This window comes from Agaribacillus sp. DX54 (assembly GCF_056858335.1).
The window spans coordinates 115,344-221,900 of the sequence record NZ_JBXEQE010000007.1; the positions used below are offsets into that span (position 1 = coordinate 115,344).

The following is a 106,557-nucleotide window of genomic DNA, read 5'->3' on the forward strand; positions in this document are numbered from 1 at the left end:
CGGGTTGTTGCTGTGCTGATTTAGGAAGGTAGTGTAACACAACCCTGTTTTCTTTGGTTAAATATTTATTGGCTACCCGTTTGATATCTTCCCTGGTAACCTTTCTGAATTTATCTATTTCAGTGTTAATGAGATTGGCGTCACCAAAATAGACATGGTAATTGGCCAGACTTTCGGCAATGCCGGCCACGCGCGCATTGCCGGCTATAAAATCACTTTCAATTTGGTTCTGGATTTTCTGAAATTCCCGCTCTGTAATCAAATCTGTTTTTACTTTTTCCAACTCTTTGTCCATAGACTCCTCAAGATCATTTACCTCCACGCCTGCTGCGGCAATTCCAAGCGTGATAAATAAACCAGGGTCTTCGGCAGATAATGGAATAGCACCGACAAACAATGCTTTTTGCTGATTATCTACCAGGGCCTTGTTAAGCCGGGAGCTTTGTCCATTGGATAACAGATTGGTTAACACATTTAACGCGTAATAGTCCGGTGTTCCCTGTGCAGGCATGTGATAGGCCTGGATGACGGCCGGAAGCTGAATGTTGTCAAATATTACATCTCTTACTTCCTGCGTCTTTTGTGGTTCTACTACGGTAGGCCGTGGTATTGGCTTCGTGCCTTTGGGTATTCCTCCAAAATATTTGTCTACGAGTTTTTTGGTTTGTTTAATGTCAATATCCCCCGCAATAGAAAGTGTGGCATTATCCGGCACATAGAAGGTATTATAAAAATCCATAAACTCATCCAACGTAGCCTCGTTTAAGTGCTCCAGGGAACCTATCGGGGCCCACTGATAGGGGTGTACCTCATAAGCCCTGTCTAATACCTCGATGAGAATTGATCCGTAGGGCTGATTGTCATAGCGTTGCCTTTTTTCTTCCTTTACCACTTCCCTTTGTGTTTCTACGCCTACAGAATCAATTTTCGCGTGAAGCATTCTTTCTGATTCCAGGTAGAGGCCTAATTCCAGTTGATTTGAAGGAAGTATCTCATAATAAAATGTTCTGTCAAAAGAGGTATTGGCGTTTAACTCGCCCCCTGCACCGGTTACCAGTTTATCAAATTGTCCTCTTTCGATGTTCTCGGAGCCTTCAAATAGCAAATGTTCAAAGAAATGGGCGAAGCCGGTCCTGTCCGGATTCTCGTTTTTGGAACCCACATGATATAGAACACTGACAGCCACTATGGGCGTACTGTTGTCCTGATGCAGTATAACATGTAGTCCATTGTCTAATGTATATTCGGTAAATTCGATGTTTGTCGCCTGCCCATATGCCAACCGAATGACCAAAAGCAACAACATCGATAAGATCGCTGTTTTTTTCATTTTAGTTAAATTATCAGGTTGCAATTACAGTTCAAATATATTATTAATTGGCATTTATCGATACCTGGTTTGTATAAATCAGGTAATAATTATATGAGCGGTTTGCCCGACAGATGATTATAAAAAAAAGCCGGGGAAAGCCCGGAGAAATCAATGTGAAATTAAGCTGGAACTAAAAATGGCTATAAAACCAAAACATCGTTTTATAACTAAACTAAAACCCCGCCATTGGCGGGGTTTTAATTACAATTATCTTATGATTTGAATGTTAACCTAATTTAAATGTTATTGGAATGACCATTCGTACTCTTACAGGACGACCTCTTTGCATTCCTGGCTTCCATTTAGGGTGATTTTTCAATACCCTGATCGCTTCCTCGTCACATCCCGCGCCGATGCCTTTAATGGCCTGTACATCGGTAATGGTACCGTCTTTATCCACTACAAACTGTACGAATACTTTTCCTTCGATGCCCATTCTTCTTGCCTGGGAAGGGTATTTCAGATTCTTTTTTACAAATTCATAGAATGCCCTCATACCACCATTTGGTGTAGGTTGCTCTTCAACTATTGTAAAAATTTCGTCTGCTACTTCATCTTCAGGCTCATCACTGACAATGATTTCTTCAATGGCAGTTTCTTCTGTGATCTCTACATCGAGATCCACTTCAATTTCCTGTTCAATTTCCTCTTCATCGGGCACCTCGATGATTTCCGGCTGTTGAATGACAGGTGGTGGGGGAGGTGGCTGTTCCGTGGGTGGAACTTCCATTATTTCCTCAAAATTATCATCTACCTGACCCAAATTCATCAAATCACCGTCATCATATGATCTCCAACTGAAAGCCGTAATCACAATGCCAAGACTGAGAACCAGCCCCAGGTTTAAGAGCATACCTGATTTTTTGGTCAAATCAGCTTCCGGTTTCTTTTTTACTTCCATGGTAAATCTTGTTAGTTATTCACAAAATTGGCCTTTTTTTATTTTGACCCTATGTCCAAATATACAAAACAAAATGTTTATAGAAAAGGTTTATGACCGATTAGATGTTAATTTTAACAAAAAATAACAGGCAGCTATCCCAAGCAAAGCCCCTGTTGTATTGGCTATTAAATCATTTAACTCGAATGACCTTCCGGGCACAAGTTTTTGCAGGTATTCAATGGCTGCTCCATAAGAGATAGTGATTGTGAAACCGGCAAAGCATGCATATTTGGTTTTATGCCCCGAATATTGCTTTATGATACCCCTTGCCATCAAAAATGAAAGAAATGCAAAAATACCCGCATGAACAATTTTGTCTAAATAAGGAATATTCCGGAAGGGTGAGTCTGGCATTGACCGGCCGGGTGACAATATTAATATGGCTATTATAACGGCCCATATCAGAGTAAATACGTGATATCGCCAATTATGCATCTGACATGGGACAATAAAATGAATCAGCTTACCAATTTCTGATACTCGGCGGCACTCATTAACCCATCCAGTTCACTTTTATCTGTGATATTTACTGTAATCATCCAGCCTTTACCATAGGGGTCTTCGTTAACAATCTCGGGATTAGACTCAAGGGCTTCATTAAAAGAAGCTACTGTTCCCGATATGGGCATAAAAAGATCTGAAACGGTTTTTACAGCTTCAACGGTACCGAAGACCTCACCCTGGCCGATTTCTTCATCTACGGTTTCCACCTCCACATAGACTATATCTCCCAGTTCCTGTTGTGCAAAATCTGTTATTCCGATTGTTGCAATGTCATCTTCCACACGAATCCATTCATGATCTTTGGTATACTTTAATTCTTCAGGAAAGTTCATGTCGCTAAATTTTTGCCCCAAAAATACATTCTTTTTTTAAATGCAAAAATTTTTGACGGCAAATTAAAAATATCTGCCGGTAAGGGCCTGCTAGAGCCTGGTTATTGCGAGAGGCTGAACCTGATACGGGTGCCAAATGCGGTCGTGGCCCTTTTAAAACTGGCCGATACCCGGGGGTCATTGACATTGCGTTCGAAATACACCTGGACACTCAGTTTTTCATCCACTACATAGTCAATCGTTGGCCTCAGTTGAAAACTCCTTGTCCCATTGGTTATTGTATTGGAGTCTTCGATTTTTCTTTGTACGGTTTTATTATCCCCTATCGACATCTGCATCTTGAATGACAGGTCGTTTTGCAGGGTAATCGTTTTGCCTTGCGAGCGGAAGGGGAGTTTAAACTTGGCTTTTGTATAGCCAAAGGTTAATGAAAAATCATTCCGGGTCAGCTCTGTTATCTGCGCGTTGGACATATTTAGCGCCAGGCTTCTTTCTGTCCTGTATTCTACGTTGATGTTCATCCTTTTTTTAGTGCTCAGATTGATGCCTATCAAAGGTGAAAAGCTTTCGGTAATGGATACCTGGTTGAGCACTAATTCCGGTATAAAATTACCTTCTTCATTGGTTAATGAAGGTGGCCTGTAATCTTCCACTCGTTTATCCAGGGTTATTCCTTCCTCATAAAACAGGGAACTGGTAAAGTTTCTGACATCATAAGAGGAGTTATAGGTATGGTTGACAGTGATGGATCTGAAAATGTCTTTGAAGGCATTCAACTTGGATAACCCCGAATAGCTCAATGTCCAGTTGGGCACAGGCACTTTTGGAAAGGGGGTAAGGTTGACTTCGTTGACATCTTGTCCGGTGTAGGCCGCGATAAATGCCGGGATTAATACATCCTGTGAATTAAGGGGAAGACCAGCCAGGTCTTCGTTGGTTTGGGCCAGCCTGTTCAGGATTGTCTGTCGATTGTTTTCGAAATCCTGAAAGACAGGTGAGACATCATTGTTGTTATCTCTTTTGAAGGCGGTTTTTAAGGTAAAGAAGGAAATGCTGTAGCTGCCCGTACGGGAAGGATTCAAAGATTGCCCGTTTCTGAAGATTTCCTGATATGCATTTGTTTTTTGCTTTCTTGCCTTCAGGGTTATCCGAAAGTCTTTAAAAGGCTCTACCACCGCATTAATATTGAGATCAATATTATTGGACTGGCTAAATGGGGTAGTTAACTCTTCACTGTTTACCAACCATCCGTTTCTTAGAGCTCTGTCCCTGATAGATATATCCTGGCTGCCCAGAATAAACGGAATGCCCGGGGCGCTAAAGGCTGAATCCAGCCCAAAAAGAAAAGGGGTCTGATTAAACCCAGGCAAATAGGTGCCTTCTCCAACATTGTAGGTGAAATCCACTGATCTTACCGACATTAACAAGCGAAAAAAACCCTTCACGCCTTTGTTGTCACGTTTTAACACATTTTCTTCCTGTTCGCCTTCTTCCTGATTCCGATTGGGCGGAGCCCGGCGACGTGGTGGTGGGGCAGGGGAGTTGATTTCCTTGAAAAACTTAATCTTGTTGTACAAGCCCACAAGGTCAAACTTGCCGGTCAGGTTTCTTTGACGGTTGTTTTGAATGATATTGCCAAATTCTTCCTGTTGATTCAAAGCGCCTGCTGTCCAGGTATACCCTACACTATACCGGGCATCTGCCCTGATCCAGTCGGTGAAGGGAATTTTATCCAGCGGTAACCTGTAATTAAAGGAAATGTCCTGATCAAAGTTTTTCATCCGGCCAAAATCCCTCAGGTTATCCCATATTTCTTGTCTTTCCTCATCGGTATCGATCTCCCCGAGCGGTTCGTCAATAACTGCGTTGGCCCTCGCCGCATAATCCATCGAAAGGCTTTTGGTAAGGCCCCATCTGACATTGTAAACCCTGTTAAATGTGAAGTATTTTTCAAAATTCGGCGCTATGCCTTCGGTAGTCAGGTTTTCATTCCGGAACTGTGTTTTAACAAACCGCCGGTCAAGGTCAAACCTGACGGAAATGTTATTGGGAATAGGCGAAAAGTTAAAATCCTTTAATAGTTGCAGGTAAGGGGATTCCAGGAATTTTGCCTTTTGAAAGGGTTCCACACTTACCTCCTGCGGCGCAAAATTATAGGCTACAGCCCCTCTGTAAGTTCTGTAAAGGTAGGACTCGGTATTGAAATTACTCCGGGTTTCTTCACTGAAGGCGTAGGTAAAAGAAAAATTGGAAATATCGTAAATGTGATTTTTCGCCTCCGGATTGGTTTTGTTGACCCTGACATTGGTAAAATTTATACTTTTTCTTTCCGTGTTGTCAGTGACAATGTCCTTGTAATTGTTGCGTTCCTCTTCCGCCATGGAATTCAGGGTTGACTGTAAAGGCACATCGGGGTCTTTCGGGTCAAAAAATGGTTTAATTCTCACTTTTTCATAGCCCACATACATGGGTATACTCAATCCCAGTTTTTCAGGAAAGAACTTATCGAGATTTACATTGGCAGCCACGTCAAATTGCAGGGTTTCGTCCCTTTCCCTGTCGGATATTTTTTCCTGTATTGAGCCCCAGCCTACCGACGAATATCTGGTAGAAGCCGTTACATTGGCAAAATCAGCCAACTGGGCATTTAGCCTGGCGTTGGCTGCCCATCCGGCCCGGGTGTCAAAATCCCCTACCCGTAATTCATTGGCCCATATGGACAAAGATTTTGGTGCCCTGTCGGGACTTTCAGGGTTTCTGATACCGATCATCATCACCTGCACGGAACTTAAATCAGGATTACCCTTTATGGTTAATCTGGTTTGGCCGGTTTCCAGGGGCCCTTCAATATTCGAAAAGCGGAAATTTCTCTCGTCCCTGGTTCTGTTCCGGAGTGATTTTAACTGGAATAGTTCATCCAGCGTTACATCTATTTCGTTATCTTTAGGCCATATTCCTTCCGGTGATGTGGTACCGAAAGGCGTAATAATTAAAGGCACCTCGATTTCATAGTAATTCTGCGTCTTGTCCGTACCCAATCTCAGGAAGGCCGTTGCCTCGCCATCCTGTATATCTTCTCCTTGGGCATGAAGAAACATTTTTATATTGCCGTAGTTAATGAGATCAAAGTTAACGTTTTTAAAAACTCCCCTGGCATCCCTGTCCTCCAATTCCCTGACGGTGAGTACTAAAGATTGCTCATTTAACTGCACCTGGTTGATCGTTGTATTATCCCTGTCCCGTTCAAATCCAGGAGGCAAAACATAGCGAATTTTGTCAGGGGCTGGCTGGCTGTTTTGTTCAATATTCACTACTGAAATATTAAATTCAGTGTTGGCAGCTTCTATGGGTGTACCTATTCCCGGTGATTCGAGGCTTTCAACTTCTTTGATCCACTGGCTGCCTACCATCTGGAAATTAGCCATTCTCAATACCACAGGCTGTGAAAACCCGGTTAAGTAAGTTCTCAAATACCGGATGGATTTGAAATCACTAATATTCCCCTCGATCCTGTCAGGATTCCTGATTGGTATGCGAAACAGGTACCAGTCGACATTTTGTCCGTTAACATTGGCAGTTACTCTGTCCACGATATTTTCTCTGCCCACTTCCAGTTGGCCAGGCCTCAGATTGATGGTATATTCGTAATACTCCTCCAGGCCAGACAAGGTGTTGTCTTTATTGAGATCTTCATTTTCAGGTAGATTTGAGCCGGAAGGGGTGATGCTTGAGTTACCTGAAATAATGGGACTGTTGCCCTCCATACCATTAAAGTTTTTATACCTTTCCAAAATCTTGGCATCCCTCTCATCCAGTTCATCTCCAAGATAGAATTGGAAGTTGTCTGCCGACGGATCAGCTTCTACAATCGTTCTGGCGGATGCAGGTATATTGTTTAAAAAGTCAGAAAAAGTCGTAGCCTCGTCTTCACTTCTCAATCCATCGAGCCCTACATCCTGATTAGGTCTGGAATCGGCAGAATTGTCAAATTGTGGTGTTAAAAACTGTTGTGTGGTGACCCTTCCCCAGGGTGTCACCTCCACATTGTCGTTGCTTCCGTCACCCGGAAGGCCATTTTCAAAGCCGTGTCTGTTGTCTTTAATAACATCTTCCGATATACTTCCCAGGTTTAGCACAAACCGGCCCCCGGTGGTATTATTCGTGTTTTGTATTCCGTCCAGTACCCGGCCATTTTCTCCGGGCAGGAACGGATCCATCAGCCAAAATTCAATAAACTCGATGTTGGCCTTATCAAAATCCACCTCAGAAGTGATGGCCCGGGTTATCCCGCCCCAGTTACTGGCAGGGTTGGGTAGGGTACCGTCAGGATTTAACTGGGGGTTATAATTATATTGTCCTCTTTCTGAAGGGAAATAAGCCAGATTGAACAACGGTAGTGCAAGGTTGAGCACCTGCTGGTCCTGGTTGATGAATATTTCCTGTGGGGTCACCTCTCTGATGTAGTGATTAAAATTGTCCTCGTCGCTGATATTGGAAGGGACATTGATTCCACTACTTCTGTAGAATATGTTATCGATAATGTACCAGGCCAGTTTTGCCCTTTTATAACCAAACGATAGATCTCCCGTAGGGGCATTGCCGTTAAAGGCGTCGTCCTCCGTAATAGGCGTACTGGCTAAACTCCAGGTTAGTACATTACCTCCCAGATTAAAAGGGGTAACAGCGGCCTCAAAATCGTCGAGGTAGGAAGTGCCGTCCCCATCTACGATATTGGAAGTGCCAGGGATTAACTGGGCAAATTCTCCGTTGAAGGTGACGGCAGATCGTTCCTTGGTTTGGATCAAGGGTAACGCATCTGTTAGTTTGGTTAAAAACCTGGATTCTTTGTTGTAGTTTATATCAAAACCATACTTGGTGTTCCTCAAAGGTTCGTCACCTACGCTTATTCTGGATATAAGGGGTCTTTCATTGAGATGTAACAAGGTCGCGCCTATGTTGAAATTTTCATTGACCAGATAGTCAAACCTTGCCCCGAACAGGCTGCGTGCCTGGAAGTTGAAAAGGTCGGACTTTTCATAGGTAATTCTAATAGGCCGTCCGGAATTCAGAATACCTTCGTTAATGATTGTCACCTTTCCAAAGGTATAGTCTACCTGGTAATCCACCCCCTCAGTAAGTGGGGTATTACCGGCAAGCACCTGGACGGAGCCTTCGGCAATATTGATTCCCGGCAGTGCAATTTCATTGGACGAACCGGCCTGCAGGGATCCGTTGATGAAAAATTTGTCCAGCAACGTATTCCGTTGTGCGTCGAACTTGGTACTGGCGTATAAGGTGTCAAACACAAATTTATTGATCAGGTTATCCTGATTGGGATCCCCGATGAAAAAGCTTCTTAAATGATCGCCAAAGGGTTCAAGCACCGGAAAAATGATGTTGCCCTTTTCCGTATCAATGCTAACGCCCTCTATAAAATCGAAATTTCCATCCGGTTGCTCATCTCCCTGTTGATTCAGCCGGTCGAGATTAAAGAGTTCGACGAGGGGTACATTTTGGGTGTTGATCCCTTCGTGCAGACTTGGGTTGTCAATACCGGTCCTGTCATCCCGGTAGATCACTCTTAACTGAAAGTTTTCACGTATGACCTGGCTGGCATTCAGATTGTAAATATTTTTCATCATCAGGTCCCAAGTGGGAATGGGCCTGTTATCCGGATCCCTGATGTTGATTTTGCTGGGTCTTAGCATTTTCAGGATAATCACCTCATCATCTTGCCGGTTTTGATAATCTTCTGTCAGCTCACCTACCTGGTAACGCTGCCCATTAAAGGTGTATTCATAGGAAACTGCCAGTACCTCATCGTTCTGCAATTGCCGGAACAAGGATACATAGCCGAGCTGGGGATGAAAGGCGTATTCCCTTTCATCTAACTTCCGGGCACTCGTAACCACATTAAATTCCGTGGCATTGACCATTCTATACTGCTGTTCCAGTATTTCTGTTACCTCGTCGGGATCCCTGATGGCATCGTTGCCTCTTAATTCGTTGAAAAGTGTATTGGCGCCGTTGCTATTTGGGGCATTCGGATCATTAGAGGTAACAAAGTCGGTATTATATATTCTTGTGGGCTCAGCCAGATCCATAAAAGCGGCAAAGTTCCTGAGCGTCTCAGTAGTATTGTTTCTGTTGATTACATAAACCTCCACCCGCGTGATATTGATGCCCGAGATGATCTGGGGGATACGCTGCAACCAGTTTTCATAATTTTCACGGAAAAAGTGTCCCAGAAAAAAGTGCCGGTTTTCATCATAGTCTGACCCCCTGATTTCAAACTCGCGGGCCTGCCCTCCTGTACTTCCTCCGTTTATTTCAACTACATCCGTTTTACCCCTTTGTGTGGAGGCAACGGCCGTGACAAATAATTTGCCGAACTGCAATTGGGTTTTAAAGCCAAAAAGGTTTTGAGAACCGGTTATCAGGCTATTATTAAGGGGTAAACTTACATTCCCGATTTCAATTTTTTTGATTATGTCTTCCTCAAATCCGGTATATTCTACTTTGAAGTTATTTTCAAAATCAAATGAGTTATTGTTATCAAAATTGGTAGTCACTTTTAATTTTTCGCCAATGCTACCCACCACATTCATAGTTATTTGCTGATCGAACTCCAGTGGTGTAATATTTCTTTGTTGCCTGATAGGAATGGAAGGGTTAAATACCCTTTCAAATCTTGAACCGAAATCAAGGGTAACAAATCCACTGGGCACAATGTCTATTCTGCTGCCACCGAAGATCCTATCGAATACCGGGCTGATATACAATGGCGGAATGAGGCTTCTTGAACTGACCGGGCTTTCTCCATCCAGCCCACGGGACCGGGATTTCCAGTAATCTTTTAATATTTTTTTTTCCTGATAATCAGAGAATTCCTCAAAAGACATGGAAGTGGTTGGACGAAAATTCACATCACCCATTTTTTCGTAGATCGTATAATTGAGTCCGGTATCGATTTCCACATCCAGCATCAGGCCGGAAGGGTCTTTTAGCAGTAAAGGTGATGGACTTAAATCAAAGGAAAACGGATCACCGAAACGGTCTTTGGGCCGAAAAGTAGGTTGCCTGGTTGGTTGATAGGGCAGTTGACGATTGGTGGTATCTGCTTTTGTAGTATCTTGCGTCTGAACATTGTTTTGCGTAGAATCATTACCGGTGGTATCGATCTTATAATATTCCAGCCCCGGTTCGGTGGGGATTAGTGAGCCCTGATTGCCGCGCGACAGATTTCCATTAGACCAAAACCAATTCGCCATCACTAAGGATCCGGTCAGGATAAATAACAAATATCCGTTTAGTCTAGATAAAATCAAGTTTTTACTATTCGATTAAGCAGTTTTAAGAGCAAGTCTTATTAACTCTTCCAAGCTAATTTCTTCCTTGGAGTTCTTCAAAATTCCATCAATAGTTTTTGTCGCCATTCCTTTATTATACCCCAATGTCATTAGTGCTGATAACGCTTCATTTTTCACCGTATTGTACGATTTTTGTTGAATTATCGCATAATTATCACCTAGGTTTTCTTTGGCCATTTTATCTTTTAACTCCAGTACAATTCTTTGTGCGGTTTTGGCTCCGATGCCTTTCACGGACTGAATGGTTGATACATCTCCATGAATGATTGCCTCCTGTAATTCATTGGCTGAAAGTGACGAAAGCACCATTAACCCGGTGCTTGGGCCCACACCTGTTATGGAAATAAGGGATAAAAATATTTTTTTTTCAATTGGCTCGAAAAAACCAAACAAGGTATGGCTATCCTCCTTAACATGTAAATAGGTATGTAATTTGCACCTCTCCAGATCTTTAATGGCGGTAAATGTTCCCAACGAAATCTTGATTTCGTATCCTATACCCCCAATATCTATAATAACAAATGTAGGATCTTTCCAGGTTAACTTACCTTCTATATAAGCGATCATTTTTTCCCAGGTTTCCTGGCTTCTTTTTTCTTTGCCCATTGCGCGTCTACTACGGCGATGGCGACCATATTTACAATTTCTCTTACTGAACTGCCTAGTTGTAAGATATGTACAGGTTTATTCATGCCCATCAAAATGGGGCCAATTCCTTCGGCACCGCCTAACTCCATAACCATTTTATAGGCGATGTTACCGCTGGCCAGATCAGGGAATACAAAAGTATTGGCACCTTCTTTCGCCAGCTCACTAAATGGGTAGTTGGATTGTTGTATGTCCGTGTTAATGGCTACATTGGCCTGAATGTCTCCATCGATGGTCAGACCGGGATATTTTTTGCGGGCCAGTTCAGCGGCCTTACTGGTCTTGCCAGGCACAGGGCCCTTACTAGAACCAAAGTTGGAATAAGAAAGCACAGCAATACGGGGTTCATAATCGAAGAAACGTACGCCCCTGGCAGTAAGACCGATTATATCCACCAATTCTTCTGCTGTCGGATCCACATTTACGGTGGTGTCGGCAAAGAAAAATGTACCGATTTTGGTAGAAATGATATACATACCCGCGACCCGGTCGATTCCCTCTTCGGTACCAATGATTTGCAGGGCAGGGAGTATGGTTTTAGGATAATCTTTGGTTAAGCCGGAGATCAAAGCATCAGCCTCCCCACATTGCACCATCATGGCGCCGAAATAGTTTCTGTCGCGCATCAGCTTTTTGCCTTCATAATAGGTAAGACCTTTGCGTTTTCTTTTTTCATACAAAACTTTACCAAACTCTTCTGTTTTGGCTTCCTCCCGGGAGGTGTCAATGATCTCGGAATTATGTAGTTCGAGGTGGTACTGCTCGCACAACTTGTCTATATGCTTTTGATTGCCCAGCAGGATTGGTATACCTATGCCTTCTTCTGCTACAGTTTGCGCGGCTTTCAGTATCTTATAGTTGTCAGCTTCAGCGAATACCACCCTTTTAGGATTATTCTTAGCCCGGTTTATGATCCTTGAAATGATTTTTTGATCTATTCCGATCCTTTTTTGCAAATCTATTTCGTACTGATCCCAGTTTTTAATATGATATTTGGCTACACGGGTGTCTATCGCGGCCCTAGCTACTGCTGGTGAAATAGTGGTGATTAACCGGGGGTCCAGTGGTTTGGGAATGAGGTAATCTTTACCAAATTTCAGCTTGTCCAGCCCATAGGCTTTGCTGACTAAATCCGGTACGGGTTCCCTTGACAAATCTGCCAGCGCTTTCACTGCCGCCAGTTTCATTTCTTCGTTGATGGCAGTGGCCCTCACATCCAGTGCCCCCCTGAAGATGTAGGGAAAACCCAACACATTATTGATCTGGTTGGGATGGTCGGATCTCCCGGTAGCCATGATGATATCGCTCCGGGTAGCCATGGCGGATTGATAGGATATCTCAGGATCCGGGTTAGCCAGTGCAAAAACGATTGGATCTTTTGCCATGGATAATACATTTTCCGGTGTGAGGACATTACCTTTGGATAGCCCTAAAAACATATCAGCGCCTTTTATGGCTTCATCCAGTGTATTTAAGTCCTTTCCGGTAGCAAATTCGGCCTTGACCGGATCCAGATTCTCCCTGTCTTTTCTGACCACACCGGCACTGTCCAGCATGACTATGTTTTCTTTTTTTGCCCCCAATGCCGCATAGAGTTTGGTACATGCAATAGCTGATGCACCCGCCCCGTTGACCACTATATATAGGTCATCAATCTTTTTCTCAACCAGGATCAAGGCGTTTAAAAGACCAGCACTTGAAATAATAGCGGTGCCATGCTGATCGTCATGCATGACGGGGATATTCATCTGATCCCTTAGTGATGCCTCAATTTTAAAACTTTCCGGTGCTTTTATATCTTCCAGGTTGATTCCCCCGAAGGTTGGCTCAAGTGATTTAACAATTTTAATAAAAGCATCCGGATCCTCTTCATTGATCTCGATGTCGAACACATCGATCCCTGCAAACTTTTTGAACAGGACCCCCTTTCCTTCCATGACAGGTTTTGAGGCTTCCGGACCGATATTACCCAGCCCGAGTACAGCGGTGCCATTAGAAATAACGCCTACGAGATTTCCTTTTGAAGTATATTTGTAGACATTTTCCTCATTATCCGCTATTTCCAGACAGGGTTCTGCTACACCGGGTGAGTATGCCAATGCAAGATCAAGTTGTGTACTTAAGATTTTAGTAGGAATCACCTCTATTTTTCCGGGCTGGCCCTGGGTGTGATAGTTCAAGGCGTCCTCTTTCCTGATTTTTATTGACATAAGTTAATAGATTGGGCTTATTTTGAAATTTAGCTGAAACACAATATTAAGAATTAATCTCATTTTCTAACTGCGTCTGGCTCTTAAATGTTGACATGATTACTTCTAACTCCATGAGCGCTTCCCGCTTATCCATTCCCGGGGCTGTTACGTACGCTTCCATATAATATAACCGGTTAAGCTTTTGATCCACAAATGTATAACTCCTGTAGGGGCCACCCAATGAATTGTCACTGGCTTTCCATAACCCGAAAGCTTTCATGGCAAATTCGTCATGAAAAGTTGTGGCCTGTGCTTTCATTGGCAAAATATCCTGATAAGTTATATATATTTCCGGTTTTTCCACGTCTCTGAGGTAAGTGGAGGTAATTTTTTCCCTTAAGGCCAGTAGGTTTTCTTCTTTAAAAACATCCTGGGTGGTGTAATCGGTAAAATAAACAAAAATACTTTTATCTACGTCTTTATCAAGGTACCTAAGCCATAAAAAGTCATCTTGTTCATCGGCAATGCGGTAGCCATCCGGTACTCTTAAAGAAAACTTGTATTTATCCGCGATTCCTTCGCTTAGCTTTTTCTTTTCACCGGTTCTGTACAAATCTGTCTTGGTCCGGTCTTTGGCGATCTGCACAAAATAGTTCATTAACCGGTCCTTATTTTTATTAAGATTCTTTAACAGGGATTCATCATCGGTGCCAAAAAGGTGAGTAATCTCCTGGCCTCTGGCGTATTCATCCTGTTTGGTATACATAAACAGTTCCGGCTCATTTTTAATTCGCGCTATGGATTCGGGAGTTACATTATTCCTCATAAAAATTCCTGCCCTGCTAAGGTCATTCAGAATGGTAACATAAATGATACTTCTGGCAACTTTCAAGACGTCATTCATTTTGAGGGGATCAATCCTTCTGAGGGTAAATTGAGGCTCATCCTGCGGCAGGCCCTGGATAGGGGCACCCAGGGATTCTCTGAAAAACCTGCCCACCGGCCCTGCCCATTTCGCTGAATCGATCACGACCAACACCTCGGTAATTTCACCGGCCGCATCGGGAAGAAGGTCTTTATTCCCTTTTTCAATTTGTTCACCGCAGCTCAGAATCAGAAAAGAAAGTGCGACCATCACACAATTTCTTAAAAGCTTGCTTGCTTTGTTTAATCTTCTCATTTGAAGGTCTATTTTCAATAGCGTCTTAAATTAAATAAATCCGTAAAGGTTTTAAAAATATCTAATTAAATATTCGTTGACAGATATTAATTAAATAATAACAGGATAGCGAAAAAGTCACAATAACTTAACCTGTGCCACTGGATAAATGGTAGGTTCCGGGGACCTGGGCAGGGTGGAAAATGTGCTTAAAGTTTTACCCCAGTACCAATGTCTGGCCTGGTTTGATTTTATTGGTTTTCAAATTATTTAGTTTCTTAATTTTATCAATGCTCAGATTTTTATATTTTCTGGAGATATCCCACAATGTATCTCCTGGTTGTACCTTGTATAAAACCCTGGCATTTTTAAGATCGATTTGCTGCTGCGGGCTGGCGTTCTTAGCCATCACCGGCCTGTTCACTTTATTTACCTGATCCGGTCTTACCCAGACAGCCAGCCGCTGATCAATTCTTATTGTATTGCCTCTTAAGTTATTCCAGGCCCTGATATCAGACACCCTGACCTTGTACCTTTCCGCAATCTTTCCGATCACGTCACCTCTTCTCACCCTATGGACCACCTTTTTCTTTCCATAAGTACTGCCAACACTGTTTTTGGCAATAAACTCTAGTTCTTTCCTGCCCTTTCTGTTGGCTGAGTCAAGAATGTAAGACCTTTTGTAATCAATGAAATTGTATTTATCAGCCGGTATTTTTAACGGATAGTTTTTTACGTAATCCGGTACCGCGCTACGTTTTAGCTCCGGGTTAAGCCGGGCCAGGTCTTCCAGACAAATGTTGGTTAAACTCGCAAACGTTTCAAGATTCAGGTATTTATTGACTGTGATGGTGTCGGTTTCCCAGGCATACAACAGGCTATCCTGATGGAAATTATGCTCATCTGCATAGTTCAACACGTACATCACTGCCACAAACTGGGGCACATACGATCTGGTTTCCCTTTTAAGGTAGCGGTATACTTCCCAGAATTTTTTCTTGTAACCCGACCGGCGGATGGCCTTTCTTACGTTGCCAGGCCCTGAGTTGTAAGCGGCCAGGGCCAGTTCCCAATCATCAAAATAATCGTAAAGAAATTTTAGATATTTACAGGCCGCTTCGGTAGCTTTTTCCGGATCTCTTCTTTCATCAATATACCAATCCTGATTAAGTCCGTACAACCTTCCGGTTGCCGGCATAAATTGCCATAAACCTCCTGCGCCGACTCTGGAGGTAGCACCGGGTTCCAACCCGGATTCGACAATGGCCAGGTATTTCAATTCGTCAGGTAGCCCATATTTTTTAAGATACTTTTCAAAAATGGGGAAATACAGGTTTTTCCGGTTAATCATTCTCTGCGTATACGCCCGGTTCCTTACGGCAAAGTATTCTATGAAACCTCGTACCCGGCTATTATAATTCAGAGGGATATCTTTTTCAAGACAGGAAAGCCTGTCTCCTACAAGATCGTAAGGTACATCGGGAATATAATCGGGAGAGATAAAAACCTGCGGTGTATCTTCTATCATCAGGGAATCGGGCTGATGTATATCAATGGTATCATGGTCAAGTTTGATTTCTTGTCCAAAACTACCATCCCTTACTGTAAAACCCAGCAGAACCACTAATACCCATTTTTCACTAACCTTTACCATATCTTAAAAAAAGCTACTGTTTATCTAATATATACTTACTAAACGAAAAAAGTTCCTTTTCCTTGAAATCATTCGTCATTATTTGCAGCCCTATGGGTAATCCGTCTTTATCAGTCCCATTAGGAATGGATACAGCGGGAATACCAGCCACAGAGGCCTGTACAGTAAACAAGTCAGCCAGATACATTTCAAGCGGGTCGTTTTTTTTCTCCCCGATTTTGAAAGGAGGCGTGGGGGTTGTTGGCAAAATGATAAAATCGTAATCTGAAAGGATCGACTGTGTCTGATCCTTAATCAACCTTCTTACCTTTTGCGCTTTGGTGTAATAAGCGTCGTAGTAGCTGGCACTTAAAACAAAAGTCCCCAGCATAATTCTTCTTATTACTTCCGGTCCAAACCCTTCCGATCTGCTTTTTTTATACATGGAAAGCAAATCTTTTCCCTTTGGACTCCGATACCCGTACTTCACACCATCGTATCTGGATAAATTAGAGCTAGCTTCGGCAGTAGTCAAAATATAATAAGTCGGAAGGGTATATTTCATCAAAGGAAATACTATTTCATCCACGCTATGTCCTTCTCTTCTTAAAAAATCCAACGTGCCAAGGGTTTTTTCTTTTATATCATTATTTAAACCCTCACTTTCAAAAGTCTCTTTAAGGTAGGCGACCCTGGCTTTTTTATCATAGCTAATGGCCCCTGTATAGTTTTCTACTTTTTTCTGCGAAACAGTACTGTCGTAATCATCTTTTCCGGCAATTACTTCCAGTACCAGCGCATTATCTTCAATGCTTTTCGAAAAAATGCCAATCGTGTCGAATGATGAGGCATACGCAATCAAACCATGCCTCGATATTCTGGAATAAGTTGGTTTCAAACCAATAATTCCACAAAATGCTGCCGGTTGTCTGACCGACCCACCGGTATCTGAGCCCAACGCTACCTGACACATATCTGCCTGAACCGACACGGCACTCGCCCCCGAAGATCCTCCCGGAACCCTGGTGTTGTCCATCTCGTTCAGCGTAGGGCCGAAGGGTGAATTCTCATTGGAAGAACCCATCCCGAATTCGTCGCAGTTTTGCCTTCCTATGATGATAGCATCTTCTGCTATCAGTCTTTTTACTGCAGTTGCTGAAAACTGCGACTCAAATCCCTCCAGAATCTTACTTCCTCCTTGTATTCGGTGATCTTTATAACAAAGCAGATCCTTTAAACCCACAACTAACCCTGCCAGCCTGCCCTGGGTTCCCTGCCTGAATTTAAGGTCAATTTCTTCTGCCCTTGCCAGCGCTTCATCTTTGTATACTTCTAAAAATACATTAAGATGACGCTTTTCCTCAATGTTTTGAAGGTAATGTCTGACCATTGAGACACAGTTCAGATCCCCTTTTCTGATCTCATCCTGTATAGCCTCAAGGGAAGAATAATTTACCGATACCACTATTCTTTAACCGTCTTTTCCCCTTCTTCTATCTCTTTTTTTACTTCTTTTGTGGCGTCCTTGAACTCTCTGATACCTTTGCCCAGACCTCTGGCCAATTCAGGAATTTTCTTTGCCCCAAAGAAAATCAATATTACCAATACAATCAGTATCCATTCCATTCCTCCTGGCAAACCTCCTATTGCTAATAATGCATGCATGTCTAGTATATTTTAAAGTTTAAACTTATGTAAAGATACAGAATATAATCGTGGACTCAAATTACACTTCAAAACTAAGTATTACAATGTAAAGTAAGGATGATATTTACAAAAAAAACCTGAAAATCGATAATGAAATGGTTATTAAATATTTAATACTAAGCGATATGAAGTACTTATTTAACTGACAGCCGCTAAAAATTGTTGCCATATAAATTAAAAATCATGTAATTTCCATAGAGATTTTTGAAGGTGTAGTGCGGGGAAGGCAACACGGGATCCGCAGCCCTTCCCCTCAAATGTAACAACTAATCTGTTTCTGCTTTTTTACCACCAAAACTTGTTTATTTTTGCATTTCTAAACAAACTAATCATGCATCTAAGCGAACAAGAGATACAAAGACGTAAGGAAAGAGAGCATTTGCTGGAGTTAGGTATAGCACCCTATCCAAGTGAATCATTTGAGGTGAATGTGACCACAGAGCAGATAAAAGCCAATTTTGAAAGCGATCCGGATAGTTTTAAGGAAATATCCATTGCCGGAAGGCTAATGAGCCGAAGGGTCATGGGATCGGCCTCCTTCGCGGAAATACAGGATGAAAAGGGAAGAATCCAATTCTATGTCAGAAGGGATGATATTTGTCCTGGGGAAGATAAAACTTTGTATAATACCGTTTTTAAGAAATTATTGGATATTGGAGATATTATTGGGTTGAATGGATTTGTGTTTAAAACCCAGGTAGGGGAGATCTCCATTCATGTTACTGAGCTGAAATTGCTTTCCAAATCGCTGAAGCCTTTGCCCATTGTGAAACACGCTGAGGATGGGCAGGGAAATGTGCAAACCTATGATGCTTTTACCGACCCGGAGCTCAGGTACAGGCAGCGCTATGTGGATTTGGTAGTCAATCCGGAAGTGAAGAAAACGTTTTTACAGAGAACATGGCTGATAAATTCTATTAGGAATTTTTTGACCGAAAAGGGTTATCTTGAAGTGGAAACCCCTGTTCTTCAGCCTTTATACGGGGGAGCGGCAGCGAGGCCCTTCAAAACGCATCATAATACCTTGGATATGACCCTATACCTTAGAATTGCCAATGAGCTTTATTTAAAAAGGCTTATTGTCGGAGGGTTTGATGGTGTTTTTGAATTTGCCAAAGATTTTAGAAATGAAGGTATGTCGCGCTTTCACAATCCGGAGTTTACGCAGGTCGAATTGTATGTTGCTTACAAAGATTACAATTGGATGATGGATTTGGTGGAGGAAATGATTGAAAAAGCGGCGCTTGATCTGCATGGCACTACAAAAGTGCAGGTGGGAGCGCATATGATCGATTTTAAAAGGCCCTGGAAAAGGTATACCATGTTTGAAGCTATTGAACATTTTACGGGGATTGACATTTCAGATATGAATGAGTGGGAACTGCGGGAAGTGTGTAAAAAGCTTAATGTGCCTGTGGATGATACTATGGGCAAGGGTAAACTGATAGATGAGATCTTTGGGACGTGTTGTGAACCGTTATTAATTCAGCCTACCTACATCACAGACTATCCGGTTGAAATGTCCCCGCTGGCAAAAAAACATAGGGAAAAAGAAGGACTTGTAGAGAGGTTCGAGACCATTTGTAATGGTAAGGAGATTTGTAATGCTTTTTCAGAGTTGAATGATCCTGTCGATCAAAGGAAGAGATTTGAAGAACAACTGGAATTAGGCAAAAGAGGAGATGATGAGGCGATGGTGTTGGATGAGGATTTTCTCAGGGCGCTGGAATACGGAATGCCGCCAACGGCTGGTCTGGGAGTAGGAATTGACCGGTTGGCGATGATCATGACAAATTCGCCGTCTATTCAGGATGTTATATTCTTTCCTCAAATGAAACCTGAAAAAAGGCCTCAACATGCTACCGAAAAGGATTTTGTGGATGTAGGTGTCAGGGAAGAGCTGGTGCCTGTTTTACAGAAGTTGGGTTTGGTAACTATCGAACAGTTAAAACAGTCTAATCCCAATAAGCTTTTTAATGATGTTTGCGGAATGCGGAAGAAAATGAAACTGAAGGAAGTGAAAAATCCCGATTTGGAGGAGGTGAAAAGTTGGTTGGTATAGGGTGGCAGGCACCGGCGGGTGTGGCTGTTGCACAACGTTTTCGGCAAAGTTCTTTGTGCCTTGGTGCTTACTATACTAATTCATAAATTATTGAATATCAAATGTTTATGAATTAGTTATTTTTATTAGATGTTTGGTCAATTGTCTGACCTTGGGGAACTTTGTGGTTAACCATTTTTTACCACGGAGGCACAAAGACACAGAGGGAATAATTAATGGGGGGAAAATGGCAAGAGTTTCAGGAGGGCAGGCAGGTTTAACCTTGGATACGCCGTGATTTAAGAAAAATAAAACAGGAAAGGGGCAAGATTAGCTTTCATGGTCTTGCCCCTTTCTTTTACCATGCAAATTAATATTTGGCCAATGATTGGTCTATCTCATCGGCGTAGGCAAGTATTCCACCTTTTAAATTATATAAATTTTTGAATCCGTATTTCTGTTCTAATAACTGGATGGCATCTGCACTGCGTTTTCCACTTCTGCAATGAATCACCACCTCTTTGTCAGAGGCAATTTTATTCACGGCTTTTTCAACCTTCGCCAGTGGAATCAGCTCTCCACCCAGATTAGCGATATCATATTCATATCCTTCCCTGACATCGATCAACTGAAAATCTTTTTTCTCCGCCTGCCATGATTCCAGTTCTTTTACGGTAATTTCTTTTACGTTAGCGGTCTGTCCGTTCTCCTGTCCGATTCCGCAAAACATTTCGTAGTCAATCAGTTCAGTCTGAGTAGGGTTTTTGCCGTTTAACGGGTTTTTCTCGTCTTTTCTCAAATTCAAAGTCCTGGTTTCGAAGCTCAGTGCGTCAAAGATAAACATTCGTCCCGACAGGGGCTCCCCAATGCCAGTGATCACCTTTATCACTTCATTGGCCTGGAGACTTCCGATAATTCCCGGCAATACACCCAGTACACCCCCCTCCGCACAGCTAGGTACCAAACCAGGTGGCGGCGGACTAGGGAATAAATCCCTGTAGTTGGGCCCCCTTGTCCCATCCTCATGGAGATGATTGAAAACACTCACCTGTCCGTCAAAACGGAAAATAGATGCATAGACATTGACTTTGTCTGAAAGGACACAAGCATCGTTGACCAGATACCTGGTCGGGAAATTGTCCGTGCCATCTGCTACAACATCGTAGTCCCTGATAATTTCCAGGGCATTTTCAGAAGTCAACTGGGTATTGTAAGTGATGATTTGGATAAACGGGTTTTGCGCCTCAATTCTTTCTTTAGCAACTTCTACCTTGGGTCTGCCGACGTCCGCGCTGGTGAATAGCACCTGCCTTTGCAAATTACTGTCGTCAACCACATCAAAATCCACAATGCCTATGGTACCAACTCCGGCGGCCGAGAGATATTGAATCAACGGGGCACCCAGCCCGCCTGTTCCCACTACCAGAACTTTTGCCTCTTTTAATTTTCTTTGCCCCTCGATGTTAAACTCAGGTATGATCAGATGCCTGCTATACCTTTCTAATTCGGCCTTGCTAAAAGTTACTTCTGCCATGACTATAATAATGCTTTATTTTAGTTTACGATATGCCACCTGCAATAGCCGGAATAATACTGATTACGGCATCTTCCCTGATTGCCGTGTCTTCATTTTTCAGGGCCTGTATGTCTTCATCACCAAGAAATACCCTCACAAAATTTCTGATGCTACCATCATCATTGAGAATATTATTGCCGATTTCCGGGTATTCATCGATCAGGTCATTGATAGCCTCAATGACTGTTTGTCCTTTTACCTGTACATCCTTTTGGTTGTTGGTAAACTTTCTCAAAGGAGTTGGAATAATAATTTTTGCCATTTTATCAATCTTTATTTTAAATTCAATAATACTTACCTGTCATATTTTATTTAGTGACGATTTCATTTTCAATCTTTTCTTCAACAAATTTCAGTTCATCATTTAATTGCCAGGAGGTTGTATCTGCCACTTTCCCATTCATTACCGATACAATGATATAAGAGAAAAACGGAACTGCTTGTTTCAAATCATGCTCCGAAGGCCTCGCAGGGTGATTCGGATGCGAATGGTAAATGCCTAAAAGGGTCAGGTCATTTTCGGTGGCGAATTTTTCGGCCTGCATGTAATCGAAAGCTGAAATTTCGAACCTTCTGCGCTGATCGCCCTCTTTGCTGTTTTCTACGGGAACTGCCAGGGTTACGTTTCTTACGGTTTGGTCACTACCGTAAAAGAAACCGCAGCACTCATTCGGAAAAGTGGATTCCGCATGGCTGTGCATAGTATCGAGGGCCTTTTTATGTATTGTAAGCTTCAATTTTATTTGAATAATTTTTCAATCACTTCACTGTATTTGGAAGCATCATCAGGAAAAACCGTGACGATGGTTCCTTCGTCGATGGATTCAGCTACTCTAATAGCACCTACAAGGTTAGCGGCTGAGGAAGGGCTTACCAACAACCCTTCAGATCGGGCTATTTCCTTAATGAGGTTGGTAGCCTCCATTGAGTCAATCAAAAGATTTTCATCGGCCAGCTTGCTATCATAGATTTTTGGCACAATGGCTGTTTCCATGTGTTTCCACCCCTCAAGACCATGCATGGCACTGTCAGGATGTAAAGCGATAGCCTTAATTTCAGGATTTAGTTCCTTTAACCTTGTGATAGTCCCTCTAAACGTACCGGTGGTGCCCAAACCTGCAACAAAATGCGTGATTTCCCCACCTGTTTGTTCAAATACCTCTTTGCCTGTGGTATGGTAGTGAGCAAGCCAATTGTTGTTATTGGCATATTGATCAGCATAAAAATACTTCAAAGGGTTTTCTTCCATCAATGATTTTGCCTGTAACTGGGCGCCGTCGGTCCCTTCGAAAGGGGAGGTATAAATTATAGCTACCCCATAGGATTTCAGCATGGTTTTTCTCTCCCGGGAAGCATTTTCCGGCAAGCACAGTGAAACGTTCATCCCCGAGGCCGCTGCGATTGCTGCGTAGGCTATACCGGTATTTCCGCTGGTGGCATCCAAAAGGTGCTTTTCGCCGGTCAGCTTACCGTTATCCACAGCACTTTTTATAATGTTGAAAGCCGGTCTCGCTTTTACACTATTACCCAACTGCTGCCATTCCAGCTTGACCAGGATTTTAACCTTAGGTTTTCGGTATAATCGTTGAATGGGAAAAAGAGGGGTATGTCCTATAAACCGCCCTACCTGTTCAATTCTTTGTTTTAGTTGCGTATCTACTATATCTGAAATCATAATTATATGGACATTAACAACAAAAAAGCCTTTCCGTGTGGAAAGGCTTTCTAATTCTTTAGTTATTTTATTACAAATCAGCGTATATGATTCTCCTTTCCACCATGATACTGGAAACAACAACAGCTACAGCAACAAGTTTGGAAAGATTTATACATCTGTTTATGATTTACTGCAATTTAATGATTTTGTTGTCTTTTTTAACGGAAAAATGAAATTCTTGTTCAAAAATAGTTTTAAATTTTGAACCGAACTAATAAAACTGCCAAAAAGTCAATTATTTTTTCCCAACTTGCAGTTTAAATAAAATAACATGGAAGACATCAACATTTATTGGGTAACCATTGGGGTATCACTTATTATCATCCTGTCCTTTATTTATAATGCCATCGCCCAAAAAACCAATATTCCTTCTGTCATATTGCTGATTATCACAGGATTTGTGCTGGGAAGCTTTGTGGCTATAGATCAACCGACCATAAGGCCGGTTCTGGAAATACTGGGTACGATCGGATTGATAATGATTGTACTGGAAGCTGCCCTGGACCTGAAATTGGAAAAGGAAAATATGGGGCTCATCGGCAAAGCTTTTTTGATAGCGTTGATTTTGTTGATTTTGACTTCTATATGCATAGCAATGGTCATAAGGTTTTTTAATGACGTAAGCATATTCAATGCCCTGGTTTATGCCATTCCCCTGTCCATCATGAGTAGTGCTATTATTATCCCCAGTGTCTCGAATTTGTCCCATATCAAAAAAGAATTCCTGATCTGTGAGGCCGCTTTTTCAGATATTCTGGGCATCATGTTCTTTTATTTTGTGCTGGACTCCGCCGCCATGGATACCGCAGGTGAGATTACCACCAGTATTTTTACCAATATTGCCATTACACTGGTCATTTCCGTCATTCTGGGATTTGTCATCATCCTGTTTATGCAGAGAATCGAGGCCCAGGTGAAGTTGTTTTTGCCTATGGCCACATTACTATTACTTTACTCAGTGGGAAAACTGTTTCATTTGTCCTCGTTGATCTTTGTGCTGGCCTTTGGATTGATGATCAATAATGTGGATCTCTTTTTCAGGGGCTCTTTGAAAAAGTTTATAGATGTGACAGGGTTTGACAAGTTACTGGCAGACATAAAGTTACTTACTCTTGAAAGCTCATTTATTGTAAGGACTTTCTTTTTTATTGCTTTCGGAATGTCTATCACTATCAGTGGCTTAAACGATATCACGGTTTATCTGATGGGATTGCTGATACTTATCTTTATTTATGCATTAAGGTTTGGGGTAATGGCGGGTTTAAGCAAAGAACAATTAAAGCCCGGTGTTCTGGTGGCCCCCAGGGGTTTGATTACTATTTTGCTGTTTTTTGCCATACCGGAGGAATTGGCTATTGATTCGTTTAATTCTGCTACCTTGCTGCTGGTGATTATTGTCAGTAGTATATTAATGACTGTGGGACTTATCAAATACAAAGGAGAGGATGAAAAATCAGCTCCGGGAGGCGGGGAGCAACCAGCAGACGCCTCTTTTTCAGGATTAAAACAGGAGGAAAGCCAGGCGGTTTCTGACAGCTTTTCTTCCGGATCACCCGGTTCATTCCCACCCCGCAGCGATTTGCCGGGTGAGGAGTGATTGAGCATCTAACGTTTCCATTGTAAAAAGGTGATCCGGAAGATATAAACCTGCATGTTTTTAAACTGTGTTTTTTTATCGATTTGCATGCCATTGTTATAAGCGACCTTTTGAGATCCGATATTGTTAATATCGATGATGGAGATAATTGAATCAGCCATTTGCTTTTGAAAGGCAAAGTCCCTGAAAAATCTGGCTGCCTCAGTGGCAAATCCCTGCGACCAAAAATCCGGCAGTAAACTGTAGCCAATCTCCAGCTCTGGTGTCTCGTCTACAATTTGCTTTAACAATCCACATTGCCCTGCAAATTGACCGGTGGATTTTTCAATCATGGCACATAAGCCATATCCGTCCTCTTTGTAGCGTTGCAATTGCCTTTCTATCCATGCTTTACAGGCGGTTTCCGGCGGTTGATCCAGGTAGTAAAACTTTGTGGCCTCTTTGCTTTTGAAAAAAGGCAGCAAGCTCTCGTAGTCATCCGTGGTTAAGTTACAGTAGTTTAATCTACTGGATTCAAGGCCTTCAGGTATCATTAGCCGGCGTTTGGTAATTCGCATAATTCAATAAAATAACCATCCGGATCCTGCAGGAAAATCTGCCAGGCCCCATCGGGTCTCTGTTTTTTGGGGTTATGGGTAACATTGGCCCTTTTAAGCTGATCTTCAACTTTTTTGATAGCGCTTACCTGCAAGGCAAAATGGGTTCCTCTTTGCAATGAGTTAACCGGCGCTTTTCTGCCTGCTATTAAATGCAACTCCTGCCTGGTTCCTAACCGAAACCAGGCGCCCCCGAAATCGAAGTCAGGCCTGGCTATTTGCTCCAGGCCCAGTTTATCTTTGTAAAATGAAATACTGGCCGAAAGGTCACTAACATGAATGGCCACATGGTTTAAATCAAGTATTTCCATAAAAAAAAATTAAATTAAATCGCAAGTTAAAAATATTTAAGTCATCTAAATAATTAAAATTCAAGCTTGGACGAAAAGGTTTTAATAAAACCCTTGCAAAAGGGGGATGAAGATGCATTTAAAAAATTGGTTGAGTTGTACCAGGATAAGGTCTATAATACTGTCCTTGGATTTTTGCATTCTCCCGAAGATGCAGAAGACATCTCACAGGAGGTTTTTATTGAAGTCTTTAACGCCATTGGAAAATTCAGAGGTGGGGCAAAGTTATCTACCTGGATTTACAGGATTGCAATTAATAAGTCTTTGGAATTGATACGAAAACAAAAACGGCAAAAAAGATTTGCTTTTTTTACAAATATTTTTGTTATGCCGGAAAACAAAAAGTTGTATGTTGCTGATTTTGAGCATCCTGGTGTACAATTAGAGCATAAAGAGAACGCCAGGGTTTTATTCGCGGCTATAGCCAAATTGCCTGAAAACCAAAAAGTCGTCTTTACCCTTCACAAGGTAGAAGGCCTGAGTTACCAGGAAATAAGTAAGATCTTACAATTGAGCCTGTCATCAGTTGAGTCATTGATGTTCAGGGCAAAAAAGAAATTACAAAAGCTGTTAGCTGATTTTTACAAAGGTACCGATGATTACTGATTACTACAATATGAAAACAACAACGATTCCAAATGTCCTTTGGCGGTTGTACAAGTCGGGAATACCTCCAAATTTTCCTTTGCGGATCAGTTACCTCTGTGCCCCTTTGTGTCTTTGTGGTGAAAAAAGAAACACCACAAAAACGCAAAGGGAAACAAGGCTTGGTTGTATGTACTTGGAAATTTATTAATACAGTTTATATGCTATGAAATCGAATAAAGAAGCTATTGATAAAAAAATTGCCGACACGCTCTCCTCTCTGAATCATGTGAAGCGAGCAAGGGTAAAACCTTTTTTTTATACCAGATTAAAGGCCCGGATGCAGCAGGGCGAGAAGGGATTTTGGTCTTTGTTTCTAAACCCACAGTTGATCATGGCGGTTGCCAGTGTATTTTTGTTACTGTGTCTGAACTTTTATGTGGTGATAAATTATGAGTCGGGATACAGTACTCAAAGCGACGGGTTTAGTGCATTTATGAATGATTACCGGATTGACAGCGGTAGTATTTACCAGTTAATTGAATAAATGATGCGTTATTTTACTAAATCGGGCATATATATTTTTTTAATAATCCTGTTGGCGTTGTTAAATGTCTCTCTTATTTTATTTTTCTGGAAGGGGCCACCTTCAAAGTACAGTCATCGGGACCGTGGCCGGGGTCAGGCCAGAATGGAGTTATTTGTGGCAAGGAAGCTGGACTTTTCCAGGGAACAGGTTAAGGAATATAAGCGGCTTAGAAAGGAGCATTTTCAGGAAGTGGAACCAGCATTTAAAGAGATGAGAAGGCTTAAGCGGGCGTTGTTCGACCTGTTGGGGCGAAAAAATATCTTTGTAGAAAAACAGCAGTTGTTGGAGCAGATTGGCAAGACGCAATCGGCCATTGATTCCCTCACCTTTACTCATTTTGAGAAACTGCGAAATATTTGTAATGAAAGCCAAAAATCGAGGTTTGACGAAATTATCAACGAGGTAACGTACCGTCTTACCCCGTCAGGTAGCCATCACCGTGGCAGAAGAGGCAGATTGAATGTGCACTAGTTTTTCGGTTTTGAACAGGGTTCCGAGTTCCGGGTTTGACTGTTGATGTATACTATTACTAAGCCGCAAGCGTCTCGTGGCTGTTGCACGACTCAAACATATGCCTGTATTTTCATTTTATTGAGCAAAGAATTTTGTCCAAAACGTTGTGCAAAAGCCCCGCTAGACCTGCACTATCCTATGGCCTTAATGATAAGAGGATGCGATGATTTCATAATCGCCGGTCCAAGGGTGTATACCGTAAAATAATTGTCCATTTTCCATTGTCAACTGTCCATTACATCATACTTATACTTAAAGATTTGTCCTATTAATCTCCTTAACCGCATGATCACATGCCCTGGCTGTAAGTGCCATATAGGTTAAGGAAGGATTTTGACAAGCCGCTGAGGTCATGCAGGCGCCATCAGTGACAAACACGTTGGGTACCGCATGTACCTGATTGAAAGCGTTGAGGACCGAGGTCTTCGGATCACGCCCCATTCTGGCTGTGCCCATTTCATGGATACCCAATCCAGGACCACCGATACTATCATAAGTAGCTATGTTTTTCATGCCGACCGCCTCGAGCATTTCCGCTGCGGCCGTTGCCATATCTTTTCTCATGGTTAACTCATTTTCCTTGAATTCACAGTCAATGGTTAAGGTTGACTGTCCCCATTTATCTTTGACCTCCTCATTCAAAGTTACCTTATTTTCATGGTACGGCAGGCATTCACCGAAGGCAGTCATTCCCATAGTCCATTTACCTGGCAACACTATTTCATTCTTAAAATCAGCCCCAAAACTCATTTCCTTTACGCCACGTTGCCAGTTTTCCCTTCCGGCACCTCCCTGGTAACCATACCCTCTCAGATAATCACTGCGTTGTTCCTTTACATTTCTGAACCGTGGAATATAGAAGCCGGTTGGCCTTCTTCCGGAATAATACTTATCTGCGAAGCCATCATAATCACCTCGCGCACCCACCCTGAAATGATGGTCCATCAGGTTATGTCCAAGCTCACCACTGTCATTGCCTAAACCATCAGGAAATCTGTCAGATTTTGAATTTAACAAAATGAAAGTACTACCTAAAGCCGAAGCATTCAAGAAGATAATCCTGGCATAATACTCTATCATTTCATTGGACTCAGCATCAATGACCTTTACCCCGGTTGCTTTGCCAGATTCAGCGTCATAGATGATGGAGTTAACAATGGAATGTGGTCTTAAAGTCATATTACCGGTTTTTTCAGCCGCGGGTAATGTAGATGCGTTGCTGCTGAAGTAGCCTCCGTAAGGGCACCCTCTGATACACCGGTTTCTATTCATACATTTTCCTCGCCCCTTATGAGGTACGCTTAGATTGGCAGTACGGCCAATTGTGAGCAGGCGGTCCGGAAAGCTCTCCAGGATCTTGTCCCTGGCATGTGTTTCGAGGCAATTTAGTTGCATGGCCGGCAAAAACTTTCCATCCGGCAACTGGGGCAGCCCTTCTGCCTGTCCCTGTATGCCTGCAAATTCTTCCACATAGTCATACCAGGGTGCGATGTCCTTGTATCTTATGGGCCAATCTACACCAAAACCATCTTTTGCGTTGGCTTCGAAGTCCAAATCACTCCAGCGATAAGAATGTCTCCCCCACATAATAGACCTGCCTCCCACGTGATAACCTCGCATCCAGTCAAATCTTTTGACTTCGGTGTATGGGTTTTCCAGGTCATTGACAAACCAATGTTTCGTAGACTCCCTGATGGTGTATCCGGTGCGGCTTTGTTTTTGGTATTTTTTCTTTTCTTCTTCTGAAACCTGGTCACTATTTGGTAATTCCCATGGTTTCAGGTGCATAGTAGGGTAATCTTTGATATGTTTTACATCCCTTCCCCGCTCAAGTACCAGCGTTTTCAGTCCTTTCTCGCATAATTCCTTGGCAGCCCAGCCCCCGCTAATTCCGGAACCGACTACAATGGCATCATATGTATTTTGCTTTTTGGCTTTAATATTCAAATTCATAGTTTAAGTGTTTAATCCTGATAACCCGTTTACTTTAAAGTGCCCAGGCTTTCTGCCCTTCTTCCAATGGTATACAAGGTTCATACTCCCCGGGTATATCCACAAATGCAAGGGCTTCCGTAGCACCTTTTTCAGAGTTAAAATATCCCATCAATGTCAGTTGTTTCATCGTCTTGAAAAAAGCAGGCACCTCCTGTCCGCCCTGCAAATAGGCGGGTGTTCCACTTTCTTTTTCCTGACTGTAATCCTCTTCGGCAATTTCGGTAAGCGTCGCAATCTGCTCTTCTTTGCTCAGGTCCAAAAAGCTTTTCCGGAACCTCGATTGGGATTTGTTTTCAAGATTTGCTAATCCGTTCGGAATGACATTTTGAAGTTTTGCCGGTACACAGTGTTTGACGAATGCGTCGATGAAAATGTGTACGCCAGCTTCTTTAGCACCAGGAGTATCGGTTTTCGGAATAATGTGTTCAGAAACCTCCATAATCATGCGGGCCTGATTTTCGTCGAAAAAAACCGGTACCCAATCAAGCTGATCCCTGGCTTGCTGGCAACTTTGCAGTATGCTTACCAAGGCAGGTGTCATTACCGTTCCACCCATCATCAGGGTCACTGTTTTCAGCGCACCCCTTCTGTCAATAGTTTTACTCATAGAAATGAATTTAATTCAAAAAGGTCTGTTAAAATAATCTTACATTAAGTCTTCTATTAATAGCAACACAAAACGAAGGATAAACTTATTGCCTATTATTATTTTAATGTTTAGTTAGTTGGGGATAAGGATGTTTCTATATTTACCCTTAATATAATTATATTTTTAATTCTTCAAAAATATCCCAAGGTTATTCTTCCATAGAGTAACCTGCAACCATTTAATAATCAATGTTTTGATTTAAACCGGGTTAGCGAGGGTGTCTCATGACGGTTATGCCACTTTTCCGGTACAAATTCTCAGTATCTTTGTGCCTCTTTGTGTCTTGGTGGTTAACCATTATTCACCACGGAGGCACAAAGACACAAAGAGACACGGAGGTTTTGGGTGATATAATAAAAATGTTGGCACATTCTTAGGTTGTGCTGTAGTCATGGGGCGTTTGTGCTAGTTATATGTTTTATACCAGCCACATGTTTTTATCCTGGATTGGTGTCAAACCACTTTCAGCTTTTTCTCTGCTAACGGTGAAAGCCCTGGCTGATAAACACCAGTGCGTCAAGGACACCTGTTCGCCAGTATTCCCAGGTATGACCCCCATCCCTGATTCTGAATTCATGGGGTATTTCCATGTCCCTTAAGACTGTGTGCATTTTATTGTTTCCTTTATAAAGGAAATCGTCATCTCCGCAATCAAAATAATACCTGACAGACTTGATAGCCTTAACATCGGCCTTTTCTAAAATATAAAAGGGGTTGTTGGCTTTCCAGTGAGCAGTTATCCGGCTTTTACCTTTCAGGTTTTTGCCATACATGACTGATTCTATCCTGTCCCATCGGTCCTGATCATAATTCACTACTTCTTCTTGTGTGTAAAAGGCTGCGCTCAAAGGGGCGCAGGCCGCAAATAAGTCCGGGTGTTTGATCGCATAAATAAATGCTCCGTATCCGCCCATTGATAACCCACTGATTGCCCGGAATTCTTTTTTGGTCCTGGTGCGGTAGTTTTGGTCGATATAAGGGATAAATTCCCGGATAAACATATCTTCATATTTCACTTTTCCTTCGTGATCATTAATGTACCAAGTTACCCCGGCATCGGGTGTCACAATAATCATGGGAGTAATTGTCTGTTCATTAATGCCCTTGTCGGCAATGGCCTGAATTTCACCAAATTGAACCCAGGCAATGTCAGAGTCTGTGTAGCCATGAAGTAAATAAACCACCGGATACTTCCGGTTAGAGTGATCATATCCCGGAGGCAGGTAGATGGTATATTTGACCTCCTTGCTCAGGATTTTGCTGTTGAAAGCTTCACTTTCCATGACTTTACCAGCAGGGAAAGGGGATGCTTGTTGTGCCTTTGAAACATTGAGGAAGTGCAGGAAAAGGATGGATAAAAAAAGTGTTATTTTACAGCTCATATAATGAAGATGGTTAACAATGGCTTTTTGACCATCGATATACAACTATTTTTTTGTGGGTTCGAAGAATAAAAACCAATAAAGAGTCGATTAGCCCCGTTTTAACCTTAATATCGCTTTTTGTTGCCTTTATAATAGCCTATATTAACGGTAACGAATTAAATAGAGAAATATAAAGACCCTAGTCCATGAAACCAAATTATCAATTTAAAAAACCGGCCTTTTTTATAGTTCTTCTTTCGACATTATCCATTGTGAAAGGTCAGGAGAAGGGCGATCCCAAGTTAACAGAAGTATGGGAGCCTGAACCAAAAGTTGTTACACCCGGGGTAAACAATGCCCCACCTTCCGATGCTATTGTATTGTTTGACGGCAGTAGTCTTAAAGAATGGAAGGGCAAAGATGGCGAAGCGCCATGGGTGCTTGAAGGTGGGGCTATGACCGTGAAGCCGCAAACAGGGGCCATACAAACCAAAAGGGCGTTTGGTGATGTTCAATTACACATTGAGTGGCGTACACCGACCAAAATAGAAGGCGAAGGCCAGGGTAGGGGCAACAGTGGAATTTTTCTTCAAGGATTGTATGAGGTGCAAGTACTGGATTCCTACGAAAACCGCACATACGCCAATGGACAAGCAGGAAGTATCTATAAGCAGCACATTCCGCTGGCCAATGCCTGCCGTCCGCCTGGGGAGTGGCAAACTTACGATATCATCTACCAGGCGCCATTGTTTAAGTCCGATGGCTCCCTTGGGCGTCCGGCGAGGGTCACCGTTATTCACAACGGGGTTTTAATACAAAACAGTGTCGAATTGGAGGGGCCTTCCATGTACATTGGAAAACCAAAATACAAAGCCCATGCTGAAAAATTGCCGCTGGTTTTGCAGGATCATAACAACCCGGTGAGTTACCGTAATATTTGGATCAGGGAGCTCTGATAAACCCCTTTAGATCTCTCCATGCCTTTGTGTCTCTTTGTGTCTTGGTGGTTCACCATTTTTCACCACGTAAGCACCAAGGCACGGAGGGGAGCAGCCTTTATTATATTTTGGGCATAAACTGCCTCAGATAGGTAGCGCTTTGCCGGAGAGATGCTTTTCTTTTTGCCAGGGAGCCTTCAAAGACTCTGTCTTCCACCTCTACGCAGACCGGGCCGGTGTATTTTTGTTCGCCCAGGTAGGAGAAAAATTTCCCCCAATTTACATCACCCATACCTGGCAGCTTAGGGGTGTGATATTCATTGGGATGGGCCATGATACCCACCTGATCCAGCCGTTCATGGTCCAGGCGTACATCTTTTGCATGGACGTGAAAAATCTTGTGGCCCCACGTGCGTATGGGTTTGAGGGAGTCCATATGCTGCCAAATGAAATGGGAAGGATCATAATTAAGGCCAAAGTAATCGCTTTGAATGTCCTGAAACATCTTTTCCCATATGGCCGGGGTAGTAGCAAGATTCTTTCCTCCGGGCCATTCATCAGCAGTAAAACTCATGGGACAATTTTCGATGCCGATTTTTACACCTTGTTTCTCAGCGAACCTGATAATGGGTTTCCAGGTTTTTTTGAATTGGGGCCAGTTTTCATCTACGGATTTTTGCCAATCCCTGCCAATGAAGGTATTCATTTGATTAATTCCGAACAAAGCACTGGCCTTGATTACTTTTTTTATATGGTCGACCGCGACCGCAGCCTCTTTTGCATTTGGAGAAAGCGGGTTGGGATAGTAACCAAGCGCGCTAATGCCGACGCCGGTTTTTTTGGTCAGGGCGATCACTTCTTCTGCCTCTTTTTTGCCAAAATTTTCGACGTCAATATGTGTTACACCGGCATATCTTCTGGTGGCTTTCCCTTTGGGCCAGCACAGTACTTCAACACAATCATACCCTTCTTCCCCTGCAAAATTTAACACTTGTTCCAGACTTAAATCCGGAAGTATGGCACTTACAAATCCTAATTTCATTTTATCAATTTTAAATATTTAAGGTAATGCAAAGGCAATATAAGTATCTCCGGAGTCAGTTCCCATTTTTCCGCCGCCACAGGCGATAACTACATATTGTTTGCCATCGACCCTATAGGTGCTGGGCGTGGCATACCCACCCGCCGGTAACTTATGCTCCCATAAAATTTTCCCATCCTTTATGTCAAACGCCCTGAACATTTCGTCCTGGGTGGCCCCTATAAATAGAAGCCCGCTTTTTGTAACCACCGGTCCCCCGTAGTTTTCAGTGCCCGTTACCGGTATGCCCCTTGCGGTCAAATCTTTAAATTCTCCCAGAGGTACCTGCCATAATATTTCACCTTTATTCAGATCTATGGCATTCAACGTTCCCCATGGAGGTTGCACGGCCGGATAACCCTCGGGATCTTTAAACCGGATATAACCGGTGGTAGTGTAGGTACTTTCTTCCGGCAAGTCACCTGTATTGTCATCTGTGGCAACAGTGAGGTCTTTTAATTCAAACAAATAGGCCTCTAAAACCTCCAGTTGCCGGTCTTGCAGCCAGTTGAATGCGGGCATTACCCCTTTGCCACTCTTTAGGATTTGCCTCACTCCGGAAGGCTCATACCTCTCCCTAAGCTGTTTGAGGTCAGGAACTTTGCCCATAAATGTTCCGCCCTTTTTATCAATACCATGGCAACCGCCACAATATTGCCTGTAGATGCCTTCACCGCGGTTATAGGCCAGATTGCTCCGGTCCTTTTTAACCGGAACCATCGTCAATATCCATGGCATCTCATTGGCATTGACGTACAGAATACCCGACTCAGGATCCACCGCTGCCCCTCCCCACTCTCCACCACCATCGAATCCGGGAAAGATAACAGTCCCTTCCTCACTGGGAGGGATAAACTGTGCCCCGGTCCTGGTGCGGCTTAAAATTTCTTTAACATAATCATGACTTTCCTGCGAAATATTAGTGATATTTTCTTCCGTTAAAAACTGACGGGCAAAAGGTGGTGGCTTGACCGGCAGGGGCTGGGTAGGCCATGACTGCTCACCCGGCAGATCTGATGCAGGGACTGGAATCTCTTTGATTGGAAACAAGGGTTCGCCTGAGTCTCTGTCAAACAGGAAAACATATCCGGATTTGGTGATTTGCGCCAGGGCTTCTATTTCTTTTCCATTGTGATTAACCGTTACAAGGTTAGGTGGTGCAGGCAGGTCCCTGTCCCAAAGATCATGGTGTACAGTTTGAAAGTGCCAGAGCCTTTCACCGGTACGGGCATTGAGGGCGAGTATGCAGTTGGCAAAAAGGTTCTGTCCATGCCTGTCGGCCCCATAAAAATCATAAGACGCAGAGCCGGTGGGGATGTAGACAACGCCCCTTTTTTCATCGAGACTCATTCCGCTCCAGGCATTTGTCCCTCCGGTTTCATGCCATGCATTCTCAGGCCACGTTTCTGCTCCGAATTCCCCCGGCTTGGGAATAGTATGAAAAATCCAGGCTACTTTTCCTGTCAATACATTGTAGGCCCTGATATGGCCGGGAGCTGCTCCTTTCTCCTCAGAAACACGCGTTCCCAGGATTAATAAATTTTCAAAGATGATTCCCGGTGAATTCGCTGTCACTGAACGATCGTCAACCTCCCTTCCTAACCCTTTGTGCAGGTCGACCTTACCATGCTGGCCGAAACTTTCGATTATTTTCCCGTCTTTGGCATCGATAGCAAAAAGATATGAACCGGCTGTTACCAGCAACCGGGCATCATTTCCATCTTCCCAGTATGCCAATCCCCTGTTTACGCCTATGCCCAACATTTCATATTCTTCTTCAAAAGGATTAAACCTCCACAACTGGTCGCCCGTAGCCGCGTCTAAGGCAAAAAATTTAAGCTTTGCTGAACTTCCGTATAATACTCCTTTGATAATCAGAGGATTGCACTGTATCTGAGAGCGATTCTCAGGGTCAGCATCACCACTTTTAAAGGTCCATGATACGGACAATCGATCGACATTCGAAGGATTGATTTGTGTGAGTGATGAGTATTGTGAACTGGATTTATCGCCGAGATAAGCTGGCCAGTCCACATTTTGACTTTCAGGCTGACAGCTAAAGAGGGCAATCAATAAAAACAGGTAACAGCAAACTCTGCAAAAGAGAACCATTTAAATGCCTTTTAAGTAAGAAATGCTTTGTTTGATGCTATTCATCGGATCAGGTGAGTGGTCCTGTTCAATAGGGCACTCCTCACCCAAGTTTTCGGCCTTTCTTTTATAATCATCCATGGTACTTCTTTCGTCGGAAAGTATGTCCCCAAATACCAGATGCTTCAACCCAAAGGCTTCCGCATCATCTGGAATCCGGTTAAAACCATAACCTTCAGGTTGTTTTGGCAGGTTATTTTTTTCTGCCAGATCCCACCTGCCGGTCAGGTGGGTCCAAAGAAAAAATGAACTTCTTACCATAAGCCCCAGGTCTTTGGGGTAGGGCATCAGGTTCCCGGCGCTGGTTATATCCATTAATTCCACGTGTTTGAAACCTAAATTGGCAATGGACGCCAGCGTTTTTTCAGGGTTTTCCGCCAGTTGATTGCTTACGGTATAAAGCTGGATGCCGATTTCGTCCATATATTTGGTTTTGGCAATTATATCTTCAAGAGCTGAGCTTAGCCCCACAACGGGTAGCCCGAGTTTTACCGCCGCTCCTTTCTTGAAAGGTGAGCGCCTTGTCAGTCGGTTTTTCATGGTGACACATAAGGATAAGGTAAAATGGATATTTAATATACGGAATTATTCACTTAGTTGGAGCACAGGAATCATTCTTTTAACAATCATTAAGTGCAAGATTTACTTAATCAATTGATAAAACTTTTTAAATTTGCCCCGGAAATTGAAATATTACACCTTGCAAAAACATGATAAACAGTCTATTAAGAAACCGCAATTGTGACATGAGTGATTTAAAGTTTGTACTTATTGCAGTGCTGGTCCTGGCGGCGGCTTGTTCTTCCCCACAGAAAAATGAACGTGCTAATGAGACCTCTGAAACCCAGGAGAATGAGCGTACCACAGAGGTAGCGAAAACCACAGGAGATCCTTTGGTCGGTGAAAAGATATTCAACCAATATTGTGTAGTGTGCCATATGAAGGACGGTGCCGGTGTACCGGGTTTGAATCCTCCACTTATTAAAACCGAATGGGTTAACGGAGACAAAACTCAGTTGATTAAGATTGTTCTGAATGGCTCGCAGGGTGGACAATATCCTGTTAATGGAGAGGCCTATAACGGTGTTATGACTCCCCATAATTTTTTATCGGATGAGGAAATTGCCGGTGTGCTTACTTATGTGAGGAGTAATTTTGAAAATGATTCCGGTCCGGTCACGCCTGAAGAAGTGGCGAAAGTAAGAAGTGCCGGGAGTAAATGAGTGGTATGAATGTTGGGTATCGAGGGGGTATGGATCAGGGGTGAGGTGTCGGGGGACAGGGGTCAGCATGTAATTTTTACCTCAATTAATTGCCTATTAGTAGGTTGATGAATAAAATTTCATTGGAAGTTGGGTCAGGAAAGCGTTGCAATAGCCAGGAAAAGTAGCTTTACAAATCATTTTTTCCCAACTGCCAATGCGCTTGGGGTCTCACTGGTTTTACCATCGTTTGCTGTCAAATCTTTGAGTTAAGCGGCTTCAAGGCGATAATTGTATGGCTCATCTGATTTATACATGATGAGATTCATACTCCTTGTGATATTGATAACGGGGCAGTGTAGTCGTCTCATCGATATGCGGATCTGACGCAAAAAAAAAGTTGGTTGATCATGTCATAAATGGATTAACAGGTAGGGGAATTTAACGGCACTTTGTATTATGCACATTAGGATGCGATAAAATTCAGTAAACTATTTTGAGAAATATTTGGTTCTTAACAGTGGTGAGTTTAACAGACCGAGTAAAAGAAGATGAAAATTTGTTTGATTTTATTGCTTTTCCTGATTGCCTGTCAACCAGCAAAGAAAAATCTCGATACAAGTAAGGAAGTTGACCACCGGGAGTTTATCAAAGAACAACTCGGCGGTGCATATCAGCAGGTAACCAATGGTGACGATCGCTATTGGCTTTGCCACAGGTCTGGCAAACCGCCTCACTCCGGGCAGGTGTTTTTTTTGGTCTATGATGCGACTAACCAAAAAATACTCTATCAGGACAAACTACAAAATGGTCATGTGGAGTGGGAAAACGACACCCTAGTAAAAATTACTGCCGGTGCCGGCAACAGAACGAAGGATTATCCGGAAGGATACAGCACCTATTATTTTGATGTCAAAGAAGAAAAAATAATTGACAACGTTACTAAAAACGATTAAAACGCCAAATAGATAAGCATTATTTGATATGAAGAAGATTTGGATTATTGCCGTAATCCTCGGGTTAGCAGTGGGCATATATTTTACGACGGGCTTCGATGCTGATTCTACATTAAATGTAAATCCAAAAAAGCGTTATACGCCTGAAGAGATCTGGGCGCGGCGGCTGGAAAGAAAAAGGCGGCAAAAGTCGCTGGGCATTACAAAATTTGATCATCCCAACCAGTATGGTGAATATCACCGGCTGATCAGGACCGGAGCGGGTGACTATACTTCTGTCTATCCCGGAAACTACAAATTGATTGAATTAAGTAAGGCCAGCCACAGACTTGCTGTAAGAAGATCAAGCAGCCGTACTCAGGCGGTTCAATGGGTGGAAAGGGGGCCATTTAATGTACCGGGACGAACCAGGGCCTTGCTGGTGCAACCCGGAGATCAACAGGGTAATAGCTGGATAGCCGGTGCTGTAGGAGGTGGGATATGGAAAACGACTGATGCAGGCCAATCCTGGGAAAACAAAACCCCTGACCTTTCTAACATAGCTGTTACAACCCTGGCACAAGCCACCGGAAACCCGGATATCATTTATGCAGGTACCGGCGAATCATTTGCCAGCGATGGTATTGACGGGGATGGTATATTTAAGTCCACGGATGGTGGTGATACGTGGACCCAGCTTGCTTCAACAGCGAATACCGAGGATTTCGGAAATGTAAACAGGGTAGTGGTAGATCCTGACAATCCTGATCTGGTGCTGGCTGCCACTGTAAACAGCGCTATTTCCGGAAATTTTCGTTCGGGTATTTATCGCTCTGTCGATGGCGGAGTTTCCTGGACACAGGTTTACCAGGGGGTGGCCTCTGTAGAGCAAATTGTGGACACACCGGGCAATTTTAATGTTTTGTATGCGACTGAAAATGGGGTTGGCGTGATAAAATCAACCGATGCCGGGCAGTCCTGGGAGAATGCAAGCAACGGTCTGGCTCCTTCAGGCCGGTTGGAATTGGCCGTTTCACCTACAAATACACAACGGCTTTTTGCTTCGGTGGAAGGGACGTTGTCTGGCAATGGGTCTGATCTCTACATTTCTGATAATGCAGGTGCTACCTGGTCGTTGGTGCTGGAAGAAAACAATGGGGTGAATTTTGACTTTTTAGGGGGCCAGGGTAGTTATGATAATACGATTGTGGTTCATCCCTATAATGAGGATATTGTTTATTTCGGTGGTGTGGATTTATGGAAAGTCACCATGAAACCCGGAACCATAACGGGCAACCCCACCGTTACTTCTGTAGATGAAGAAGGCACCCGTAGCTTCATGAACCTTATCAGCTTTGGTGGTGATTTTTTTGGAGGCAGGATCGACAGGGAATCGGTGGACTTACCGGATTTGGTTTCGGTTGAGGTGCGGTTTGGACCAGGCCTGTCGCAAAAAGCCCATCGTTTTACTGTGTCAGGGCGGGGAGCAGGCGTGCCGGACAATGGATATATTTACAGGGATTATGTAGATGTTCCGTTTCAGGTATGGGATATTGATAATAACCGGCAGTTAATGGTTTCTTTCAGGGACCAGCAGGAAGATGGCGTATTTAATCTGATCACTGAAAATACCTCAGGTAATCCGGCTAATCATAGCCGGGAGTATTTGTTTATCCACAAAGTGGATTATTCCAACACGCCCGACGGAAATATAGCGGTCAATGGCGGCATCAATCGAGGCCAACAGCATCAGGCCATGTATTTCTTCTGGCCTGTGTTATCAGGCGGAGCAGTATGGAATTCAGATAACCTGCCGCCATCTGTTTTCAGAATCAATTTCGGATCAATAGAAACAAGGTTGAGAGAAACCGAGATAGTCACGGATGCTTATAATGCACGTGGCGGTAAAAACTCCTTTTCACAATCCTTTGGCCTCGATTTCCAGATCGGTGTACACCCTGATCATCACGGACTGTACACCTTTAAAATTGACGAAAGCCAGGAGACTTTTAAACTCATTACAGTAAATGATGGTGGTGTTCATGAGTCAAATATCAGTACCGATCCTGCTGTCAATGATGGTGATTTTACTTTTGCAGGTTATGGTTACAACACCAGCCAGTTTTACGGAATAGATAAAAAGCCGGGAGTTGATGAATACATCGGAGGTATGCAGGACAATGGGACCTGGAGATCACCTACCGGACAGAATGCCACCTCAACAACTAAATATATTCGGCAGCTCGGAGGAGATGGGTTTGAAACGGTTTGGAACAATGCCGATCCCAACAAAATCATTGGTGGTTCGCAGTTTAACGGCCTCGCGAGATCGATCGATGGTGGTCTTAGCTGGGTGGTAGCTACTTCGGGAATGACGGATGTAGGGGCTGGAAATGCCCCTTTTATCACCAAAATCGCCAATTCCAAAAGTAATCCCGATGTGCTTTATGCTATCGGGGCAACAGGTGTCTGGGTTTCTGATGATTTCGGAGGAAGATGGGAGGTTACCCCGTTAACTAATAATTTTAATCTTAGATCTACCTCAGATGTTAAGGTATCCATCGCCAATAACAGGATTGTGTGGGCAGGAACGGGCATGACTTCGGTTAACAGATTGCATGTGTCCATTGATGGAGGTATCTCGTTTAGTGTCACCAATAATCTTAACAACGCACCGATCGGGTTGCTTTCCGGTCTGGCTACGCACCCCGAAGAGGATTCTACCGCTTATGCCTTGTTTTCGATTGCCGACGCCCCAAAGGTGATAAAAACCACTGACCTGGGGCAAACCTGGGAAGATATTACTGGGTTTGACGGAGGAGATGAGAGTAGCAAAGGATTTCCGGATGTGGCTGTCTATTCCCTGTTGGTTTTGCCCCATGAAACCAATACAATCTGGGTAGGTACGGATATTGGCATTGTAGAATCCAAGGATAATGGCGGGACCTGGAATTTATTGAATGATAATTTACCTGGCACTTCGGTATGGGACATGAAAGTACAGGACGACCAGGTGGTAATCGCCACCCACGGCAGAGGTATCTGGACCACCACCATACCGGACCTTCCGGCTGTTACTTTTGTGCCTTTTATTGAAAACACCGGATTTAACGCCTTAGGCAAGCTGAATGTGGATGTATCCCTTCGGTCACCCTACGATTCGACACAGATACTCATCGATGATGAAAGGGTGGGAAGCATCGGTGCAACAGCGGTGGACAATGTGATTTTTACGGTGGACAACCTGCCTGCGAATGGTACGGTTTCTGTGATCGCCCGATCATTTTTAAGCGGGAAAGCCTATTTATCTAATGAAAAATCCCTGCAACTTTCCGCCATAGAGCCTCCGGCAACTTCTTACGGCAACGATTTTAATGATGGCAATGACAGCGACTTTACAGGGAATGGATTCAACATTGGCACAGCCGATGGATTCTTCAACGCAGCGATTAACAGCCCGCACGACTATGATGCCAATACCCAATACATTTATCAACTTAATGTACCTATTGTCATAGCGCAGGAAAATGCCAGATTTCAATATGATGATGTAGCGATCATAGAAACCGGGGAGACAGGTGCGGTATTTCCGGAACGGGAATTTTATGATTATGTGGTGGTAGAAGGAACGAAGGATGGATTAAACTGGATTCCAATTGCCGATGGTTATGATGCCAGCCTGAGCTCCCTTTGGTTGAACCGTTATCAAAATGATACTGACAATGATGGTGATCCTGGTTTGTTTTTTGCGCATGATATTGATTTGCTGGATAAGTTTAACCCGAATGATACGGTCATTTTCAGATTCAGATTGTTTTCAGACCCCGTCACTGTAGGGTGGGGCTGGCTAATAGATAACCTCTTTATCCAACAGGAAAAACCGAATATCGGGCCGGTTGGCATTGAGGACGAGGCGAACACCCAGGGACTTTCCTTTATCTCCTTCCCTAATCCGTCACTGGGCCCTGCTACCGTTAATTATTTCCTGCCCGAATCAGATGTTGTCCATTTTAAATTAATCGACGCGACTGGAAAGGTTGTAGAAGCCCGGTATCTGGGCCGGAAAATGGCTGGAAACAATTCCGTAGCCTTCGATTTTACCAGTCAGGGCCAGGGCATTTATTTTCTCCTGCTGGAAACTAACCATGGTAAATACAGCCAAAAGCTTGTTTTGGGCAATTGACAATTGTTGAATTGATAATGTTATAGAGTAAACCGATTAAAAAAAATTGACAATTATCCATTGTCAATTTTTAATTACCCATCACCCATCCCGGCCCCCATACTACGCGACCGGGGGTTGCTCCTGTATGTATACCGTCTTTCAGCACTTGTTCGCCATTTACAAAAACGTGGACAACACCTACTGCTAACTGGTGCGGCGTGTTAAAGGTAGCTAAATCAGTAATAGTTTCAGGGTTAAAAACAACCACATCAGCGTAATTGCCCACTTTGAGAAGCCCTCTTTTTTTTATTTTGAGATTTTCTGCGGGCAATGAGGTCAACCTTCTGACTGCTTCTTCAAGACTGATTAAATTTTTTTCTCTGACATATCTTCCAAGCAACCTGGCAAAATTTCCATAAGCCCTTGGGTGTGGATTTTGCTTTAGAAAAAAACCTTGTGGACTCATGGAACCAGCATCGGAGCCAAAACTTACCCACGGCATACCGATTTGTCTGGCAATATTTTTTTCTGACATCAGAAAGTAAACCGTTTCTACCCGGCTGTCGTCATTGATGACAAGATCTATCATCGTTTCTTCCGGCGACTTCCCGTGCATAACAGCGACCTCGGCTACGGATTTTCCGGTCAAATATTTCAGAGAATCATTTTTGAACCCTACAAGAATAACTTTTTCAGGCGTACCTGCTGCGTAATAGAGATTTTCCCAGTCAGTGGCATCCGTTTTGATCTCCTTAATCACCTGGCGGCGAATGTCAGGGTCTTTTAACCTTGCTACCCAGGCAGCGTGGCCTCCTTCCTGTACCCATGGTGGCATGGCCGCATCTAATCCCGTAGCACCGGCGGTATAAGTATACATATTGGCCGTTATCTTTAAACCGTCCCTTTGTGCTCCTTCAATTTTGGCAATTACACTGTCCATTTTCCACCAGTTTTTTTCCCCGCCTGCTTTCAAATGATAAATTTCGGCTGGAATTTTGGCTTTCCTGGCGATTAACAGAAATTCATCTACTGCCTCCATCAATGGTTGCCCTCGCTGCGCAGGTGCGAAATATACATACCGCCGTAAGATGCAACGACCTCACATAAAGCAATTAATTCTTCCGTAGAGGCATAAAATGCAGGTGCATAAATCAGAGAGGACCCCAAACCCATAGCCCCTTCTTCCATGGCCTCCGCAACAAGTTTTTTCATTTCTTCCAACTCTTCCCGGCTGGCCTGCCGGTTATCATAACCTAAAACATGAATCCTTATGGTGGTTGCCCCCACAAATGATGCGACATTGGTGGATACACCTTTTTCTTCAAGGTGCGTGAGGTATTCGCCCAATGAAGTCCAAGTAATATCAAAAGTGTAGTCATTTTGCCCGCGGGCAACTTCTTTCTTCATCTGCTCATTCAAAGGGCCCATCGACCACCCTTCACCAAATACCTCCAACGTAACACCCTGGCGGATATAGCTTTCCGATCGGCCGTCAACCATTAATGTTTCCGTAGCCCAGCTCAACATGTTAATAAATCCCGGTGAAACTGCCAACCCCTTAGCGTACCATTCCTCATGCCCGGTAAACTCCTTGAGGTTTCCGATGGCGGCGATTGTATCACCCTTAATGGCTATGTCGCCGATAAATGGCTGACTGCCCGTTCCGTCGTAAATGGTTCCTCCTTTGATAATGACATCAAAATCAGGGGATTGCTGACAAGAAGTAATGATCGATAAGAGCGTAAATAAGCCAATATACCTTAATTTCATACTACTTTTTTATGGCAACTTGCCACACCAATAAACCTTTTGCTATAATTACGTATATTATAGGATAAAATCAATTCCGTATGCCATTATCCAACGCTGTTAAAATCAAAATCAGCCAGGTTTTTTATATTGCACTTTCATGGCTGGTTATTTCGATGCTCATTGTACTTCAAGAGTATTTATTTCAGTCAGAATTAAAATTCTCCGGAATTGAGAATTACAGCGGGGCTACAACTGCTCTTACTACTTTGTTTGCTGTATTTATAGCCAGTTTGCTGGCGGCGCCTTTTATTGTTTTTTATCTCAAAGATCGTTTTAAGAGTAAACCTTTGTGGTTCTCATTGCTTTTTAATACCATCATCTTTGTTATTATTATTACGCTGGTGAGCCTGCCTGCGTTAATATTTTACAATTTCCTGAGCACAGATCTTACTTTAAATGGTCCAATGCTTTTGAAAAAAGTCTGGCTTTTCTACACAGGCCCTGCTTATTTGAGTATATTACTCAACTGGACTATCCTCTCTTCGCTTACCTTAATTGTTTTGCAAATAAATGATAAATACGGGCAAGGGGTTTTGTGGAATTTGTTAAAAGGCAAATATCATAAACCAAAGCAGGAAGAAAGAATATTCATGTTCCTCGATATCACTTCTTCCACCGCCATTGCCGAGGAATTAGGAAACATCCGTTATTTTGAATTGCTGCGCTCATTTTTTCAGGATATTACAAAACCAATTATGAAGAACTATGGTGAGATTTATCAATATGTAGGCGACGAAATAGTAGTTTCCTGGAAGATGGAGCAAGGCTTACGCCATGCCCATTGCCTGCAATGTTTTTTTGATATTCAAGAGACTATTGAAATGCTTTCTACTAAATATATGGAGCAATATGGTCTCGTTCCCGGATACAAGGCCGGACTACATTGTGGTGAAGTAACGGTAGGTGAGGTAGGAACTATTAAAAAAGATATCATATTTTCGGGTGATGTGCTTAATACAACCTCCCGCATTCAGGATGCGTGCAAAAGATTTAACTCCAACCTGTTGATATCGCAGGAACTGATAGATCGCCTGAAAGTCTGCAACATGTTTATTTTCAAGGAAATAGGAGCTATTCAGTTAAGGGGAAAATTGCAGCCGGTGAATTTGTCGATCGTGAAAAAAAACGTTGCTACGCCAACGCAGGTATCAAATAAAGGCTTTAAAACCAGTACGCGTTTTAGTGAAACCAATCGATAGTGAAACCAATCGATCTTGATTTATTAGAAAATCAGGTGTTTAAGGCATCGTACATTAGTTCGAAGCATGGCGCAAGTGTTCCGTGGGTTTTGCGCAACGTTTTGGACAAAATTCTTTGTGTCTCTTAGTGCCTTTGTGTCTTTGTGGTTCACCATTTTTCACCACGGAGGCACCAAGGCACTAAGAGGCACAGAGGTTTTGCCCAATACAATGAAAATACAGCTAAATTCTCAAGTTGTGCAATAGCCACGAAACGCTTGTGCTATTTACTGCGCCTCTTTGGCCTACAAGGAAGGAAGCACCATATGCTTACTCCAGCCTGAAATAAATAAGTTGTACGTTTTTGTCGTTTTTATCAGCCACAGGGTAAGCGCCGTGCTGTTTTTTTGGTTTCAGTCCGGTGAGCCTTGAATAGGTCTCACCCATTTGATATGATTGAATTTTTGTTTTCACCAAAATGTAAAACTTTTTTTGAGCATTGTGAAATGAAAATAAGGCCAGGACTACAATGACAAGCAGGATTATTTTTCGATTTTTCATAACCGTAAGCTTTGGTGGAAAGTAATTCAACCTTTAGCCGGTAAAACAACCGGATGATAAATCGAATACTGTCTTTCCCATAAAAGGTTACTGGTGGGAAGCAAAAAATTTACAGGGCTTTTCACTAAAAAAACCAGAGCCTGATCGCCATGGCAGTGACCATCACCAGCAGAATGGGTTTGATAAAATGTTGCCCCCTGCCTACTGACCATCTGCTGGCAATCCAGGCCCCACTTACATTTCCGGCAGCTAAAGTGAACCCTACCCACCAGTTTACTTTCTGATCTAAGACAAATACGGAAAATGCCGCGATGGTATAAATAAAAATGACCATCGCCTTGATGCTATTGGTTTTTACCAGGTCAAAGCCGTTGATGGTGGTGAGGGTGGCTATTATAATAAAGCCCACCCCGGCCTGTATAAACCCACCGTAAATGCCCACAAAAAAGAAGGCAACAATTCCTGCCCATTGCTTGCCTGTAGATAGATTTTCAGTTTTGGCGGTAATTTTTTTCAATGGGTTAAATACGATATTCAATACCACCAAAATCATGACAACAGCCAGAATCCGGTTAAAAGTTTCCCCTTTCAGATCAATGGAAACCTTTGCCCCGATGACCGCTCCCATAACTGCGGAAAGACCCAGCCAAAGACTGTATGGAAAGACGAAAACACCTTTGCTCCTGAATCCGGTGGCGGCGGAGAACGTTCCCAGCAGGATGGCCAGCCGGTTGGTGCCATTGGCAACATTTGGTGGTAACCCTAAAAAAATCAGCAGTGGCAGGGTGATTAAAGAACCACCCCCGGCCAGGGTATTGATAAATCCGGCCAGTAATCCGGCACCTCCTACAATTAAAGAGTCCTGTAAGCCCATGTTTGCTTTTAATGGCCGCTAAAATAACCAATAAGTTGAAAATATATGAATGATTAAGACAACTGTTTCTCGCGACACAGCATTATGGAGATACTAAAAACATATGAAGGATTAATAAAAACAGGATGGGTAAAACTTGGGTATATGGCAGGTGCTTTTTGATTTCAAAGCTATTATTTGTTGTTTCCGCCATTTCAGCAGCAGGTCAAATACGGTATGATGGTCAGCAGAAAAAAGACATAAAAGAGATAAATTATAGCAGCCCAAAAATATATAACATCACTGAAATCAAGGTTTCGGGAGCAAAATACCTGGATCATAATGCATTAATATCGCTTTCAGGCCTGAAGGAGGGCGACAGGATCAAAATACCGGGCGACAGGATAACCACGGCCATAAACAAGCTGTGGAATCAAAAGATCATGGAAAATGTAAGTATCTATGCGACCGGTATTGAAGCTGACAAGGCGTCATTGGTGATAGAAATCAAGGAACTTCCCAGGCTATCCAAAGTGACCTTTACAGGTATTTCGAGATCTCAGCAGAACACTTTAAAGGATAAAATTGACCTGATAATTGGGAGGATCATCACACCCTCTATTATCAAAAATGCTGAACTCACGATTAAAAGATTTTTCATGGAAAAGGGATTTCTGAATGTTGAAGTCAAATCCGGCAGGGTTATCAGTGAAAATCCATCGAATGCCGCTGTCCTTAATTTTGATATCAAAAGAAAAAACCGGGTTAAAGTCTCAAGAATATTCTTTGCTGGAAATGACAGGTTTTCTGATGGTAAACTCAGACGGCAGATGCCCAATACCAAAGAAAAGGTCAGATTCGGCCCGTTTTCCCGGAACTTCGGCTTTCGGGAAAACATCCTTGCCGCCGGCTTCGACCCCTTACCTTCCGGCAGTGGTAAAAAAGGATTCAAACAATTTATCCACGATGGCTTCAATTTCAATATTTTTGGAAATTCCAAATTAAAAAGCATCTCCCTCGAGGAAGATAAAAAAAGTGTCCTGGCGTTTTACAATCAGCAGGGATATCGAAATGCCGCTATTTTGGCCGATACCATTATTCAGGTAAACAAAAAGTCGGCCATCATCTGTTTTAAGATGGAAGAAGGCAGGCGGTTTTACTTCAGAAGCATTTCCTGGGAGGGAAATTACAAATATACCGATGCCACTTTATCAGCTATTCTGGGTATTGAAAAGGGAGATGTATACGCTTTTGAGCAATTAAGCCAAAAACTCAACCACAATCCTGCAGGCAGGGATGTCAGCTCTTTGTATCTCGACGATGGTTGTCTCATGTTCAATATCAATCCGGTTGAAGCCCTGGTGGAAGGTGATTCGGTGGACGTAGAAATACGTATTCATGAAGGTTCACAGTTTACCATCAACCAAATACATATCAAGGGCAATGAACAAACCAGTGACCATGTGATCAGGCGGGAGTTAAGGACTTTGCCGGGGCAGAAGTTCAGCAGGGAAGACTTGGTAAGAACAACACGCGAACTGGCTGCATTGGGGTATTTTAACCCGGAAACTATTGATGTTAAACCGTTGTTGAACGGTACGGAAGGTACAGTGGATCTGTCGTATTTTGTAGAGGAGCAGTCAGGGACGGAATTCCAGTTGTCAGCCGGTTTGGGGGGAAACTCACGGTTTTTCGGCACATTGGGGGTTACCTTGAATAACTTTTCGGCCAGCAAGTTTTTTAGTTTCAAAGATTGGAACGGCTTGCCCCTGGGGGATGGTCAAAAGCTTCAGATCACTGCACAAAGTAATGGATCAACTTTTCAGAATTACTCGCTTAGTTTTTCGGAGCCATGGTTTGGGGGAAAAAAACACAATGCCTTTTCATTGAATCTCACGCATGTGGTTAACGAGCAATACAACCCCGAGCTGGATAATTTCGGAAAACTGAAATTGTACAGTGCTACGGTGGGCCTGGGCAGGCGCCTCAGATGGCCTGATGATTACTTTCAACTTCAGCATTCGGTCACCTACTCTTACTATAATTTTGATGATTATAACAATACTAATAGTTTGGGCATCAGCAATGGTGATTCGCATGGGCTTACCTTTAATACAACCCTGTCGCGGTATAACGTGGATAATCCGTTTTACCCCAGATCCGGGTCTTCGTTGTCATTGAAATTGAGTTTAACTCCTCCCTATTCCCTGTTCAATGACAGAAACTACGAAAATGCACCTAACGAAGAGAAGTACAGGTTTGTGGAATATCATAAATGGGATTTTGACGTGGCTTTTTATACGCCTGTTGTTGGCGATTTGGTCTTTCATGCCAAAGCCAGCATGGGCTTTTTAGGATCATATTCTGAGGATTTGGGCATCGGTCCTTTTGAAAGGTACTTTTTGGGTGGAAGTGGGATGGGAACGACCGGTGACTTTTTGATAGGCTCCCAACCTATCGGACTGCGCGGTTATGATGAAAATTCGCTGGTTCCAACAGACCCGGTTTCCGGATTCAGTGGCGGCGTGGTTTTTAACAAATTCACTTTTGAATTACGCTATCCTATCAACCTGGGAAATCCCCTGATTTATGTACTCGGTTTCATGGAAGCCGGTAATACCTGGAATAATTATGAAGACTACAATCCTAATCAATTGTTTAAAGCAGCCGGTATCGGGGTAAGGATCAATCTTCCGGGAATGGGCATGATAGGCATAGACTATGGGCATGCTTTTGACAGAACCATTGGCGGGCTTTCTCCTGCAAGGGAAAACTTTACCTTCACCTTTGGAGGCATGCGGAGGTAATGGTACCTGAATATAGAAGTATTTAGTTTAGGTGGAGATGCTTCTTTTCGGTATTAAACTTGTACTCATCCCATTTGGAAATGATGAAATTATAGAATTCCATTTCCTTGATATACTTTTCCCGGTTAGTATATCCGTAAAGGCTTTTGTAATGGGCTTCTACGTTATCGTAGTCATCTATTAACTTCTGTTTTTCCCTGATTATAGAGTTAAGCAGGCTAGTTTTTTCAAGAATCGTCATACTACTAACATTTTAATTTCACACACCTTATTTAACTTATTCTTAGGCTGTTTATTGCGTTAAAACCAAGGCATTTTCAAAATAATTGTTGCCTTAAAACAAAACCTAATCTTAAATATAGCCAGAATATGCATGATTTCAAAGATTTTTGTCATGATTTAAGAATCCCTATTGCTTATATTTATGGCATGCTAGAAGCTATTGAAAAATTCGAAGAGATACTTAGAAGGCTCAAGAAATTAAATTACGGGGACCATAATCTGTTTAATGCCACCAAAAAGGAAACCCTGATGTTGATCGGCAATTTTCTGCCAAAAGATGTTCACTACAAAAAAGATTTGGAGAAAATTGAAATAAGCGGCCATAATCACGCGGCTGACTCATCGAGTCTGGACAAATGGATTCATGGCCACGACGAATTTATCAATGTCGTGCGCATCATCATAGAAGACCTTCAAATTCGCCATCAGAAGCAAATTGATAAATCAGCCCATAAATCTGACATAGAAAAGTATGTCTCAGAAATTGAAAGGATCAAGAACGATACCGGCAAGGATTTAATCTTTGAACGGAATAACTTTAATTATCTTAAGCGAAAATACGATCTGCTACAATATAATTACGATCAGTTACAGGCGTCTTATCAACAGGTGTTGGGTAAGAAAAATCAATGGATTTTATATATTACCTGGTCGGTGCTGGTTGGTCTTGTGGTACTGGTTTTTGATCAGATCATCTTCTGGCAGTGGTTTGAAAATCATGAACGCAAGATGTATATTAAATTGACCGGACTATTATTTACCGGTTCTATTTTTTTGTTAATACCTTTTAAGAGAAATATACGGATCATAACCGTTTCCGGCGTTGTGTTGCTGGTATTGGTGGTGCTGGCATTGTTACCCTATTAAATAAAAGGAGAATTAATCTCCTTTTATTCACTGATGATTTAGAAAGTGCTACTTGTTGAATCTATAGAAAGATGTATGATCTAAATTGACTACCAAATCACTTTGATGAAGCAATTTTATAAGCTTTTCATCATTGATTACCTTATCCATATTGACTTCTGATTCATACAGAAGGTTTTCATTGTCATCAAAAAATTTGAGTACCTTTTTGTGATTGAGTTGTTCACAATCCAATTCAGTTTGCATAGCCAGGTCATTGACGGCCTGCTGAATTTTGACAACTCCTGACTTATATCTTAAATCATTTTCAGGCTCTGCGCTGGCATTAAAGACCAGCAAAATTAATATTGCCATTATAACGCCGACAATAATTGTAACCTTTTTGGTGGTGACACTGATTGTTTTCATTGTTGTATTTATTTTGAGTTTTGACCTTATGACTTTTTTTAGCCAATTGGTATGCCATTTTTTATAAATTACTTATAATCAAATATTTACAACTAATTCAGGGAAAGTATAGAGAATATTTTGTATTAAAAACGGACAATTTTGCGATCACTTCCGGACAAAAAATGACTGACAAAGCAGAAAAAATAAGCCTGATTATTTATTACTTTGCCATAAAGCAAACGCCACTTTTCAAAACATCTCCATGAGTCATATCTTCAAGTATTTCTGCCTTATATTTTTGACTTTCTCCTTAAGCTGTCAAAATGAAAATTCGCAGGGTTCCGGAAACCGTGCCAACCTTGATGCCAGGGAAGTTTTCAAATGGGAACCAGGCCTTGCTCCCATGATTAGCGCCCACCGCGGAGGGCCGTATCCCGGTTTCCCTGAGAATTGTATAGAAACCTTCGATAACACACTTTCTTACACAAAGGCATTGATAGAATTTGATGTAAACACGACCAAAGACGGACATTTGGTGCTGATGCACGATGACAAAGTCGACAGAACTACCAATGGAACGGGCTATGTGGATGGGATGACACTTGCCGAGATAAAAAACCTCAGGTTGAAAGACAATGAAGGAAACATCACGGATTTTAATGTACCGACCTTAGCAGAAGTATTGCAGTGGGCAAAAGAAAAAGGAGCCCTGGTCAGCGTTGATGTTAAAAGAGGTGTTGACTTTGAAAAAGTGATCCGCCTGATTGAACAAACCGGAGCCGAAAGCCATGTGAGTATAATTGTGTACACCGTGGAAAACGCGGTAAAAGTGCACCGGCTCAATCCCTCTTTGATGATATCGGTTACTATCAGAAATAAAGACGAATTTGAAAGGGTAAAGAAAGCGGGTATTCCCGCCAAAAACGTAATTGCCTTTACAGGGATCAGGCTGTTGGCCCGGGATCATTACAAAATGCTTCATGACCAGGGTATTTTTTGCATTTTAGGTACTTTTGGCAACCTGGACCGGAGGGCGGTAATACGCGGTGACTACCTGTATCGGGATTTGATAGACAAGGGGGTAGATATAATTGCCACGGACAGGCTGAAAGAAGCTGCAGACGCTTTAGGTATTTTAAACAATCAGAAAAACTTTTAACTCAAAATCAAAGGACCTTTACTTTTTGCTAACCAGATAAACGCCGGCGAAAATCAACAAAGAAAATAACAACTGCTGCCAATCCAGGGTTTCACTGACAAAAACAACCGCGATAAAGGTAGCGAACACCGGCTGCAAATACACATAAGCACCTGCTACTGAAGGGCTGGTATGTTTCAAAGCCCATGCATTGAGCAAATAAGTGCAGAAAGTGGTGCCCACTATTACGTAAATGATACCAATCCAAATATTTAGCGGCATGTTTGACCATGGAATGTGAAAGAGATCGGAAAATCCAAACGGCAAAACCAAAAAGAAACCAAAAGTAAACACCCATTTTATGACAGTCACAGGATGGTATTTAAGCATCAGTGGTTTTACAATCACCAGGTAAATGCCATAAAAAATGCTGTTGAGTATCACCAGCACATCACCGATAAACCGGGTATTTTCATAAGAAATTCCCCTGGAGGTAATCAAAAGAACCGCGCCCATACCCCCGAGAATAATGCCGCCTAACTTTAATTTGGTAATCCTTTCTTTCAAAATAAAGTAAGAGGCTATCAAAACAATAATTGGTACCAGCGTCATAATGATGGAGGCATTGATAGCGCTGGTGTAATTAAGGCCCTGAAAAAAAGTCAGCATATTAACACCTGCGCCAAAAACCGCTACCACGAGAAATTTCCTGTAATCTCGGGTATGGGTTATTTTTTCTTTGATGAATAGTCCCTGCAAAATCCAGAAAAGCAGTCCTGCAATAAATACTCTTAATGCAATGAGTCCAAAAGGCCGGATGTAATCGGGCATAACGGCTTTGGCAATCACATAATTTGCCCCGTAGATCAGGCCAGCAGTGACCAGGGCCAAATGTACACGCAATTCTTTTGACATGGCGCAAAACTAATAATTGCTGGCTTGTAAAAACCATAACAGGGATGAATAATATTCATGAATCAAAGTCAGGATAGATAGATGACCATGATAAAATCCCATTCCTTATAATTGCTGGTGTTTTTTTTTTAATTTTCTGTTATGTTTAATATCAATCATCCTTTGGCAGAACGGCTGAGGCCCGTTAAGCTGGAAGACGTAGTAGGACAGGAGCACCTGGTCGGTGAAAACGGGGTGTTGAGAAGAGCAGTGAAGGTAGGTGTGATCCCTTCTATGATTCTCTGGGGGCCTCCCGGGGTAGGTAAAACTACCTTGGCAAACATTATTGCCAATCAGATAAATGCTGCTTTTTTTACCCTTAGTGCGGTTAGTTCAGGGGTAAAGGAAGTAAGAACAGTCATCGAAAAGGCCAAAGGATACCCGAAAACCATTCTTTTCATCGACGAAATCCACCGGTTTAGTAAATCACAACAGGATGCCCTACTGGGCGCGGTAGAGAAAGGGATTATTACGCTCATAGGCGCCACTACCGAAAACCCTTCTTTTGAAGTGATCTCCGCGCTCCTTTCCCGGTGTCAGGTGTATACGCTGAAAGCATTAAGGGAAGAAGACTTGTTGAAGCTGGTAGACAGGGCCCTTAGGTTAGATGAAAAACTGCAATCTAAAAAAGTGTTGATCAAAGCGCATGAAGCGTTGCTGAATATTTCGGGTGGTGACGCCAGGAAATTATTGAATTTGCTGGAATTGGTGGTAGACGCACTTCCGGGTAACCAGGTGGTGATTACCAATGACAATGTGAAACAGATTGCCCAGCAGCGCGTGGTCATTTATGACAAAAGTGGCGAGCAGCATTACGACATCATCTCCGCGTTTATCAAATCAATCAGGGGCAGCGATCCCAACGCGGCGGTATACTGGCTTGCCAGGATGATCGAAGGTGGGGAAGACGTAAAGTTTATCGCCCGCAGGCTGGTTATCTTAGCCTCGGAGGATATTGGCAATGCCAACCCTACGGCCCTTGTGTTGGCTACCAGTACTTTTCAGGCGGTTAACATGATCGGGTATCCTGAAGCGGAAATTATTTTGTCGCAATGTACTACGTATCTGGCAAGCTCTCCTAAAAGTAATGCCAGCTATAAAGCCATCAAGTCCGCTAAATCCCTGGTACGGGAAATGGGGGATTTGGGCGTACCACTACCCATCAGAAATGCCCCGACAAAATTGATGAAACAGGAAGGCTACGGAGCCGGATACAAATATGCCCATGATCACCCGGGAAATTTTGTTGATATGGAATTCCTTCCTGAGGAGATCAAAGGCACCAAACTGTATGATCCGGGAGCCAATGCCAGGGAAAATGAACTAAGAAAACGGCTAAAGGCTTTTTGGGGAAACAAATATCAATATTAGGCTGTTATTGAAAAAATTATCTGAAAATATCGTTTTATTTCCTCTTAAACTAATCGACATGAAAATCCTGACCTTACTCCCCTGCCTCCTGCTTTCCGTTACCATCCTTTCCGCGCAGGACCGTGTTACCGGTAAGCAGTTTGCCACGCGCTCTGAAGTAATTGCCCAACACGGAATGGTTGCTACGAGCCAGCCCCTTGCCACCCAGGTGGGACTGGACATGCTAAAAAGTGGCGGCAATGCCATTGACGCGGCTATTGCTGCAAATGCTATGCTTGGATTGGTAGAACCGACCGGAAACGGTATCGGAGGAGACCTGTTTGCCATCATCTGGGATGCCAAAACACAAAAACTGTACGGACTCAACGCCAGTGGCCGGTCGCCGGGCGCCTTGAAGCTGGATTATTTTGTCAAAAACAAAATGGAAAAAATTCCCTCTCATGGCCCACTGCCGGTATCTGTTCCCGGATGTGTGGATGGTTGGTATGAAATGCACAATAAATTTGGCTCCATGTCCATGGCCGATATTTTAAAGCCAACCATTGATTATGCCAATAACGGTTTTCCGGTGAGTGAGTTGATTGCCTATTATATACAGCGAAGCGCAGGTTTTCTTTCGAAATTTGATGGTTTTAAAGAAACATTTATGCCTGATGGCCATGCACCCGAAAAAGGCGAAATTTTTAAAAACCCTTATTTAGCAACAACGCTTGAAAAAATTGCGAAAGGTGGCAGGGATGAGTTTTATGCAGGTGAAATTGCCAGGACCATTGCCAGGTATATGAAGGAACAGGGAGGTTTTTTATCTTATGAAGATCTGGTAAACCATAAATCGGAATGGGTAGAGCCGGTTAGCGCCAATTACCGGGGTTATGACGTTTGGGAATTGCCACCAAACGGCCAGGGAATTGCCGCCCTGCAGATGTTGAATATCTTGGAGGGCTTTGATATCGAATCCATGGGGTTTGGAAGTACGGAGTATATCCACGCATTTACGGAAGCCAAAAAACTGGCTTATGAAGACAGAGCCAGGTTTTATGCAGACATGGATTTTAATCAGGTGCCTGTAGCCAGGCTGATTTCAAAGGAATATGCCAGGGAAAGAAGCAAATTGATTAACCTCAGCCGGGCCGGTAGAAGTTATCCTGCCGGAAACCTCAGAGACGGGGATACCATCTATATGACTGTCGCTGATAAGGACGGGAATATGGTTTCACTGATCCAGAGCAACTTCCGTGGTATGGGATCAGGTATGACCCCTACAGGCCTGGGCTTTATATTGCAGGACCGGGGAGAGTTGTTTGCGTTGGAAGAAGGTCACTTCAATGTGTATGAACCCAACAAAAGGCCGTTTCATACCATTATTCCGGCGTTTATCACCAAAGATGGAAAACCCTGGATAAGCTTCGGGTTAATGGGCGGGGCTATGCAGCCACAGGGACATGTTCAGGTGATTGTAAACATCATTGATTTTGGCATGAATCTGCAGGAGGCCGGAGATGCACCGAGAATGCAGCATCTGGGCTCATCCCAACCCACGGGTGAAAAAATGACCAATGGTGGAACACTTTATCTGGAAGATGGTTTTGACTATGAAGTGATCAGGGGGCTGATGCGCAAAGGACACAAAGTTAGCTGGGCCAACGGTGCTTATGGTGGTTATCAGGCCATTATGTGGGATGAGGAGAAGGGTGTTTATTTTGGCGCCTCAGAGTCCAGAAAGGACGGACAGGCAGCAGGGTATTAAGAAATGCAAAAATCGATTTTGACGAACTTTTGCCTGATTGAAAAAACGAAGCCAGGGTGTTATGGCTAATTTTTATGTATTTCTTTTTTAGTCACGTCCCGCTCAGGATTTTGAGATGCTTCAACGTCATACAAATCGAGGTATTCGGGTCTGAATGAATTCCGGTAAACTTTACCTTCCTTACCAGTCCATTCACACTCCACTAATCTTAGGCCAAATACAGCGCAGACCGTCATTTCATCGCTTCCCGAAATCAGTTGTACCTTGTCACCGACTTTAAATTTTTTCATAAGAATTCAAGGCGATATATACCCCTAATATTAAATGTCTGAGTATTAATTATTCCAATAATTTTAAAGTAACCAACAGGGCAATATAGAAAAATTTAATCGATAATATTTAACTTTTAAGAAGAAGTTATCCACAATATTTATCCACAATTTTATAAAATATTTAAAATCAATTGATTATGATTATATCATTGAAGTGATAGTTAGATTTTTAAAAAATTATGTGTTTCAACGTGCAAGTAAATCAGACCGGAAACAGATAGAACTTTGCTTCTAGTAAATTGTATTTTTTTAATATCAATGAATTTATTATCTATCCTATCATATGAATATGAGGATATTGAAGGGTTACCTAATTATAATATTCCGGTATATACTCCTACACCAAACAACTACTATGATGAAAAGATTAATCGTGTTTTTGATCTTTGGAATTTGGTCTATTGCCTGTACGCCGGTGACTTACAATAGCGGGTATTATGGAAAAAAGAAAGTAGTGGTAAAAGAAGGTAAATATACCGCTGGCGATGAAAAGAAAAAGATAAAGTATTACTACAATCCGGAATACAGAAGAAAGCAGATAGCAAAGAAAACAAAACATTAATTACAACCTGCATCTGATAAAAAGGGCCGGTTTTGAACTGGCTTTTTTTTAACATTAATTTCATTAAAAATTAATTTTTATTTGATCATTTTTAGTCTTCCCTGCATCATCTGCTATTTATCTTAGATAATCGTTTGAAAATCTCTTAAGCTATATCCGCGAGGGCTTGCTTCATGAAAAGACCTGTGATTTTGATTTTTGCCCTGATACCGTTTGTGCTTTACGGGCAGCAATCTATGAATACCTCTGTATTATCAAAAGGTAATTGGTTCCAATTCAAGGTATCGGAAAGAGGCGTCTATAAAATTGACTACAACCAAATGCAGCAAATTGGTGTAGAAATCGAAGACATCGATCCCAGGCTTATTAAAATCTTTGGCAACGGGGGCGCCATGTTGCCACAGGCCAACGATACCTCCAGGGCACAGGACCTGACAGAAAATGCTATTTTTGTTAGTGGTGAAGAAGATGGTAGTTTTGATGAGGGAGACTATCTGCTTTTTTACGCAGAAGGCCCCGGAGATATAAAGTTTGATATGGCATATCAAATCATAACTGCAGACCCCCACCTTTACGACCGGTTTAACTATTATTATCTTACCATCGACCGGGAGCCCGGGTCGAGAATAGAGCCGGCTGCCAACATTCCTGACGAAACCAACGCCGTGATCACCTATTTTAATGATTATGTTTTTCATAAAAGGGCCCTTAAAAACCTGCTTGCTTCCGGAAGAAAATGGTATGGTGAAGAAATGGTAGAAGGTCAAAGCATTTCCTTTGAGTTACCGACTCCAAATGCCGACCGGGAAGGAAAAGCTACCCTCAAAGCAGCCGTGATGTCTACTGCAAAAAGGGAAGCTTTGTTCAGCTTTAACCTGAATGGCACCAGAATCGGAGAAATGACAACAGAAAAAGTCGAATTTTATGCCTTTGGTCACCAGGCGAAAGAGAATGAAAGCACATTGGAATTTGACGCCATGATATTCGGGGACAATGAGCGTTCGAACCTTGAAATATCCTTTGATGATTTAAGTGGCGATGCCGGTTATCTTGACTATTTTCTGCTTAACTACCAAAGAAAACTGGTTGCAGCCGATCATCCTTTGATATTCAGATCGTTTGAGAGCCTCAAATTCCCTGCGGTTAGTTTTCAGGTTACAGGTTTGAAAGGTACTATGAGCGTATGGGATATTTCAAACCCTCATTTGATCCACGAAATGCCATTTACGGTTACTACAGATACAGGGAATATTAAAGCCTATACTGACCGACTCAAGGAAATGGTGCTCTTTGACCCCTCTGTCCTACCATCTCCCGCTTTTAACGGAAAAGTTCCAAATCAAAATTTACATGGCTTGAATGCACCTGACTTGCTTGTAATCACCACGACAACATTTTTGAGCGAAGCCGAAAGACTGGCTGCTTTCAGGTCTTCCAATGATAATCTGCAGGTTGAAGTAGTTGATTTGAAAAAGGTGTATCACGAGTTTTCCTCAGGCAAAAAAGATGTTACGGCTATCAGGGACTTTGTAAGACATTTATACAACAAATCCGGCCGGTTGAAATATTTGTTATTGTTTGGTGATGCCTCTTACGATTATTTATCTGATGATGAAAATGTTACGGGCGTGGTGCCCACCTATCAGTCCAGAAACTCACTGCACAATGTTTTTTCGTATGCCTCCGATGACTATTTTACATTCATGGATGATGAAGAAGGAAACTGGCGTGAAACCAATTCCTATTCCCGGCAACAACATGATCTCGATATTGGCGTAGGACGGTTACCTGTTAAAACAACACAAGAGGCTAAAATAGTCGTTGATAAACTCATTGCCTATGGCAAAAATGAAACTGCCTATGGCAAAAATGAAACTGCCAATGGCGCCTGGCGCAACAAGGTAATATTTGTGGCGGACGACGGAGACGCCAATAAGTTTCAACACCAATCCGATTACCTCGCTACTTCCCTGGAAAACAGTAGCCCCGGCTATCTGGTAGACAGAGTATTTGTTGACTCTTATCCCATTGAAGATCGAAATGGGAGAAAATCGGCCCCCAGGGTAAGGGACAGAATAGATCAATACGTGAACGAAGGCGTGTTGATACTGGATTTTATCGGTCATGGTGGTGAAACCGAATTGACCAACGAGGGTATACTGGATCTTGAATCAATAGATAGCTGGGAAAACGGAGGCAAATTACCAGTCATTATAACAGCTACCTGTGAGTTTGGCAGACACGATAACCGGGAACTGGAATCCGGTGCTGAGAAAGCACTTTTCCAACAAGATGGTGGTGCCATTGCCGTGTTTACCAATTCGAGACCAGCTATTGTCAACACCAATTTCGATGTAAGCAAAGCGTTTTACGAAAGTGCTTTCAATGGTGAAAATGAAAAGCCCAGGCTTGGGGATATTTTAAGGATAACAAAAAATAAGAGTGCTTTTGGAATTGTCAACCGCAACTTTGTTTTATTGGGTGACCCTTCTATGCAACTGGCTTATCCACAATATGAGGTTGTCATTACCGCGGTTAACGACGATCCCGGTGTAGATACACTGCGATCATTTACAAGGGTAAAAATGACAGGGGAAATACATGACGGTTCATCGGTTGTGCCTGATTTTAATGGAATACTGAATGTTACCCTTTTTGACCAAAAGGCACAACTAACCACAATGGGTAATGGTAATAATGAACCCATGACTTATGAAAGCTGGGAAAATCTGTTAGTCAGGGGTGCTGTCAGTATAAAATCCGGCAGGTTTGAGATAAATTTTACCATTCCCGGAGGAGTAGGGGAAGGAATAAAAGAAGGTAAAATGGTGTTGTATGCCTATGAAAATACTTCGGGCAGGGATGGCTTAGGCAGTTACGACAACCTCAAAATTCAAAATACCGGCCATGCAAACAGCAGTGACAATCAGGGGCCTGAAATTAGCCTGTCTGTTGATTTCGAAGAATTTGAAAATGGCGGCCTGGTGGGTGAGCATATCGAGGTGCTGGTAGGTTTAAAGGATGAAAGCGGTATTAACCTCAGTGCCGATCCGGAAAATGGCATTGTGGCCTACCTTGATGGTAAAAGTGAGGAAAAAATATTGCTCAATCGTTTCTATCGATCAGCATTGGATGATTTTACCAGAGGGAGTTTATCCTATCGTATCTCAGGTCTGGTTCCCGGATGGCATACCCTGACCGTAGCGGCGTCTGACAACTTTAATAACCGTGCTTCTGCTACCATAGAATTTACCGTGGTTGATGAGGATTTTACGTTATTGCAAAATGTCATCGTTTATCCTAATCCGGCGACTGATTTGGTCAACTTTGAATTTAACTATAAAAATGCGCCGGATGATCTGCCAGCAATTTTGTTAATCTATTCCTCCCGTGGTGAACTGGTCAAGGTGGTAGAGCAGAATTTTACCGATCACAGTTTGGGTAAGCAGGTTATTCAATGGGACCGCACCAATATAAGAGGTGAAATAGCGAAGCCAGGGCTGTATTTTTACGATTTTTACCTTCGGTCACTGCTTAATAATCAGGCAAATAAAAAGGGTAAAATACTGCTGTATTAAGAATGCCTTAATGTGATTTATCCGCTTTTAAAAAGGATTTAACGTATTCTTACAGTTCAAACATTTAGAATCATTCTACCAGTTCACATTGCGTTAATATTGTCGGTTTTTTATTATCAAGGAGTTAAAAGACAGTTCAAGCAGAGTTAATACTTAGTCGTTAATTTCGGATATCAAATTTTAACTCAAACCAAAAAAACTTTAACTGATGAAAAAAGCATACGCTATGTTGATTTTCGTACTGGCCTTTTATGTAAACAGCTATGGGCAGTACTTTTTTGATGTGTCGGTCGACACTGCATGGACGCCCACAACCGTGGTACTGCCACCATCACCTTTAAAATTTCAGGTATTATTTGTAGGAGGATCCGACAAAGTGCAAACAACAGCCACCTATGGCAACGAACCCGGAGAGGCATTGGCTAAACAATGGCATGATTTCATTGGTTTTACGCTAGATGATGAATCAGATGATCTTGGCTGGGTTTCAGTTAATCATGAAAGAATTAATTCCAATGACAGTATCGGTGACGGAGGGGGTATGACCGTGTTCAAAGTAGCAAGGGATCCTGTTACAGACGAAATCATCATAAAAGAGCAAACGTTGTCAGATGGCCGGCAGGGAAAATTCTTTAATGTGGATTTTGTAAACACTGTAGGTGAAACGGGCATGAATTGCGGTGGCATTACCTCATTAGTCGATGGCAGAATCTGGACTGCCGAAGAGTGGTTTAGAAATAGCAATGACGATATCTCCAGCTTAAGAAATCAGGATCCTTTTACCATCATTACCGACATTCCCGGAGATTTTAACGGTAGTGTGATAGAAAGATACCAAAACTTTAATTATATGGTTGAAATAGACCCACGGGAAGCAAAAGCCATCAGAAAACAATATAACTGGGGCAGGCAGCCATTTGAGGGGGGAACCATCATGTCTGACAACCAAACAGTTTATCTCGGCGCTGATGCTACGCCAGGTTTCTTCACCAAATTCATAGCTGAAACCCCCGGAGATTTTACAAAAGGGAAATTATATGTTTATAAACATGACGCTTTGACAGCTCCCTTTGATCCATGGGTAGAAATTGATAATAAGTCACTGGATAACATGCTGCATTTTGCAGAAAGGGCGCTTGCAGCCGGAGGTACTATGTTTAACCGACTGGAATGGCTCACCAATTACGATGGTAAAATCTACATGTCAGAAACCGGAAGGGATGGTTTAGGCACAAGGTTTGAAAGAGGTATTGCAGCCGGAGGCGTTTTGGATTACCACTGGCTTGAACCGGTAAGATCGAGATTTCCCCAAATGGTCGACAAACCCGATGATCAGGTGATTGAATTTGTAAAAAGAGGCGGATTTAATGATTATTATGGCAGAATATTGGAATTTGATCCGGCGACAGGTCTGGTAACTACCTTTCTGAATGGTGGTCCCTTCTTCTCCGAATCTCCTGAATTTGCACAATATCCTGAAAAGCACCTTTCAAACCCTGATGGCCTGAATGTGATGGTCATTGACGGCAAGCCTTTCATGGTAATTTGTGAAGATTTAAATGGTACTTCAAATGGCAGGGTTCCTGCAGGCATCAGGAACAGGTCATGTGAATTATATCTGCTGGATATGTCCATCGAAGACCCAGCTATCGAAGACCTTACAAGAATTTCAGTTACACCTGTTGGAGCGGAGGTTACCGGTGCTCAGGCAACACCCGATGGTAAAACACTATTTGTCAATTCCCAGCACCCCTCCACTGCCAACCCTTTTCCATACAATAACTCTTTAACATATGCGATCACTGGTTGGGATATTGCAGTGTCTGCTATCGAAGATATTGAAGAAGTAGTACTGGATGAGAAGACCGCATTAAAGGTATGGCCTAATCCCGTGGCAAAAGAATTAAAGTTTAGCAGGGTGCTGGATGCAGCAATTTATAATCAATCCGGTCAAAGAATCAAAGTGTTCAGAGGACAACAAAGTATTGATGTATCTGATTTAACTCCTGGATTTTACTTCCTGAATACAAGTGCAGGGGAAGTCCAGCGGTTAATTATCAAGTAGATATCCCAATTTTCTCACCTCTCTCAATTTATGTTAGTCAGCCAAGACCTGGTGATCCCCATCACCGGGTCTTATTCTAATTTCACCAAGTTATATGAAACAATCTTACCTGATCCTATTTTCTATATTGATATTTCTGGCCTGTATTTTATTTTCATCATTTTCATCAGGGCCGGAAGCGATTGCCGACAGTCCTGGTAATTATGTGAAATCTCAATATCACGCAGGCATATCTGATTTTGGCCGGGCTATTCATAATCTTGAAATCATCGCCCTTTCACTGGATGATAATACTGCTGCTGTCACCGATTTGCAAAAGTCTTTTGATCAGTCGAGGGTTAGCTACAAAAAAATCGAATTTCTCGCCGAATACTTTGACCCTGAGTTTATCAAAGACTACATCAACGGCCCTCCATTAAAGAGTCTCGAGCGAAAATCACCTTCTTTAAGTATTCTTGAGCCGGAAGGTATGCAGGTATTGGAAGAGTTGATCTATGGTGAAGATCCTTACCGGGAAAAAGCCGCCATCAACAAGCTGGTTCAGGCCTTGAACGATAACTTTCATTATTTCAAAACCTATCAGCAGTCAATTGAAATGGCAGACCGCTATATTTTTGAGGCTTCCAGGTTTCAGTTGATCAGGGTTTTCAGCCTGGGTGTTACAGGTTTCGATACCCCTATGACGGATAATGCTATCAAAGAGGCTTCCATTTCCATGCAATCGGTGTTCGAAGCTTTAAAACCCTATCTTCCGTTGGCTAAAAAGAAACATTCTTCAATGGTGGAAAAACTGGAAAAGACGTTCAGGGGTGCTGTGACTTATCTGAATGAAAATGAGGATTTTGAAACTTTTGACCGGATGGAATTTTTGAAAGGTTATATCAATCCACTCTACCGGCTGATACTGGACCTGCAGTTGTCGCTGGGAATAGAAACTTACTATGAGACGGCACCCTTAACCTTTAAGCATTCTGTTAATTACCTGGCTGGTAATTTATTCGACGAAAGTCTGCTAAACCCTTATTATTATTTAAAGATCAGGAAAATTGATGATAACAAAGCCCTGGTCGATTTGGGAAGGACGCTGTTTTTCGACCCTGTTTTATCCGGATCCAATGAAAGATCATGTGCTTCCTGCCACCAGCCTGACAAAGGATTTACCGATGGCAACAAAAAAAGTATAGCCATGGATTTCAAAGGCACTGTGGATCGCAATGCACCTACGCTGATTAATGCGGTTTATGCAGACAAATATTTCTACGATTTAAGAGTAGGGGAAATGGAAAACCAAATTGAACATGTAATTTTTGACAAAAGGGAATTTCATACCTCCTACCTTCAGATGTTTGAAAAACTGGAACAAAGTGAAGAATATGTTACCTGGTTTAAATCTGTATTTCCGGGCTGGGAACATGAACCTATCAACAAAAACACGTTTTCTGCTGCCATAACCGCCTACCTTAAATCGCTGTCGGGATTCAACTCTCCTTTTGATCAATATGTGCGGGGTGAGACGGATGAGTTGCCGGAGGCAGTGATTAACGGGTTTAATCTGTTCATGGGAAAAGCTGGCTGCGGCACCTGTCATTTTGCACCAACTTTCAGTGGCCTTGTGCCACCCCTGTACCACGAATCCGAATCAGAAGTATTGGGGGTAACCCTGCATAACCTGGATAGCATACCCGTCATCGATCCGGATGTAGGAAGATATAAAGGCAATTTGAAGGAACATGCCAATATCTACAAGCACTCATTTAAAACCACCACCGTCAGGAATGTCTCCCTGACGGCCCCTTACATGCACAACGGTGTTTTCGAAACCCTTGAAGAAGTGGTCGAGTTTTATGACAGGGGTGGGGGACAGGGTTTAGGACTGGATGTAGAATTCCAGACGTTGCCCCCTGATCCGCTGGAACTAACCGACCTGGAAAAACAGCATTTGGTTAAATTTATGGAGGTTTTAGTTGACACGGCAGCTATGACAACACAACCTGTCCGCCTGCCCGTATTTGAAAATCAACCGGAATTGAATCAAAGGATAATCGGTGGGATTTACTGAATGAATAGCTATGAAACTGACTATACTTTCAGGTTGGCCATAACTGCACCTTATATGATGCATTTATACCAATCTGAAGGCATAGGAAATCAATAGCCATCAAATAGCAGCAGATACCGTTCGGAAACAAAGTGATAACAGGAGTTATTGCATATAATAAGCAGACAATCAAGAAACCAAATAACCACTATTTTGGTATTAGCGGATTTTTGTTGTCGGAAAAAACCTGTTGCTATATTTATTTTCCGGTTAAATTGTTCAATACCCTGAATGGCAAGGTAAAGATAGCCCTGATCAAAGAAAATACGCCTTCAATCGCAATGCCCAATAGCCGGAATGGCAACAGTAAAAGCCAGATGACAGGATAAAGCAAAAGGGCTAATAACGCTACTGGCCAACATAATATTAACAGGATACACCAGATTAGAAATGCTAACATAATAGTTTTAGTTTGAGTTAAGACCTACAGATCTTCTACGGTAAAAAGCGAAATTGGATATGAATTTATTTTTCAACCTTTGGAAGTTATGTATATTGTGTAGGGTTTAGATATGATAAGTATTGTCGTTTCGGCAAAAATGTTGATAACAATGTTTCTATAACGCCTGTAGCGTTTTACTTATCCGGGTTAATACGAATTAATTGTCACTTGATTAGTCAAAAGTTCGCATATGGGCATCCGGTGGATGAATATTTTCGTATGAAAATATATGCTATACAGTAATTGTAAGGTTTGCAACACAATGGGAAATTCTTTCAATAAATATTTCAATAAATTTTCATCATCAATTGAATAGTGAAAATTATGATCAGTCAATTAAAGTCAAAAGAAATCGATGAGCTTGTCGCAGATAGTGTTGTCGGAACATTGATTTGTTTTGACAAGAATGAAAAAATAAAATTTCCTATTACTTATGTGAAGGAAGGCCAATACGTTTATAGTTATTCGAAGGATCTGGAGAAAATATTGCTTATGCGCAAAGATCCGGCGGTTTTATTAAAGGTATTTAAAGTGAATGGTGAAACCGGGTGGTCATCAGCCAATGTGCTGGGTATATTTGAAGAGTTGGACGGTATAGATGCTGAAATTGCGAGAGTCATTATCAAAGATAAATTAATGGCCTGTGCAATTAAAGACCACAGCTTTCATGTGCACGGATTAACCCCGCAATATATTCAGGGTATGGTAGAATCTTCGAATGTAATATACAGGATACATATCATTAAAAAGACAGGAAAATATCAATCGTCCCGGTAACTCTTCCTCCCCTCTAACCTTAAGCCCTATTGATGTAATCGCTGTCATCCAATTTCTCACCATGTAGTTTGGTTTTTGGTTTCAATATTTCAACTTCATGCTTTTTGCTTCTAACCAGCCGGTTTTCGCACCCTACTCACTTAATATATTATAAAGGTCGATATTCAAATAATAATGGTGGCCATTGATGGTCCTTTTGTCCAAAACCCCCATCTCAACCATTTGATTTAAATAGTTTCTGGCTGTATTTTCTGCATAGATTTTTGCGGTGGTGAAATGCTTAACAGTGGAAAAAGGTTGTGTAAATAACACCTCGATTAACTGGTCCACCTTCCTGATGTCAGAATGAAGGGTGATGGCCTGATGAATGTTTTCTTTTGCTTTGATAATGTCGTTGATCTTTTGAAAAGTCAGATTAGCGGTTACTTCCACCGCCTTCAACATATAGATGATCCATGATTTCCAATCCCCCCGCTGAGAAACACCAGCCAGGGTGTGATAGTACGCATCTTTATTATCGATAATATATTTACTGAGAAATAAAATCGGATAATCGAGTAACCCTTTATGCGTTAAATAGTGAATGTTAAAAACCCTGCCACTTCTTCCATTGCCATCCCTGAACGGATGTATTGCCTCGAATTGGAAATGCCCGATGGCCATTTTTAATATGGGGTCTACCTTGTAGGTAGTGTCATCGTTCATGAATTCCAGCAGGTTGGCGAGTTTATCTTCCAGGATTCCGTCACCTCTTGGGGGGGTGTAGATGGTTTGTCCGGCTAATGGACCGCTGCTCCCTTTTCTAATCACTATGCTGGTAAACGGGGGACGAATGCCATCGTTTGCCTCTTTTATTTCCCGGTACATTTCCACCAGATAATCGATGTTAAAGGTCTCTCTTTGTTGCATGTATTCAAAGCCTTTCCATAAAGCTTCCCGGTAATGTAATACCTCTTTGATCGGGCCGGATGTTTCTTCAATCTTGTTGTTACTGTAGGCCTTGTATAATTCATCGTCGGTAGTAAAAATGTTCTCAATTTCGCTGGAAGCCTTGGCTTCTTGTAAACTGATGGTATTGATGAGTAAGCCCTGATTGGGAATGGCCACACTTCTGCCATGTAAACGGGCAAGCGCGGCCTTGGCCTCGGCCAGATGTTCAAATATTTCTACGGTGCGATATAAAGACTCGTCAAGCGGAAGCAATGGGAGCTCGTTCCATGGTCTTTCTCTGTCGGGGTTGATTTTATAGTTGACAATTTGCTGAACAGGCATTGATAAAACTATTTTTTAATGTCTATTTGATTTCAGACCTTAAAACTGAGGTAAAAAATCCAACAAACATTATTTTGTAATAAATTTAATGTTTAGTTGTTTTTTGGCCTTTAAAATATAGTGACCATTTTTAACTAAACGTAGAATTTGCGGAAAAATTAAGGTTTGGGTGAATTTTTCAAAAAGCGTTAATCCGTTAGTAAAAAACCTAAAACCTCATTTCTAAACTGCCGGTAATAAGGTTTTTCCATCATTAAGGCATGTGCACCTCCCTCAATCCGGACCAACCGGCTTTTGTCTTTTGCAGGGTGTCGATTGTAAATAGCTACTATTTCATCCCACTTTAAATAAGCATCCCGGTCTCCGCCAATGAATAAAGTTGGTACTTTCAGATTTTCCGCCCTGATAAGCTTTTCGTTTCTTCCTTTCAACAAATCTTTTCTTCCTCCATTGGGGCTTGAATCCTGGTCATATTTCCAACAATTGGCAAGAAACAAATTAGCTACCGGCTTTTCTATAATATGGTAATCGATAACACCATCTTTCACCTGAAAATCGGAGGCTGCATGAACCCAGGTGTTGTGATGCCAGTCCTCCTGTGGCTCTTTGCCGTCATACCCGCTTGTAATTGGCGCATATAGAACCAATTTCCTGATCCAGGAGGCATGGGATGCAACCATCTGTGTCGATGTAGCTGTACCCCAACTCCAGCCCAACAAATCAATCCGGTCTATCTGTCCGGTATTGCGAATAAATTGGACGACAGCGGCAATGTCTTCAGCAGCGTAGGCTGTATTCACAATAAATCCATCTTCCGGTTTTTCTGATAAGCCGTAGCCGGCCATATCCATGGTCCATACCTGAAAGCCATTTTCAGACAAAAACTTAACGAGACTGTAATCACCATGATCCATATGAAACTCATGAGAAGAATAGGTCAGGCCATGAATGAGCAGGATGTGCTTTAACGGTTTTCCGTGATCTTGTCTGAAGGTTTTTACATGCAAATTCAGACCTTGACTTTTCACAGAAAAGGATTTATGTGTGATCTGAGCCGTAATGGCCGGCGCACTCAAACTAATGAGGAGAAAGGTGATGATTCTCACGATCATAGGACCAAATTAAACATATCTGCCTAAGAATTCTGAAAATTATAGATATTAATATAAATTGTGGCTTTTTGACCTAATCGAAGTATATAAAGATATGCAGTGGAAAAGCACATGGACCCCTACAGAAGAAAATGTTGAGTCCAGCAATATATTTAAGATGATGGAACTCCAGTTTTTTGAGAGTTACGAGGAATTGTATCGATGGTCCGTAAAGGATCCGGGTGGATTTTGGCGTGATACGATGGATTTGCTGGAAATAAGGATGAAAAAAAAGTATGACGAGGTACTTGATCTTTCGAAAGGGGCCTCCCAACCGGTATGGTTAAAGGGGGCTCAAATGAATATTGTGGATAGCTGTTTCAGGAATAGCGATAGCGCCAGAGCGATATTTTATAAAGAGGAAGACGGTGTCCGGGAGGTTTTCAGCTATGATCAGTTAAACCGTCTGATCAATCAAATCGCCAATGGCCTTGTGGATTCGGGCCTTAAAAAGGGGGACTATGTGGCGATAGATATGCCCATGAACATCAAGGCGGTGGCGATCTATCTTGCAATTATCAAAGCCGGAATGGTAGCTGTTACCATTGCCGATAGCTTTGCACCTCATGAAATTAAAGTAAGGCTGGAGCTCACCGGCCCAAAATTGTTTTTTACCCAGGATCACATAATCCGCGGAGGCAAAGCCCTGCCGCTTTATGACCGGGTGATTGAGGCCGGAGCACCTCCTTGTGTTGTGGTACAGGCAGGTCAGGAGACCCCGGAGTTAAGGCAGGGCGACCAACTCTGGGACAGTTTTATTAGTCAAAACGCTTTTTTTGAGTCCGTTGCCTGTGCGCCGGATGATACCATTACGATATTGTTTTCTTCAGGAACGACAGGTAATCCCAAAGCCATACCCTGGGACCATACCACACCTATCAAATGTGCCGGGGATGGATATTTTCACCAAAATATTCAAAACGGCGATGTCATTTGCTGGCCTACAAATCTGGGCTGGATGATGGGGCCCTGGTTGGTTTTTGCCTCTTTGATCACAGAGTCCTCGATGGCATTGTATGGGGGAGCGCCGCTGGATAAGGGTTTTGGTATGTTTGTGGAAGAAGCCGGGGTGACTATGCTGGGTGTGGTTCCAAGCCTGGTTAATCAATGGAGAAGTACACGGTGTATGGAATCGCTCAACTGGTCTCGTATCAAAGTCTTTAGCTCAACCGGAGAAGTCAGTAACTCCGAAGACATGCAATATTTGATGGAGTTGGCCGGTAACAAGCCGGTAATTGAATATTGTGGAGGAACGGAGATAGGCGGAAGCTATGTTACCGGCGCAGTGATCTTCCCGGCTATTCCCGGAACATTTTCAACTCCGGCACTAGGTACGGCTTTTGTATTGCTGGATGAACAGGGTCAGGAAACCGATAACGGTGAGGTTTATATCCTGCCTCCCGCCATGGGGCTTTCGACCAGGTTGCTGAATCAGGATCATGAAGCAGTTTATTATCAGGGCACACCTGTTTTTAAAGGTAAGCTGACCAGGCGGCATGGTGATCAGATGGAAAGGCTGCCAAATGGTTATTTCCGCGGTCATGGCAGGACAGATGACGCCATGAATCTGGGGGGTATCAAGGTAAGTTCAGTACAAATTGAAGAAACATTAAACGCCCTGGATATCTTCAAAGAAACCGCCGCAATTGCTGTGTCATCCATAGAGGGCGGGCCGGCAAAATTAGTCATTTACGGGGTAGAAGGTGTTTCTGATCTACCTTTTGAAGATCAGTTGCAGGTAGCCCGGAAAACCGTTAAGGAGCAGCTAAATCCACTGTTTAAGGTCGAGGACCTGGTTTTAATTAATGAACTGCCACGAACCGCCTCCAACAAGGTAATGAGGCGCAGGTTAAGGGAAATGTATATGGAAGAAAGGAAAACAGGCCTTTATGGTTAAGAAAACCAGCCAGGGATTACCCTATTTTACCTACCCGTTGCTCAATAATTATCCGGATCTGGTGCATTTTACCACCACCCGGCATGGGGGATTTAGCAATGGTGAGTATGGTGGGCTGAATGTTAGCTTTGCAGTAGGTGAAGATTCAACATTGGTGGCACAAAACCGCCATCTGATAGCTGATGCCTTTGCCCTGGATTCGCATCAACTGTTATTCGGCAGGCAAATTCATGAAAGTAACATCCGGGTGATCAGGCAGGATTTTTTCGAAAAGTCACCGGAGGAAAGGTATGAACAATTGACAGCAATAGACGGTCTGATTACCAATTTGAAAAATGTTTGTTTATGCGTACTCACTGCCGACTGTGCCGGCATTTTGTTGTATGACCCAAAACAGGCAGTAATTAGCGTCATCCATGCCGGCTGGCGGGGTACGGTCAAGAAAATAGCTACAAATGTAATCAATAAAATGCGTCAGGAATTTGATTGCCGGCCAGCTGATATTCTGGCAGTCATAGGCCCCTGTATTGGTCTGGAATCTTACGAAGTAGGTGATGAAGTGGCTAAGAAATTCGTCGAGGTATTTGGAGAAAACCATGCCATTATCGACAGGACTTACTCCAAGCCCCACGTAGCCGTAGCCGCCGCTAACCACCGACTGCTCATGGATAGCGGTTTGTCCCCTGAAAACATTGCTCTTGCCGGGGTCTGTACCTTCAGGAACAACGACCGGTTCTACAGCGCCCGGCAAGGAGACAAAGGCCGGTTCTGCAGTGGAATTAGTATGAGAAGTATCGGCAACAGCGCGGGCAATGGTTAGATGCTGTTACCCGTACGGTTGCTGTTGGTTTTTCCGTAAAGGGTTTTTCGGGTTTCTATAGGCCGCTTTGAATATTCGATGGCTCAGCAGATAATATCGAACCAAGGTGTTTATGAAAGAACCGGCTCACATTTTCAACCGCTTCATTAACTTGTGTCGATTGATCATAGAAATCAAAATATTGGATACATAGGGTCGCGCAGACAGGTACGTGACAGCCGCCTCCAAATCCTGTAATTTCAGCGAAGGATCTTCGTATTGTCTTGGCTGCCCCTCGCTTTCACCATAGTTTCTGTAGTCAAATGCCAGGGCTACAATGCCATGTTCTGCTAATTTTTTGGCATAAGTTCCTGCCATTTGTTCCTTTACAGAAGTTAATGAACCACCTATCAGGGCTGCCGGATATGTATTGGATTCATCGAAGTCAACAGGAAAATACAGGTTACCTGCTAAAGTCAGACCGTTGCTTTGAAATGTTACTTTTTTCATGTTTCCGCTTTTTATAAATATTTATTTTGTCAGTTATGAAACAAAACTCGGCAGATTGGCTTTAATACACAGTAAGCATTTCAAAGAAAGAAGTACATATATCAAAGGGGAAAAAATGAACATTTTAGAAGGGGGTGATGGGAAGTGGAAAACTTTTTATATGGAATTGACAGTTGACAATTGACAATTATTAGCTGTTGATTTTCAATGGTCAATTGAAATAGTCGAATTGAAACACTTTGCTACATTAAGAGGGTATTGTAAGGGGATAAATATCCCGCCGCCGAGGAACGATGATTTTGACATCCGGCGTTTCGAGGAAAATATGAAAACGGTTCTTCATCAAATGCCCCCTTTTAAACATGAATTTTACGCCATTGCTATTAAGCTGGAGGGTGGGGGATATACAGCTACCGACACTAAAAACAATGTAACCATGTTAACACCTGACAAAACAGAAAGCAACAAGGATCATGAGGCCATAGAAGCATTAGCCACTACTCTTATTTGTACAAACCGACAATCGCAACTGGGAAGCTGTGAAAAATACAATGGCAGATTCAGTTTATGTAGATTACACCGTATTGGGTGGCGATTCAGGATTTAAAACACCCGATGAAATTGTCCATGGCTGGCATGGCAAGCTTTGTTACCTGGTTTTGAACGCACCGTACACCAACCCCATAATTTTGCCATATGGGTAGCTGGCGACCGTGCCACCGCTACCCTGGATGCTATAGCCACACATTACCTGGAAGTCCCCGAGGGCGATAACTTCTGGACAGTATTTGTTGGCTATGATACTGAATATATCCAGGAAAATGGCGTATGGAAGTTGGCAAGAATAGATTTAAGCCTGTATGAGCAGCATGGTAACACCAATTTGCCTATGCTGGCAATGCAGCGTGTAAAAAATGGCCAAATACCATCTTTAAAAGAGAAAAGCAGCGCCAGGGAAGCCGTCGAGCAATTCTTCCAGGCCCTGGAGGCCAGAAACCTCCATGCTTTTTTGGAAACATTGACAGAGGACATTGTGCAGGACATGCCTTTTGCACCTGCGAACTTTCCTAAAAAGCTATCTGGCCTGGACGCCATGAAAAAACAATATACCGGCGTCATGGATTACACCCAGCAATATCAACGTGAGTACTTCCCAACCCAGGACCCCCACACTGTATTGGTAAAATTCAGTGGCACTATTACAACATCAGCGGGAAAGCCGTATAATAATTTTTACATTGGAATCTATACCATCGATGATTCGGGCCAAATCAGCCATTTTGTAGAAAACTTCAACCCCAATATTTTATTGAACGGATGGCCCGGTCTGCAACCGGAAAACTATTCCGTACACAAAGCAGGAGCCGGCACTGAATCAGGCGTAACGCTGAATGAAGTCAGTTTTAATAGCAACGGTGTGACCCTGAAAGGCCATTTGTTTTTGCCACCGGGTTTCAGAGACACCCAAAAATATCCGGCAGCCATTGTCACTGGTAGCTGGACCAGTGTAAAGGAGCAAATGCCTGATGAATATGCAAGTTTGCTGGCCCGTGATGGATTTATTTCCTTGACGTTTGACTTTACAGGTTTTGGGGAAAGTGAAGGGCAGCCCAGACAAGTGGAAGACTATAACCTTAAGATTGCAGATATCAAGGCGGCCGTAGATTTTCTGAGCGGTCACAAAAATGTGCGGGAGGAACAACTTTCCGGTTTAGGGGTTTGTGCCAGTTCAGGATACATGGCCCATGCCACGGCCCGGGACAAACGTATCAGAAAATTGGTGCTGGTGGCGCCATGGTTGCACAATCCTGAAATAGCGAGAAACATCTATGATTTTCGACCCGAGGGCACTGAAGGTTTGCTCAAAGCCGCACGGGAGGCCAAGGAGCAATATGCTGAAACAGGAGAGATGCCGTATGTTTTGGCGGCCAGTGAACTGGATCCTTTGAGTGCCATGTACGTGCCTGAAAACGTATTTGACTACTACCTTAATCCGGCAAAAGCAGCAGGCGCTTTATATGACAACCGCTTTGCAGTCAGCAGTTGGGAGCCCTGGCTAACTTTTGATGCCATTAGCAGTGCGAGTCAAATCAACCAACCGGTGTTCATTGTGCACAGTGAAAGCGGTGCAGTGCCACAGGGGGCCAGGGATTTTCATGAAAAGTTGAAGGGTGAAAAAGACATCGTTTGGTTGAACGAATACAACCAACAGCAATTGTATTTTGAAAAACAGGCTGTTAATTTAGCGATAGACGAGGTGGTAGCCTACCTGAAAGGCAGATGATTTTATCTGACGGGTCAAGAGGGGATTTGAGATAGTTTCCCCTCTCACTTTACCAGAGAAAAACAGGAGGATAAATTGCCTAATCCATTAAAATACAATATGTTAATGTACACCAAAATACTTAAAATGCTAAAAAATATCACACTTGGCGCGGATCAGAAATTGATCAAAAAAGCCAGGGAGAAGGCTAAAAAGGAGCCTGTGGCAGCGGACCGTTACACAGCTTTGTAGCGGATTTTCAATTGACTGGTTAATTGAATAATACACATACCATAGATACAATAAACGCCTTGTTCAGTCATTTAATAAATTTTGATAAAAGGAAACCGATTTTTCACAGCATGGCACAATTTGTTTTTAACGACCGACGCAAAGACCGGTACAAAATTTTCAGGGAAGGCCTTTTGGTACGTGTTGCCGTTAAAAACAAAAAAATTGCTTCGATTTCGTTTGTTCCAAGCTGGCGCGAAGACGACAATTTTGTAAGACTCTATGACCCCGATGTAGGAAAAGGCAGGGAACTTTTAGGCTACCTGAAATCTGTCAACGAGGGCGTGCTGGTTTAAAGATTACAGGCAAAGAGAAGTTGCACAAGGACTACGGTTTTGAGCAATGGAGCGAGCAACAACAAACGTGTAGGTAATAGTATTCAACTGTTGCTTGCACTGTTGCTGTTTGGGTTTTCGTATTTTTGAAGTTCTTTTTCGAGGCGAGCGATGTAGCTGGTGAGGGTGTTGATTTCCCTTTTTTGGCTTTCTATGAGTTTTTCAAGGATTTCAGTTTGCTTTTTTACTTCTTGTTTAACGGTTTTGTTGATGAGTGCGGCTTGTTGATCTTGTGTTTTTCCGGTGGTGGACTTTTCGGGTTTCCAAATTGTTCCTTTGCCGAGAATCAGCCATTCTAAATTAACATCAGGAAATTTTCGCATAATTTTTTCAATCAATTCAAAACTAGGTTTGCTTAACCTTCTGCCAACTATATTCCCTATCACCGACGGATTCACACCAATTGCCTTGCCAAATGAATTTTTAGTGCCAATGGCGTCCACCAACTGTTTCATTCTTTCTTGAATTGAGCTTTCTGCTATATTGTTTTTATTTGCCATCAGTAAAAAATATAGTCAGTTGATGTTGTTTTTGTAGTCAAATGACTATATATTTGTATTAAGTTTATTACAAATGCTATAAATATAAGCGATGAGTTAAGAATTTATCAAAGAAAACTTATCAAAATGATTTTTAAGGCATCCATGAATATAACTTCCCCCACACTTAAAAAAATTCTGCAAAGCGGAAAAACGCTGATTGACGATGCTAACCTACGAGAAATAAGCAATGAATCAAATTTTTTAAGCATTAACTAAAATTTTTTAAGATGAGACAAGAAATCAAAGACCTGATAGTTGAGCTGGGTAGCCGGCATCAGGAATTCACAAGTTTGCATAATCTACTAATTTACAAGGATATACGGCAGATAAAGAAGACTGTCATGGAGATTATTGGAGATATTTCAATGGATCAACAGGTGAGGGAGATGGATGATTACCCGGATAAGTTTATGGTATTGTGGCTGATCTACAATTTACTTTATGATCTGGAAGGGTGTAAGGAATGAAAGATTGAAGAGACCTGAGTTGGTTAAAACATTAAGAAAGGATACCATTCGGAAGCCAAAATTTGGAGGGGATCAAAAACCCGGGCTGTGGGGGAAAACTTTCCTCATTATTATTGTTTAAACATAAATTTTCACAAAATTTATCATAAAAAGCCTTACTGAAATCAGTTACATACATGAAGTATGGAAAGTGGTGTAATGACTTAAGCGGCTATCAAAAATTTCCGTCATAAATAATTGAAATTGAGCATATTAATATTCGTATAATCAAACGAACTCACTTGCTTGGAACATCTTGTAATGATTTTGGTTAAAAAAATGTATATTAAAATTATAATATTGTGAAAAAAAGTGTAAATTTGGTTTATTGAATTAAATGATAAATAGTTTGAGGGAGGAGGAGGAATATAGTAATTCTTTATCTGAGAGAATTACCAAAATTCCTAAGATTTTATTACAACTTAAATTATCGTGTAACTTAAAACACATCGAAATGATGAGAATATGGAAGTGGCTTAAAAGCAATCTGAGTAATGCCGAATTTATCAAAGGAGCGGGGAGTGCGTTCAACCTGGCAGGCGATTATTACAGTTTCAAGATTTCAAGAGATCCATTTATGTCCGATAAAAAAGCTATCATGTCAGATTGGCGGGCAGTTGGTCATGATCTTAAGAAGTCTTTGGATGAATTAGAGTCAGGAAAAATGTTAAACAATTATAAATAAGGATTAATGAGTAGTGATGAGGAAGCTGAAAAAGAGCAGCCAAACCCCGATAAACCCCTCAATAACATTAAATTCCTGCAATAAAGATTTTATTTCCCCCGAAATATTGGAAATTATAGAAAAGGTTCCGGAACAAGAAAAATCGTTTGTTCTAGCCAGATTGACTTCCATTACGATGTCAATGGAGTCTTATTATACCAGCCCAATTCCCCGCCCTGAGGATTTGCAGAAATACAATGAAATTAATCCTAAAGCGGGTGAAATATTATTCAATGGTTTTGAAAAACAACAAAGCCATAGAAGAGCATTGGAAAAAGAAATCGTTGGAAGGCAGTTAAATCAAAATGGAAGAGGCCAGATATTTGCCTTCATAATAAGTCTGGCCTTTGCACTGGCAGCCTGGGATTTAGGGAAAACCGACCATGATTGGTTAGGAGGTATACTAGGAGGTGCGACTTTAGTGTCACTTGTAACGGTTTTTATACTAGGTAAAAAGAAGAAAATTGGTGACAGAGATAAGGTTGTGGGTAATCCTTAACAAGAAAAGGGCAAAGCCTAAAATCATATTTCAGGTATGCGAAAGCCTGAAAGGCCATTTAAAAAGGTCTTATTTAACGAGAAGAAACTATTACCGCCTACAAATTGGATACAAACCTTTTTGAGTCTGAGGTTTCTGGGAAAACACATATTCTACTTATCCAGAATTCAATTTTTTTCACTCCACCAGAAACCCCAATAAGTGATACTAAAATCGGTTTAACAAATAAATAATAAGAAATATAGTGCTGTTTAAAAATATAATCAGTGATTGTCTTGTTAAACTCTTGCTGTATTCGCAGCAATGCAGGTCGCTTTTTAGTCTCTGTATTTAGCTTATCATATAGCTCGTCCAGGTTCTTTTCGTTGTGCTTCAATTGCAGCATGATGATATGAAATAAAGTTAGATAATACGACTCCTTAATAGTTTTTGATAATGTATTATCATAATAGTCCAATAACCATTCCTCTTCTGAATCTTTGGATGATCCTGTTGAAACCTTTCTAAGTTCATCCCGCAATCCATATAACTTATATTTGAATTTCAAAGTATTGAAATTGATAAAGAGCTTTCTGAAAATCGAAAGCATAAAAAATGTAAGAATAATAACTGCGAACCACATACTAACGAAAATTATGATTATTCACTGGAATTTAATTTTTTGTTCAAATATTTTTCTTGACATTCACTTTTTTCTTTGGCAATCCGACTAATTTCCTGATTTTGCATCTTTTGCATTTTAGCAAAGTAAATGCTGATTGAAATGATTATAATGCCCTGAATGATTATTATGAAAACGTATGGAAAAGGGTTTTGTCCCATGTCCTTTAGCAAAATAAATCTATCGATAAATTCAATTTTTTGATTGTGGGTTCCAAAAATGAGAAAAACAAAGGTGACCATAACTACAATAAAACCAGGAAGTCCTACTTCCTTCATGAGGCTTGACAGGTCATATAGATTTAATTCAATTATATGCTTGCGTTTTGTTTTGTCTTTTTTCTTTCCCATTTGATCAAGTGAAACTCGTTTAAAAAATATGGGGCAAAAAATATTGGATTCATTAGCAGTTTAAGCATAAATATTTTGAAATACAACTAAAAAGAGTTGCATTATCCCAACTTTGGTCTATTAAAATGAATAATAATTATTGACAGTCGACAATAGCTTTTGAAATCAAGTCTATTCTTTCATAAGAGCCCTTTTAACAGACTAAATAGGTAATGGTCAGGGGTAAGGGGGAATACTGCCAGAAAGCAACAGTAACAGTTGAAGACCTGTTGCTGCTACAAGCTAGCCTGCTGATTCGATAAAGTGAATAAAAACTCTTTCTCCGTTGCCTTACCTTGACCGAATCTCTCTTCGCATAAAAGCGATGTATGAAAGCACAAAACAAATAACCGTTGCCGCAATAAGCCCGGTCACCTGGGGCCAGATGAGTAATACACTTTGACCTAAGGGCAAAGGGCCCGGAATGGCTCCTTGAATTTGCTCCATAGTTAATGGGCCAAGGCTGCGAACTGACGGTACCAACAATATGTTTGTGGCCTCATTAAAAAGCTCGTTGGGCATTATTTGTTTCAATCCGAATTTTAATTTTTCATGTAGAAATAGCTGACGGGGTGATGCCAGCTTTGAGGGTTCAAGTACTTTGGTAATTAAGTTAACGATAATGCGGTAAAATATGGTAAAGAATAACCAAACGGCAATTCCTGCCAATGCCGAGGTGGCTGCTTGCTTGAACCGCACAGAAAATAAAATGGATAGATTTAACCAAAATGCAACGTATATGATGCTGAGCATGGTAAATAGGATAATTCGCACGAACTCTTCGGCTGTCGGAGGAATGCCGATGACTATTATACCTATCCCCAACACCAAAAAGCTAAGTGCAAAAAACATCACACTAACTACGAAAAGGGCCCCGGTAAACTTAGCATTAATGATATAATCACGGGGAATCGGGTGCGAAAGAATCCTGCTCAGTGTACCTTTGCTTTGTTCGGAATTAATGCTATCAAATCCAAGGCTTATACCCAACAAAGGCCCCAGAAAACTGACAAATACGAAGAAAGATGGCATAGTACCATCGGAAATTGTGAATAACTTCAGGAAAAAGAATGTGCCGGCAGGGTCATTTGGTTTGACGGCATTTCCGATGTTGGTAACGGCGGTATACAAAGAGCCCATGCATGTTAGGGCGATGATTGCAATGAGTATTATGAAACGCCAACTGGTTATATGATCGGAAATTTCTTTTTGCACCATTACCCGGAAAGGGTGGGTTATTTGTTTGTTTGTTTTCTGCCGTAGTTTTTTTCTCATTTGTGAGAAAAAACGCACCAGTTTCGATAGTCCGGATTTAACTGACAGTGGCGCTTGTCTTACTGGATTATTCATGATTTACACCTCCTTCAAAATACCGGTAATAAATATCTTCCAGCCCATATTCCTTTTTATTCAGATAGTTTAAATTGGCACCTGACTTAAGAATGGTTCTGGCAATTTCGGAAGTCAGGTCATGGGAACATTCAATTTGAAATATATCGTTTTTTTTCTTTATAGAGGCAATTCCCGGAACCCCTTGCAGTATCTCTTTGAGGCCTGTGGTGGTACACTTTTTGGGATTACCACTTGAATTTTTGCTATTTGGCAGGGAAAGACCTGTTTCGATCGTATAAGCGTTATTGTCGAATAGTTTATTGGACAGGGACTGGACATCACCTTCAGCCAATAGCTTTCCTTTTACAAATAAGCCTACCCTATCGCAAACCTGCTGCACCTGAAGCAGGTGATGTGATGAAAAAAGTACTGTAATTCCTTCTTTTTTACTCAACTTAACAATTAGTTCAAGAAAATCCCTTACCCCGGTCGGATCAATACCCAATGTGGGCTCATCCAGAATAATTACTTCCGGATCCTTTATCAATACATCGGCCAGACCGAGGCGCTGACGCATTCCGCGTGAATACTTGCCGGTCTTTTTTAGCATGGCATCTGATAATCCTACCCGCTTCAATAACCCGGTTGCCTTATCCCTGGCGTCATCACCTGAAATGCCATTAAGTCTGGCGGTGTAAATAATATTCTCCAACCCCGTCATATCTTCGTAAAACCCCACATCCTCGGGTAAGTAACCTACTCTTTTTTTTACTTCGATGGGATTGTTGGTGGAATTAATATTACACACTTTAACAGTTCCCGAATCCGGTTCTGTGAGCCCCAACATCATGAGGATTGTTGTCGATTTTCCCGCGCCATTTGGGCCAAGGAGGCCAAACACTTCACCCTTTTTGATGGTTAGGCTAAGTTTATCAACGGCAAGGTGGCTTCCATACTTTTTGGTAAGGTCTACCAGTTCAATGATATTTTGGGTCATTGTTTACCTCCTTCCAAACTTTCGGAAAAGATAATATATACTACCCGCTGCGATCGTTATAACAAGTATGCCAACCCACCCCCAAAACATGGGGGTTTTTACCGAAACCCTCAACGAAACTTTAGAAGTTACTTCAGGTGTCCTGGCGGTAATGCTTGTTACATAGTCTCCGGCAATAGCCTTTTTGTCAGCTTTTAATTCAGCGAAAACTTCGGTATTCTGACCAGCTTCGAGTTTATCTATTTTTTTTGGTTCAAAAGCCACCTCCCATCCTGATGGGGCAGAGGAGCTGAGATTTACATCCCTGAGTTCTGTAGAACCGGTATTTTTTACGAGTAGCCCTACTCTTTTGTCATTACCAGCGGTGATACTGGTGCTAAGTAATCCGGTGGGCGTGGTCAATTCCATTTCATAGGATCCGGTAATAACCACTTCCAACTCCAGTTCTGCAGATGTGGAGCTTGTTCTTGCACTCACCGGCATTTTGTAGGATCCGGCTTTCAGGTTATCAGGTGGGTCTATTTCAATGGTGATGTCTTTAGAATTGTTTGCCTCAATTTCTACTGAGGTAGCCTGCCGGTTATCAGGCTTGAAATCAACCTTCCATCCACGTGGTGCCTGGGCTCTTAATGAATATAATTGTTTATCGGCTGTCCGATTCTTCAATGCTGCTTTATAGGTAAATTTGGATTTAGCATGCCCCTGCATGTTGGCCTGGCTGGTGGTAAACTCGGTTTTAAACGTTCCCTGCTCCGATACATTGATGGTCAGGGGCAATGCATTGAATCTACCCGCCAATACCCTGAACCTGTAGTTTCCTTTATCCACTTTCAGAGGTACTTCTACTTTAAGTGAGAGGCTTTTTTTCTCTCTTGGCAGTATTGAGAGTTGTTTGATATTCCACCCCCCTGATTTTATTATGTAATTCCAGGTTTCAGGTACCCCAGTCAGCGAAATGGCTACATTTTGGATGATGTTGCTGTTGTTAATTACATCAATTGTATAATCGATCGACTCTCCTGGCGGTACAGATATATTGGTGTAAGGTGTATATAATGTTACACCGTTTGCGGCATTTACCGATTGACTATATATTGTCATTATCCCAAACAATGCGGATAAAGACAGGCTTAACAAATTTTTACGTGTGAGCATGTAAAGATCCTCCATATTTTTAGTGAATGAATTTTCAGGTGCTAATTTAATATGGTAATGGGAAAAAATAAATACTTTGCATCATCGCAATCGGTCATTAAGCACTTTAGAAGGTTTGGGTTATGTTAGTCATTTGTATTGTAAAAGTAATTTTGAGAAGTGGACAGTATCGAGTAATTATGAAGTTTGTTTCCCTCAATTCTAGCGTTACAGCTTTTAAATACCTGTTTCCGAAGTATAATGCAAATTATTTGTTTTTTTATTATACTTCTATTACGAAATAGTTACTAAAAATACCACTTAACAAAAGCCCTTTCAAAACCGGATTTCAGGTATTTTTTAAAGAAATAAATAGGCTTTACATTTATCACGAAAACGGATAGTTACCAAAATCTCACATGGCAACCTTGATTTGGTGGAGGATGCGATGCCAAACCTTCTGGTCTGGCATCCACATGGTCTTGAACCCGCCTGCACGGGTTGCGTTAAGGGAAAACGCTAGTTTGTGCATGAGCCTTCCAACTCTGTGACATTGGACTCTACCTCAAAAAGTTTATCGATGACCACATTGCCCCTTATGGATATCTCAACGTAGTCATCAGAGATCTCACTGACCACACCTCCGAACTGGTTGGCCAACAATTGGGTGCTGACTTCTTTGCCAGTTAAGGGGTCGGTGCCGTCATAACTTCCGCTTACTCGCAGGATCTTTACAAATGGTATGGTCACATCTTCCAGCGTTTGTATGGCATCATAAACCTCCACTTCCGTAAATTCGGGGATCTCCACCTCTCGCTCGCGGGAAACTTCAACGGTCTCTTCCACGGTTTCTTCCCAGGTTCTGGAGGAACTGGTCGTTGAAGAAGTAGTATAGGTAAATCCCGTGGAGACTTCCATGGAAGCAGTCACGCCGCTTCCGAAAAAACTGGCTTCTGTTTCCACACCGGCGGTCACGTCCAAGGAAAATTCCGAGCTGGAAAACAACTCAATGCTTTCTTCCGTGCCCATGGTATACGATTTGGTTTGAGATTCGGAACGGCCTACGGTTTCTGTTAAAGTGGCCCCGCTGCAGTTCCTTAAAATCGACCGGAAGGCAAAGTCCAGCTTGGCCGGTGGCAGGATAGGGGCATTGTATTCTGTGCCGCGATCTTCCACTTCCCATTCGATGTTGGCAGCCACGATGCGGAAGGGTAAATAGTTTTCTCCATCGCCATACCTGACTAGTTGATAGGACTGGTTTGGAGTTGACGGTTCATCACTCTGATAAAGTGTGTTTCCGCTCAATGGAGTAAGGGTGAGATGTCCTTGCTCATCACGCGCTACCCGGAATTTGAATTTGTCGCCATCCAGTTGCGATTGGTCGGTTTTGTAAAAAGTGTATAAATTACCGGGGTCAGACATTTCCAGGTAGTAATATTGCTGCTCATCTTCCGGGTCCTGAAATTTCATGTAATAAGCGCCATCTCCCGCAGACTCAAAATAAAATTCATAGTATTCCCTGCCTACGCTTTCCCTCCAGATATCGAGCACCATAGGGTCAATATTAGGTTCGAATACTCTATCGATGTGCAGCCTGATCAGTAAGTTATGGGTGTTCAAATCCGGATTTATCACCTGGATCAGGTAGGGAACGTCCTCCCGGATATTGGGTTCCGGGAATATGGTTGGCAGTTCGGTGTCGATCATCACAGGAGCATTCGAATTGTCTACTTTCAGGTTGTCCGATAAGGTGGCCAGGGTCGTTGAACCGTCTGAAACGGTCATGGAAACCTCCACGCCATTGCGAAGCGCTTCAATTTGTTCTTCTGTCAAATCATCGGAAGGTATTTTCAGGGTACCCACATTGGTGCTTCTGCTGATCTCTACTTCCCGGGAAAAGGATGAAAAACTACCGGAAAAGTCAACTTGCGCCGTTGCGGGCTCATAACCTTTCTTTGCGATGGGCCTGGTGTCGATGACAAGCCCTACTGACCCCTGATCTACTACAATATCCTCACTGGGACCTTGAAGGTCGGGTTGGATAGCGCCATCATCATCATTATTACAGCTAGTGCATATTAACGCAAGGCCGAAAATTAAAGTCAAAAAATGTTCTTTCATTGGTTTGTTTATTTGTTGTTCTTAGTCTTAAAAAAAACAGGCTCGAAACACTTGTCGCCATCATATAATAATTGATGTCAAACAGCAGGTAACTTCTTATTTTTTGGTCATTAAAACCCTGTCGTGTTTTTTAGCCATAAAGTCCGTAAGTATACTGGATTAAACGTTGAGGGATTAGTTGAAACAAAGGTCTGAGATCTTTCGCTTCCATCCTAATATAGCCTATAGACAAATTAATGGACAAATGATGAAAAAAGCTCCTCCTGGCCACAGAGGTAGCAAAACACTGATAGATCACGAAATAAGGTATTAGCTGGTACTTGTTAGAAAATATAAAAAACGCTGAACTACCATCAATTAGGTTGATTTTTGAGAAATTTTGATGCTGAATCTAACACAAAATTGTCGGTATAAATGATCAAAAATGGCTGTATTAAATCAAATTAAGGGATCATACTTTCCAGACTCTCCTTACTCCATTGACTATTTACAGGAGAATTTTGAGCATTATCCATGCGATTCAAGATACTCTCCGCTAAAAAATAAGTCAAGCATCCAAAATAATATCTAAATAAGCTTATCCAAACGCTTTGAGTGCGGTGTTCTTACTGACACTATTTGCTTGAAGGATTTTCAAAAGATACTGTGAGGATAAAATAAAGCCCGCCGTGGCTGAAGCTATGGCGGGCAAAGGTGGAGCTGGAGGGAGTCGAACCCTCGTCCAGAGAAGGTAATCTACGAGTTTTCTACATGCTTAGTCTTTCGTTGGTTGTCGGGCGAGGACAGGTGAGAGACAACCGGATCCTAACCTTAGTCGCTAAAGTTTCACACTCATATCGCGACGCTATCAGTGCTAGTTCTGCGGATTCGACATCGTTAAATCCTGGTCAGCGGAACAAAGGCCAGGGACGATGATGGCCGGGGAGCGCTTCGCTCGACCCTAAACCGAATTCAGCATATCGCTAAATTAGGCAGCCATAGCGTAAGAATAATCTTCGCCAATTATATTGCAGGACTATCTTTCAAGGCTCTCATCCCATGAGCCTGCATGCTTATACGCGCAATTACACAACCTGTCAAAACCAGTCAGCCCCATATCTTACGTATAATTTTCAATGAACTTGAAAAAAAGTTTACAAAAATACACTTTTCCTGTTGAATCTGGTAATATTATATGCAAATATTGTACTAAACGTTATTTTATGCCTTTTTGACATAAAATCCCCAGGAGTAGCAACTAAACTTACAAAATAATATTATACACTTATCTGAGTCAAAATGTTTGTTTACTCGAACAAATTATTGTTTTTTTTAAACATTTATTGTTCTAGTTGTTAATTTTAGACATTTAAACGTTCGATTAGACGAACATTTTCCTAAAAAAGAAACAATATTGAATTGACCATAAAAAGCCAATGGAAAACTTTGTAGTTTCGGCAAGAAAATACAGGCCAGACAACTTCGGTACGGTAGTGGGGCAGGAGCACATTACCACTACCCTGAAAAATGCGATCGACAATAATCATTTGGCCCAGGCCTTGCTTTTCTGTGGGCCAAGAGGGGTTGGTAAAACCACCTGTGCCAGGATCCTGGCAAAAATGGTAAATGGATTCGAAGATGATGACCCGGCTACCTCGCTGAATATTCATGAGCTCGATGCAGCATCCAATAACTCAGTCGATGATATTCGCAACCTGGTGGATCAGGTGCGGTATGCACCACAACAGGGTAAATATAAAATCTACATCATTGATGAGGTTCATATGTTGTCAAACTCGGCTTTTAACGCATTTTTAAAGACCCTCGAAGAGCCGCCACCCTATGCTATATTTATTTTGGCAACTACAGAAAAACATAAAATTATTCCCACCATTCTGTCTCGATGCCAGATATTTGATTTTAACCGCATCCAGGTGCAGGATATTGCGCGGCACCTGCATAAAATAGCTGAACTTGAGCAAATTGAAGCTGAAGAAGAGGCTTTACATCTGATTGCCCAAAAGGCTGACGGTGCTTTGCGGGATGCTTTGTCAATTTTTGATTTGATCGTTACTTTTTCGTCCGGCAACCAATTGACTTACCGGGATACTATTAAGAACCTGCATATCCTGGATTATGATTATTATTTTAAAATGACCGATTTTTTACTGGATGAAAATGTTTCCCAGGCGCTTTTAACTTTTGATGATATTTTGGCCAATGGTTTTGACGGTCATCAATTTATTGTTGGTCTTGCCGAGCATTTCAGGAATCTGATGGTTTGCAAAGACCCGGCAACGGTAAAGCTGCTGATGGTTAGCGATAATATCAAGCAAAAATATACCGAACAAGCTGCCAGGGCCCCGTTGTCATTTTTGATGTCTGCCCTGAACATTTCAAACCAATGCGATATCCAATATAAGGCAAGCAAAAATCAGCGTTTGCTCGTGGAGTTGACTTTGATGAAAATGGCCCACATCAATGCGGCTGTCAACCTGGTGGCTATGCATAACGACGGGCAGGAGCCATTAAAAAAAAAAGTAGTGTAAAAGAGGAACTGTCGAGTCAGCAAAAGCCAACTACAGATCATCAAGCTCCCTCTCCTTCTTCTCTTTCAAGATCAATATTCGCAAAAAAAATAAATCTAAAACCTACCACGAAGATTCCCGATGCCAATACTATTTTAAAGAACCAGGAAGCAAAGCATACAAAAGAGGAATCAAACCCGGTGGCCGATGCACCCGCGCCCGTAAAGAATGAGCCGGTAACCCTTGAAGATGTACAAAAGTACTGGAAGGCGTTTGCGGAGAAAAGGCGAGATGAAGGAAAGGATGCCGAGTATGTTTTGTTGAATCAGGACATCACGCTTAATGAAGAAAATGTCATCGAAATTAAGCTGACCAATGCGGTAGAGCAACCAATATTAGAAAGCATAAGAACAGAACTCTTGCAGTTCCTGAGGGGCAACCTGAATAATCAGCTATTGAATTTGGAGGCCAAATTAATTCAAATGGAATCCGGCGAGATGATTTACACAGACAGGGATCGTTTTAACTACCTTGCGGGAAAATATCCCAAATTAATACAATTAAAGGAAAAATTAGGCCTTGATCCGGATCATTGATCATTGTATTCATCTTGTGATGTGGGCTTTATGACGAGTAGTGGCGTTAGCTAAAGTGGATTTGATAGTTTGCACAAGCTTAGCACGAGCGGACGTGGCTTTTGCACGACGTTTTGGAAAAATTCTTTGTGTCTGTTGAACCTGCCATAAAAAAACCTCCCGGTTTTAGGCGGGAGGTTTTTCGTGAATAGCTGTTTCTTTTTAGCTGAAAACGTCCATTAGTTTAATTTCTTCGAGTGCACTTTCAGTTAAGGGCTTGGTAATAAATTTCACCACGTGATTGTTGTTTACGATTTTATCTATATCTCTTTTATTATCTGAGCTGGAAAGGATAATCACCTTGCACTTATCTTTCAATATTTGATCAAATTTTTCGAACTCGTAAAGGAATACAAAACCATCTACAATCGGCATATTAATATCCAGAAAAATGATGTTAGGCAATTTATTCTCATTGTCCTTATTTTGCTCCAAATATTCTAGTGCACTTTTTCCTGAATTTTTAATCTCAACCTCCTTAGCAAATTTAGTAATCTCTATAATGCGTTTACTGATAAAATTGTCAGTATCATTGTCATCTACGAGCATTACTAAATCAATTGGTTTTTCTTCTGTTTGCATCTAACAATTTAATTTAAAACTCTCTTAAAATAACATTAAACAGTGTAGAATTTTGGGGACTTCGTTTGCTTGACTTGGGCATCGAATTTAGTAATTTTTTCCGATTGTTTATCAAATAATACAACAAAATCCTTAAATTTTTTAACTCAACACATCTTTTGGATATTATTCTTTATCCAAAGATACTGCTAACTTATTATTTTATTGCTGCTATTGCTATTTATACTTAGTCAGGTAATATAACTAAGAAATTTTCACTTAATTGAGAATGAATATGTATTTTCTTCTATTTCAGGAGGGGGGTTACCTTGTTTTTACCAACTTCAGTTTTTCCCCAATAGCTATTTTGTAGTCGGTTTTTTCATTCAATTCCATGATTTTTTGAATAGGCACATTGTAGGTTCTCGAGATGCTGAAAATTGTATCGCCCTCTTCTACCTCATGTAGAATTATTGAATCACTTTCAGATTGTGACCTGTTATTTTGCACATGTTCATCGATTTTTTCAACCTTGCCAACGATTAATTTCTGATCAAATTTGATATTACCTAAGTCTTGCAGGTTGTTCCAGTTCTTCAGATCCTGAACTGTTATGTCATAGGTCCGGGCAATGCTGAACAACGTTTCACCTTGTTTAATGATATGAATTTTCCGGCCGTTTTCCATAGTAAAAGAAGGGGGGGAGGTCTTAATAAATTTAGGGCTTTCCTCAATATCAAATTCGTCTTCAGGGCTTGGGTTTTTACGGTCGATCACATTTACCTCGGGCGTCTGGTTCGCTACTTGATTTTTCTTTTCGGCAGGGGTTGTCTCTTTATTGATCCACCTTGCATTTTCCTCAGGGTCTTCCCAGATTTCTTCCGGGTTCGTGTCCCCGGATTTTTGATCTGTACCTACGGTCATTTGTGTATTTTCTTGTTTTTTAATACCAGAATCCGTCGGTAAGGTTTCCGTGGTAATCGCTGTTGTTTTATTGTGGACCTTTTGTTCTTTCTGTGTATATAAAGTTCGATTTTGTCGACTATTTGGTTTTGTGTCTTTTGCCAGTACTGGCTCTTCCTTCAGGCGGCGTTCATCAGGAAGTTCAATGTATTCAACTGGCTGTTCCGAGGGACGGGATGACCGTAACCATAACACCATGCCTGGTTTCAAATCATTTTCCCTTAACATCCCGTTCTTTTCCATCAATTTTTCCAACCGGATACCAAATTTTTGGGATATGGCCCATAGGCTCTCATGTCTTTTTGCGCCATAATAACGAATCTTTGACTTGTTTCTTTTTCTTTTAAAATAATAAACCTGACCAGGGATGATTTTATCAAACGCACTAAGATCATTGTAAGCCCGGAATTTTTTGGCTGAAATACCACCACGTTCTGCTAATGAACTTATACTGGACTGCTCCCTGGCTACCATACCTGGTATTCCATTAATCAATGTGTAGCTTAAACCGGTTTTTTTAATTACTTTTTTCCGGATTTTGGGATACTCCATACCGGCCTTGTAATCAACGGATTTGGCCACTAAAACGGGGCTGTAGCCTTCGGATTTTTTTATGATTTTTACCGGCTCGGTTTCGCCTTTAGTCAGGGCCAGAAGTCTCTTGTTGGATGAGTGGTCAACAGGAACTACCACGGTGTAGGTCTTATCATCGGGAATTTTCCTACCTTTCAACCATTTGTTATAATTCTGTAACACCTCCATATCGACCCCGTATTTTTTATTGATCTCTCTCAGGTTTTGGAAGTCTTTATTGGTTAACTCAGCCAACTGCCGGGTGGAACTTCGGGTATTCACGGCAGACTCAAAGGCAATTTTATGTGAGAGATATTTCTTTACATACCAATGTGTTTTTTTATCGATGACCATTCTTTTGGCGCCGTAATGCTTTTTGTCTAATGACCTGAGCGCACCGCCAGGACCAATATTATAAGCCTGCAAAGAATACAACCAATTGTTAAAAAACAGCTTATTATATTTTTTAAGATACCTGGCTGCCCCCCTGCTGGCCGATACGATATTCATCCTTTCGTCAACCACTCCGTCAACTCTCAGATTTACCTCTCTGGCCGCCGCTTTTTTGAATTGCCAAAAACCTACTGCGTTGGAGGAAGAAACTGCGTCAGGGATCAGCGCACTTTCCTGAAGCACCAGGTATTTGAAATCATCAGGTAGCCCTTCTTCCTTAAAAATCCTTTCTATAACCGGAAAATATAAGTTGGCTTTTTTAACTTTTATCCCAAAATATTTAGGACTCCTTGTAAGCATATCGACATCCTTCTGGATTTGCCTTTTTGCACTTTCAGTAATTTTCAGCTTCATGTCAGCAAAATCCATGTAAGTAGGAACTTTTTGGGCGAAACCCAGGGCGCCTGAAAATAGGAAAAACAGCGTCAGAATCCAGTTCAAAAGTCTCATTTAGTTCTTTGTTAAAATCATTAACCCATCTCTGATCGGTAAAAGAACGTTTTCTACCCGCTTGTCATTATGAACTTTCAGATTAAAATTAATTAAGGCATTGGTATCTTTGTCCGGATTGGTTTCCTTTCCAGGCAGGACCTTTCCACTCCAGAGTACATTATCTGCGATGATAAAACCTCCTTTTGCTACCTTGTCAATGATCAAATCAAAATATCTGGCATAATTTTCCTTGTCTGCATCAATAAATACAAGATCAAATTTTTCTGTCAGGGATGGAATGATTTCCAGTGCATTGCCAATTCTGTAATCGATTTTTTCATCTAATCCGGACTCTTTGAAAGATGCCCTCACTTTCTCCTCCAACTCTTCGTTGATGTCTATGGTTATTATTTTACCATCATCGGTTATACCTTCGGCCAGGCACAGGGCGGAGTAGCCTGTGTAGGTGCCGATTTCCAGTATATACCTGGGTTTTATCATACGAGAAAATGTTGCCAGTATACGTCCCTGAAGGTGTCCGGATAACATTCTGGGCATGATTACATTGGCGTGGGTATCCCTGTAAATTTTCTTCAGTAAAGGGGATTCTTCAGTGGAGTGGGCTTCGGCGTATTTTTCTATAGCTTCATCCAAAAATTTCATCGTTGCTAGCCTTGCGGTTTTGGTTGTTATTGAGATAAAAGACTTATTTTATGTACGTAAATCTACGTAAAATCCGTTAGAAAAACGGGACTTATCTCGGAATATAGGTCAAAAAACTGAGCTGATTTTCATCAAACATTTCCTCAGCAATGGATTGCAATTCTTTAGCACTGGTGGCCCTGATTTTTTCAAAAATACTTTCCAGACTGGGAATGGCGTCGAGGTCTAACAGACTTTTACCCATCATCAGCATCAGGCTGGTATTGTTTTCTTCAGACATGGCCAATTGCCCCATCAGTTGCTCTTTAGCCCTATGCAACTGCAGGGATCCAAGCGGTTTTTCTTTCAGTTTTTGCAATTCTTTTAGAACAATCCGGATACTTCTGTCTAACTGTTGCGGGTCTGTTCCAAAAAAAATGCTGAACAGGCCTGTGTCTGAATAGGCGCTGTAGTTTGCTTCAATTGAATAGACAAAGCCATATTTTTCCCTGAGGGCCATATTCAGTCTGGAATTCAGGCCTGGTCCGCCCAGAATGTTGGTGAGCATAAAAAATGGCAGCCTTCGTTCATCCTGCAATTTGTAGGCTGGCCTGCCAATGGCGCATTGCGATTGGGTAAGCGCTCTTTTGTTGGTCAGGCAACCCGTCCGGTAATTGGCGAAGGGCTTTCTGTCAAGCGTTGCCTGATAGGCCGGCAATTGCGCCAGATACTTTTCAGCATATTTTTTAACCTTTTTGAGGCTGATGTTTCCTACCACTGAAAAGATCAACTGCGAGGTATTTATATTTTCACTGATAAATTGCTTGAAATCCTGTTTTTGAAAGGATCTGACACTTTCGGCAGTTCCCAGTATGTTATTTCCAAGTGGGTGGCCTTTGAAAACGAGGTTATCAAATTCATCCTGAATGGCGTCCTCGGGTGCGTCATGGTACATGGCCATTTCTTCCAGGATTACTCCTCTTTCTTTTTCGATTTGCTTTTCCGGAAAAACGGAGTCAAAGGTGATATCTGTGAGTAATTCCAGCGCTTTTTCAAAATAGTTGTCGAGCACGGAAGCATAAAAACATATTTTCTCCTTCGTGGTGTAGGCATTTAACTCACCCCCCACAGATTCCAACCGGTTAATAATGTGAAATGCTTTTCTTTTGGAGGTCCCTTTAAAAGCCATATGCTCCCAAAAGTGTGCCAAGCCCTGCTGATCATCCTTCTCGTCACGGCTACCGATATTTAATACGAAGCCGCAGTGCACAATTTTAGTGGTTTTGACCTCTTTGTGAACAATTCTTATTCCATTACCCAGCGTGTAAATTTCATAATCCCTCATATCCTGTGCAAAGTTAAGTAATAATTACCCATTTTGGGACTGCAACTCATTCAAAATGGTTTTTTTCCTCCTTTACAATCTTATAGTTCCTGAATCCTCCTATTTGTTTACCATTTAGCCAGTAATGCTCAATATGACTTAGCAACCGGTATTTGAGTTTTTCGTGTTTGTGAATCAACCTGTCAGGGTTTCTTTTGCCTTCATACTGGAGTTGATCCTGCCAGTCAAATTTCTCTATCCAGTCTTTCAGGACGTTTGGGTGTGAATCTTTGTAAACCTTTAATTTGTTCAGCGGCCCGTAGTCAAATAATTCGGGCATGGTTTTGAGTTCATTTTCTGCTTTGCTTCGGCCCCAAAAAGTGGTAGCGCTGCTTTTTGTTTTGGCAGACATCAATTTGGGGGGGCGCACCCAGCCGTAGTGGTGAATCCAGGCATACAGTCTCGCTACTTTTAACTTTTGTGAGCCTTCCCTTTTCAGGTAATCCTGGTAGGAATTATTAAATTCATCAAATTTTCTGAAAGATTGGGCATCTTTCCAGGAATGAATTTTTGGGTCATTTCTGATAATTCTAATTTCCCTTGGGTACCAGTTGTGCGCCTGGTGATAATGGTCATAGTCACCCCAAAAATGACGGTATTCAAAAAGCAAACCTTCTACTTCCGGTTCATTAAAATACTTTTTACAGGCATTTTTGATCACCTCCAGGTATTTTTCATGTACCAGTTCGTCACTTTGAAGATAAAATAACCAATCGCCCTGGCAAGCATTTTTGGCCAGATCGGTTTGTTGTGCAAATATGGTATTGTGAGGATAGGTCCCGAGATTCCACTCCGTATCGATTATTTTTATTTTATCCGATTGAATACTCAAAATTTCTTCCCTGGTAAAATCTCCTTCATCAGATTTGCCAAGAGCTATCACAAATTCGTCCACAATGGGGAGAATTGATCGTATCGATTCCTTTACAGGATAATATAGCTTTGTTGCATTTTTAACAAATGTAAAACCACTTATTTTCATCAAAAACCTGTTTGAATTCACAAACTAAGGAAATCTTTTTGTAACTATTCCTATTCACTCTTTGTTTTTTCAATTTCCGGGTTTGGTTGATAATCAATCTTAAAAGCCGTATTTTGACGAAAAATCTATCTGCATGCAAAGACTTATCATTTTTACCCTGATTGTTGTCTGGCCAGCCTGGATACAGGCCCAAACAGGCGAGCAAAAAAAAATAATGAAAGTATTGAATAAACAAGTGGAATGCTGGAATAAAGGCGATTTGGGTTGTTTTATGACTACTTATTGGCAGTCGGATTCACTTAAATTTATGGGTAGCAGAGGTATTACCTATGGTTGGCAAAATACACTGGATAACTATAAGAAAGCATATCCCGACCGGAAAACCATGGGGAATTTAAAGTTTGATATTCTAAGCATGGATGCTATGGGCGACGATTATTACTTCATGATAGGAAAGTATTATCTTACCAGGGAAATAGGTGATGCCAGCGGATTGTTTTCGTTGATCTGGAAAAAAATCAACGGCAGGTGGCTCATCATTGCGGACCACACCAGTGCCGGTACTTGATCATGGCTATCAATCCTTATGCCCAGGCCGTTTTAGATTACTTTAATTTTCAGCCCCGGGTTAAGCTGTTTATTGATACCAGCTACGGGATACGGGAAGAAATGCCTTTAAAGGTTTTATTCCGGGATGAAGAGGATTTTAGCTCATTGGAAACTTACGCATTGAATCTTTGCCGGGGAAAAGTTTTGGATGCCGGGGCAGGGGTAGGTGCCTGCTCACTGGTACTTCAACAGAGGGATTTTGATGTTACCGCATTGGAAATAGAACCGACTCTGGCCGAAATAATGGTAAAAAGAGGGGTAAAAAAGGTGTTATGTGAAAATATTTTTGAATTGAAGGAGCACCGTTTTGATACAATTTTGATGATGATGAATGGCCTGGGCTTGGTGGGTACCATTGGTGGGCTGAAAAAGTTTTTGGAGCATGCCAAGCAACTGGTATCAACTTCGGGACAAATATTGCTTGACTCAAGCGATATTTCCTATTTTTATGAAGATAAGACCTGGCCTGCCAGCCATTATTTCGGGGAAATAGGTTATCGTTACCAGTATAAAGATCAAAAAGGGGCGTGGTTTAACTGGTTGTATATAGATCCGGCAAAGCTTCGGGAAATCGCCCGGGACCATGGCTGGTATGCACAAATACTGTATGTGGATGAAACAGATCAGTATCTTGCGAGGCTGATACTGGCCGACTCTTTTGATGAAAGCGCGTGACATCTTTGAAAAAATTATTATGCATACCTACTATATTTCGATTTGATTTACTTAATTTTGGTTCACCACGCAGCTATTCAAAATATTAAAATAAACTGAGCAACAATGTACAAGGAAGGAATGTTAAGGAAAGATGCCTTAAAAGGAAAGACCCTTATCGTTACAGGCGGGGGCACCGGATTAGGTAAATCTATGGGACAATACTTTCTGGAGCTGGGGGCTAACCTCGTGATTGCAAGCAGGAAGGCTGAGGTTTTGGAAAAGGCGGCTGATGAATTGCGTGCCAGTACGGGGGGAAGTGTTTTACCGTTAGCCTGTGATGTTCGCAACTATGAGGAAGTGGAAAAAGTAATCGAAGGTACCGTTACCGAATTTGGAACAGTACATGGTTTATTGAACAATGCTGCGGGGAATTTCATCAGCCCCACCGAAAGGCTGTCGCACCGTGCTTTTGATGCTGTTGTGGATATTGTGTTAAAGGGTAGCTATAACTTCACATTGGCCCTAGGGAAAAAATGGATTGCTAATGGCCAACCGGGTACGATTTTAAATATTGTGACTACCTATGCCTGGACGGGTTCGGGGTATGTTGTGCCGTCGGCATGTGGTAAGGCCGGGGTGTTGGCCATGACAAGATCACTGGCAGTGGAATGGGCAAAATATGGGATCAGAAACAACGCCATAGCGCCAGGGCCATTTCCCACCGAAGGAGCCTGGAGCAGATTGTTGCCCGGTGATCTGAAGGATAAGCTGGATCCCGCACAAAGGGTGCCTTTGAAAAGGGTGGGGGATCACCAGGAACTGGCAAATCTTGCCGCTTATCTTATGTCGGACTTTTCCGCCTATATTAATGGCGAGGTTATTACCATCGATGGGGGTGAATGGCTTAAAAATGGTGGGGAATTCAGCTTTCTGGAGATGATCAAACCCGAAATGTGGGATCAACTGCAGGGAATGCGGAGCAAAAGTTAGGAGCAGAACCGGTTTTAAGGCTAACCTAAGTCTGAGTAATCCGTAAATTTAGGAAGAATTTATTGGCATGAAAGAAATAGAGAAACCGGTGTTATTGTTCGATGGTGTCTGCAATCTTTGCAATGGGGTGGTTCAGTTTGTTATTAAAAGGGATCCTGAGGCCAAATTGAAGTTTTCTTCACTGCAATCAAATACAGGGCAACAATTGCTGCGAAAGTTTCAACTTCCAACCACAGATTTTGAGTCATTTGTTCTTGTAGAAGGGGACCGTTACTACAAAAAATCCACTGCCGCCCTCCAACTATTTAAAAAGCTTGGCAAAGGCTGGCAGTTGCTCTATATGTTTATCATCATACCGGCCCCTATAAGAGATTTTTTTTACAGCCTCGTAGCCAACAACCGGTACAAGGTTTTTGGCCGTACCGACGAGTGCTGGATTCCTACACCCGATCTGCGGGCCAGGTTTTTGGATTAGCTAGGTTTTGTCTGCCATTCTCTTCCGCTCATTTTCATCCAGATAAATCTTTCTTACACGAACAGATTTTGGGGTAATTTCCACATACTCATCTTTTTTGATGTATTCCAAAGTCTCTTCCAGCGAAAACTGTTTTTTAGGTGCTATTTTGGAATTATCATCGGAGCCTGCCGCCCGCATGTTGGTAAGCTTTTTGCCTTTCCGGATGTTAACCACAAGGTCATTAGACCGGTTATGTTCGCCTACAACCTGCCCCATATAAACATCTTCTCCCGGATCGACAAAAAATATGCCACGGTCCTGGAGCTTGTCAATTGAATAGGCGGTTCCCGGACCGGTTTCCATAGAGATTAAAGAACCATTGATGCGGGCTGGAATTTCACCTTTCATCGGTTCATAAGTTTTAAACCGATGTGTCATGATCGCCTCTCCGGCAGTGGCTGTCAGCACCTGATTACGCAATCCGATCAGGCCCCTTGCAGGGATGTCGAACTCCAGGTGTTGTAAATCACCTTTGGGCTCCATAATGGTTAATTCACCTTTTCTTTGTGTTACCAACTCTATCACCTTGCCGGCACTTTCCTCGGGTACATCGACAACGAGGTGTTCCAGCGGTTCACATTTCACGCCATCAATTTCCTTTATGATAACCTGCGGCTGGCCTACCTGAAATTCGTAACCCTCCCTTCGCATGGTTTCGATCAACACCGACAAATGCAGCACTCCCCGTCCATAAACCAAAAATTTATCCTCCGAGTCGGTATCTTCAATTTTCAAAGCCAGATTTTTTTCAGTTTCTTTATAAAGTCTTTCGCGAAGATGACGGGAGGTGACGTATTTGCCTTCCTTTCCATAGAAAGGGGAATTGTTAATGGTAAAAAGCATACTCATGGTCGGCTCATCAATAGCAATCCTGGGCAGCGGCTGCGGATGCTCAAAATCTGTTAGTGTGTCCCCAATATCAAAACCTTCAATGCCTACCACCGCACAGATTTCACCTGCACTTACTTCCTGAACTTTTTCTTTGCCTAACCCTTCAAATACCTGTAATTCTTTTACTTTTACTTTTTTTACCGTCCCATCGCTTTTGCATAACCCTAACCCTTGTCCTTCTTTTAATGTTCCCTGGTATACCCTGCCAATGGCGATCCTGCCCACAAAAGAAGAGAAATCCAAAGAGGTTATCTGCAGTTGGGGAATGCCCTCTTTTACAGGAGGGGGAGGAATAGTTTTAATAATCTCATCCAAAAGATCTGTCACACTGTCTGTAGGTTTTTTCCAGTCGTGACTCATCCATCCTTGCTTGGAAGAGCCGTAAATGGTAACAAAATCCAGTTGTTCCTCGGTAGCATCCAGGTTAAACATCAGGTCAAAAATCTGTTCCTGTACTTCCTCCGGACGACAATTTTCCTTATCCACCTTATTGATGACAACAATAGGTTTCAGCCCCAAAGCCAGGGCTTTACTTAACACAAAACGTGTTTGTGGCATAGGCCCTTCGAAGGCATCTACCAACAGCAATACCCCATCCGCCATTTTCAGTACCCGTTCCACTTCTCCTCCGAAATCGGCGTGGCCGGGTGTGTCAATTATATTTATTTTGACGCCATTATACCTGACTGATACATTTTTTGACAAGATGGTAATACCTCTTTCACGTTCCAGATCGTTATTGTCGAGTATGAGCTCTCCCTTATCCTGGTTTTCCCTCAAAACTTTTGATTCATGGATTATTTTGTCAACCAGGGTAGTTTTCCCGTGGTCGACATGTGCAATGATTGCGATGTTTCTAAGACTTTTCATGGGTAATATAAAAAAGATCACAAAGGTAGTAAATAGATATTAGAAATAGGTTTAAGAGGAACATATAAATGGAGTATTTATTATCTGTAGTATTAATAGCAGTTTTTTATTAAATTCATGCAATATTTTTCAAACTAGGCAGATGCACTTTTTAAATTTAGCCGGATGTATTTTCCTTTTTGCGATAAAAGGGTTGGCAGTCCCATTTGACCTCCCACCGGCAAATCCTTTTACGGATTCCCTTTCCAGAAAAAATGTCGACATCAACAACCGCATAGCTTTTCATTTTTTGGAAAAAGAGCCCGACCTTGCTTTTTATTATGCTGACAGCTCAGCCATTATTTCTCTTGAAGACAACTATCCCGAAGGGCTGAAAACAGCACTAGAAATCAAAGCTAAGATATCGGTAATGCGGGGTGACTACAGTCAGGCACTTGTTTACTTCAACAAAGCAGAGGTACTGGCTTCCCAGATAGAAGATACAGTGGGCATGATACAGGGGCATCTGGATTTGGCGAATGTTTTCCTGCTAATCAATGATTTTGAAGGGGCCGAAAACCATTTTGGTAAGGCCTTGAGTTTGCGCAGCATTTCCAAACACCCCCTGCTGCACGCCAATGTATACACAGGATTATGGCAATTGTACTGGAACAAGGGCGATAACGACACTGTTGACTATTTTCAGAAGAAAGCCCTGGATATTTATGATGCCAATAAAAATGACCGGAAAATCTCCCGGAAAATTGCCGACGGATTTCTGAAGGTAGAAGATTTTGACCAGGCTTTGAGTTTTTATCAGACCTCCCTGGATTTTCAACGTGAAAGTGGTACTAAAAAGGAGGTTGCCGATGACCTGAGTAATATTGGGGAAATTTATCTCACAAAAAAAATTGGAGCCGGTGCGTTGAATTATTTTTTTGAAGCCCGCAAAATCTATGAGAAGCTAAATAATAAAACGGCGTTGTTTGAGATGGATATGAACATTGGACGCTCTTATTTTTACATGCAAGAACATGTAAAGGCGCTGGAATATATCGATAAGGCGCTGAGTACGGCAAAGGCGATTAGCAGCAAATCATTTATAGCCAGGGCCAATAAAACAATGGCTGAGGTATATGAGGAATATGGTTATTACGATGAATCGATCAAATATTATAAGCAATATGTGGCTTTAAAGGATACCTTATTTGGCGAGGAAAGGGCGAGGAAGACTGCTGAGCTAAAGGCCAACCTGGAATTTGAACAAAAGGAAAAAGAAATAGCCCTGCTGACCAAAGAAAAAAAACAGTTGAATGAAAATGCAGCTTACAAAGACCAGATCAATAAGCTTACTTCGAATCTGTTGTTGATTTTAGGATTTTCAACATTCCTTATCATATTGGTTACAGCTTTAATTTATTACCGATACAAAACTAAAAAGCAGGCTAATAAGTTGCTGGAAGAACAATATGCTGAGATCAGCAAACAAAAGTCTGCCCTGGAGGATCAGAGTGAAATAATTAAAGACAATAATGTGGAGCTTGAAAAGGCAAGAAAAACAATTGAAGCAAAAAATAAAGCCCTGAGAGGAGCCAATGAAAAACTGGAAACCCTGATTGACCTGAGAACCACTGAGCTGAAAAGGACTTACCACAAGTTATCGTTTCACATTGACAATACCCCTCTCGCCGTGTTGGAATGGAATGATAAGATGGAATTGATCAGGTGGTCCAGCCAGGCGGAAAAGATGTTTGGGTGGAAAGCCTCTGAGGTAATTGGCCGTCATATACAAGATTTGCCTTTGATAAAGAAAGACCATAAGGATTCGATCGATAAGATTTTCGCGGAATTGCTTACGGGGCAAAAACCCAGAAACTTTTACAAAAACAAAAACTATCATAAAAACGGCTCATTGCTGGATGTTGAATGGAGTAATTCGATACTGTTTAATGAGGAAGGGAGACTTGAGTCCATATTGTCTATTGCCAATAATGTAACAGTCCGTGAAAAGGCCATAAGTGATCTGCGGCAGTCTAATAAGGAGTTGGATAATTTTATCTACCGGGCTTCTCATGACTTACGGGGTCCTATTACCCGGCTGGTTGGTGTGGTTAATCTCGGCATGCTGGAAGCGAAAGAAAGTATTTCAAGAAAATATTTTGATTTGTTAGGCAAGGTGGCTTTTGAGATGAACGCTATGCTATCACGGCTGTTGACGGTCCATGATATTTATCAGCATCGTTTTAAATCTGAGGAATTTGTCGTTAAGGAAGAATTAAAGAGTTATGTGGAAGAATTCAGGAACAAAAACCTTACTTTTCAGGTCAATCTTGTCTATGATATACCGGCCAGGTTAAAATGGACAACTGACCGTGTGCTGTTTAAGACCGCCATGCAAAATCTGATCGAAAATGCTTATGTCCATGGTGCATGCGAACACCCATGTATTAATATCAAAGTGCGTAAAATCAATGGTCATTTTGTGAAATTTACAGTCTCAGACAATGGATTAGGTTTTTCCGAGGAAGTGGTAGACAAGATTTTTAACATGTTTTTTCAGGGCACCGAGCGCTCAAACCTGAATTATGGGTTAGGGCTTTATCTTACCAAAAAATCAATTGAAAGGCTGGGTGGTAGCATTGCACTGACCAAGCCGGTCAACGATACAACATTCGAGATCATTTTGCCCAATCTCCAAAATGAGGCCATTAAGCAAAAGGTGTTGCAGTTATGATACAATGCCGGTTTCATTCGCTTTGCAATAATTGCCAGGGTAAGTTATCACAAGCCTAAATTCTTTTTATCTTTGCCGAAGTTTAAACAATCGTTTATGTTGTCAGAAATAAAAAGATATACAGTTACCTCCGCCTTGCCCTATGCAAATGGTCCGGTTCACATCGGTCACCTGGCTGGTGTGTATGTGCCATCTGATATTTTTGTAAGATACCTGAGGTCCAATGAAAAAGAGGTAGCGTTTGTCTGCGGCAGCGATGAACATGGGGTGCCTATTACAATCAGGGCCAGGAAAGAGCGTGTTACCCCTCAAAAGATTGTTGATAAATATCATGAGATTATAAAAAGGTCGTTTGAGGAATTCGGAATCAGCTTTGACCATTACTCCCGTACATCATCGGAAGTGCATCACAGCACCGCGGCAGATTTGTTCAAAAGACTATACGATGACCATAAATTTGTAGAAAGGACCTCTGAGCAATATTACGATGAGAAGAACCAGGAATTTCTGGCAGATCGTTACATTATGGGAACGTGTCCCAACTGTGGCTATGAGGATGCGTATGGCGACCAATGTGAGAATTGTGGGACTTCTTTGAGCCCTTCGGAATTAATCAATCCGAGATCCGCTATCAGCGGTGAGAAACCGGTACTGAAGGAGACTAAACATTGGTTCTTACCACTCAATGAGTATGAGACATGGCTCAGGGAGTGGATTCTGGAAGGGCACAAAGAGTGGAAATCCAATGTGTACGGGCAGTGTAAATCATGGCTTGATCAGGGATTGCAACCCAGGGCCATGACCCGGGATTTGGATTGGGGTATCAAGGTGCCGATCGAGGGCAACGAAGGAAAAGTGCTTTACGTTTGGTTTGATGCGCCCATCGGATATATTTCTGCGACCAAAGAATGGGCAGATGCTAATGGAAAAGACTGGCGGCCTTACTGGCAATCCGAAGATACCAAGCTCATACATTTTATCGGTAAAGATAACATTGTTTTTCACTGCATCATATTCCCGGCCGTTCTAAAAGCCCTGGGAGATTTTATTATGCCGGACAATGTGCCTGCCAATGAATTTATGAACCTCGAGGGCAACAAAATATCCACCTCCCGCAACTGGGCGGTTTGGTTGCACGAATACCTGGATGATTTTCCCGGGAAAGAAGATGTTCTAAGGTATGTATTGTGCGCCAACGCGCCTGAAACCAAGGACAATGATTTTACCTGGAAAGATTTTCAGGCACGCAACAACAATGAGTTGGTAGCGATTTATGGCAATTTTATCAATAGGGCCGTGGTACTGACCCACAAATATTTTAAAGGTGAAGTACCCCCTAAGGGCCGTCTTACCCCGGTGGATGAGCAAGTGATCGACAAATTACTGACATTTCCGGAAGAAATAGGAAAATCGATCGAAAATTATAAATTCAGGGATGGCTTAACACAAATGATGGATTTGGCCAGGCTGGGCAATAAATATCTGGCCGATACCGAGCCCTGGAAATTGATCAACGAAGATGAAGAACGGGTACAAACCATCCTGAACATCAGTTTGCAAATCGCGGCCAATCTCGCCATCGTGTCGGAGCCGTTTTTGCCATTCACCGCTAAAAAACTGTACGATATATTAGGTTTGAAAAACCCAACCTGGGCACAGGCCGGCAATACTACCTTGATCGATTCCGGTGATCACATCAACGAGGGGGAGCTTTTATTTGAGAAAATCGATGATAACATCATTCAGGCACAGATTCGGAAATTGGAAGAAACCAAAAAAGCCAATGAAATTGCCAGTAAAACGATTACCCCCGCTAAAGGCGAAATAGCCTTTGATGATTTTGTTAAGATGGATATGCGGGTGGGCACTATTAAGTCCGCAGAGAAGATTAAAAAATCAAAAAAGCTTTTGAAGTTAACCATAGATACGGGGCTGGACGAGCGGATTGTAGTCAGCGGTATTGCTGAATACTATGATCCTGATGCTATATTGGGCAAACAAGTTTGCATGTTGGTTAACCTCGCCCCCAGGGCTATCATGGGTATCGAGTCGCAAGGCATGATCCTGATGGCTGAAAATCCGGACGGATCGCTGTCATTTATCAAACCCGAAAAAGCCATGGAAAACGGGGGGGTAATTAGCTAAAGGTGTTTGATCCGGCCCTCAAACAAGTCGTATAATTCCTCGTTGCTGAAACCATCGATATTTTGGCTGAAATAGACAGGCAGTTTTATCTGACGCTCCGCCGCCTTTTTCATGCCTTCTGTAGCAAGCAGGTTGACCAGTGTAATACCTGCTACAGAAGAAATCGGCCCGGTGAGATTGCCATCTATTCGCATTAATCCGTCACCTGAAGGAACATGATTGTCCAGAACGATGTCAACGATTTCAAACAGCTTCTTTCCGCTGGAGTGTCTGGAAGGATATTTTTTTGATTGTGTCAGTGAGGTGATTCCAATGACCTTTAAGCCCTCGGATTTGGCCCGCATCGCCATTTCAATAGGCATGGCGTTTCTTCCGGAGTTGGAAATAATGATCATTACATCCTTTGCATGAATTTTGTGTCGATCCCAGATGATATTGGAAATTCCCTCAATCCGTTCTATTTCGGCACTGCGCCTCGCACCCTCGCTGGTCATTACAATGCTGTCCAGCATGGCATTTACGTTGGCCAGCCCCCCGGCCCGCACGAATAATTCCAGTCCTATCATGTGCGAATGCCCTGTACCAAAGGTATGGATCAGTCGATCATCAATTAAAGTTTGGGCGATCCAGTCAGCCGCCAGATTGATGTTTGCAGCCTCGTCACGCACCATGGTGTCCAAATGCGCTTTGATTTTATCCAGATATTCAAACATGTATTATGGTTTCTAGACTTTGATGAAAATTTTCTTTTTGTAGAGGATGTAAGTAGGTATGTAAATAATTAACATATATAGAATGGCATAACAAAGAGACGCGAGTTTGGAAGAAAAACCAATGCCGGTGGCCGTTTTCATGAATAGCTCATTTAACCCCACACCACCAAATACATTATCATAAAATATCAATGTCAGCATTCCGGCCAAAACATAGGAAGCGATAGCATTGGCGCCGTAAATCCTGCCTAATGTTGTCCATCTTTTGATACCCATCATGTCTACAATCAACATAAAAGCAGCCAGGCTCAGTGCCGCCAGCCCTGAAGTATACATCACATACGAGCTTGTCCAGATGGGTTTATTGATAGGAAAAAACCAATTCCAGATTCCTCCAACGACCACCATCGCCCATCCTGAAAAGAATATCCAGGTAAGTTTTTTGAAATCATCTTTGATGTCTAAAATAATTCTTCCTATCAGCATGCCGGTGATTCCTGTAACGATCGCCGGGAAGGTGCTCAGCATTCCTTCAGGATCCCATGTTTTTTGCCAGAGCACGCCCGGAAGCAGCTTGTTATCGATAAAATGAGCCCAGTTTTTTTCTGGTACTGACAAGTCAGGCGCTCCGATGCCAGGTACGGGTAGGTATGCCATGATAATCCAGTATGCCAATAAAATACCTGCCCCAATTTTCAGTTGTTGTTGCCAGTTTGTATACAAAAACAGCATACCACAAGGCAGAAATACCAATGCTATACGTTGAAGTACCCCCGCCCAACGCACAGAACTGAAATCAAAATCAGGCCATAGCCAAAGGAAAATACCCAGGGCGAATATTTTCAGACTTCTCATTACTATTTTTTTCACAAGATCCCCTTTATCCGCCTTTTTATCCAGCCTTTTTTGATAAGCGAGGGCGATAGAAACACCGACGATAAAAAGGAAAAACGGGTAGATAAAGTCTGTGGGAGTGACCCCGTTCCAGTCTTTGTGTAGTAATGGTGCGTAGACATGGTCCCATGAACCCGGATCATTGACGATGATCATAGCCGCAATGGTAAAACCTCTCATGGCATCCAGTGAGATCAGGCGGTGACTTAAGGATGAAGACATTGATTTTAATTATTTATTAATAGTTGTAGATAGACCCGACCGGCCTGTGGTGTTAAAACATTTGGCTTTAATCGTACCACCCGCAAAGTTAAAAGCGCCGTCGTACAAGTTGGCTGTTGTGGTTGGCTCACTACCATCAGTTGTATATCTGATGATTAGTCCGGGGTAGGCAGTATTCATATATATCATCCCGTTGTCCTCCCTGATACCCGGAGGGGGTATTCTGTAATCATAACCTCCATGCCAATTTGCCAGCTTCTCAAATTCCTTTTGACCGAGGGTATTGGCAAACCTGTTCCAATCCTCATTGATTAATGCCAGTCTTTTATCAGCATCCGGCTCATTTCCCCAGGATGCCTGACCCTGCCATGCCCTGTGAGCAAATCCAAGCAATTTAGGTAATATGTAGTGTTCAAGCATGTCACTGCCTCTGACGGTTTCACTCCATAATTGTGCCTGAAGGCCTACGATGTTTTTCTTCCCTTCCGGGCTCAGTCTTTCCATGTCTTTGAAATCCACCTCAGGATTAAATTTTCTACCCATATTGTCTTCAGTGGTAGACAAAAACAGGTTTTCGGGAATAAATTCAAAGGCATCTCTTGTATCGTTGAAGCCCGCCCAATAGAGCCCCGGTTCACGTGGATCTTTATTGTAGGCAAGGTCAAAGTAGAAGTTGGTGACATTGCAGAGAATAACAGGATAACCCCTGTTAGCAATCTTATAGCCCAGATCCTGCAGCCCCCATAAATTGTTCCAGATATATGGGTACACTTTTTTATCTGTAAAACCGGTATTGGTAAACCACTCATTTTTGTCGTCATATTCCATCACCACTTCCTCCCAGCCACCAATGTCCAGCCCCTTTTTATTAATGATCTCCGTCAGACGGGTAAAGAAGTGGTTCTGCAGATTGCGGGAGTTTTTTATTTCGGGAAAATTCTTGAGATATTCTTTACAAACCGGTGACTCGCTCCATGGCCCTGGTGGTACTTCATCACCTCCGGTATGGATCATTTTGAGTGGAACATCCACTTCTTTATACAGCTCAATGATGTCATCCAACACCACTTCGTAAAAATCATAAACCGCATCCTGGCAAACACAGGCAATATTATCAGTGTAATGTTGGGCCGATAGATAAACGGATTTATCATCCGGATCGATAAGTCTGTATTGAAGGGCTTCTTTTTCTTTCCCTGCTTTCATTAGCCGGTGATACCTGTATTCCATCGCTTTGATAGCTGCCCTCGCATGCCCCGGAAGGTTCACTGACGGGATGACTTCTATGTGCCGCTCTTTTGCATACTTGATGATTTCCTGGAAATCGGCCCTCGTATAATAGCCGTTTCCATAGGAATTGGGATCTTCGGCAAATGGCCCTGAGCCGTAAGATGGCTGAAGGTGCAGGCTGTCGTTTAAGGTATGACCCCTTTTGGAAGAAATCTGTGTTAATTCCGGGAGTTCTTCGATCTCCAGTCGCCATCCCTCATCTTCGGTAATATAGATTAAAAGCTTGTTAAGCTTATAGTGCCCCATGATATCCAACACCCTTAAGATGGTTTCTTTGGATTGAAAGTTTCTGCTGACATCAATATGCAAACCCCTGTAACCATAGGCTGGCTGATCGCTTATCTTACAGGTTGGAAGGGTCGACCCGTCTTCTTTTTTTTCAATGAGCCCGATGAGTGTTTGCATGCCATAAAAAACACCCGCCGGATCTTTTCCGGTAATTTGTATTTTTTCATTGTCAACCGTGAGCCGGTAGCCTTCTGCTGCTGGGATGGAAGTATTTATTTTCAAATCAATGGTGGCACTTTGCCCGGTTTCCGGCAGTAAGGTTGTATTGAGGTTAAAGTTTTTATCAAGCGTTGCAAGCAGATAAGCGGCCTCATTTTGCAGCGCCTTATCTGCCTGTATCGTGCTGCCTCCGGCTAGTACAAACCGGTTTTTTCCTTTTGAATAAGAGGCGGGAGCTGGTATAACCGGGTACAATTCCTCAGGCGCAAGCCGGGTAACGGCCAGGTTTTGATTATACAGGTAATCTGCTGTGGGGATGGGTTCCGCGTCGTAGCTGCTTCGATTAATCTGGTCAGGAGTTTCAAATTTTTCCACGGTGTAATCTTCTACCACTTTGATGGTCTCTTCACCGTTGTTGTTGATTACCATGTAAACTCCCACCGGGGCATCACCCTCCTTGATCATCCATTCCGAAGCCGTCAATTTAATTTTTACAGACTCATTTTCTGCCAGACTAAAACCAGGTAGCAGCCGCATTTGGTAGAAATCTCCGTTGATTTGCACAATTTCCACGGATTTTTCGGATTCGACGTTAACAACGCCCCGGGGCGACTGATTCCAGTACAATAACCAGTTATCCCGAAGGATACCATTACCAGTATTGGTAATGGTAAAAATAGCTTCATGCAGTGAATACCCGGCTTGTTCAAAATTCTTCTCCAACTTCCAGCTAAGCTTAATATTGGTTATTTCCTCTTTAGAAGAGCATGAGCCCAGGATAAGAAAAACATGGAATATCAAAGCAATAGGCAAGAAACGGTTGATTCTGGTATTTTTTATTGTCATACTTGCTAAGTTTTTTGTCTCTTTCGGATAAAAAAAAGCATAATTTTTGATCCATTCAAGTGTTTCAGACAGTTCATATACTTCTCTTTGTAATCCATATTAACCTGCGTATTTAATACGTTGTCAGCCTTGTCAATAATACGCCTCTTCAGGCCTATCGGGCCATTGGAGCATAGGGTTTATCTTTTCTAAGCCGATAGGGGCTGTTAACGTGATGTTTTTTTCAAGTGATTTGTTGTTTCGCTTAAACTTTGATTTAATTGAGGTTACAACACCTTTTCCAATATGGGTAAAGAGAAGCAGGGAATAAAAGTGTTTAACAACTTTCATGTTAAAAAATTAAGTTGATAAAAGTAACAATTTAGTAATGAAAATGAAAGGTTGTGCACGAACCAATAGTTGTTCCGGGTTTCAGGGTTAAAAGTATGGCGCAAGCGTCGCGTGGCTGTTGCACAACGTTTTCAACAAAATTCTTAGTGT

General features: G+C 42.2%; 87 protein-coding genes and 1 other RNA gene (1 of these 88 cut by a window edge). 36 read left to right on the forward strand and 52 right to left on the reverse strand.

Annotation, left to right across the window (positions count from 1 at the left end; genetic code table 11):
- The 11 genes from AC04NP_RS10405 to tatA all read right to left on the reverse strand — a co-directional run.
- Positions 1 to 1,330, reverse strand: partial view of a M16 family metallopeptidase gene (locus tag AC04NP_RS10405; protein WP_482859671.1) — the 5' portion only. The gene continues 32 nt to the left of window position 1, outside the view; only the first 1,330 of its 1,362 coding nucleotides appear in the window; the start codon lies at positions 1,328 to 1,330; its stop codon lies beyond the left edge, outside the window.
- Between the two features lie 268 nt (positions 1,331 to 1,598).
- Positions 1,599 to 2,273 carry an energy transducer TonB gene (locus AC04NP_RS10410; RefSeq protein WP_482859672.1) on the reverse strand — a complete coding sequence of 225 codons (675 nt, stop codon included), beginning with the start codon at positions 2,271 to 2,273 and terminating at the stop codon, positions 1,599 to 1,601.
- Between the two features lie 90 nt (positions 2,274 to 2,363).
- Positions 2,364 to 2,669, reverse strand: a complete 306-nt coding sequence (locus tag AC04NP_RS10415; protein ID WP_482859674.1) for a VanZ family protein — start codon at positions 2,667 to 2,669, stop codon at positions 2,364 to 2,366.
- Between the two features lie 104 nt (positions 2,670 to 2,773).
- Positions 2,774 to 3,151 (reverse strand): glycine cleavage system protein GcvH, encoded by a 378-nt coding sequence (gene gcvH / locus AC04NP_RS10420; RefSeq protein ID WP_482859676.1) that lies wholly within the window; start codon positions 3,149 to 3,151, stop codon positions 2,774 to 2,776.
- Between the two features lie 101 nt (positions 3,152 to 3,252).
- Positions 3,253 to 10,479: a T9SS outer membrane translocon Sov/SprA gene (sov, locus tag AC04NP_RS10425; RefSeq protein WP_482859678.1), complete on the reverse strand. Its 7,227-nt coding sequence runs from the start codon at positions 10,477 to 10,479 to the stop codon at positions 3,253 to 3,255.
- Positions 10,480 to 10,494: 15 nt separating this feature from the next.
- Positions 10,495 to 11,088, reverse strand: a complete 594-nt coding sequence (gene ruvA / locus AC04NP_RS10430) for a Holliday junction branch migration protein RuvA (RefSeq protein WP_482859680.1) — start codon at positions 11,086 to 11,088, stop codon at positions 10,495 to 10,497.
- Positions 11,085 to 13,379: an NADP-dependent malic enzyme gene (locus tag AC04NP_RS10435; RefSeq protein ID WP_482859681.1), complete on the reverse strand. Its 2,295-nt coding sequence runs from the start codon at positions 13,377 to 13,379 to the stop codon at positions 11,085 to 11,087. Before AC04NP_RS10435 ends, ruvA begins: the two co-directional genes overlap by 4 nt.
- A gap of 46 nt (positions 13,380 to 13,425) precedes the next feature.
- Entirely contained in the window at positions 13,426 to 14,541 is a 1,116-nt protein-coding gene (locus AC04NP_RS10440) for a DUF4837 family protein (protein ID WP_482859682.1), read from the reverse strand.
- Positions 14,542 to 14,737: 196 nt separating this feature from the next.
- Positions 14,738 to 16,174 (reverse strand): lytic transglycosylase domain-containing protein, encoded by a 1,437-nt coding sequence (locus tag AC04NP_RS10445; RefSeq protein WP_482859683.1) that lies wholly within the window; start codon positions 16,172 to 16,174, stop codon positions 14,738 to 14,740.
- A gap of 13 nt (positions 16,175 to 16,187) precedes the next feature.
- The gene (gene gatA, locus AC04NP_RS10450) at positions 16,188 to 17,618 is read right to left on the reverse strand and encodes an Asp-tRNA(Asn)/Glu-tRNA(Gln) amidotransferase subunit GatA (protein ID WP_482859684.1); all 1,431 of its coding nucleotides are present in this window, start codon (positions 17,616 to 17,618) and stop codon (positions 16,188 to 16,190) included.
- Positions 17,618 to 17,818, reverse strand: coding sequence for a twin-arginine translocase TatA/TatE family subunit (gene tatA, locus AC04NP_RS10455; RefSeq protein ID WP_482859685.1), 201 nt, complete (start codon positions 17,816 to 17,818; stop codon positions 17,618 to 17,620). Before tatA ends, gatA begins: the two co-directional genes overlap by 1 nt.
- Positions 17,819 to 18,191: 373 nt before the next feature.
- Between tatA and lysS the strand changes: the two genes are divergently transcribed.
- The gene (lysS, locus tag AC04NP_RS10460) at positions 18,192 to 19,922 is read left to right on the forward strand and encodes a lysine--tRNA ligase (protein WP_482859686.1); all 1,731 of its coding nucleotides are present in this window, start codon (positions 18,192 to 18,194) and stop codon (positions 19,920 to 19,922) included.
- Positions 19,923 to 20,271: 349 nt separating this feature from the next.
- Here lysS and moeB read toward each other — a convergent pair whose 3' ends face one another.
- From moeB to AC04NP_RS10480, 4 genes are read right to left on the reverse strand one after another with little or no spacing between them, the layout of a single operon-like run.
- Positions 20,272 to 21,435: a molybdopterin-synthase adenylyltransferase MoeB gene (gene moeB, locus AC04NP_RS10465; protein WP_482859687.1), complete on the reverse strand. Its 1,164-nt coding sequence runs from the start codon at positions 21,433 to 21,435 to the stop codon at positions 20,272 to 20,274.
- 25 nt (positions 21,436 to 21,460) lie between these two features.
- Positions 21,461 to 21,739 carry a MoaD/ThiS family protein gene (locus tag AC04NP_RS10470; protein WP_482859688.1) on the reverse strand — a complete coding sequence of 93 codons (279 nt, stop codon included), beginning with the start codon at positions 21,737 to 21,739 and terminating at the stop codon, positions 21,461 to 21,463.
- Positions 21,740 to 21,785: 46 nt separating this feature from the next.
- Positions 21,786 to 22,214 carry a M67 family metallopeptidase gene (locus tag AC04NP_RS10475; RefSeq protein ID WP_482859689.1) on the reverse strand — a complete coding sequence of 143 codons (429 nt, stop codon included), beginning with the start codon at positions 22,212 to 22,214 and terminating at the stop codon, positions 21,786 to 21,788.
- A 2-nt stretch (positions 22,215 to 22,216) separates the two neighbouring features.
- Positions 22,217 to 23,152, reverse strand: a complete 936-nt coding sequence (locus tag AC04NP_RS10480) for a PLP-dependent cysteine synthase family protein (protein ID WP_482859690.1) — start codon at positions 23,150 to 23,152, stop codon at positions 22,217 to 22,219.
- 313 nt (positions 23,153 to 23,465) lie between these two features.
- Here AC04NP_RS10480 and AC04NP_RS10485 point away from each other — a divergent pair, with 313 nt between their 5' ends.
- A complete protein-coding gene (locus tag AC04NP_RS10485; protein ID WP_482859691.1) occupies positions 23,466 to 24,791 on the forward strand; it encodes a cation:proton antiporter domain-containing protein in 1,326 nt (441 codons plus the stop codon).
- 8 nt (positions 24,792 to 24,799) lie between these two features.
- Here AC04NP_RS10485 and AC04NP_RS10490 read toward each other — a convergent pair whose 3' ends face one another.
- Positions 24,800 to 25,324: a GNAT family N-acetyltransferase gene (locus AC04NP_RS10490; RefSeq protein WP_482859692.1), complete on the reverse strand. Its 525-nt coding sequence runs from the start codon at positions 25,322 to 25,324 to the stop codon at positions 24,800 to 24,802.
- A complete protein-coding gene (locus AC04NP_RS10495) occupies positions 25,324 to 25,698 on the reverse strand; it encodes a VOC family protein (protein WP_482859693.1) in 375 nt (124 codons plus the stop codon). The genes AC04NP_RS10490 and AC04NP_RS10495 overlap by 1 nt, the downstream gene beginning before the upstream one ends.
- A 66-nt stretch (positions 25,699 to 25,764) precedes the next feature.
- Here AC04NP_RS10495 and AC04NP_RS10500 point away from each other — a divergent pair, with 66 nt between their 5' ends.
- From AC04NP_RS10500 to AC04NP_RS10510, 3 genes are all read left to right on the forward strand, one after another.
- Positions 25,765 to 26,343: an RNA polymerase sigma factor gene (locus tag AC04NP_RS10500; RefSeq protein ID WP_482859694.1), complete on the forward strand. Its 579-nt coding sequence runs from the start codon at positions 25,765 to 25,767 to the stop codon at positions 26,341 to 26,343.
- A 205-nt stretch (positions 26,344 to 26,548) separates the two neighbouring features.
- Entirely contained in the window at positions 26,549 to 26,869 is a 321-nt protein-coding gene (locus AC04NP_RS10505; protein WP_482859695.1) for a hypothetical protein, read from the forward strand.
- Positions 26,870 to 27,382, forward strand: coding sequence for a Spy/CpxP family protein refolding chaperone (locus tag AC04NP_RS10510; RefSeq protein ID WP_482859696.1), 513 nt, complete (start codon positions 26,870 to 26,872; stop codon positions 27,380 to 27,382).
- Positions 27,383 to 27,676: 294 nt separating this feature from the next.
- Here AC04NP_RS10510 and AC04NP_RS10515 read toward each other — a convergent pair whose 3' ends face one another.
- The 3 genes from AC04NP_RS10515 to AC04NP_RS10525 form a co-directional block, all read right to left on the reverse strand.
- The gene (locus tag AC04NP_RS10515) at positions 27,677 to 29,377 is read right to left on the reverse strand and encodes a GMC oxidoreductase (protein WP_482859697.1); all 1,701 of its coding nucleotides are present in this window, start codon (positions 29,375 to 29,377) and stop codon (positions 27,677 to 27,679) included.
- 34 nt (positions 29,378 to 29,411) lie between these two features.
- Complete coding sequence (locus AC04NP_RS10520) at positions 29,412 to 30,026, reverse strand: gluconate 2-dehydrogenase subunit 3 family protein (protein WP_482859698.1); 615 nt, start codon at positions 30,024 to 30,026, stop codon at positions 29,412 to 29,414.
- Positions 30,027 to 30,547: 521 nt separating this feature from the next.
- The gene (locus AC04NP_RS10525; protein ID WP_482859699.1) at positions 30,548 to 31,450 is read right to left on the reverse strand and encodes an alpha/beta hydrolase; all 903 of its coding nucleotides are present in this window, start codon (positions 31,448 to 31,450) and stop codon (positions 30,548 to 30,550) included.
- Between the two features lie 188 nt (positions 31,451 to 31,638).
- Between AC04NP_RS10525 and AC04NP_RS10530 the strand changes: the two genes are divergently transcribed.
- Positions 31,639 to 32,388: a 3-keto-disaccharide hydrolase gene (locus tag AC04NP_RS10530; RefSeq protein ID WP_482859700.1), complete on the forward strand. Its 750-nt coding sequence runs from the start codon at positions 31,639 to 31,641 to the stop codon at positions 32,386 to 32,388.
- Between the two features lie 103 nt (positions 32,389 to 32,491).
- Here the strand turns inward: AC04NP_RS10530 and AC04NP_RS10535 are convergent, their stop codons facing one another.
- From AC04NP_RS10535 to AC04NP_RS10545, 3 genes are read right to left on the reverse strand one after another with little or no spacing between them, the layout of a single operon-like run.
- Positions 32,492 to 33,412, reverse strand: a complete 921-nt coding sequence (locus AC04NP_RS10535) for a sugar phosphate isomerase/epimerase family protein (protein ID WP_482859701.1) — start codon at positions 33,410 to 33,412, stop codon at positions 32,492 to 32,494.
- An 18-nt stretch (positions 33,413 to 33,430) separates the two neighbouring features.
- Positions 33,431 to 35,563 (reverse strand): outer membrane protein assembly factor BamB family protein, encoded by a 2,133-nt coding sequence (locus tag AC04NP_RS10540; protein WP_482859702.1) that lies wholly within the window; start codon positions 35,561 to 35,563, stop codon positions 33,431 to 33,433.
- The gene (locus AC04NP_RS10545) at positions 35,564 to 36,142 is read right to left on the reverse strand and encodes a hypothetical protein (protein ID WP_482859703.1); all 579 of its coding nucleotides are present in this window, start codon (positions 36,140 to 36,142) and stop codon (positions 35,564 to 35,566) included.
- A 206-nt stretch (positions 36,143 to 36,348) separates the two neighbouring features.
- Between AC04NP_RS10545 and AC04NP_RS10550 the strand changes: the two genes are divergently transcribed.
- The 3 genes from AC04NP_RS10550 (at position 36,349) to AC04NP_RS10560 (ending at position 41,922) form a co-directional block, all read left to right on the forward strand.
- Positions 36,349 to 36,825 carry a c-type cytochrome gene (locus tag AC04NP_RS10550; RefSeq protein ID WP_482859704.1) on the forward strand — a complete coding sequence of 159 codons (477 nt, stop codon included), beginning with the start codon at positions 36,349 to 36,351 and terminating at the stop codon, positions 36,823 to 36,825.
- A 530-nt stretch (positions 36,826 to 37,355) separates the two neighbouring features.
- Positions 37,356 to 37,760, forward strand: coding sequence for a hypothetical protein (locus AC04NP_RS10555; RefSeq protein WP_482859705.1), 405 nt, complete (start codon positions 37,356 to 37,358; stop codon positions 37,758 to 37,760).
- A 28-nt stretch (positions 37,761 to 37,788) separates the two neighbouring features.
- Positions 37,789 to 41,922 carry a VPS10 domain-containing protein gene (locus AC04NP_RS10560; RefSeq protein WP_482859706.1) on the forward strand — a complete coding sequence of 1,378 codons (4,134 nt, stop codon included), beginning with the start codon at positions 37,789 to 37,791 and terminating at the stop codon, positions 41,920 to 41,922.
- A gap of 70 nt (positions 41,923 to 41,992) precedes the next feature.
- Here AC04NP_RS10560 and AC04NP_RS10565 read toward each other — a convergent pair whose 3' ends face one another.
- Positions 41,993 to 42,943, reverse strand: coding sequence for an N-acyl-D-amino-acid deacylase family protein (locus AC04NP_RS10565; RefSeq protein WP_482859707.1), 951 nt, complete (start codon positions 42,941 to 42,943; stop codon positions 41,993 to 41,995).
- On the reverse strand, positions 42,943 to 43,674 hold the full coding sequence (locus tag AC04NP_RS10570; RefSeq protein ID WP_482859708.1) for an N-acyl-D-amino-acid deacylase family protein: 732 nt from the start codon (positions 43,672 to 43,674) through the stop codon (positions 42,943 to 42,945). The genes AC04NP_RS10565 and AC04NP_RS10570 overlap by 1 nt, the downstream gene beginning before the upstream one ends.
- Positions 43,675 to 43,754: 80 nt before the next feature.
- Here AC04NP_RS10570 and AC04NP_RS10575 point away from each other — a divergent pair, with 80 nt between their 5' ends.
- Positions 43,755 to 44,915 (forward strand): adenylate/guanylate cyclase domain-containing protein, encoded by a 1,161-nt coding sequence (locus AC04NP_RS10575; protein WP_482859709.1) that lies wholly within the window; start codon positions 43,755 to 43,757, stop codon positions 44,913 to 44,915.
- Positions 44,916 to 45,224: 309 nt separating this feature from the next.
- On the opposite strand, the gene AC04NP_RS10580 is transcribed toward AC04NP_RS10575, so the two are convergent.
- Together AC04NP_RS10580 and AC04NP_RS10585 are read right to left on the reverse strand one after the other, a co-directional pair.
- Positions 45,225 to 45,455, reverse strand: a complete 231-nt coding sequence (locus tag AC04NP_RS10580; RefSeq protein WP_482859710.1) for a hypothetical protein — start codon at positions 45,453 to 45,455, stop codon at positions 45,225 to 45,227.
- A 124-nt stretch (positions 45,456 to 45,579) separates the two neighbouring features.
- Positions 45,580 to 46,329 carry a sulfite exporter TauE/SafE family protein gene (locus AC04NP_RS10585; protein WP_482859711.1) on the reverse strand — a complete coding sequence of 250 codons (750 nt, stop codon included), beginning with the start codon at positions 46,327 to 46,329 and terminating at the stop codon, positions 45,580 to 45,582.
- 125 nt (positions 46,330 to 46,454) lie between these two features.
- Between AC04NP_RS10585 and AC04NP_RS10590 the strand changes: the two genes are divergently transcribed.
- On the forward strand, positions 46,455 to 49,115 hold the full coding sequence (locus AC04NP_RS10590; protein ID WP_482859712.1) for a BamA/OMP85 family outer membrane protein: 2,661 nt from the start codon (positions 46,455 to 46,457) through the stop codon (positions 49,113 to 49,115).
- A 22-nt stretch (positions 49,116 to 49,137) separates the two neighbouring features.
- On the opposite strand, the gene AC04NP_RS10595 is transcribed toward AC04NP_RS10590, so the two are convergent.
- A complete protein-coding gene (locus AC04NP_RS10595) occupies positions 49,138 to 49,356 on the reverse strand; it encodes a hypothetical protein (RefSeq protein ID WP_482859713.1) in 219 nt (72 codons plus the stop codon).
- Positions 49,357 to 49,484: 128 nt separating this feature from the next.
- Here AC04NP_RS10595 and AC04NP_RS10600 point away from each other — a divergent pair, with 128 nt between their 5' ends.
- The gene (locus AC04NP_RS10600) at positions 49,485 to 50,264 is read left to right on the forward strand and encodes a hypothetical protein (RefSeq protein ID WP_482859714.1); all 780 of its coding nucleotides are present in this window, start codon (positions 49,485 to 49,487) and stop codon (positions 50,262 to 50,264) included.
- Positions 50,265 to 50,312: 48 nt separating this feature from the next.
- On the opposite strand, the gene AC04NP_RS10605 is transcribed toward AC04NP_RS10600, so the two are convergent.
- On the reverse strand, positions 50,313 to 50,672 hold the full coding sequence (locus AC04NP_RS10605) for a hypothetical protein (RefSeq protein WP_482859715.1): 360 nt from the start codon (positions 50,670 to 50,672) through the stop codon (positions 50,313 to 50,315).
- A gap of 244 nt (positions 50,673 to 50,916) precedes the next feature.
- Between AC04NP_RS10605 and AC04NP_RS10610 the strand changes: the two genes are divergently transcribed.
- A complete protein-coding gene (locus tag AC04NP_RS10610) occupies positions 50,917 to 51,813 on the forward strand; it encodes a glycerophosphodiester phosphodiesterase family protein (protein ID WP_482859716.1) in 897 nt (298 codons plus the stop codon).
- Between the two features lie 18 nt (positions 51,814 to 51,831).
- On the opposite strand, the gene AC04NP_RS10615 is transcribed toward AC04NP_RS10610, so the two are convergent.
- On the reverse strand, positions 51,832 to 52,707 hold the full coding sequence (locus AC04NP_RS10615; RefSeq protein ID WP_482859717.1) for a DMT family transporter: 876 nt from the start codon (positions 52,705 to 52,707) through the stop codon (positions 51,832 to 51,834).
- Positions 52,708 to 52,848: 141 nt separating this feature from the next.
- Here AC04NP_RS10615 and AC04NP_RS10620 point away from each other — a divergent pair, with 141 nt between their 5' ends.
- Entirely contained in the window at positions 52,849 to 54,117 is a 1,269-nt protein-coding gene (locus tag AC04NP_RS10620; protein WP_482859718.1) for a replication-associated recombination protein A, read from the forward strand.
- 58 nt (positions 54,118 to 54,175) lie between these two features.
- The gene (ggt, locus tag AC04NP_RS10625) at positions 54,176 to 55,864 is read left to right on the forward strand and encodes a gamma-glutamyltransferase (protein WP_482859719.1); all 1,689 of its coding nucleotides are present in this window, start codon (positions 54,176 to 54,178) and stop codon (positions 55,862 to 55,864) included.
- Positions 55,865 to 55,929: 65 nt separating this feature from the next.
- Here the strand turns inward: ggt and AC04NP_RS10630 are convergent, their stop codons facing one another.
- Positions 55,930 to 56,154: a YodC family protein gene (locus AC04NP_RS10630; RefSeq protein ID WP_482859720.1), complete on the reverse strand. Its 225-nt coding sequence runs from the start codon at positions 56,152 to 56,154 to the stop codon at positions 55,930 to 55,932.
- 397 nt (positions 56,155 to 56,551) lie between these two features.
- Here AC04NP_RS10630 and AC04NP_RS10635 point away from each other — a divergent pair, with 397 nt between their 5' ends.
- From AC04NP_RS10635 to AC04NP_RS10650, 4 genes are all read left to right on the forward strand, one after another.
- The gene (locus tag AC04NP_RS10635; protein ID WP_482859721.1) at positions 56,552 to 56,758 is read left to right on the forward strand and encodes a hypothetical protein; all 207 of its coding nucleotides are present in this window, start codon (positions 56,552 to 56,554) and stop codon (positions 56,756 to 56,758) included.
- A gap of 173 nt (positions 56,759 to 56,931) precedes the next feature.
- Positions 56,932 to 60,336, forward strand: coding sequence for a type IX secretion system sortase PorU (gene porU / locus AC04NP_RS10640; protein ID WP_482859722.1), 3,405 nt, complete (start codon positions 56,932 to 56,934; stop codon positions 60,334 to 60,336).
- A gap of 208 nt (positions 60,337 to 60,544) precedes the next feature.
- Complete coding sequence (locus AC04NP_RS10645; RefSeq protein WP_482859723.1) at positions 60,545 to 62,401, forward strand: alkaline phosphatase PhoX; 1,857 nt, start codon at positions 60,545 to 60,547, stop codon at positions 62,399 to 62,401.
- 94 nt (positions 62,402 to 62,495) lie between these two features.
- The gene (locus tag AC04NP_RS10650) at positions 62,496 to 64,460 is read left to right on the forward strand and encodes a cytochrome-c peroxidase (RefSeq protein WP_482859724.1); all 1,965 of its coding nucleotides are present in this window, start codon (positions 62,496 to 62,498) and stop codon (positions 64,458 to 64,460) included.
- 238 nt (positions 64,461 to 64,698) lie between these two features.
- On the opposite strand, the gene AC04NP_RS10655 is transcribed toward AC04NP_RS10650, so the two are convergent.
- Positions 64,699 to 64,899 carry a hypothetical protein gene (locus tag AC04NP_RS10655; RefSeq protein WP_482859725.1) on the reverse strand — a complete coding sequence of 67 codons (201 nt, stop codon included), beginning with the start codon at positions 64,897 to 64,899 and terminating at the stop codon, positions 64,699 to 64,701.
- A 366-nt stretch (positions 64,900 to 65,265) separates the two neighbouring features.
- Here AC04NP_RS10655 and AC04NP_RS10660 point away from each other — a divergent pair, with 366 nt between their 5' ends.
- Complete coding sequence (locus tag AC04NP_RS10660; RefSeq protein ID WP_482859726.1) at positions 65,266 to 65,718, forward strand: hypothetical protein; 453 nt, start codon at positions 65,266 to 65,268, stop codon at positions 65,716 to 65,718.
- A gap of 132 nt (positions 65,719 to 65,850) precedes the next feature.
- Here AC04NP_RS10660 and AC04NP_RS10665 read toward each other — a convergent pair whose 3' ends face one another.
- The gene (locus tag AC04NP_RS10665; RefSeq protein WP_482859727.1) at positions 65,851 to 66,990 is read right to left on the reverse strand and encodes a Fic family protein; all 1,140 of its coding nucleotides are present in this window, start codon (positions 66,988 to 66,990) and stop codon (positions 65,851 to 65,853) included.
- A gap of 188 nt (positions 66,991 to 67,178) precedes the next feature.
- A complete protein-coding gene (locus AC04NP_RS10670) occupies positions 67,179 to 68,102 on the reverse strand; it encodes an alpha/beta fold hydrolase (RefSeq protein WP_482859728.1) in 924 nt (307 codons plus the stop codon).
- 94 nt (positions 68,103 to 68,196) lie between these two features.
- Here AC04NP_RS10670 and AC04NP_RS10675 point away from each other — a divergent pair, with 94 nt between their 5' ends.
- Together AC04NP_RS10675 and pgeF are read left to right on the forward strand one after the other, a co-directional pair.
- Positions 68,197 to 70,038 (forward strand): AMP-binding protein, encoded by a 1,842-nt coding sequence (locus tag AC04NP_RS10675; protein ID WP_482859729.1) that lies wholly within the window; start codon positions 68,197 to 68,199, stop codon positions 70,036 to 70,038.
- Positions 70,031 to 70,858, forward strand: coding sequence for a peptidoglycan editing factor PgeF (gene pgeF, locus AC04NP_RS10680; protein ID WP_482859730.1), 828 nt, complete (start codon positions 70,031 to 70,033; stop codon positions 70,856 to 70,858). Before AC04NP_RS10675 ends, pgeF begins: the two co-directional genes overlap by 8 nt.
- 126 nt (positions 70,859 to 70,984) lie before the next feature.
- Here pgeF and AC04NP_RS10685 read toward each other — a convergent pair whose 3' ends face one another.
- Complete coding sequence (locus AC04NP_RS10685; RefSeq protein ID WP_482859731.1) at positions 70,985 to 71,347, reverse strand: alpha/beta hydrolase; 363 nt, start codon at positions 71,345 to 71,347, stop codon at positions 70,985 to 70,987.
- A gap of 325 nt (positions 71,348 to 71,672) precedes the next feature.
- On the opposite strand from AC04NP_RS10685, the gene AC04NP_RS10690 reads away from it, so the two are divergent.
- The 3 genes from AC04NP_RS10690 (at position 71,673) to AC04NP_RS10700 (ending at position 74,197) form a co-directional block, all read left to right on the forward strand.
- Positions 71,673 to 71,954 carry a hypothetical protein gene (locus AC04NP_RS10690; RefSeq protein ID WP_482859732.1) on the forward strand — a complete coding sequence of 94 codons (282 nt, stop codon included), beginning with the start codon at positions 71,673 to 71,675 and terminating at the stop codon, positions 71,952 to 71,954.
- Positions 71,955 to 71,993: 39 nt separating this feature from the next.
- A complete protein-coding gene (locus tag AC04NP_RS10695) occupies positions 71,994 to 73,631 on the forward strand; it encodes an alpha/beta fold hydrolase (protein ID WP_482859733.1) in 1,638 nt (545 codons plus the stop codon).
- A gap of 341 nt (positions 73,632 to 73,972) precedes the next feature.
- Complete coding sequence (locus AC04NP_RS10700; protein ID WP_482859734.1) at positions 73,973 to 74,197, forward strand: hypothetical protein; 225 nt, start codon at positions 73,973 to 73,975, stop codon at positions 74,195 to 74,197.
- Between the two features lie 83 nt (positions 74,198 to 74,280).
- Here AC04NP_RS10700 and AC04NP_RS10705 read toward each other — a convergent pair whose 3' ends face one another.
- Positions 74,281 to 74,736 (reverse strand): hypothetical protein, encoded by a 456-nt coding sequence (locus AC04NP_RS10705; RefSeq protein ID WP_482859735.1) that lies wholly within the window; start codon positions 74,734 to 74,736, stop codon positions 74,281 to 74,283.
- Positions 74,737 to 75,005: 269 nt separating this feature from the next.
- On the opposite strand from AC04NP_RS10705, the gene AC04NP_RS10710 reads away from it, so the two are divergent.
- The 3 genes from AC04NP_RS10710 (at position 75,006) to AC04NP_RS10720 (ending at position 76,507) form a co-directional block, all read left to right on the forward strand.
- The gene (locus AC04NP_RS10710; protein WP_482859736.1) at positions 75,006 to 75,245 is read left to right on the forward strand and encodes a hypothetical protein; all 240 of its coding nucleotides are present in this window, start codon (positions 75,006 to 75,008) and stop codon (positions 75,243 to 75,245) included.
- Between the two features lie 493 nt (positions 75,246 to 75,738).
- Positions 75,739 to 75,969 (forward strand): hypothetical protein, encoded by a 231-nt coding sequence (locus tag AC04NP_RS10715; protein ID WP_482859737.1) that lies wholly within the window; start codon positions 75,739 to 75,741, stop codon positions 75,967 to 75,969.
- A 106-nt stretch (positions 75,970 to 76,075) separates the two neighbouring features.
- Positions 76,076 to 76,507: a DUF2335 domain-containing protein gene (locus tag AC04NP_RS10720; protein ID WP_482859738.1), complete on the forward strand. Its 432-nt coding sequence runs from the start codon at positions 76,076 to 76,078 to the stop codon at positions 76,505 to 76,507.
- A 97-nt stretch (positions 76,508 to 76,604) separates the two neighbouring features.
- Here AC04NP_RS10720 and AC04NP_RS10725 read toward each other — a convergent pair whose 3' ends face one another.
- The 7 genes from AC04NP_RS10725 to ssrA all read right to left on the reverse strand — a co-directional run bounded on the left by AC04NP_RS10725 (position 76,605) and on the right by ssrA (position 84,235).
- A complete protein-coding gene (locus AC04NP_RS10725) occupies positions 76,605 to 77,054 on the reverse strand; it encodes a hypothetical protein (RefSeq protein ID WP_482859739.1) in 450 nt (149 codons plus the stop codon).
- Between the two features lie 92 nt (positions 77,055 to 77,146).
- Positions 77,147 to 77,518, reverse strand: coding sequence for a hypothetical protein (locus AC04NP_RS10730; RefSeq protein WP_482859740.1), 372 nt, complete (start codon positions 77,516 to 77,518; stop codon positions 77,147 to 77,149).
- Positions 77,519 to 77,848: 330 nt separating this feature from the next.
- Positions 77,849 to 78,907: an ABC transporter permease gene (locus tag AC04NP_RS10735; RefSeq protein WP_482859741.1), complete on the reverse strand. Its 1,059-nt coding sequence runs from the start codon at positions 78,905 to 78,907 to the stop codon at positions 77,849 to 77,851.
- Positions 78,900 to 79,886, reverse strand: coding sequence for an ABC transporter ATP-binding protein (locus AC04NP_RS10740; protein ID WP_482859742.1), 987 nt, complete (start codon positions 79,884 to 79,886; stop codon positions 78,900 to 78,902). Before AC04NP_RS10740 ends, AC04NP_RS10735 begins: the two co-directional genes overlap by 8 nt.
- A 3-nt stretch (positions 79,887 to 79,889) precedes the next feature.
- Entirely contained in the window at positions 79,890 to 81,056 is a 1,167-nt protein-coding gene (locus AC04NP_RS10745; RefSeq protein WP_482859743.1) for a COG1470 family protein, read from the reverse strand.
- 483 nt (positions 81,057 to 81,539) lie between these two features.
- Positions 81,540 to 83,141, reverse strand: a complete 1,602-nt coding sequence (locus AC04NP_RS10750) for a hypothetical protein (protein ID WP_482859744.1) — start codon at positions 83,139 to 83,141, stop codon at positions 81,540 to 81,542.
- A gap of 691 nt (positions 83,142 to 83,832) precedes the next feature.
- Positions 83,833 to 84,235: a transfer-messenger RNA gene (ssrA, locus tag AC04NP_RS10755) on the reverse strand.
- A 321-nt stretch (positions 84,236 to 84,556) separates the two neighbouring features.
- Here ssrA and dnaX point away from each other — a divergent pair.
- Positions 84,557 to 85,669, forward strand: a complete 1,113-nt coding sequence (gene dnaX / locus AC04NP_RS10760; RefSeq protein ID WP_482859745.1) for a DNA polymerase III subunit gamma/tau — start codon at positions 84,557 to 84,559, stop codon at positions 85,667 to 85,669.
- 179 nt (positions 85,670 to 85,848) lie between these two features.
- Positions 85,849 to 86,244, forward strand: coding sequence for a hypothetical protein (locus AC04NP_RS10765; protein ID WP_482859746.1), 396 nt, complete (start codon positions 85,849 to 85,851; stop codon positions 86,242 to 86,244).
- Positions 86,245 to 86,445: 201 nt separating this feature from the next.
- On the opposite strand, the gene AC04NP_RS10770 is transcribed toward AC04NP_RS10765, so the two are convergent.
- The 5 genes from AC04NP_RS10770 to AC04NP_RS10790 form a co-directional block, all read right to left on the reverse strand.
- Entirely contained in the window at positions 86,446 to 86,865 is a 420-nt protein-coding gene (locus AC04NP_RS10770) for a response regulator (RefSeq protein ID WP_482859747.1), read from the reverse strand.
- A gap of 303 nt (positions 86,866 to 87,168) precedes the next feature.
- Positions 87,169 to 89,283, reverse strand: a complete 2,115-nt coding sequence (locus tag AC04NP_RS10775) for a LysM peptidoglycan-binding domain-containing protein (RefSeq protein ID WP_482859748.1) — start codon at positions 89,281 to 89,283, stop codon at positions 87,169 to 87,171.
- Positions 89,284 to 89,928: an O-methyltransferase gene (locus tag AC04NP_RS10780; protein ID WP_482859749.1), complete on the reverse strand. Its 645-nt coding sequence runs from the start codon at positions 89,926 to 89,928 to the stop codon at positions 89,284 to 89,286. It abuts the gene before it with no gap.
- Between the two features lie 91 nt (positions 89,929 to 90,019).
- Entirely contained in the window at positions 90,020 to 91,252 is a 1,233-nt protein-coding gene (locus tag AC04NP_RS10785; protein ID WP_482859750.1) for a M16 family metallopeptidase, read from the reverse strand.
- A gap of 46 nt (positions 91,253 to 91,298) precedes the next feature.
- The gene (locus AC04NP_RS10790; protein ID WP_482859751.1) at positions 91,299 to 92,273 is read right to left on the reverse strand and encodes a glycosyltransferase family protein; all 975 of its coding nucleotides are present in this window, start codon (positions 92,271 to 92,273) and stop codon (positions 91,299 to 91,301) included.
- A 133-nt stretch (positions 92,274 to 92,406) separates the two neighbouring features.
- On the opposite strand from AC04NP_RS10790, the gene AC04NP_RS10795 reads away from it, so the two are divergent.
- From AC04NP_RS10795 to AC04NP_RS10810, 4 genes are all read left to right on the forward strand, one after another.
- The gene (locus AC04NP_RS10795) at positions 92,407 to 92,841 is read left to right on the forward strand and encodes a YybH family protein (RefSeq protein WP_482859752.1); all 435 of its coding nucleotides are present in this window, start codon (positions 92,407 to 92,409) and stop codon (positions 92,839 to 92,841) included.
- Positions 92,842 to 92,843: 2 nt separating this feature from the next.
- Positions 92,844 to 93,557, forward strand: coding sequence for a class I SAM-dependent methyltransferase (locus tag AC04NP_RS10800; RefSeq protein WP_482859753.1), 714 nt, complete (start codon positions 92,844 to 92,846; stop codon positions 93,555 to 93,557).
- Positions 93,558 to 93,662: 105 nt separating this feature from the next.
- Positions 93,663 to 94,529 carry an SDR family oxidoreductase gene (locus tag AC04NP_RS10805; protein ID WP_482859754.1) on the forward strand — a complete coding sequence of 289 codons (867 nt, stop codon included), beginning with the start codon at positions 93,663 to 93,665 and terminating at the stop codon, positions 94,527 to 94,529.
- A gap of 67 nt (positions 94,530 to 94,596) precedes the next feature.
- On the forward strand, positions 94,597 to 95,004 hold the full coding sequence (locus AC04NP_RS10810; protein ID WP_482859755.1) for a thiol-disulfide oxidoreductase DCC family protein: 408 nt from the start codon (positions 94,597 to 94,599) through the stop codon (positions 95,002 to 95,004).
- Here the strand turns inward: AC04NP_RS10810 and typA are convergent, their stop codons facing one another.
- On the reverse strand, positions 95,005 to 96,807 hold the full coding sequence (gene typA / locus AC04NP_RS10815) for a translational GTPase TypA (protein ID WP_482859756.1): 1,803 nt from the start codon (positions 96,805 to 96,807) through the stop codon (positions 95,005 to 95,007).
- A gap of 142 nt (positions 96,808 to 96,949) precedes the next feature.
- On the opposite strand from typA, the gene AC04NP_RS10820 reads away from it, so the two are divergent.
- Both AC04NP_RS10820 and metG read left to right on the forward strand, forming a co-directional pair.
- Positions 96,950 to 99,520, forward strand: coding sequence for a tetratricopeptide repeat protein (locus AC04NP_RS10820; RefSeq protein ID WP_482859757.1), 2,571 nt, complete (start codon positions 96,950 to 96,952; stop codon positions 99,518 to 99,520).
- Positions 99,521 to 99,616: 96 nt separating this feature from the next.
- Entirely contained in the window at positions 99,617 to 101,665 is a 2,049-nt protein-coding gene (metG, locus tag AC04NP_RS10825) for a methionine--tRNA ligase (protein WP_482859758.1), read from the forward strand.
- On the opposite strand, the gene AC04NP_RS10830 is transcribed toward metG, so the two are convergent.
- From AC04NP_RS10830 to AC04NP_RS10840, 3 genes are read right to left on the reverse strand one after another with little or no spacing between them, the layout of a single operon-like run.
- Positions 101,662 to 102,378, reverse strand: a complete 717-nt coding sequence (locus tag AC04NP_RS10830) for a sugar isomerase domain-containing protein (RefSeq protein ID WP_482859759.1) — start codon at positions 102,376 to 102,378, stop codon at positions 101,662 to 101,664. The genes metG and AC04NP_RS10830 overlap by 4 nt on opposite strands.
- A 12-nt stretch (positions 102,379 to 102,390) precedes the next feature.
- On the reverse strand, positions 102,391 to 103,494 hold the full coding sequence (locus AC04NP_RS10835) for an acyltransferase family protein (RefSeq protein WP_482859760.1): 1,104 nt from the start codon (positions 103,492 to 103,494) through the stop codon (positions 102,391 to 102,393).
- A 9-nt stretch (positions 103,495 to 103,503) separates the two neighbouring features.
- Positions 103,504 to 106,077, reverse strand: coding sequence for a family 20 glycosylhydrolase (locus tag AC04NP_RS10840; protein WP_482859761.1), 2,574 nt, complete (start codon positions 106,075 to 106,077; stop codon positions 103,504 to 103,506).
- Positions 106,078 to 106,557: the final 480 nt, after the last annotated feature.

Bases quoted from the DNA above. Each gene is read 5' to 3' on its own strand.
- AC04NP_RS10410 (WP_482859672.1), bottom strand. From the start codon at position 2,273: ATGGAAGTAAAAAAGAAACCGGAAGCTGATTTGACCAAAAAATCAGGT.
- AC04NP_RS10415 (WP_482859674.1), bottom strand. From the start codon at position 2,669: ATGCCAGACTCACCCTTCCGGAATATTCCTTATTTAGACAAAATTGTT.
- gcvH (WP_482859676.1), bottom strand. From the start codon at position 3,151: ATGAACTTTCCTGAAGAATTAAAGTATACCAAAGATCATGAATGGATT.
- ruvA (WP_482859680.1), bottom strand. From the start codon at position 11,088: ATGATCGCTTATATAGAAGGTAAGTTAACCTGGAAAGATCCTACATTT.
- AC04NP_RS10435 (WP_482859681.1), bottom strand. From the start codon at position 13,379: ATGTCAATAAAAATCAGGAAAGAGGACGCCTTGAACTATCACACCCAG.
- AC04NP_RS10440 (WP_482859682.1), bottom strand. From the start codon at position 14,541: ATGAGAAGATTAAACAAAGCAAGCAAGCTTTTAAGAAATTGTGTGATG.
- AC04NP_RS10445 (WP_482859683.1), bottom strand. From the start codon at position 16,174: ATGGTAAAGGTTAGTGAAAAATGGGTATTAGTGGTTCTGCTGGGTTTT.
- tatA (WP_482859685.1), bottom strand. From the start codon at position 17,818: ATGCATGCATTATTAGCAATAGGAGGTTTGCCAGGAGGAATGGAATGG.
- lysS (WP_482859686.1), top strand. From the start codon at position 18,192: ATGCATCTAAGCGAACAAGAGATACAAAGACGTAAGGAAAGAGAGCAT.
- moeB (WP_482859687.1), bottom strand. From the start codon at position 21,435: ATGGCAGAAGTAACTTTTAGCAAGGCCGAATTAGAAAGGTATAGCAGG.
- AC04NP_RS10470 (WP_482859688.1), bottom strand. From the start codon at position 21,739: ATGGCAAAAATTATTATTCCAACTCCTTTGAGAAAGTTTACCAACAAC.
- AC04NP_RS10480 (WP_482859690.1), bottom strand. From the start codon at position 23,152: ATGATTTCAGATATAGTAGATACGCAACTAAAACAAAGAATTGAACAG.
- AC04NP_RS10485 (WP_482859691.1), top strand. From the start codon at position 23,466: ATGGAAGACATCAACATTTATTGGGTAACCATTGGGGTATCACTTATT.
- AC04NP_RS10490 (WP_482859692.1), bottom strand. From the start codon at position 25,324: ATGATACCTGAAGGCCTTGAATCCAGTAGATTAAACTACTGTAACTTA.
- AC04NP_RS10495 (WP_482859693.1), bottom strand. From the start codon at position 25,698: ATGGAAATACTTGATTTAAACCATGTGGCCATTCATGTTAGTGACCTT.
- AC04NP_RS10505 (WP_482859695.1), top strand. From the start codon at position 26,549: ATGAAATCGAATAAAGAAGCTATTGATAAAAAAATTGCCGACACGCTC.
- AC04NP_RS10510 (WP_482859696.1), top strand. From the start codon at position 26,870: ATGATGCGTTATTTTACTAAATCGGGCATATATATTTTTTTAATAATC.
- AC04NP_RS10515 (WP_482859697.1), bottom strand. From the start codon at position 29,377: ATGAATTTGAATATTAAAGCCAAAAAGCAAAATACATATGATGCCATT.
- AC04NP_RS10520 (WP_482859698.1), bottom strand. From the start codon at position 30,026: ATGAGTAAAACTATTGACAGAAGGGGTGCGCTGAAAACAGTGACCCTG.
- AC04NP_RS10525 (WP_482859699.1), bottom strand. From the start codon at position 31,450: ATGAGCTGTAAAATAACACTTTTTTTATCCATCCTTTTCCTGCACTTC.
- AC04NP_RS10530 (WP_482859700.1), top strand. From the start codon at position 31,639: ATGAAACCAAATTATCAATTTAAAAAACCGGCCTTTTTTATAGTTCTT.
- AC04NP_RS10535 (WP_482859701.1), bottom strand. From the start codon at position 33,412: ATGAAATTAGGATTTGTAAGTGCCATACTTCCGGATTTAAGTCTGGAA.
- AC04NP_RS10540 (WP_482859702.1), bottom strand. From the start codon at position 35,563: ATGGTTCTCTTTTGCAGAGTTTGCTGTTACCTGTTTTTATTGATTGCC.
- AC04NP_RS10545 (WP_482859703.1), bottom strand. From the start codon at position 36,142: ATGAAAAACCGACTGACAAGGCGCTCACCTTTCAAGAAAGGAGCGGCG.
- AC04NP_RS10550 (WP_482859704.1), top strand. From the start codon at position 36,349: ATGAGTGATTTAAAGTTTGTACTTATTGCAGTGCTGGTCCTGGCGGCG.
- AC04NP_RS10555 (WP_482859705.1), top strand. From the start codon at position 37,356: ATGAAAATTTGTTTGATTTTATTGCTTTTCCTGATTGCCTGTCAACCA.
- AC04NP_RS10560 (WP_482859706.1), top strand. From the start codon at position 37,789: ATGAAGAAGATTTGGATTATTGCCGTAATCCTCGGGTTAGCAGTGGGC.
- AC04NP_RS10565 (WP_482859707.1), bottom strand. From the start codon at position 42,943: ATGGAGGCAGTAGATGAATTTCTGTTAATCGCCAGGAAAGCCAAAATT.
- AC04NP_RS10570 (WP_482859708.1), bottom strand. From the start codon at position 43,674: ATGAAATTAAGGTATATTGGCTTATTTACGCTCTTATCGATCATTACT.
- AC04NP_RS10575 (WP_482859709.1), top strand. From the start codon at position 43,755: ATGCCATTATCCAACGCTGTTAAAATCAAAATCAGCCAGGTTTTTTAT.
- AC04NP_RS10580 (WP_482859710.1), bottom strand. From the start codon at position 45,455: ATGAAAAATCGAAAAATAATCCTGCTTGTCATTGTAGTCCTGGCCTTA.
- AC04NP_RS10585 (WP_482859711.1), bottom strand. From the start codon at position 46,329: ATGGGCTTACAGGACTCTTTAATTGTAGGAGGTGCCGGATTACTGGCC.
- AC04NP_RS10590 (WP_482859712.1), top strand. From the start codon at position 46,455: ATGGGTAAAACTTGGGTATATGGCAGGTGCTTTTTGATTTCAAAGCTA.
- AC04NP_RS10595 (WP_482859713.1), bottom strand. From the start codon at position 49,356: ATGACGATTCTTGAAAAAACTAGCCTGCTTAACTCTATAATCAGGGAA.
- AC04NP_RS10600 (WP_482859714.1), top strand. From the start codon at position 49,485: ATGCATGATTTCAAAGATTTTTGTCATGATTTAAGAATCCCTATTGCT.
- AC04NP_RS10605 (WP_482859715.1), bottom strand. From the start codon at position 50,672: ATGAAAACAATCAGTGTCACCACCAAAAAGGTTACAATTATTGTCGGC.
- AC04NP_RS10610 (WP_482859716.1), top strand. From the start codon at position 50,917: ATGAGTCATATCTTCAAGTATTTCTGCCTTATATTTTTGACTTTCTCC.
- AC04NP_RS10615 (WP_482859717.1), bottom strand. From the start codon at position 52,707: ATGTCAAAAGAATTGCGTGTACATTTGGCCCTGGTCACTGCTGGCCTG.
- AC04NP_RS10620 (WP_482859718.1), top strand. From the start codon at position 52,849: ATGTTTAATATCAATCATCCTTTGGCAGAACGGCTGAGGCCCGTTAAG.
- ggt (WP_482859719.1), top strand. From the start codon at position 54,176: ATGAAAATCCTGACCTTACTCCCCTGCCTCCTGCTTTCCGTTACCATC.
- AC04NP_RS10630 (WP_482859720.1), bottom strand. From the start codon at position 56,154: ATGAAAAAATTTAAAGTCGGTGACAAGGTACAACTGATTTCGGGAAGC.
- AC04NP_RS10635 (WP_482859721.1), top strand. From the start codon at position 56,552: ATGATGAAAAGATTAATCGTGTTTTTGATCTTTGGAATTTGGTCTATT.
- porU (WP_482859722.1), top strand. From the start codon at position 56,932: ATGAAAAGACCTGTGATTTTGATTTTTGCCCTGATACCGTTTGTGCTT.
- AC04NP_RS10645 (WP_482859723.1), top strand. From the start codon at position 60,545: ATGAAAAAAGCATACGCTATGTTGATTTTCGTACTGGCCTTTTATGTA.
- AC04NP_RS10650 (WP_482859724.1), top strand. From the start codon at position 62,496: ATGAAACAATCTTACCTGATCCTATTTTCTATATTGATATTTCTGGCC.
- AC04NP_RS10655 (WP_482859725.1), bottom strand. From the start codon at position 64,899: ATGTTAGCATTTCTAATCTGGTGTATCCTGTTAATATTATGTTGGCCA.
- AC04NP_RS10660 (WP_482859726.1), top strand. From the start codon at position 65,266: ATGATCAGTCAATTAAAGTCAAAAGAAATCGATGAGCTTGTCGCAGAT.
- AC04NP_RS10665 (WP_482859727.1), bottom strand. From the start codon at position 66,990: ATGCCTGTTCAGCAAATTGTCAACTATAAAATCAACCCCGACAGAGAA.
- AC04NP_RS10670 (WP_482859728.1), bottom strand. From the start codon at position 68,102: ATGATCGTGAGAATCATCACCTTTCTCCTCATTAGTTTGAGTGCGCCG.
- AC04NP_RS10675 (WP_482859729.1), top strand. From the start codon at position 68,197: ATGCAGTGGAAAAGCACATGGACCCCTACAGAAGAAAATGTTGAGTCC.
- pgeF (WP_482859730.1), top strand. From the start codon at position 70,031: ATGGTTAAGAAAACCAGCCAGGGATTACCCTATTTTACCTACCCGTTG.
- AC04NP_RS10685 (WP_482859731.1), bottom strand. From the start codon at position 71,347: ATGAAAAAAGTAACATTTCAAAGCAACGGTCTGACTTTAGCAGGTAAC.
- AC04NP_RS10690 (WP_482859732.1), top strand. From the start codon at position 71,673: ATGAAAACGGTTCTTCATCAAATGCCCCCTTTTAAACATGAATTTTAC.
- AC04NP_RS10700 (WP_482859734.1), top strand. From the start codon at position 73,973: ATGGCACAATTTGTTTTTAACGACCGACGCAAAGACCGGTACAAAATT.
- AC04NP_RS10705 (WP_482859735.1), bottom strand. From the start codon at position 74,736: ATGGCAAATAAAAACAATATAGCAGAAAGCTCAATTCAAGAAAGAATG.
- AC04NP_RS10710 (WP_482859736.1), top strand. From the start codon at position 75,006: ATGAGACAAGAAATCAAAGACCTGATAGTTGAGCTGGGTAGCCGGCAT.
- AC04NP_RS10715 (WP_482859737.1), top strand. From the start codon at position 75,739: ATGATGAGAATATGGAAGTGGCTTAAAAGCAATCTGAGTAATGCCGAA.
- AC04NP_RS10730 (WP_482859740.1), bottom strand. From the start codon at position 77,518: ATGGGAAAGAAAAAAGACAAAACAAAACGCAAGCATATAATTGAATTA.
- AC04NP_RS10735 (WP_482859741.1), bottom strand. From the start codon at position 78,907: ATGAATAATCCAGTAAGACAAGCGCCACTGTCAGTTAAATCCGGACTA.
- AC04NP_RS10740 (WP_482859742.1), bottom strand. From the start codon at position 79,886: ATGACCCAAAATATCATTGAACTGGTAGACCTTACCAAAAAGTATGGA.
- AC04NP_RS10745 (WP_482859743.1), bottom strand. From the start codon at position 81,056: ATGGAGGATCTTTACATGCTCACACGTAAAAATTTGTTAAGCCTGTCT.
- AC04NP_RS10750 (WP_482859744.1), bottom strand. From the start codon at position 83,141: ATGAAAGAACATTTTTTGACTTTAATTTTCGGCCTTGCGTTAATATGC.
- dnaX (WP_482859745.1), top strand. From the start codon at position 84,557: ATGGAAAACTTTGTAGTTTCGGCAAGAAAATACAGGCCAGACAACTTC.
- AC04NP_RS10770 (WP_482859747.1), bottom strand. From the start codon at position 86,865: ATGCAAACAGAAGAAAAACCAATTGATTTAGTAATGCTCGTAGATGAC.
- AC04NP_RS10775 (WP_482859748.1), bottom strand. From the start codon at position 89,283: ATGAGACTTTTGAACTGGATTCTGACGCTGTTTTTCCTATTTTCAGGC.
- AC04NP_RS10780 (WP_482859749.1), bottom strand. From the start codon at position 89,928: ATGAAATTTTTGGATGAAGCTATAGAAAAATACGCCGAAGCCCACTCC.
- AC04NP_RS10785 (WP_482859750.1), bottom strand. From the start codon at position 91,252: ATGAGGGATTATGAAATTTACACGCTGGGTAATGGAATAAGAATTGTT.
- AC04NP_RS10790 (WP_482859751.1), bottom strand. From the start codon at position 92,273: ATGAAAATAAGTGGTTTTACATTTGTTAAAAATGCAACAAAGCTATAT.
- AC04NP_RS10795 (WP_482859752.1), top strand. From the start codon at position 92,407: ATGCAAAGACTTATCATTTTTACCCTGATTGTTGTCTGGCCAGCCTGG.
- AC04NP_RS10800 (WP_482859753.1), top strand. From the start codon at position 92,844: ATGGCTATCAATCCTTATGCCCAGGCCGTTTTAGATTACTTTAATTTT.
- AC04NP_RS10805 (WP_482859754.1), top strand. From the start codon at position 93,663: ATGTACAAGGAAGGAATGTTAAGGAAAGATGCCTTAAAAGGAAAGACC.
- AC04NP_RS10810 (WP_482859755.1), top strand. From the start codon at position 94,597: ATGAAAGAAATAGAGAAACCGGTGTTATTGTTCGATGGTGTCTGCAAT.
- typA (WP_482859756.1), bottom strand. From the start codon at position 96,807: ATGAAAAGTCTTAGAAACATCGCAATCATTGCACATGTCGACCACGGG.
- AC04NP_RS10820 (WP_482859757.1), top strand. From the start codon at position 96,950: ATGCACTTTTTAAATTTAGCCGGATGTATTTTCCTTTTTGCGATAAAA.
- metG (WP_482859758.1), top strand. From the start codon at position 99,617: ATGTTGTCAGAAATAAAAAGATATACAGTTACCTCCGCCTTGCCCTAT.
- AC04NP_RS10830 (WP_482859759.1), bottom strand. From the start codon at position 102,378: ATGTTTGAATATCTGGATAAAATCAAAGCGCATTTGGACACCATGGTG.
- AC04NP_RS10835 (WP_482859760.1), bottom strand. From the start codon at position 103,494: ATGTCTTCATCCTTAAGTCACCGCCTGATCTCACTGGATGCCATGAGA.
- AC04NP_RS10840 (WP_482859761.1), bottom strand. From the start codon at position 106,077: ATGACAATAAAAAATACCAGAATCAACCGTTTCTTGCCTATTGCTTTG.